Annotated in this window: 125 protein-coding genes, 1 pseudogene, 1 riboswitch and 1 other annotated feature (2 of these 128 only partly in view); of the genes and pseudogenes, 120 read left to right on the top strand and 6 right to left on the bottom strand. The window is 46.6% G+C overall.

From position 1 onward, the window contains the following. The 11 genes from M1D71_RS18445 to sigF form a co-directional block, all read left to right on the top strand. Window positions 1-424, top strand: partial view of an NUDIX domain-containing protein gene (locus M1D71_RS18445; RefSeq protein WP_458123136.1) — the 3' portion only. 170 nt of this gene lie to the left of the window's left edge; only the last 424 of its 594 coding nucleotides appear in the window; the start codon falls outside the window, past its left edge; its stop codon occupies window positions 422-424. A gap of 2 nt (window positions 425-426) precedes the next feature. After that, window positions 427-1,647, top strand: coding sequence for an endonuclease Q family protein (locus tag M1D71_RS18440; protein WP_458123135.1), 1,221 nt, complete (start codon window positions 427-429; stop codon window positions 1,645-1,647). Window positions 1,648-1,782: 135 nt separating this feature from the next. Further along, complete coding sequence (gene spoIIM / locus M1D71_RS18435; RefSeq protein WP_458123134.1) at window positions 1,783-2,412, top strand: stage II sporulation protein M; 630 nt, start codon at window positions 1,783-1,785, stop codon at window positions 2,410-2,412. Between the two features lie 107 nt (window positions 2,413-2,519). Next, complete coding sequence (gene fur, locus M1D71_RS18430) at window positions 2,520-2,987, top strand: ferric iron uptake transcriptional regulator (RefSeq protein WP_090922447.1); 468 nt, start codon at window positions 2,520-2,522, stop codon at window positions 2,985-2,987. Between the two features lie 160 nt (window positions 2,988-3,147). After that, on the top strand, window positions 3,148-3,390 hold the full coding sequence (locus M1D71_RS18425; RefSeq protein WP_215075928.1) for a DUF4227 family protein: 243 nt from the start codon (window positions 3,148-3,150) through the stop codon (window positions 3,388-3,390). A gap of 75 nt (window positions 3,391-3,465) precedes the next feature. Continuing rightward, entirely contained in the window at window positions 3,466-4,356 is an 891-nt protein-coding gene (locus tag M1D71_RS18420; RefSeq protein WP_458123133.1) for a tyrosine recombinase, read from the top strand. 130 nt (window positions 4,357-4,486) lie between these two features. After that, on the top strand, window positions 4,487-5,311 hold the full coding sequence (locus tag M1D71_RS18415) for a purine-nucleoside phosphorylase (protein WP_458123132.1): 825 nt from the start codon (window positions 4,487-4,489) through the stop codon (window positions 5,309-5,311). 275 nt (window positions 5,312-5,586) lie between these two features. Beyond that, complete coding sequence (locus tag M1D71_RS18410) at window positions 5,587-6,735, top strand: D-alanyl-D-alanine carboxypeptidase family protein (RefSeq protein ID WP_458127291.1); 1,149 nt, start codon at window positions 5,587-5,589, stop codon at window positions 6,733-6,735. Window positions 6,736-6,878: 143 nt separating this feature from the next. Beyond that, window positions 6,879-7,232 carry an anti-sigma F factor antagonist gene (gene spoIIAA / locus M1D71_RS18405; RefSeq protein WP_458123131.1) on the top strand — a complete coding sequence of 118 codons (354 nt, stop codon included), beginning with the start codon at window positions 6,879-6,881 and terminating at the stop codon, window positions 7,230-7,232. Then, on the top strand, window positions 7,229-7,684 hold the full coding sequence (gene spoIIAB / locus M1D71_RS18400; protein WP_036672324.1) for an anti-sigma F factor: 456 nt from the start codon (window positions 7,229-7,231) through the stop codon (window positions 7,682-7,684). The genes spoIIAA and spoIIAB overlap by 4 nt, the downstream gene beginning before the upstream one ends. Before the next feature lie 14 nt (window positions 7,685-7,698). After that, complete coding sequence (gene sigF / locus M1D71_RS18395) at window positions 7,699-8,454, top strand: RNA polymerase sporulation sigma factor SigF (protein WP_036607856.1); 756 nt, start codon at window positions 7,699-7,701, stop codon at window positions 8,452-8,454. Window positions 8,455-8,558: 104 nt separating this feature from the next. Here the strand turns inward: sigF and M1D71_RS18390 are convergent, their stop codons facing one another. Continuing rightward, a complete protein-coding gene (locus M1D71_RS18390) occupies window positions 8,559-8,936 on the bottom strand; it encodes a hypothetical protein (RefSeq protein ID WP_458123130.1) in 378 nt (125 codons plus the stop codon). Between the two features lie 83 nt (window positions 8,937-9,019). On the opposite strand from M1D71_RS18390, the gene M1D71_RS18385 reads away from it, so the two are divergent. Continuing rightward, window positions 9,020-10,183 (top strand): matrixin family metalloprotease, encoded by a 1,164-nt coding sequence (locus M1D71_RS18385; RefSeq protein ID WP_458123129.1) that lies wholly within the window; start codon window positions 9,020-9,022, stop codon window positions 10,181-10,183. A 359-nt stretch (window positions 10,184-10,542) separates the two neighbouring features. On the opposite strand, the gene M1D71_RS18380 is transcribed toward M1D71_RS18385, so the two are convergent. Next, on the bottom strand, window positions 10,543-10,926 hold the full coding sequence (locus M1D71_RS18380) for a hypothetical protein (RefSeq protein ID WP_458123128.1): 384 nt from the start codon (window positions 10,924-10,926) through the stop codon (window positions 10,543-10,545). 37 nt (window positions 10,927-10,963) lie between these two features. Between M1D71_RS18380 and M1D71_RS18375 the strand changes: the two genes are divergently transcribed. From M1D71_RS18375 to M1D71_RS18255, 25 genes and pseudogenes are all read left to right on the top strand, one after another. Then, a complete protein-coding gene (locus M1D71_RS18375) occupies window positions 10,964-11,620 on the top strand; it encodes a stage V sporulation protein AA (RefSeq protein ID WP_458123127.1) in 657 nt (218 codons plus the stop codon). Next, window positions 11,601-12,029 carry a stage V sporulation protein AB gene (locus M1D71_RS18370; protein ID WP_458123126.1) on the top strand — a complete coding sequence of 143 codons (429 nt, stop codon included), beginning with the start codon at window positions 11,601-11,603 and terminating at the stop codon, window positions 12,027-12,029. Before M1D71_RS18375 ends, M1D71_RS18370 begins: the two co-directional genes overlap by 20 nt. Before the next feature lie 24 nt (window positions 12,030-12,053). Beyond that, the gene (locus M1D71_RS18365) at window positions 12,054-13,721 is read left to right on the top strand and encodes a spore germination protein (RefSeq protein ID WP_458123125.1); all 1,668 of its coding nucleotides are present in this window, start codon (window positions 12,054-12,056) and stop codon (window positions 13,719-13,721) included. A 103-nt stretch (window positions 13,722-13,824) separates the two neighbouring features. Then, complete coding sequence (lysA, locus tag M1D71_RS18360; protein WP_458123124.1) at window positions 13,825-15,156, top strand: diaminopimelate decarboxylase; 1,332 nt, start codon at window positions 13,825-13,827, stop codon at window positions 15,154-15,156. A gap of 247 nt (window positions 15,157-15,403) precedes the next feature. Beyond that, complete coding sequence (locus tag M1D71_RS18355) at window positions 15,404-15,835, top strand: peptidylprolyl isomerase (protein ID WP_017687646.1); 432 nt, start codon at window positions 15,404-15,406, stop codon at window positions 15,833-15,835. Window positions 15,836-16,226: 391 nt separating this feature from the next. After that, window positions 16,227-16,393, top strand: a riboswitch (FMN riboswitch). 326 nt (window positions 16,394-16,719) lie between these two features. Next, window positions 16,720-17,823: a bifunctional diaminohydroxyphosphoribosylaminopyrimidine deaminase/5-amino-6-(5-phosphoribosylamino)uracil reductase RibD gene (gene ribD / locus M1D71_RS18350; RefSeq protein ID WP_458123123.1), complete on the top strand. Its 1,104-nt coding sequence runs from the start codon at window positions 16,720-16,722 to the stop codon at window positions 17,821-17,823. A 60-nt stretch (window positions 17,824-17,883) separates the two neighbouring features. Further along, the gene (gene ribE, locus M1D71_RS18345; RefSeq protein WP_336763824.1) at window positions 17,884-18,552 is read left to right on the top strand and encodes a riboflavin synthase; all 669 of its coding nucleotides are present in this window, start codon (window positions 17,884-17,886) and stop codon (window positions 18,550-18,552) included. Window positions 18,553-18,599: 47 nt separating this feature from the next. Next, the gene (locus M1D71_RS18340; protein WP_458123122.1) at window positions 18,600-19,832 is read left to right on the top strand and encodes a bifunctional 3,4-dihydroxy-2-butanone-4-phosphate synthase/GTP cyclohydrolase II; all 1,233 of its coding nucleotides are present in this window, start codon (window positions 18,600-18,602) and stop codon (window positions 19,830-19,832) included. Window positions 19,833-19,933: 101 nt separating this feature from the next. Continuing rightward, complete coding sequence (ribH, locus tag M1D71_RS18335) at window positions 19,934-20,401, top strand: 6,7-dimethyl-8-ribityllumazine synthase (protein WP_458123121.1); 468 nt, start codon at window positions 19,934-19,936, stop codon at window positions 20,399-20,401. A 104-nt stretch (window positions 20,402-20,505) separates the two neighbouring features. Further along, window positions 20,506-21,306: a segregation and condensation protein A gene (locus M1D71_RS18330; RefSeq protein ID WP_017687652.1), complete on the top strand. Its 801-nt coding sequence runs from the start codon at window positions 20,506-20,508 to the stop codon at window positions 21,304-21,306. After that, entirely contained in the window at window positions 21,275-21,925 is a 651-nt protein-coding gene (gene scpB / locus M1D71_RS18325) for an SMC-Scp complex subunit ScpB (protein WP_458123120.1), read from the top strand. The genes M1D71_RS18330 and scpB overlap by 32 nt, the downstream gene beginning before the upstream one ends. Window positions 21,926-22,186: 261 nt before the next feature. Then, window positions 22,187-22,912, top strand: coding sequence for a DUF2953 domain-containing protein (locus tag M1D71_RS18320; RefSeq protein WP_458123119.1), 726 nt, complete (start codon window positions 22,187-22,189; stop codon window positions 22,910-22,912). Window positions 22,913-23,135: 223 nt separating this feature from the next. Beyond that, window positions 23,136-23,627: a GerW family sporulation protein gene (gene ytfJ / locus M1D71_RS18315; RefSeq protein ID WP_307410613.1), complete on the top strand. Its 492-nt coding sequence runs from the start codon at window positions 23,136-23,138 to the stop codon at window positions 23,625-23,627. Window positions 23,628-23,759: 132 nt separating this feature from the next. After that, window positions 23,760-24,947 (top strand): D-alanyl-D-alanine carboxypeptidase family protein, encoded by a 1,188-nt coding sequence (locus M1D71_RS18310; protein WP_458123118.1) that lies wholly within the window; start codon window positions 23,760-23,762, stop codon window positions 24,945-24,947. Between the two features lie 31 nt (window positions 24,948-24,978). Further along, window positions 24,979-25,605 (top strand): nucleoside recognition domain-containing protein, encoded by a 627-nt coding sequence (locus tag M1D71_RS18305; protein ID WP_062835225.1) that lies wholly within the window; start codon window positions 24,979-24,981, stop codon window positions 25,603-25,605. Between the two features lie 6 nt (window positions 25,606-25,611). Then, complete coding sequence (locus M1D71_RS18300; RefSeq protein ID WP_017687658.1) at window positions 25,612-26,145, top strand: spore maturation protein; 534 nt, start codon at window positions 25,612-25,614, stop codon at window positions 26,143-26,145. A gap of 63 nt (window positions 26,146-26,208) precedes the next feature. Then, on the top strand, window positions 26,209-27,027 hold the full coding sequence (locus M1D71_RS18295; protein ID WP_458123117.1) for a trypsin-like peptidase domain-containing protein: 819 nt from the start codon (window positions 26,209-26,211) through the stop codon (window positions 27,025-27,027). 196 nt (window positions 27,028-27,223) lie between these two features. Beyond that, window positions 27,224-27,973 (top strand): pseudouridine synthase, encoded by a 750-nt coding sequence (locus M1D71_RS18290; protein WP_062835222.1) that lies wholly within the window; start codon window positions 27,224-27,226, stop codon window positions 27,971-27,973. Between the two features lie 134 nt (window positions 27,974-28,107). After that, window positions 28,108-28,635, top strand: a complete 528-nt coding sequence (locus M1D71_RS18285; RefSeq protein ID WP_017687661.1) for a redoxin family protein — start codon at window positions 28,108-28,110, stop codon at window positions 28,633-28,635. A 14-nt stretch (window positions 28,636-28,649) separates the two neighbouring features. Beyond that, complete coding sequence (gene resB / locus M1D71_RS18280; protein WP_458123116.1) at window positions 28,650-30,323, top strand: cytochrome c biogenesis protein ResB; 1,674 nt, start codon at window positions 28,650-28,652, stop codon at window positions 30,321-30,323. Further along, window positions 30,320-31,582, top strand: a complete 1,263-nt coding sequence (gene ccsA / locus M1D71_RS18275; RefSeq protein ID WP_458123115.1) for a cytochrome c biogenesis protein CcsA — start codon at window positions 30,320-30,322, stop codon at window positions 31,580-31,582. The genes resB and ccsA overlap by 4 nt, the downstream gene beginning before the upstream one ends. A gap of 138 nt (window positions 31,583-31,720) precedes the next feature. Next, complete coding sequence (locus tag M1D71_RS18270) at window positions 31,721-32,437, top strand: response regulator transcription factor (RefSeq protein ID WP_017687664.1); 717 nt, start codon at window positions 31,721-31,723, stop codon at window positions 32,435-32,437. A gap of 55 nt (window positions 32,438-32,492) precedes the next feature. Further along, on the top strand, window positions 32,493-33,890 hold the full coding sequence (locus M1D71_RS18265; protein WP_458127290.1) for an ATP-binding protein: 1,398 nt from the start codon (window positions 32,493-32,495) through the stop codon (window positions 33,888-33,890). A 196-nt stretch (window positions 33,891-34,086) separates the two neighbouring features. Then, the gene (locus tag M1D71_RS18260; RefSeq protein ID WP_458123114.1) at window positions 34,087-35,064 is read left to right on the top strand and encodes a collagen-like repeat preface domain-containing protein; all 978 of its coding nucleotides are present in this window, start codon (window positions 34,087-34,089) and stop codon (window positions 35,062-35,064) included. Further along, window positions 35,065-37,224, top strand: a pseudogene (locus M1D71_RS18255) (BclA C-terminal domain-containing protein). A 71-nt stretch (window positions 37,225-37,295) separates the two neighbouring features. Here the strand turns inward: M1D71_RS18255 and serA are convergent. Then, complete coding sequence (gene serA, locus M1D71_RS18250; protein ID WP_458123113.1) at window positions 37,296-38,891, bottom strand: phosphoglycerate dehydrogenase; 1,596 nt, start codon at window positions 38,889-38,891, stop codon at window positions 37,296-37,298. 198 nt (window positions 38,892-39,089) lie between these two features. Beyond that, window positions 39,090-39,320 (bottom strand) — a binding site (T-box leader). A gap of 335 nt (window positions 39,321-39,655) precedes the next feature. Here serA and M1D71_RS18245 point away from each other — a divergent pair. Genes M1D71_RS18245 through M1D71_RS18235 form a run of 3 tightly spaced genes read left to right on the top strand, consistent with a single transcriptional unit; the run spans window position 39,656 to window position 41,525 of the window. Further along, complete coding sequence (locus tag M1D71_RS18245; protein ID WP_062835217.1) at window positions 39,656-40,249, top strand: CPBP family intramembrane glutamic endopeptidase; 594 nt, start codon at window positions 39,656-39,658, stop codon at window positions 40,247-40,249. Beyond that, on the top strand, window positions 40,246-40,698 hold the full coding sequence (locus tag M1D71_RS18240; RefSeq protein WP_458123112.1) for a hypothetical protein: 453 nt from the start codon (window positions 40,246-40,248) through the stop codon (window positions 40,696-40,698). The genes M1D71_RS18245 and M1D71_RS18240 overlap by 4 nt, the downstream gene beginning before the upstream one ends. A gap of 53 nt (window positions 40,699-40,751) precedes the next feature. Next, window positions 40,752-41,525, top strand: coding sequence for a metallophosphoesterase (locus M1D71_RS18235; protein WP_458123111.1), 774 nt, complete (start codon window positions 40,752-40,754; stop codon window positions 41,523-41,525). Window positions 41,526-41,570: 45 nt separating this feature from the next. On the opposite strand, the gene M1D71_RS18230 is transcribed toward M1D71_RS18235, so the two are convergent. Then, complete coding sequence (locus M1D71_RS18230; RefSeq protein ID WP_458123110.1) at window positions 41,571-42,467, bottom strand: polysaccharide deacetylase family protein; 897 nt, start codon at window positions 42,465-42,467, stop codon at window positions 41,571-41,573. A gap of 94 nt (window positions 42,468-42,561) precedes the next feature. Between M1D71_RS18230 and M1D71_RS18225 the strand changes: the two genes are divergently transcribed. The 23 genes from M1D71_RS18225 (at window position 42,562) to M1D71_RS18115 (ending at window position 62,189) form a co-directional block, all read left to right on the top strand. After that, window positions 42,562-42,915, top strand: coding sequence for a hypothetical protein (locus M1D71_RS18225; RefSeq protein WP_458123109.1), 354 nt, complete (start codon window positions 42,562-42,564; stop codon window positions 42,913-42,915). 187 nt (window positions 42,916-43,102) lie between these two features. Next, window positions 43,103-43,717 carry a genetic competence negative regulator gene (locus tag M1D71_RS18220; RefSeq protein ID WP_145322528.1) on the top strand — a complete coding sequence of 205 codons (615 nt, stop codon included), beginning with the start codon at window positions 43,103-43,105 and terminating at the stop codon, window positions 43,715-43,717. 43 nt (window positions 43,718-43,760) lie between these two features. Then, window positions 43,761-44,456: a glutamic-type intramembrane protease PrsW gene (gene prsW, locus M1D71_RS18215; protein ID WP_458123108.1), complete on the top strand. Its 696-nt coding sequence runs from the start codon at window positions 43,761-43,763 to the stop codon at window positions 44,454-44,456. 117 nt (window positions 44,457-44,573) lie between these two features. Next, on the top strand, window positions 44,574-44,744 hold the full coding sequence (locus tag M1D71_RS18210; protein WP_186327809.1) for a hypothetical protein: 171 nt from the start codon (window positions 44,574-44,576) through the stop codon (window positions 44,742-44,744). A 120-nt stretch (window positions 44,745-44,864) separates the two neighbouring features. Then, a complete protein-coding gene (ypeB, locus tag M1D71_RS18205; RefSeq protein ID WP_458123107.1) occupies window positions 44,865-46,211 on the top strand; it encodes a germination protein YpeB in 1,347 nt (448 codons plus the stop codon). A gap of 149 nt (window positions 46,212-46,360) precedes the next feature. Further along, complete coding sequence (locus tag M1D71_RS18200; RefSeq protein ID WP_458123106.1) at window positions 46,361-47,014, top strand: flagellar brake protein; 654 nt, start codon at window positions 46,361-46,363, stop codon at window positions 47,012-47,014. Between the two features lie 62 nt (window positions 47,015-47,076). After that, complete coding sequence (locus M1D71_RS18195) at window positions 47,077-47,301, top strand: hypothetical protein (RefSeq protein ID WP_458123105.1); 225 nt, start codon at window positions 47,077-47,079, stop codon at window positions 47,299-47,301. Window positions 47,302-47,404: 103 nt separating this feature from the next. Continuing rightward, window positions 47,405-48,109 carry a (d)CMP kinase gene (gene cmk, locus M1D71_RS18190; RefSeq protein WP_145322518.1) on the top strand — a complete coding sequence of 235 codons (705 nt, stop codon included), beginning with the start codon at window positions 47,405-47,407 and terminating at the stop codon, window positions 48,107-48,109. Further along, the gene (locus tag M1D71_RS18185; protein ID WP_458123104.1) at window positions 48,106-48,693 is read left to right on the top strand and encodes a lysophospholipid acyltransferase family protein; all 588 of its coding nucleotides are present in this window, start codon (window positions 48,106-48,108) and stop codon (window positions 48,691-48,693) included. Before cmk ends, M1D71_RS18185 begins: the two co-directional genes overlap by 4 nt. Before the next feature lie 141 nt (window positions 48,694-48,834). Continuing rightward, window positions 48,835-50,049, top strand: coding sequence for a 30S ribosomal protein S1 (rpsA, locus tag M1D71_RS18180; RefSeq protein ID WP_062835205.1), 1,215 nt, complete (start codon window positions 48,835-48,837; stop codon window positions 50,047-50,049). A 185-nt stretch (window positions 50,050-50,234) separates the two neighbouring features. Further along, entirely contained in the window at window positions 50,235-51,557 is a 1,323-nt protein-coding gene (gene der, locus M1D71_RS18175) for a ribosome biogenesis GTPase Der (RefSeq protein WP_458123103.1), read from the top strand. A gap of 11 nt (window positions 51,558-51,568) precedes the next feature. Further along, window positions 51,569-52,192, top strand: coding sequence for a glycerol-3-phosphate 1-O-acyltransferase PlsY (gene plsY, locus M1D71_RS18170; RefSeq protein ID WP_458123102.1), 624 nt, complete (start codon window positions 51,569-51,571; stop codon window positions 52,190-52,192). Continuing rightward, window positions 52,185-53,225, top strand: a complete 1,041-nt coding sequence (locus M1D71_RS18165) for an NAD(P)H-dependent glycerol-3-phosphate dehydrogenase (RefSeq protein WP_458123101.1) — start codon at window positions 52,185-52,187, stop codon at window positions 53,223-53,225. Before plsY ends, M1D71_RS18165 begins: the two co-directional genes overlap by 8 nt. A 103-nt stretch (window positions 53,226-53,328) precedes the next feature. Next, complete coding sequence (locus tag M1D71_RS18160) at window positions 53,329-53,604, top strand: stage VI sporulation protein F (RefSeq protein ID WP_145322508.1); 276 nt, start codon at window positions 53,329-53,331, stop codon at window positions 53,602-53,604. Window positions 53,605-53,777: 173 nt separating this feature from the next. Then, complete coding sequence (locus M1D71_RS18155; RefSeq protein WP_017687688.1) at window positions 53,778-53,957, top strand: DUF2768 family protein; 180 nt, start codon at window positions 53,778-53,780, stop codon at window positions 53,955-53,957. A gap of 83 nt (window positions 53,958-54,040) precedes the next feature. Beyond that, on the top strand, window positions 54,041-54,658 hold the full coding sequence (locus tag M1D71_RS18150) for a hypothetical protein (RefSeq protein WP_458123100.1): 618 nt from the start codon (window positions 54,041-54,043) through the stop codon (window positions 54,656-54,658). A 17-nt stretch (window positions 54,659-54,675) separates the two neighbouring features. After that, complete coding sequence (locus tag M1D71_RS18145) at window positions 54,676-55,026, top strand: 2Fe-2S iron-sulfur cluster-binding protein (protein WP_458123099.1); 351 nt, start codon at window positions 54,676-54,678, stop codon at window positions 55,024-55,026. Window positions 55,027-55,053: 27 nt separating this feature from the next. Next, window positions 55,054-55,833, top strand: coding sequence for a hypothetical protein (locus M1D71_RS18140; RefSeq protein ID WP_458123098.1), 780 nt, complete (start codon window positions 55,054-55,056; stop codon window positions 55,831-55,833). Window positions 55,834-56,291: 458 nt separating this feature from the next. Beyond that, window positions 56,292-57,770, top strand: a complete 1,479-nt coding sequence (spoIVA, locus tag M1D71_RS18135) for a stage IV sporulation protein A (protein WP_036607700.1) — start codon at window positions 56,292-56,294, stop codon at window positions 57,768-57,770. Window positions 57,771-57,987: 217 nt separating this feature from the next. Beyond that, a complete protein-coding gene (locus M1D71_RS18130) occupies window positions 57,988-59,085 on the top strand; it encodes a sugar ABC transporter substrate-binding protein (RefSeq protein ID WP_458123097.1) in 1,098 nt (365 codons plus the stop codon). Between the two features lie 113 nt (window positions 59,086-59,198). Further along, a complete protein-coding gene (locus M1D71_RS18125; RefSeq protein WP_458123096.1) occupies window positions 59,199-60,716 on the top strand; it encodes a sugar ABC transporter ATP-binding protein in 1,518 nt (505 codons plus the stop codon). Further along, window positions 60,713-61,699 (top strand): ABC transporter permease, encoded by a 987-nt coding sequence (locus M1D71_RS18120; RefSeq protein WP_458123095.1) that lies wholly within the window; start codon window positions 60,713-60,715, stop codon window positions 61,697-61,699. Before M1D71_RS18125 ends, M1D71_RS18120 begins: the two co-directional genes overlap by 4 nt. Before the next feature lie 217 nt (window positions 61,700-61,916). Continuing rightward, window positions 61,917-62,189 carry an HU family DNA-binding protein gene (locus tag M1D71_RS18115; protein ID WP_024630670.1) on the top strand — a complete coding sequence of 91 codons (273 nt, stop codon included), beginning with the start codon at window positions 61,917-61,919 and terminating at the stop codon, window positions 62,187-62,189. 66 nt (window positions 62,190-62,255) lie between these two features. On the opposite strand, the gene M1D71_RS18110 is transcribed toward M1D71_RS18115, so the two are convergent. Then, window positions 62,256-62,417 (bottom strand): hypothetical protein, encoded by a 162-nt coding sequence (locus M1D71_RS18110; protein ID WP_186327808.1) that lies wholly within the window; start codon window positions 62,415-62,417, stop codon window positions 62,256-62,258. A gap of 147 nt (window positions 62,418-62,564) precedes the next feature. On the opposite strand from M1D71_RS18110, the gene mtrB reads away from it, so the two are divergent. The 32 genes from mtrB (at window position 62,565) to M1D71_RS17950 (ending at window position 90,713) form a co-directional block, all read left to right on the top strand. After that, entirely contained in the window at window positions 62,565-62,786 is a 222-nt protein-coding gene (mtrB, locus tag M1D71_RS18105; RefSeq protein ID WP_017687697.1) for a trp RNA-binding attenuation protein MtrB, read from the top strand. 120 nt (window positions 62,787-62,906) lie between these two features. Next, window positions 62,907-63,458 carry a hypothetical protein gene (locus M1D71_RS18100; RefSeq protein WP_458123094.1) on the top strand — a complete coding sequence of 184 codons (552 nt, stop codon included), beginning with the start codon at window positions 62,907-62,909 and terminating at the stop codon, window positions 63,456-63,458. 101 nt (window positions 63,459-63,559) lie between these two features. Continuing rightward, the gene (locus tag M1D71_RS18095; RefSeq protein ID WP_458123093.1) at window positions 63,560-64,423 is read left to right on the top strand and encodes a heptaprenyl diphosphate synthase component 1; all 864 of its coding nucleotides are present in this window, start codon (window positions 63,560-63,562) and stop codon (window positions 64,421-64,423) included. Between the two features lie 14 nt (window positions 64,424-64,437). Next, on the top strand, window positions 64,438-65,166 hold the full coding sequence (locus M1D71_RS18090) for a demethylmenaquinone methyltransferase (RefSeq protein ID WP_458123092.1): 729 nt from the start codon (window positions 64,438-64,440) through the stop codon (window positions 65,164-65,166). Beyond that, window positions 65,159-66,025, top strand: a complete 867-nt coding sequence (locus tag M1D71_RS18085) for a UbiA-like polyprenyltransferase (protein ID WP_458123091.1) — start codon at window positions 65,159-65,161, stop codon at window positions 66,023-66,025. The genes M1D71_RS18090 and M1D71_RS18085 overlap by 8 nt, the downstream gene beginning before the upstream one ends. Continuing rightward, window positions 66,025-66,645 carry a UbiX family flavin prenyltransferase gene (locus tag M1D71_RS18080; RefSeq protein ID WP_145322488.1) on the top strand — a complete coding sequence of 207 codons (621 nt, stop codon included), beginning with the start codon at window positions 66,025-66,027 and terminating at the stop codon, window positions 66,643-66,645. Before M1D71_RS18085 ends, M1D71_RS18080 begins: the two co-directional genes overlap by 1 nt. Before the next feature lie 346 nt (window positions 66,646-66,991). Next, entirely contained in the window at window positions 66,992-67,966 is a 975-nt protein-coding gene (locus M1D71_RS18075; protein ID WP_458123090.1) for a polyprenyl synthetase family protein, read from the top strand. A gap of 193 nt (window positions 67,967-68,159) precedes the next feature. Further along, entirely contained in the window at window positions 68,160-68,603 is a 444-nt protein-coding gene (gene ndk / locus M1D71_RS18070; protein ID WP_017687704.1) for a nucleoside-diphosphate kinase, read from the top strand. A gap of 25 nt (window positions 68,604-68,628) precedes the next feature. Next, window positions 68,629-69,423, top strand: a complete 795-nt coding sequence (locus tag M1D71_RS18065; protein WP_458123089.1) for a CheR family methyltransferase — start codon at window positions 68,629-68,631, stop codon at window positions 69,421-69,423. Window positions 69,424-69,601: 178 nt separating this feature from the next. Then, window positions 69,602-70,771 carry a chorismate synthase gene (aroC, locus tag M1D71_RS18060; RefSeq protein ID WP_145322480.1) on the top strand — a complete coding sequence of 390 codons (1,170 nt, stop codon included), beginning with the start codon at window positions 69,602-69,604 and terminating at the stop codon, window positions 70,769-70,771. A 1-nt stretch (window position 70,772) separates the two neighbouring features. Next, window positions 70,773-71,867: a 3-dehydroquinate synthase gene (aroB, locus tag M1D71_RS18055; protein WP_036607679.1), complete on the top strand. Its 1,095-nt coding sequence runs from the start codon at window positions 70,773-70,775 to the stop codon at window positions 71,865-71,867. 5 nt (window positions 71,868-71,872) lie between these two features. Beyond that, window positions 71,873-72,250: a chorismate mutase gene (aroH, locus tag M1D71_RS18050; RefSeq protein ID WP_458123088.1), complete on the top strand. Its 378-nt coding sequence runs from the start codon at window positions 71,873-71,875 to the stop codon at window positions 72,248-72,250. Window positions 72,251-72,934: 684 nt separating this feature from the next. Beyond that, the gene (trpE, locus tag M1D71_RS18045; RefSeq protein ID WP_458123087.1) at window positions 72,935-74,503 is read left to right on the top strand and encodes an anthranilate synthase component I; all 1,569 of its coding nucleotides are present in this window, start codon (window positions 72,935-72,937) and stop codon (window positions 74,501-74,503) included. A gap of 68 nt (window positions 74,504-74,571) precedes the next feature. Continuing rightward, a complete protein-coding gene (gene trpD, locus M1D71_RS18040) occupies window positions 74,572-75,612 on the top strand; it encodes an anthranilate phosphoribosyltransferase (protein ID WP_458127289.1) in 1,041 nt (346 codons plus the stop codon). After that, window positions 75,602-76,390 (top strand): indole-3-glycerol phosphate synthase TrpC, encoded by a 789-nt coding sequence (gene trpC / locus M1D71_RS18035; protein ID WP_458123086.1) that lies wholly within the window; start codon window positions 75,602-75,604, stop codon window positions 76,388-76,390. The genes trpD and trpC overlap by 11 nt, the downstream gene beginning before the upstream one ends. 110 nt (window positions 76,391-76,500) lie before the next feature. After that, entirely contained in the window at window positions 76,501-77,127 is a 627-nt protein-coding gene (locus M1D71_RS18030) for a phosphoribosylanthranilate isomerase (protein ID WP_458127288.1), read from the top strand. Beyond that, window positions 77,124-78,323 (top strand): tryptophan synthase subunit beta, encoded by a 1,200-nt coding sequence (trpB, locus tag M1D71_RS18025; RefSeq protein ID WP_458123085.1) that lies wholly within the window; start codon window positions 77,124-77,126, stop codon window positions 78,321-78,323. Before M1D71_RS18030 ends, trpB begins: the two co-directional genes overlap by 4 nt. Then, complete coding sequence (trpA, locus tag M1D71_RS18020) at window positions 78,320-79,126, top strand: tryptophan synthase subunit alpha (protein ID WP_458123084.1); 807 nt, start codon at window positions 78,320-78,322, stop codon at window positions 79,124-79,126. Before trpB ends, trpA begins: the two co-directional genes overlap by 4 nt. Before the next feature lie 85 nt (window positions 79,127-79,211). After that, a complete protein-coding gene (gene hisC / locus M1D71_RS18015) occupies window positions 79,212-80,312 on the top strand; it encodes a histidinol-phosphate transaminase (protein ID WP_458123083.1) in 1,101 nt (366 codons plus the stop codon). A 26-nt stretch (window positions 80,313-80,338) separates the two neighbouring features. After that, entirely contained in the window at window positions 80,339-81,433 is a 1,095-nt protein-coding gene (locus tag M1D71_RS18010) for a prephenate dehydrogenase (RefSeq protein ID WP_458123082.1), read from the top strand. A 728-nt stretch (window positions 81,434-82,161) separates the two neighbouring features. Further along, window positions 82,162-82,755: an RNA polymerase sigma factor gene (locus M1D71_RS18005; RefSeq protein WP_036607662.1), complete on the top strand. Its 594-nt coding sequence runs from the start codon at window positions 82,162-82,164 to the stop codon at window positions 82,753-82,755. Next, window positions 82,752-83,387, top strand: a complete 636-nt coding sequence (locus M1D71_RS18000) for an anti-sigma factor family protein (RefSeq protein WP_458123081.1) — start codon at window positions 82,752-82,754, stop codon at window positions 83,385-83,387. Before M1D71_RS18005 ends, M1D71_RS18000 begins: the two co-directional genes overlap by 4 nt. 43 nt (window positions 83,388-83,430) lie before the next feature. Then, on the top strand, window positions 83,431-84,030 hold the full coding sequence (locus M1D71_RS17995; RefSeq protein ID WP_458123080.1) for a histidine phosphatase family protein: 600 nt from the start codon (window positions 83,431-83,433) through the stop codon (window positions 84,028-84,030). Window positions 84,031-84,264: 234 nt separating this feature from the next. Beyond that, entirely contained in the window at window positions 84,265-85,383 is a 1,119-nt protein-coding gene (locus tag M1D71_RS17990; protein ID WP_458123079.1) for a hypothetical protein, read from the top strand. 44 nt (window positions 85,384-85,427) lie between these two features. Continuing rightward, window positions 85,428-85,934: a gamma carbonic anhydrase family protein gene (locus M1D71_RS17985; RefSeq protein WP_145322455.1), complete on the top strand. Its 507-nt coding sequence runs from the start codon at window positions 85,428-85,430 to the stop codon at window positions 85,932-85,934. Window positions 85,935-85,957: 23 nt separating this feature from the next. Then, window positions 85,958-86,137 carry an IDEAL domain-containing protein gene (locus M1D71_RS17980; RefSeq protein ID WP_017687723.1) on the top strand — a complete coding sequence of 60 codons (180 nt, stop codon included), beginning with the start codon at window positions 85,958-85,960 and terminating at the stop codon, window positions 86,135-86,137. Between the two features lie 152 nt (window positions 86,138-86,289). Continuing rightward, complete coding sequence (locus M1D71_RS17975) at window positions 86,290-86,712, top strand: DUF2487 family protein (RefSeq protein WP_458123078.1); 423 nt, start codon at window positions 86,290-86,292, stop codon at window positions 86,710-86,712. Between the two features lie 193 nt (window positions 86,713-86,905). Then, window positions 86,906-87,448, top strand: coding sequence for a QcrA and Rieske domain-containing protein (locus tag M1D71_RS17970; protein ID WP_145322451.1), 543 nt, complete (start codon window positions 86,906-86,908; stop codon window positions 87,446-87,448). A gap of 15 nt (window positions 87,449-87,463) precedes the next feature. After that, window positions 87,464-88,135, top strand: coding sequence for a menaquinol-cytochrome c reductase cytochrome b subunit (gene qcrB, locus M1D71_RS17965; protein ID WP_017687726.1), 672 nt, complete (start codon window positions 87,464-87,466; stop codon window positions 88,133-88,135). Between the two features lie 21 nt (window positions 88,136-88,156). Then, window positions 88,157-89,041: a c-type cytochrome gene (locus tag M1D71_RS17960; protein ID WP_458123077.1), complete on the top strand. Its 885-nt coding sequence runs from the start codon at window positions 88,157-88,159 to the stop codon at window positions 89,039-89,041. A 109-nt stretch (window positions 89,042-89,150) separates the two neighbouring features. Continuing rightward, window positions 89,151-89,777, top strand: a complete 627-nt coding sequence (locus tag M1D71_RS17955) for a DUF1405 domain-containing protein (RefSeq protein WP_458123076.1) — start codon at window positions 89,151-89,153, stop codon at window positions 89,775-89,777. Window positions 89,778-89,843: 66 nt separating this feature from the next. Further along, window positions 89,844-90,713: a sporulation protein YpjB gene (locus M1D71_RS17950; RefSeq protein WP_458123075.1), complete on the top strand. Its 870-nt coding sequence runs from the start codon at window positions 89,844-89,846 to the stop codon at window positions 90,711-90,713. Window positions 90,714-90,824: 111 nt separating this feature from the next. Here M1D71_RS17950 and M1D71_RS17945 read toward each other — a convergent pair whose 3' ends face one another. Further along, a complete protein-coding gene (locus M1D71_RS17945; protein WP_458123074.1) occupies window positions 90,825-91,694 on the bottom strand; it encodes a YitT family protein in 870 nt (289 codons plus the stop codon). A gap of 172 nt (window positions 91,695-91,866) precedes the next feature. Between M1D71_RS17945 and M1D71_RS17940 the strand changes: the two genes are divergently transcribed. The 25 genes from M1D71_RS17940 to M1D71_RS17820 all read left to right on the top strand — a co-directional run. Beyond that, window positions 91,867-92,196: a nucleotide pyrophosphohydrolase gene (locus tag M1D71_RS17940; protein WP_017687732.1), complete on the top strand. Its 330-nt coding sequence runs from the start codon at window positions 91,867-91,869 to the stop codon at window positions 92,194-92,196. Window positions 92,197-92,246: 50 nt separating this feature from the next. After that, complete coding sequence (locus M1D71_RS17935; RefSeq protein WP_458123073.1) at window positions 92,247-92,771, top strand: tetratricopeptide repeat protein; 525 nt, start codon at window positions 92,247-92,249, stop codon at window positions 92,769-92,771. A gap of 81 nt (window positions 92,772-92,852) precedes the next feature. After that, the gene (dapB, locus tag M1D71_RS17930) at window positions 92,853-93,656 is read left to right on the top strand and encodes a 4-hydroxy-tetrahydrodipicolinate reductase (protein ID WP_145322440.1); all 804 of its coding nucleotides are present in this window, start codon (window positions 92,853-92,855) and stop codon (window positions 93,654-93,656) included. A gap of 11 nt (window positions 93,657-93,667) precedes the next feature. Further along, window positions 93,668-94,108, top strand: a complete 441-nt coding sequence (gene mgsA / locus M1D71_RS17925) for a methylglyoxal synthase (RefSeq protein ID WP_145322438.1) — start codon at window positions 93,668-93,670, stop codon at window positions 94,106-94,108. Then, window positions 94,105-94,806, top strand: a complete 702-nt coding sequence (gene bshB1 / locus M1D71_RS17920) for a bacillithiol biosynthesis deacetylase BshB1 (RefSeq protein WP_458123072.1) — start codon at window positions 94,105-94,107, stop codon at window positions 94,804-94,806. The genes mgsA and bshB1 overlap by 4 nt, the downstream gene beginning before the upstream one ends. A 96-nt stretch (window positions 94,807-94,902) precedes the next feature. Continuing rightward, complete coding sequence (bshA, locus tag M1D71_RS17915) at window positions 94,903-96,063, top strand: N-acetyl-alpha-D-glucosaminyl L-malate synthase BshA (protein WP_458123071.1); 1,161 nt, start codon at window positions 94,903-94,905, stop codon at window positions 96,061-96,063. A gap of 62 nt (window positions 96,064-96,125) precedes the next feature. Then, on the top strand, window positions 96,126-97,424 hold the full coding sequence (locus M1D71_RS17910) for a CCA tRNA nucleotidyltransferase (protein ID WP_458123070.1): 1,299 nt from the start codon (window positions 96,126-96,128) through the stop codon (window positions 97,422-97,424). After that, complete coding sequence (locus M1D71_RS17905) at window positions 97,411-98,388, top strand: biotin--[acetyl-CoA-carboxylase] ligase (RefSeq protein WP_458123069.1); 978 nt, start codon at window positions 97,411-97,413, stop codon at window positions 98,386-98,388. The genes M1D71_RS17910 and M1D71_RS17905 overlap by 14 nt, the downstream gene beginning before the upstream one ends. Window positions 98,389-98,731: 343 nt before the next feature. Next, window positions 98,732-99,607, top strand: coding sequence for a 3-methyl-2-oxobutanoate hydroxymethyltransferase (gene panB, locus M1D71_RS17900; RefSeq protein ID WP_458123068.1), 876 nt, complete (start codon window positions 98,732-98,734; stop codon window positions 99,605-99,607). Next, window positions 99,604-100,500 carry a pantoate--beta-alanine ligase gene (panC, locus tag M1D71_RS17895; RefSeq protein WP_458123067.1) on the top strand — a complete coding sequence of 299 codons (897 nt, stop codon included), beginning with the start codon at window positions 99,604-99,606 and terminating at the stop codon, window positions 100,498-100,500. The genes panB and panC overlap by 4 nt, the downstream gene beginning before the upstream one ends. Next, complete coding sequence (panD, locus tag M1D71_RS17890; protein WP_017687742.1) at window positions 100,493-100,876, top strand: aspartate 1-decarboxylase; 384 nt, start codon at window positions 100,493-100,495, stop codon at window positions 100,874-100,876. The genes panC and panD overlap by 8 nt, the downstream gene beginning before the upstream one ends. Before the next feature lie 93 nt (window positions 100,877-100,969). Next, the gene (locus M1D71_RS17885; RefSeq protein ID WP_458123066.1) at window positions 100,970-101,617 is read left to right on the top strand and encodes a tetratricopeptide repeat protein; all 648 of its coding nucleotides are present in this window, start codon (window positions 100,970-100,972) and stop codon (window positions 101,615-101,617) included. A 143-nt stretch (window positions 101,618-101,760) separates the two neighbouring features. Continuing rightward, a complete protein-coding gene (gene dinG / locus M1D71_RS17880; RefSeq protein ID WP_458123065.1) occupies window positions 101,761-104,622 on the top strand; it encodes an ATP-dependent DNA helicase DinG in 2,862 nt (953 codons plus the stop codon). Window positions 104,623-104,835: 213 nt separating this feature from the next. Next, window positions 104,836-105,489 (top strand): redox-sensing transcriptional repressor Rex, encoded by a 654-nt coding sequence (locus tag M1D71_RS17875; RefSeq protein WP_336764397.1) that lies wholly within the window; start codon window positions 104,836-104,838, stop codon window positions 105,487-105,489. Continuing rightward, the gene (locus M1D71_RS17870; protein WP_458123064.1) at window positions 105,476-106,780 is read left to right on the top strand and encodes an amidohydrolase; all 1,305 of its coding nucleotides are present in this window, start codon (window positions 105,476-105,478) and stop codon (window positions 106,778-106,780) included. The genes M1D71_RS17875 and M1D71_RS17870 overlap by 14 nt, the downstream gene beginning before the upstream one ends. A gap of 39 nt (window positions 106,781-106,819) precedes the next feature. After that, complete coding sequence (locus M1D71_RS17865; RefSeq protein ID WP_458123063.1) at window positions 106,820-107,350, top strand: DUF5590 domain-containing protein; 531 nt, start codon at window positions 106,820-106,822, stop codon at window positions 107,348-107,350. A gap of 299 nt (window positions 107,351-107,649) precedes the next feature. Further along, entirely contained in the window at window positions 107,650-108,177 is a 528-nt protein-coding gene (locus M1D71_RS17860) for a hypothetical protein (protein WP_076209942.1), read from the top strand. Beyond that, a complete protein-coding gene (locus tag M1D71_RS17855) occupies window positions 108,170-109,672 on the top strand; it encodes an AAA family ATPase (RefSeq protein ID WP_458123062.1) in 1,503 nt (500 codons plus the stop codon). Before M1D71_RS17860 ends, M1D71_RS17855 begins: the two co-directional genes overlap by 8 nt. Window positions 109,673-109,805: 133 nt before the next feature. Then, on the top strand, window positions 109,806-110,678 hold the full coding sequence (locus tag M1D71_RS17850; RefSeq protein ID WP_062835158.1) for a 3-hydroxyacyl-CoA dehydrogenase family protein: 873 nt from the start codon (window positions 109,806-109,808) through the stop codon (window positions 110,676-110,678). Further along, the gene (locus M1D71_RS17845; RefSeq protein ID WP_458123061.1) at window positions 110,675-111,880 is read left to right on the top strand and encodes an acetate/propionate family kinase; all 1,206 of its coding nucleotides are present in this window, start codon (window positions 110,675-110,677) and stop codon (window positions 111,878-111,880) included. The genes M1D71_RS17850 and M1D71_RS17845 overlap by 4 nt, the downstream gene beginning before the upstream one ends. Window positions 111,881-111,981: 101 nt before the next feature. Continuing rightward, window positions 111,982-113,277, top strand: coding sequence for an asparagine--tRNA ligase (gene asnS / locus M1D71_RS17840; protein WP_062835156.1), 1,296 nt, complete (start codon window positions 111,982-111,984; stop codon window positions 113,275-113,277). Window positions 113,278-113,297: 20 nt separating this feature from the next. Continuing rightward, entirely contained in the window at window positions 113,298-114,002 is a 705-nt protein-coding gene (locus tag M1D71_RS17835) for a DnaD domain protein (protein WP_458123060.1), read from the top strand. A 247-nt stretch (window positions 114,003-114,249) separates the two neighbouring features. Beyond that, window positions 114,250-114,750, top strand: a complete 501-nt coding sequence (locus M1D71_RS17830; protein ID WP_458123059.1) for an RNA polymerase sigma factor — start codon at window positions 114,250-114,252, stop codon at window positions 114,748-114,750. Beyond that, window positions 114,743-115,195 (top strand): hypothetical protein, encoded by a 453-nt coding sequence (locus M1D71_RS17825; protein WP_458123058.1) that lies wholly within the window; start codon window positions 114,743-114,745, stop codon window positions 115,193-115,195. Before M1D71_RS17830 ends, M1D71_RS17825 begins: the two co-directional genes overlap by 8 nt. Before the next feature lie 37 nt (window positions 115,196-115,232). After that, window positions 115,233-115,343: the 5' portion of a multi-tm2 domain protein gene (locus M1D71_RS17820; protein WP_458123057.1), read on the top strand. 1,179 nt of this gene lie beyond the right edge of the window; only the first 111 of its 1,290 coding nucleotides appear in the window; it begins with the start codon at window positions 115,233-115,235; its stop codon lies off the right edge, out of view.

The raw sequence follows: 115,343 nt of genomic DNA, 5'->3' as shown, positions 1-115,343 counted from the left end.
GCACCCTGGCGCAGTATCTGTACTTGCTCTGAACGGGGATCGCATGCTTGTTGTGGATCAATATCGTCAGGCAATGGGACGCACCGAAGTAGAGATTCCTGCGGGGAAACTGGACCCGGGTGAAGAACCAGAGGTTGCAGCAGCACGTGAATTGCGAGAAGAGACTGGATATGTAGCCAAGTCACTGCGTCATTTGCGTTCGTTCTACACCTCACCAGGGTTCGCAGATGAGATCATTCATCTCTACATCGCTGAAGAGCTGGAAGCTGGAGATATGGAGCTGGACGAGGATGAATTCCTTGAAGTATCCGAGATCACACTGGAGGAAGCCTATGCGCTCATGGACGCGAACCGGATTAGCGATGCCAAAACAATGATGGCTGTGTACGCATGGGATCTTTACAGAACGACAGGACGGTTATAAGGATGCAGGATCAACTGGCAACGTCCACTTTGTGGGAGCCCTGTTATACGGACCTGCATATCCACATCGGACGTACGTCCCGTGGAGAGGCGGTTAAAATCAGTGGCAGTCGGGATCTGACATTTGAGAACATTGCTCGGGAAGCTTCGGAACGCAAAGGGATTCATTTGCTCGGTGTCATTGATTGTCATTCCCCAGTAGTGCAGATGGATATTGAGCAATTACTGGAGGATGGCACGATGTCCGAAATTGAGGGAGGCGGCATTGCCTACCAGGACACAACTATTCTACTGGGTACAGAGATTGAGCTCCGAGAGCCTGGAATGCGTGAGTTCCATATGCTGGCGTACTTTCGTGATCTGAGAACGATGAAGTCCTTTACGGACTGGATGAAGCGTTATATGAAAAATGTGAACCTTAGCTCTCAGCGGGTATACGTGCCCGCTCTAGAGATGCAGGCCGAGATTAAGGCTCGTGGTGGACTTATTGTACCTGCGCATGTGTTTACACCGCATAAAGGCATCTATGGCAGTACGGCGCCCCGTATGGGCGATGTACTGGACACTCGTCTTGTGGATGCTGTCGAACTGGGGTTAAGCTCCGATTCATCGATGGCCAGTTATATTCGGGAATTGGATCATGTTCCGTTCCTGACCAATTCAGATGCGCATTCCCTCGGTAAGATTGGACGGGAGTATAATGAACTGCAAGTGGCTGCACCTTCTTTTGATGAATTCCGTATGGCACTCCAAGGAGAAGCAGGCAGAAGGATTACTGCCAATTATGGTCTGAATCCAAGGCTGGGCAAGTATCACCGTACCTACTGTGCAGCATGTGGCAGTATTATGGACGAGCAGGCGATGTCAGCAGAGCGTTGTCCTCACTGTGGCAGTCAGAAGCTGGTGCAGGGGGTGCTGGACCGCATTCTGGCGATCTCTGATCGGGAGAGCCCTCAGGTTCCTGCAAACAGACCGGCCTATCATTATCAGGTACCACTGGAGTTCATCCCGGGACTTGGCAAAGCCAAACTGCGTCAACTCCTGGAGCAGTTTGGTACGGAAATGAACGTACTTCACCGTACCCGTGAGGAAGAGCTTGCTGCGGTCGTTGGACCTGTGCTAGCAGGATTTATCGTGGCCGCACGGAACGGGCAACTGGAGCTGTCCTCCGGAGGTGGAGGTACGTATGGGAAGGTTGCAGTTCAAGAGAGAGCATCAGAGTAGAGAGCAGCTTTCACTTCACGAAGAGCCAATCTGGACAAGGAGTCATACAGGTGCGTTTCGGTTCATAAGAATGACTATGAGGATATGATTGAGCATCCTTGCAGCATGACAACCGGAAAGGGGATTCGTACCTGTATGCGCTCTTCCTACTTTACATTTAAAGGTCAGACTTCGTTATATGTATTCGTGGCTGTCTTGTTTCTGGTCGGCGTCATTTTTGGCGCGCTTATGGTCAATGCATTGTCTCTTGAGCAACGTCAGGATCTGGAGGGCTATCTTGGGAACTTCTTCATGACGGTGCAGCACAGCGCACAAGTGACGGAGACCGGGGCATATTGGGACATTGCTATGCTTCATCTGAAATGGGTAGGTCTGATCTTTATTCTGGGTTTATCCGTCGTCGGACTGCCCGGTATACTGGTTCTGGATTTTCTAAAAGGTGTGCTCATTGGATTCACAGTGGGGTATCTTGTTGGGCAGTATTCCTGGAAAGGGTTGTTGTTTGCGCTGGTATCCGTGGCACCGCATAATTTGTTCGTCATTCCGATCCTGCTGATCTGTAGTGTGGCAGCCATGACGTTCTCGTTATACATCATTCGCAATCGTGTTTTGATGCAGCGAACACCGGGTCGACAAAGACCTTTTGCTTCATATATAGTGTTAACTTTGGCCATGGCTGCACTGCTGCTCGGCGTGGCATCTTTTGAAACATGGGTTACACCTGCGATGATGCGTTGGGTCACGCCAATGTTACTGCCGGCCTAGCGTGTACCGTATAGTGTAAAATGTTGACTTTAATTACGCACTCCCCCTATAATGAAAAGAGTGGGTTAAGTTGCAGTGTGCAGTGATTTCCTAGGGGGAGGGAGAAAATGGAAGCACGGATCGATAAAATTAAGCAGCAACTACAGTCCCAAGGATATAAATTAACGCCCCAGCGGGAAGCCACCGTAAGAGTACTTCTTGAGAATGAAGAAGATCATCTGAGCGCAGAAGACGTATTCATGCTCGTTAAAGAAAAGGCTCCCGAAATCGGTCTGGCAACCGTGTACCGTACCCTCGAACTGCTGAGTGAGCTGCATGTTGTAGAGAAAATCAACTTCGGCGACGGTGTAGCGCGTTATGATCTGCGCGGAGATACATCCAAGCATCACCATCATCACTTAATCTGTGTTCAATGCGGAAGTATGGATGAAATACGTGAAGACTGGCTTGGACCGCTTGAAGAGCGTTTGGAGCGGGAATTTAACTTTTCGGTAGTAGATCACCGACTGGACTTTCATGGAATTTGTTATCGTTGCAAAGCTAAAAATGAACAGAAGCCCAAAGATGAAGAATAACATAGCATATCTTCAAGCTCTCACCGGCGGTTTTGACGGGAGAGCTTTTTTGGCACCGGACATGATCTGGAGTTTACCTCCAATGGCATAAACCTGTGTTTATGGACATACCCTGATTTCAAGGACAAAACCGGATTCGAATCAGGAGGGGGACACACCCATGATCATATCAGTGCGGAGAGGGCTCCGTTTTATTCGATTTATCCTATTTTTTGCTGCATTAGTTTATCTGTTTTATCATGTTCTGGATCTGTTTAATGGTTGGATCTCACCTGTGGATCAGTATCAGATGCCGACTGGAAATGCGATCAAAGTATTTCAGGAAACGGATTGGCCGGGTAATGGAGAAGGACGTCCTACGATGGCAGAGCGTCTCCGTTTATTCTATTGGTACGGGGAGTAGCTTCGAACAGTCAGGGATGCAAATACGGGAGCAGTCTGCCGGAGCGGCAGATCTGTCAGTTGAGGAGCGTTGTACATGAAACAGACGATACACGCCTATGCCTTATACTTGGAAGATGATAAAGGGATGTCAAGCAGCACACTTGAATCGTATCTCCGAGACGTGGACAAGTTCATTGAATTTGCAGATAAGGAATATGGCATACACGAAGCCGATCAGGTCAGACGCACACATGTCGTCCTGTTTGCAGGTCAGCTCAAACAGGCAGGACGTGCCAACGCAACGATTGCCCGGAGTATCGTATCTCTGCGCTCCTACTTTCATTTTTTGATGCGGCGGGGTGATATCATACAGGACCCTACGTTCGATGTGGAAGCTCCCAAGGCGGATAAGACGCCTCCACAGGTGTTAACCATCCCGGAGATCGAACAGTTGCTGACAGCGCCTGATATTCGTTCACCGCAGGGTGTGAGAGACCGAGCGATGCTTGAGCTATTGTATGCTACAGGCATTCGTGTCTCGGAACTGATTGCGCTGGACATTCGGGATGTACAACCGGACATGCGCTTTATACGATGTGGTGGGGCAGGCAAAGAACGCATTCTTCCCATCGGTGCGCCAGCCGCACATTGGGCAAGTGTGTATGTGGAGGAGTTCCGCAATCAGTTGCTCAAAACCGATTCGGACGAGCAGGCACTGTTCGTGAATGTGTCTGGCAGGCGTTTAACCCGGCAGGGATTCTGGAAGTTGCTCAAAAAAGCGGCAGTGGATGCGGGTATTTCGGGAGAAATTACGCCGCATACGCTCCGTCATTCGTTTGCAGCACATCTGATTGCGAGTGGAGCAGACACACGTGCCGTTCAAGACATGCTTGGCCATGTGGAGCAGCCTGGACAACAATATGGCAATCATGGTCGGAGAACCATGAAAGAAATCTATGAAACTCATCATCCGAGGGCAAGATAGATTTTGACGCATGGCATTCACAAATAAATGCGGAACATGGTGCCGATTTAGGATAAAATAAATTGAATACATCTAAACGCCGTTATACATAAAGACGGATCGTTTCAACTCAAGGAGGAACATACATCGTATGACAGCATTAAACCAACAAATGATTTCGGAAGCAGCATCTTATATTCAAAGCAAAAGCTCCATCAAGCCGGAAGTCGGTTTGATTTTGGGTTCGGGTCTTGGCGTACTGGCAGAACTGATTGAAGATGGCGTAAGTATCGCTTATCAGGATATTCCGCATTTTCCGGTGTCCACAGTAGAAGGACATGAAGGTGAACTATTGGTTGGAACCATCAAAGGTCGTCCAGTCGTGATGATGAAAGGCCGCTTCCACATGTACGAAGGATATGGTCCCGAACTGACAGCCTTCCCGGTACGTGTCATGAAAGAACTGGGTGTAAGTAGCCTGCTTGTAACTAATGCTGCGGGCGGCGTGAATACGTCGTACGAAGCTGGAGACTTGATGCTGATCTCTGATCACTTGAATCTCACAGGCAAAAATCCACTGATCGGACCGAATGACGCTGCACTGGGTGTGCGTTTCCCGGATCTGTCGGAAGCCTACAGCCGCCGCTTGCGTGCACTGGCGAAGGATACGGCCGCATCACAAGGTTTTAACGTACGCGAAGGGGTATACGCAGGTATGCTTGGTCCGAACTACGAGACACCGGCAGAGATCAAAATGCTGCGTATATTAGGTGCAGACGCAGTGGGCATGTCCACTGTATCGGAAGTGATCGTGGCACGCCATGCAGGTCTGGAAGTGCTCGGTATTTCCTGTATCAGCAACATGGCAGCCGGAATTCTCGACCAGCCGCTGTCGCACGATGAGGTTATGGAAACGACTGAACGTGTGCGTGAGTCGTTCCTGGCGTTGGTATTGGCAGTTATTCCACAAATGTAAGCAAGATTTGAGTAGAGAAGGTTACCTCTTCGAATGAGAAATCATCGGGGGTAACCTTCTCTTGTTATTCTGAACGTACGGTTGCTCATGAGTTGAGTGCAGTGCGTTTTTTTGCTTTGAGCTCCTTTTCTACAAAAAGTTCGGGAAATCATAGGTAAGATGGAATAATTTACTGCAAACGCGCCGACAATGATTAGCAGTACATGCATGGAACATGCAGTAAGCAAGTCATTTGAGGAGGTAACCTAGTGAAAAAAAGAATAATGGCATCGTTCATGACCCTTTGTATCCTGCTGTCCCTTTTGGCATCAACGGCATTGGCTGAAGAAAAACCAAAGGCAGCTGGAGCCGCTGATTTGGCCCCGTCGGCGCTTTCTGCGATCTTAATGGATGCAGATACAGGAACCGTTATTTATGAGAAAAACAGTCATGATCAGCTGCCTCCGGCAAGCATTACGAAGATTATGACGATGTTGCTCACGATCGAAGCGATCGACACGGGCAAGTTGAAGCTGACGGACAAGGTAAGAACGAGCGAATACGCAGCATCCATGGGCGGTTCGCAGATCTTTCTGGAGCCCGGGGAAGAAATGACGGTCGATGATATGTTAAAAGGGATTGCAATGGCATCAGGCAATGATGCCTCGGTAGCGATGGCAGAGAAGATCGCCGGTTCGGAAGAAGCCTTTGTACAGCTGATGAATGAACGTGCGAAGGAGCTTGGCATGAAGGATACTCATTTTGCCAATTGTAACGGCCTTCCGGTCGATAATCATTATTCTTCCGCCCATGATATTGCCGTCATGAGCCGTGAACTACTGAAACATTCCGGGATTACGAAGTACACCGGTGCATATCAGGATTACCTTCGCAAAGATACGGAAAAGCCATTCTGGCTGGTGAACACGAACAAGCTGGTTCGTTTTTATGAAGGGGCAGATGGTTTGAAAACAGGTTACACGTCCGAAGCCAAGTTCTGTCTCTCCGCTACAGCGTCCAAGGATGGACTGCGTGTCGTTTCCGTGGTACTCGGTGAACCGAATACCAAAACACGGAACAGCGAGGTGTCTTCGATGTTTGACTATGCCTTTAGTCAATATACGATGAAGGCGCTATACAAGGCAGGGGATCTGCTGGGTAGTCTGAAAATTGAAAAAGGTGAAGTTGCCGAGCTGCCTCTGAATGCCACGCAAAATTATAGTGTGCTGATGCGCAAAGGAGCCAAATCCAATGACATCCGGCATGAATTGTTGGTCGCCAAAGAATTGAAAGCCCCGATCAAAGCTGGGCAAAGTATAGGTAAACTGGTGGTTTACCAGGGCAACGATGTCATTAAGGAATTCGACATTCAGGCTCCACAGGACGTGAATAAAGCTGGCTGGTGGAAGCTGTTTAAGCGGACGACGTCCAATCTGTTTGATTAAACGGCGAATTACGCGAGTTACACACATCCTTCGAACATATTTTGTAGTTAAATAGGGGTTTTCTTCTAGTTTTGTCGGGGGGCAGGAAAAGCCTTTGGAAACGTAGAAATCCTTGTTCAAGACAGGGAGGAGAGTGGGCAAACGTGAACTTGCATGTGGAAATGGAACACCATCGCGGGATTCTGATTGTACGATTATCCGGGGAGCTGGATCACCATACAGCTGACATGGTACGGATGCAAATGGATGAAGCTATTCAGCGGAAACAAAGCGAGCATCTGGTACTCAGCCTGAAAGATCTGCAATTTATGGACAGTTCGGGTCTGGGTGTCATTTTGGGAAGATACAAGCTCATTAAGAATAAAGGCGGCAAGATGGTAGTATGTGACGTCAATTCGCCGGTGTATCGTTTGCTGGAAATGTCGGGTTTGTTCAAGATTATGCCGATATACGAAAATGAGGGAACTGCTCTCTCAGGTCTGGAGGTCGTCTCATGAATGAAGGAACAGGGACAAATTTCATGAATCTGCAATTCGCGGCCAAGTCAGAGAATGAATCGTTTGCACGGGTAACCGTTGCTGCATTCATCTCCCAGCTTGATCCAACGATGGACGAGCTCAGTGACCTGAAGACGGTCATTTCGGAAGCTGTGACCAACAGCATCATCCACGGATACAACAATAACTCCGAGGGTGTTGTGTCCATCCAGGCCGAGATTCGGGAAGACATGATCACAATTATTGTGGAAGACCGCGGTGAAGGAATCGAAGATCTTGAACTGGCGAAGCAGCCGCTATATACGTCCAAACCCGAACTTGAGCGGTCGGGCATGGGCTTCACCATTATGGAAAACTTTATGGATGAATTCGAAGTCAGCAGTGAGCCCGGCAGAGGCACCTCCATCAAGATGAAGAAAAGGATTGAATCCAAGAAAGCATTGTATAATTAGGGGTTGGTGTTCTTATGGATGCTGAAGTGAAACCATCTTCACAGACCTATTTGGACGATGCCGAGGTCAAACGGCTGATTGCGCTCAGTCAGTCGGGTGACCATGTCTCACGGGATACGCTGGTGAACTGCAACATCAGACTCGTCTGGTCCGTCGTACAGCGTTTTATGAACAGGGGATATGATCCGGAAGATCTGTTCCAGATTGGTTGTATCGGTCTGCTCAAGTCAGTGGACAAATTCGATCTCAGTTATGACGTGAAGTTCTCGACCTATGCGGTGCCGATGATCATCGGAGAAATCCAGCGATTCCTGCGGGATGACGGTACCCTGAAGGTCAGTCGTTCACTCAAAGAGATGGCGAATAAAGTCCGCAAGAAAAGGGACGAACTGTCCAAACATCTGGATCGTCTACCAACGATCAAAGAAGTAGCCGCAGAGCTGGGGGTAACCCCGGAGGAAGTCGTATTTGCCCAGGAAGCAAACAAACCACCGACCTCAATCCATGAGACGGTATTCGAGAATGACGGCGATCCCATTACATTAATGGATCAGATTGCCGACGAGTCTCAAGAACGTTGGTTTGACAAGCTGGCCCTGAACGAAGCCATCGGTGGTCTCAGCGAGCGGGAACGGTTAATCGTCTATCTTCGGTATTACCGGGATCAGACCCAGTCGGAGGTAGCCAGCAGGCTGGGAATATCTCAGGTGCAGGTATCACGTCTGGAGAAAAAAATACTGCAATCCATCCGCGACCAGATCGCGCAGTAATTTCGTGGCGTTTATACACCAATATACGACAACTAACAACCTTCTATCGCGCATTATGGCGAGGAAGGTTATTTGTTGTTAGGCTGTGCATCAAGGGATAATGATTATCCTTCGGATAATGATTGGTAGATCATTAGTTTTTCATTTTCCTTAACGATTACCTGATCTATCGATTTTTCATTTTTGAATTGATAAATTTCTGTTCCCACTGGAAGTTGCGTAGACATCAAATCCTTATATTCTCCCTCTTGTATATATTTATTTTCAATTGTTCCTAACTTTTCACCTAATTGGTCCATATTTTTGATTTCCTCCTTTCTTACATACACTCGATCTTTGAGTAAAAAGAAATCTGCAGATGGATCAGTTTGAATCATCTCATTCGCTAAAATATCGCCAGTACTCATCATCTGGTCTCCGTCGATTTTTTCACCACATCCTGCAATAATAGCTATCAAAAAGACCATTATTATACATCTCATGTAATCCCTCCCTTGAATCTAGTTGATTATATTGAAATTATAAGATGTATTGTAAAATATATCAAATTATTAGGAGGATTACTATGAAATCGAGAAAGTTTTTTTCTTCTTTATTGATTGCTGCGCTTTTCCTTTCTTCAAGCACACTTGCTCATGCGAACGAAACAGAAATTTGGCGCTTCTATTCTAAAAACATGACGTATAAAGTGGACAGTGGTATAAGTTCCCTCATGCAAAAAGGCTGGTCTAATGCTGTTACTCAATGGAATGAAAAGGGAATGAACCTCTATTCTAACAGCAGTTCCGTTAACACTTTAGGTGTCATTAATGAAGTGTCATCAACTTTATATGGAAGAATGAACACATGGCATAACACTGATACTTTTATAATCACAAAATTTCAAGGAGGATTAAATATTGGTAATTCCAATATTACAGGATCAAATGTAGCGACTAGCACTGCAACTCATGAAATTGGACATGCAATGGGACTTGCCCATAACAATAGCAACTCAATAATGAACACTGCTAGAAATAGATCTAATTTATGGTTTCCAACCTCATATGATGTTCAAACGTTGACGCAAATATATGCAGGCACCATTGGATGGAATGCTGTAGCAGCGGCTGTATATCAGACTCAAGTCCCTACCGATGTTAATTTAAGTTATGACTTTCCAACAACCAACAATTTAGAAGAAATGGTCCATGAATCAGACATAATTGTAATTGGAGAATACCAAGCAGGCTTTGAAACATGGAATATGTTACGTGACCCTAATAATAGTCAGAAAGAAAGTGAAGAGGGATTTGTAGAAGGCCAACTTTATAATTTTAAAATCGATAAAGTTATTAAAGGCAGTGTAGATGGAGAGAACATTAAGGTTAATCATCGAGCTGCGGAATCCTTGACTTTAAAGTTCTCTGAAGATGTTGAGGAGCAAGTTACTGTATCAGACCTCCTCTATATAGCACCTAAAACAAAGAGTAAATATGTATTGTTCCTTAAACAGAATAAAGAGCTAGATAATTATTATGGAGCAATAGAACCGTTCTCAGTAACAATTGACAATAATAATTCCGTTAAGCTGCAAAGTAATTTAATTGACAATGTAGGGATATACCAAGATATCGAGCTTAATAAAGTTACGCTACACAACGATACTGTAGATTCCATCGAGGACAATATTTCTGGGATAAGTCTGGATGAACTTCTCAATAAAGTAGCGGAAATTGAAACGAATTAATTTTAAGCAGAAGCATTGGTAGTATCAATGAAAAATAAAGAGCCAATATAAAATCATATTAATCAGGTTCAGATATAAAGACAAATGTCATAAAAATGTAAAAAAATTATACAGGTTGATCCGGTAAATCCGATCGCCTGTTTTTTTGTTATGTAACGACATAAATTTATCATCATCTAAAGAAGTGCACCTAAAAAATAAAGCCAAGTAAGCTGCCGTCTTTGATCCAGCTCCTCCCCGCATATGTATTTCAAACGTTTGGAAACGGGAGGACGATGAATAGCGGAGGGATGAATCGGTCAAAAGGAGCAAAGCGAAAGGGGCTCATCTAATAATACACAAGCAACGTAGTCGGCAGATTAGACCTGAAGAAGCGAAGCGTTCGCCTTTGTCTCCAAATTTCTACATAGTTGTGGTCTAAGACGTATCCAGAAGATAACTTCAAGAGTCATGGAATTTTGAGCAAAAATAAACCCCAAAAACTCATCTTTTAAATCCTTCCCTGCCCCCACCCCAGCATATTTATTACAAACGTTTGGAAACGGGAGGACGATGGATAGCGGAGGGATGGAATCGGTCAAAAGGAGCGAAGCGTTCGCCTTTAGCACCGGATTTCCTCCTTGAAAAGGAGAGTTCAAGAAATCCGGGGATAACAGCGACCAATGACCGATCCATCCCGCAGCGCCCGCACCCACCTCACGATCTTTTCCAACCAGTTTGTAATAAATTTGCACATTCTTCAAATACTAACCTAAATTACGCAGTAAAGGAGTGCTATGGATGTCCCAGACACCCACTCCAATGGTCTACGTTCGTCTACGCAGCCGTATTCGCATCCAGAGGGGCAGAGCAGTCAAGCTTAGAGATATTGCACATGTGCTGACCACTTCTGAAGATCAGGAGGACAGGCTACTGGAGCTTGAACTGCTGCACCCTGGACCGGAGGACGGCAATCTGATACTCATAGATATATTGCAGATCATTCCCCGAATTCGGAACATCCTGCCGGAGGTAAGCGTGGAACTGATTGGATCAGGCCATACGCTTGTTGAAGTCATTGCGGGAAATGGTCAACCTTCCAAGTCCCTGTTCATATTGGTTTGGCTGCTGCTGTTCTTTGGATCGGCCTTAACCATTATGAATTTTCATGCCGATGTGAACATGCAGGAAGTACAGATTCGAATTGTGGAGATGCTTACTGGGCATCGGGACGAACATCCCTATCTGTTCCAAGTGGCGTATTCCATTGGCATTGGATTCGGAATGGCGGTATTTTTCAATCATTTGTTCAAGAAGAAGTGGAATGAGGAACCTACCCCGCTGGAAGTAGAGATGTTCCTTTACCAGCAAAATGTGGATAAATATGTGGTGATTGAAGAAAGCGAACGGATGCATGAGCAGGAACGCGGGGAGATGAATGCGGATGAGCGTTCTTAATGGAGCAATCAGCATTGTACTGGGTATCGCAGGGGGGATTGCCGTAGGAAGCGGCGTAATTGCGCTGATTCTGGTGCTCGATATGATTCCCAGATTGGCTCAACTTACGCAATCGTATGACAAGACCCACTGGTACGAAGGGGCGCTAATTGGTGGTTCACTGCTCGGGACTGTGGCGGACTTCTGGCACTGGAAAATGCATGGGGTACTGCTGCTAAGCCCGGTGGTTGGTCTATTCTGTGGCGTGTTTATCGGTCTGCTGGCTGCGGCGCTCACTGAGGTGCTTAATGTATTGCCCGTATTAGCCAAACGGCTGGGCATGAAACCTTATTTGTTTGGATTACTGCTCGCCATGATTTTAGGCAAAATGACAGGTTCTCTGTTTGATTTTTTTATATATCAGCGGTAGATCGGGGCCATAGGAGGATGGAAAATGGATGAACGTTCGGATCATACAGGCCAGGAAAATAGTGAAGGTATAACGGAAGAGAGGTCACACAAGTCTGCTTACAAGATTCAGAAGGAAGAAGAGAAGAGAGCGTACAATAAGAAAAAACAGAATGAGATGTCTGACAGCATTGAGGAATCGGTGCGGTATTGGCAGGAAAACGATGACATCTCCCCTCGCATGAATGACAATAAATATACACTGCAACAGGTACTCGGGCTGGGTGAATCCTTTGATGTTAATATGAGGGAAATGGTTCTGGGTGGCAAACACGTTGGCTTGCTGATGATCACCGGTTTCGCGAAAGATGAGATATTGCTTGAAGTATTAAAAAGACTGACCTATCTCACGCCTGATGATGTGTCAGGTCATGCACTCAAAACCTATTTCGAATGTTACATTCCACATATTCAGGTGGAAAGAGTGGACAAGATGAGTGCCGTCATCAACAAGGTTCTTACCGGCATGAGTGCGATGTTCGTTGAAGGGGATCGTTCGGTCTTAATTATGGATACCCGGAGTTATCCGGTACGTTCACCCGAAGAGCCTTCATTGGAAAGGGTCGTCCGAGGTTCCAGAGACGGCTTTACCGAAACACTCCTGACCAACGTAACCTTGGTGCGCCGCAGAATACGCGACCCAGGACTGAAGTTCGAGATCATGCAGGTGGGCCGGAGAACACAAACCGATGTCTGCGTGGTGTACATTGATGATATTGTGGATAAAGTACAAGTGGATTCGGTCCGTGAGAAAATACAGCGAGTGGATATCGATGGTATTCCCGCCGCCGATAAACAGTTGGAGGAAGCGATTATCAACAAGGGTTGGAATCCGTTTCCACTCGTTCGTTACTCGGAACGACCGGATGTTACGGCTTCCCATTTGCTTGAAGGACGAGTTGTCATTTTCGTAGACACGTCCCCCAGTGTAATGATTCTGCCTACGACCTTTTTCGACCTCTGTGAGCATGCGGAGGAGAACAGACAGACAGCTTTGATGGGAACATATTTACGTTGGGTGCGTTTTGCAGGGATTCTCATATCGCTGTTTTTGCTGCCGCTGTGGCTTCTCATGGTCATTGACCCTTCGATTAAACCGATGGGACTCGACTTCATTGGTCCACAGGAAAATGTAAAGCTTCCGCTAATCCTGCAGTTTCTTCTGATCGAGCTTGGCGTCGATTTATTACGGATGGCAGCGGTTCATACGCCTACACCTCTGGCATCGGCCATGGGCTTAATCGCAGCCATACTAGTCGGGGATATCGCGGTGAAAACCGGATACTTTGTCAATGAGGTTGTACTTTATATGGCCATCGCAGCCATCGGTATGTTTGCCACGCCGAGTTACGAGCTGGGACTCGCCAACAGGCTGGTCAGGCTGGTCCTGCTAATCGCAGTAGCGATATTTAAGGTTCCGGGATTGGTCGTGGGCAGTACTCTGCTCATATTGGCGCTCACCGTTCACCGGTCGTACAATTCTTCGTATCTCTGGCCTTTTATACCGTTTAATGCAAAGGCCTTGGGCAACTTTTTATTCCGGCTTCCATTGCTGCAAAATAATAAACGTCCATCATTCAACAAAACACGTGACAACACCAAAATGTCCGATGATCCGGACGGCGAACTGCGAAAAAGTAAAAAACACAAATGATCTGCCGAAAAATCCATTCATCTCGCTGTCTAATTTGGTATACTGGTGTAAAATCATTGGAATAGCAACTGTTCCAGTATATAAAAAGTGAGGAATGCAGATTATGTATTTACATGGTACAAGTAAAATAAATGCGCAGGGACATCTGGAGATTGGCGGAGTCGATGCAACAGATCTGAAAGAACAATTTGGAACTCCCCTATACGTGGTGGACGAGCAATTGGTTCGTGAGCGCTGCAGAGAGTACATGGAAGCATTCCGTGCTTCCGGACTGGGCTTTCAGGTTGCTTACGCAAGTAAAGCGTTCTGTGTAATGGCAATGTGTGCCCTTGCAGCAGAAGAAGGACTTTCGCTGGATGTCGTATCTGACGGTGAACTGTTCACAGCACTTCAAGCAGGATTCCCTGCTGAGCGCATCCACTTCCACGGTAACAACAAAACGCTGGAAGAGATCGAAATGGCTCTTGATGCAGAGATCGGATGCTTTGTTGTCGATAACTTCAATGAATTGCATCTGTTGCAGGCTGTAGCAGCGGACAAAAATCGTAAAGTAAACATTTTGCTTCGTGTGACGCCTGGTGTTGAGGCACACACGCATGAATATATTTCTACAGGTCAAACGGATTCGAAATTTGGATTCGATATTGGGAATGGTACAGCATTTGAAGCGATTGAACTTGCTTCCAAGCAGTCCAACTTGGTTCTGTTGGGTGTTCATTCCCACATCGGTTCCCAGATCTTCGAAGTTGAAGGCTTCCAGATGGCTGTTCAACGTGTTGCTGAATTTGCAGCAAGCGTATATGAGCGTCTTAACGTTGCTTTCAAAGTAGTTAACCTTGGTGGTGGATTCGGAATTCGTTATATCGATGGAGATACGCCACTTGAAGTTGCACAATACGTGAAGGCTATTACAGATGCCGTTAAAAATCATTTTGCTCAAATCGGCTATGCCGTGCCTGAGATCTGGGTTGAACCAGGCCGCAGCATCGTAGGTGAAGCGGGAACAACACTGTATACCGTTGGAACGAGCAAAGACATCCCAGGTGTGCGTAAATATGTTGCTGTTGATGGGGGTATGACCGATAACCCACGTCCTGCTTTGTATGAATCCAAGTATGAAGCTGTGCTTGCGAATCGTGCGAATGAAGCTGCTCAGGAAACGGTATCTGTTGCGGGTAAATGCTGCGAGAGTGGTGATATGCTGATCTGGGATCTCGACTTGCCAAAAGTGGAAAGCGGCGATCTGCTCGCTGTAGCTTGTACAGGTGCATATAACTACTCCATGGCAAGCAACTACAACCGGATTCGTCGTCCGGCAGTTGTATTTGTCAAAGACGGTCAAGGAGATGTAGTGGTACGCCGTGAGACGTATCAGGATATCATCCAGAATGACCTGGTACCTGCGCGTATTGGCAAACAGCCAGTTATTCGCTAATTCGTCAAAGATAATGCGTTTCTGCATTATTCATGATATATGGATTTCACCGTTGAAGCAGATGAAAAGGGAACTTCCTTTTTCGTCTGCTTTTTGTGTACTCGGACTAAATAATGAAAAAAGTTGCCGTTTTTTTTGCGATCCAGACATTTTCGGTGTACACTAAGAAAAGTGCTGTAATGCTTGGCCCAGGGTCATGCATTTTGGCACCATTAACGATGGTCAATACGAAAGGAGTCATTTACATATGGCGAAACAAGCGAAAATTAAATTGGCAAACGGCGGAGAAGTTCTTATCGATCTGTTCGATCAAGAAGCTCCAAACACAGTAGCAAACTTTGAGAAACTGGCTAACTCCGGCTTCTACAATGGTCTTACATTCCACCGCGTTATCCCGGGCTTTGTAGCCCAAGGCGGATGCCCTAATGGTTCCGGTGCAGGTGGCCCAGGTTACACAATCAACTGTGAAATCAACCCGAACAAACATGAGCGCGGAACACTCGCTATGGCACATGCTGGCCGTAACACAGGTGGAAGCCAGTTCTACATCTGCTACCAACCGCAACCACATTTGGATGGACAACATACTGTATTTGGTAAAGTAACAAAAGGTATGGAGTTCGTGGACGCTTTAGAAGGTAAAGACAAAATGGAAACTGTTGAAGTTGTAGAAGCTTAATTCCTTCAGCTTAACTGATCCAAACATGAAGTGCTTCTTTTATAGAAGCACTTTTTTTATTTTCCATATGTTACGTGTTACGTATTGAAATCGATGAAGAAAGGATGAATGAAACCTAATGATAACTCAATTCACTTCTTACATACAGTGTGACGAGCGCCCAATGTGCGGGTTATAAGTACAGGGCCTTTGGCGTGGTGGGACTCATCTATCGGAATTAATGAGAACAAGACGATGGAAATGAAATGCTTCCAAGCAAAAACCGTGCCTCCTTGAGAGGAAGCGGTTTTTTGTTGTTTCTTGACTTATTAAAAGTTAGTATGTGACAAAAAGGAACAAAAAACAATTGATTTTTTGGCATTAAAGTGCTAACATCCAATTAATAACGAAAGCAATCCTTCAGGGCAGGGTGCGATTCCCTACCGGCGGTGATGCAGGAAGTGTAAGGACACATGTCCAGCACTTGATGCAAAGTCCGTGACCTGTCTGCCTGTGGCAGATGGCTGATCTGGTGTAATTCCAGAACCGACAGTATAGTCTGGATGGGAGAAGGAGAGGTGCAGACCTAACAGGTTTGCACTCAGCAGGAGTATTGCTGCACAGTCACTATTCGTGATGTATTGCACTGTGCAGGGAAGATCCGGTTATGCCGGACAGTTCCATACATGTGCCACACTATAGAAGCTCTTTACCTGTGATTGATGTTCATTAAGGTATGTGTCTATTTTCACTTGCCCGAAATGAAGTTTTGGGCAAAGTGTTTGGCGTGCTGTATCCATTTCACTCCTGCTGTTGACATTTGTCTCTCATCATCCCCATCGAACTGATTGTTCGACGGGGATTTTTTTTCATAATCAAGACTTTAGACCGCGGGGTGAACGGATTTGGAAATGATCAATGATGAATTTTATATGGCACTGGCACTTGATATGGCGGAACGAGCACAAGGACAGACGGGAATTAATCCGGTCGTTGGATGTGTAGTTGTGAAAGAAGGGCGTATTGTAGGCCTGGGAAGTCATCTGAAACGTGGAACCGGTCATGCAGAGGTGCATGCATTGAACATGGCAGGCAGCGACGCAGAAGACAGTACGGTATACGTTACACTTGAGCCCTGTAGTCATTATGGCAAGACGCCACCTTGCAGTGAACGCCTGATTCACGAAAAGGTGAAACGTGTCGTGGTATGTTGTGAAGATCCAAATCCGCAAGTATCCGGCAGGGGCATTAGCATGCTCCGTCAACAAGGCATTGAAGTTGAAGTTGGCGTATTGCGTGAGCGTGGAAGACGGATGAATGAAAAATTCATTAAATTTATTACAACAGGCCTACCTTTCGTGACGCTGAAGACAGCTACAACTTTGGATGGAAAGATTGCTACACGCAGCGGAGACAGTAAGTGGATCTCTAATGAGCCCGCTCGTGAGATTGTGCATGCCCTTCGTCATCGTCACCAAGGAATCATGGTTGGCGTAGACACAGTGATTGCCGATAATCCGGAGCTTACAACCCGTTTGCAAGTGGAAGGCATCAGTCCGGTACGCATTGTGGTGGACTCCAAGCTACGTCTTCCTTTAGGTGCCAAGATGGTTAAGGATGTTCTAGCCCCAACATGGGTACTGACAACAGACGAAGCCAGTCCTGAAGCTGCTGAGCGTTTGGAAGCCTATGGTGTCGAAATTATACGCTGTGGTCCTGGACCACGTGTGGATCTGTTAAGCGGACTTAGCAAGCTGGGTGAGCGGGAGATTGGTTCAATTTTGCTTGAAGGTGGAGGCACCCTGAATGGAGCCATGCTGGAGGCAAGGTTGGTCGATCGACTGCTTATGTTCATCGCTCCAAAGATTGTAGGCGGTTATGATACACCTGGAAGTTTCCGCTTTGAGGGTGTGGAACGCATGAATCAGGCGATTCAATTGAATCAGCTGGAGATCGAACAAGTTGGGGATAATATCAGCATTGGCGGTATTCCAGTATGGCCTGAATAAATAAATGGATCTTAAAGTAGTAAGTCAGGGTCCTTAGAAATGATCGAGGGAGGCGGCAGCATGTTTACCGGTTTGGTGGAAGAAGTCGGTCAGATTCGGCGTATTGGTCGGAAAGGCGAAGCGATGGTCCTGAATATCGGAGCTTCCGCCATCATGGACGATCTGAAGATTGGCGATAGTGTAGCAGTGAACGGAGTGTGCTTAACTGCAACAACGCTGGAAGGTGGAGGTTTTACCGCCGATGTAATGCCTGAAACGTTTCGACATACCAATCTCAGTCAGTTGCAATCTGGCAGTAAAGTCAATCTGGAGCGAGCCATGCAATCAGGTGGCCGTTTTGGCGGACATATCGTTCAGGGCCATGTCGATGGTACTGGAGTGATTGGCAGTATAACACGTGATCAGAACGCGATTGTGTTTGAGATCAAACCTGATGATCATCAGTTGTTCAAATATCTGATTCCTAAGGGGTCCGTTACATTGGACGGCATTAGCTTGACTGTTGTTCATACGTCGCAGAGCGCATTCACTGTTTCCATTATCCCGCACACCATTGGTGAGACTGTACTAAATGTCAAAAAGACAGGGGATACCATCAATATCGAATGCGATATTTTAGGCAAATATGTGGATCATCTGCTTCAGTATGGAAGAGGACATCAGGAGACAGGTGCTGGCAAGCCGCGTAGTATTAGTGAAGATTTTCTTGCCAATCACGGTTTTGCATAACATCTACACAAGAACATAGAGAAAAGAAATACACTGGAGGTGGACCAATGTCAGAACAATCCATTCTGGACACGGTAGAAGAAGCCATATACGATCTCATGCGTGGTAAACCCGTCATTGTTGTGGATGATGAAGATCGGGAGAATGAAGGCGATTTTATCGCTTTGGCCGAAAAGGCAACACCTGAAGTGATTAATTTCATGATCACTGAAGGCAGAGGTCTGGTCTGTGTTCCGATTACACAACAACGTGCGGACGAACTCAACCTAAAACCCATGGTTCAACAAAATACAGATTTTCATGGAACGGCCTTCACCGTCTCTGTGGACCACAAAGATACTACAACAGGTATCTCGGCACAAGAACGTTCCATCACTGTGAAGGGGCTGATCGATCCTGAAGCAAAAGCTGGGGACTTCCGCAAGCCTGGTCACATGTTCCCTTTGATTGCAAAAGATGGGGGTGTGCTGCGCCGTGCCGGACATACGGAAGCAGCTGTAGACCTCGCTATCATGTGTGGTTCCTACCCTGCGGGCGTAATCTGTGAAGTAATCAAGGAAGATGGTACAATGGCCAGACTTCCGGATCTGCAGGAGATTGCCCGCAAGCATGATCTGAAGCTGATCAGTATTCAAGACATGATTCGTTACCGTAACGAAAAAGAGCAGCTGGTTCAACGTGAAGTGGCTGTGCGTATGCCAACAGACTTTGGCGAGTTCCAAGCGGTGGCTTATACGAACGCTGTGGACAACAAGGAGCATGTGGCTCTGGTCAAAGGTAAGATTGATGGTTCGAAACCTGTACTGGTGCGTGTGCACTCTGAATGTTTGACAGGCGATGTATTTCATTCCCATCGTTGTGATTGTGGTCCCCAGTTTGATGCGGCACTCAAACAGATTCACGAGGAAGGCAACGGTGTGCTGCTCTATATGAGACAGGAAGGTCGAGGGATTGGCTTGATCAACAAACTCAAAGCTTACAAGCTCCAAGAAGAAGGTCTGGACACCGTGGATGCAAACCTGAAGCTGGGCTTTGCTGCCGACTTGCGTGATTACGGGATTGGCGCTCAAATTCTGAAAGACCTTGGGGTTCGTCAGATCAGACTGCTGACCAACAATCCTCGCAAGATCAAAGGTCTGGAAGGATATGGACTTGAAGTGGTGGAGCGGGTTGCGATTCAGATGCAAGAGAACGAGGACAATACCGTCTATCTTCATACGAAACAAGCGAAATTGGGTCATATGCTCAAGTTCGATGATATCGAGCAGAACGAAGAGTAGATAGCTTTAGAGAAACAACTTTCGACATGTAATTTATGGAAGTCGTTACTTAGAGACATCCTGTTCTTACAATATATTATACCGTTAGGGAGATGAATTAAATGCCACAATTTTTTGAAGGACATTTAGTATCAGAAGGATTAAGATATGGAGTTGTTGTTGGACGTTTCAACGAATTCATCACGAGCAAATTGCTTAGCGGAGCGCTCGATGCATTCAAACGTCACGGCGTGAAGGATGAGGAAGTGGATGTAGCCTGGGTCCCAGGTGCGTTCGAAATCCCTTTAATAGCGCAGAAAATGGCGGAGAGTGGCAAGTATGATGCGGTGATTACGCTGGGAACTGTCATTCGTGGATCAACTACACATTACGATTATGTATGTAACGAGATGGCTAAAGGGGTAGCGGCAATTAACCTGAAAACAGGCGTGCCTACAATCTTCGGTCTGGTTACAACAGAAAATATTGAACAAGCGATTGAGCGTGCCGGAACCAAGGCGGGTAACAAAGGTTGGGATGCAGCTACGGCGGCAATTGAGATGGCAAACTTGACGAAACAGCTAAAATAGTGCTTATTTAATAGTAGTGCCCTGCTTTGCGCAGACGAAAACGGGAGACCGGATTCGGACGGCTTAGCAGGGTTTTGTATTTTTCTGGCGGGAGGATTCGTCTAGTGACGGTAGTTACATACAAACTGGAGACTTTTGAAGGGCCTTTGGATCTGCTGCTTCATCTGATTGATAAGGCTGAAATTCATATCCAGGATATTCCCATCAGCGATATTACCGATCAATACATGGCGTATCTGCATTCGATGCAGGAACTGGAACTGGATATTACGAGTGAATTTTTGGTCATGGCAGCAACACTGCTGTCGATCAAGAGCAAACTTTTACTGCCCAAACCACCGGTAATTGAGGATTTTGAGGATTATGATTATATGGAAGAAGAAGATTATGATCCACGTGCAGAGCTGATTGCACGTCTGATTGAATATCGCAAATACAAGGGCATTGCGCGTCATCTTCATGAACGGGAGTGGGAACGGAGCCTTATTTTTTCCAAAGAGCCCGAGGATCTGCGCCCGTATATGCCTGTAGAAGCCCCTTCGAACCCGGTTGAGGGTTTGCATACCTCTGATCTGATTGCTGCATTTCAGAAGGCACTACGCAAGGCTGAGAAGCGTACAACTGTAACCCGGATCAAACGGGATGAAATTTCAGTAAAGGACCGGATACGGGATGTCATCGGCGCTTTGGAAAGTATGGGGCCGGGAGGCAGACTTTTATTCTCCAAGTTAATGGATGAGCATATCTATCGCCATGAGATTGTCGTGACTTTTCTGGCGGTGCTGGAACTGATGAAGATGAAGCAGATTGTCTGTTATCAGGAACGGATGTTTGAGGATATCGTTATGGAGTGGAGAGGGGAAACAAAGAATCATGGATTTTCCGAAATTGAAATCGATTATTGAAGGCCTGCTGTTTTTGTCCGGAGAAGAAGGTCTGAGTATCAAACAAATTGCCGAGATCGTCGATCAGCGAGTCGAGCTGGTAACGGACGCGATTGAGGAAATGATCAGTGAATTTACACAGCAGGGACGAGGTGTACAGATTCTCAAAATCGCTGGCGTAGTCCAGCTGGGCACCTTGCCTGAGCACGCAGTATATTTTGAGAAACTTGCATACTCTCCAGCGCGTACCTCCTTATCGCAGGCGGCTCTGGAGACGCTGGCCATCGTGGCATACCGGCAGCCGATTACACGGGTTGAGATTGAGGAAATCCGTGGTGTGAAATCGGAGCGGGCTATTCATACACTTGTGAATAAGGATCTGATTATTGAAGTGGGACGAGCCGAGGCGATCGGACGACCAATTCTGTACGGAACGACCAAGTCATTTCTAGATTATTTCGGACTGGCTTCACTGAAAGATCTGCCAGAACCAGGTCTGTTCGAAGATTCGGAGAACCTGGAGGAAGAGACACAACTGTTATTCAACAAACTGGATTTGCAACAACTGGAACCGGAAAGTGCTGATCCGGTGGATGATCTAATTCATATCGACAACGAAGATGATTACACGGATTCTTAATTTAATCTGCAAGTTCATATTAACCGACACCCATCAGTGGAGTCGGTTTTTTTGTGCATTGGGATAACAGCGACCGGAAGTTTATTCTGTCATCGGAGTGACCAGTGTAACTATTCTTTAGTCCGATTTATGTATATAAAAGGTATAACGGACCGTTTCCAAACAAATATGAAATGGGATTTTTAGGTCCGACGTGAATTTTTTCCTATTCAAAGTGCCATACTAGACGAGAAAAGAATTGAGGGCTTGGAGGTAAGGCCTGTGTGGATTTGGCTTGGAGGAATCGGGTTGTTGATCGCATTGCTGATTACCGCAGTCCTCATCTCGAATGTTCATGTTCACTTTATTTTTAACAAACACAAAAGTGATGACTACGCCAATATTAATGTTCGTCTTCTCTATGGGATTGTTCGAATGAACTATGAGATCCCGAGTATTGTTTTTCGCAATATGAAGGAAGGTTTTCTGGTCAAGACCGAACAATCCATGAATCATTCCAAAGGGAGGACCGAGGGAAGCGAGCGAGTTAACAAACGTAAAGTTAAAAAGTGGGTTAAAGATGTCAAAATCATGCTGAGGGCTACCGATGCGCTGAAGCTCTGGCTGAAGCAGACCCTTACTCGTGTACATATGACCCAACTGTCTTGGTCTACTCACATCGGGGTGAGTGATGCTGCATATACGGCTGTTCTTACGGGCTGGGTGTGGGCTATCAAGTCGATTATCATTGGTTTTCTGACCTTTCAGGTTAAGTTTGAAAAGACGCCAATGCTTGAAGTTATGCCGGTATGGTCAGATGAGATGGAGTTTCGGACGGAACTTGAATTCAGATTGAAGATTCGGATCACAGCCATTTTGTTTGCGGGAATAACGTTATTAACTCGTGTGTTACAAGTCGAGGGCGGATGGCGGATGTGGTTCAAGCTTCTGCGGGAGCAGCGTCGTAAACACAAGGAGAAACAAAAGTTCGAAGGGGCAAAGCCATAACCTTTTGAAGACAGCGATGTGTTATTCGTTCGTGTTTACCCAATTTGGAATGGCGGTTTCTGATGGATACATGTGATGCTAGGACACTCGATACACATTTTACCAGATGAGTCTGAGAAATCGCAGGATATGGATAAATGCATTTGTTACATAAGTCCCCTGTTGTTTGGGGATCATATGGTTAGATCAAACCTAGCTTACATTGAAACTGGAGGGAATTCAGATGTCAGATCATCCAATTCAAGGCTTAATGGAAACTGCAATGGAAAATATCAAGGCCATGGTGGATGTCAATACTATCGTTGGCGATGCAGTTGAAACACCTGACGGTACAGTCATTCTGCCGATCAGTAAAGTGGGTTTTGGATTTGCAGCAGGTGGTAGCGATTTTCGTGTAAATGATGAAAAGAACAAGGAAACAGGTTCGACGACTGGAGCCAAAACAGAGCATGCTTCTGTATCTTCACCTTTTGGTGGAGGTAGTGGTGGTGGCGTATCCATCCGCCCAATCGCATTTCTTGTCGTTGGCAAACAAGGGGTACACATTGTACCACTCGATAACTCCACGCATTTGTTTGAGAAGCTCATTGACTCCACGCCGTATGTTCTTGACCGAATCCAGGGCATGTTCCAACGTAATACAACACCAACAAATACAACACAAACGAATACAACAGATGTACCCGTTACACCAGACCCATCAACCTATAGCTAAGATCTATACGCAACGATCCCTTCCGCACCCAATGCGAAAGGGATTTTTGTTGTTTTTGCCCTATGGGACATACTCCAAGTTGTCCGGACATAAGATAGTACAAGATTCCAAGTGACCCGGAGGAATGAATTGATGCGAAAAATAACGAAAGTCATTGTATGCATGCTTATCCCTGTCTTCTTGCTGTCTTCATTTGGGGTTTCTCAAGCCCAGGCAACGATTCAAGGTCCGTCTACACATGCGCAAAGCGCTGCTCTCATTGATGTCACCTCAGGCCGGATCTTATACAGCAAAGATGGGGATAAGGAACTGCGAATTGCCAGTTTGACCAAAATCATGACGGCAATCGTTGCGATTGAACACAGCAAGCTGGATGAGAAAGTTAAAGTGACGCCCTCGGCTTTTGCCAAAGAAGGATCATCTCTCTATCTCAAGTTAGGTGAAGAGATGACGCTTGAAAACATGTTGTACGGGCTAATGCTCCGTTCAGGCAATGACGCTGCCTCTGCGATCGCAGAACATGTGGGTGGTTCGGAAGATGGCTTTGTCCTGTTAATGAACAAAAAGGCGGAGCAAATCGGCCTGAAGCATTCCCACTTTATGAACCCTCATGGACTGGATGCAGAAGGTCACTATTCTACAGCTAATGATTTGGCTCGATTAACAGCATATGCTTTACACAATCCGGTGTTCAAACGTATCGTAGCCACGGAGGACAAATCCGCGCCGAATCCCAATGAAAGCTGGGAATACTCCTGGCACAACAAAAATAAAATGCTGCGGATGTATGAAGGTGCGGATGGAGTGAAAACTGGCTACACGAAGAAAGCTTTCAGATGTTTGGTCAGCTCCGCTACACGTAATGGTCAGCAGCTCGCCGCGGTAACGTTGAATGATGGAAACGATTGGAACGATCATGCTCGGATGCTTGATTTCGGGTTTGAGTACTTCCCGTTGGTAGAGGTCGCGAAGCAAGAACAGCCTGTGCAAAATACAGATGTCGTTACAGGGCGCGGATTTTGGTACCCACTGGCTAAGAGTGAACAAGGCTCATTGACCAAGAAGTTGATCCTACACGAAAATCGAGGACAGTCTGAAACGGAAGGCAAGGAACAATCGACAGATCCTTCGTTCGGATTGGCAGGTCGCATTGATATGCAGCTTGATGGCAAACTTGTAGGCTCAATTCCGGTGTACCGCAAAGGTAGTTATATCCCTCCTGAACCGAAGACAGAAGATGCAACGCTGGGCGGAATTGGCGATGTCTCTTCCTGGGCAGCTGCATGGCGTGCTGTATTAAGTCACCTGTTATCGCCTTAGCTAAATTCCCATTGAAGGGAGGATGTAACCCATGATTAATCTAATTTGGCTACTCATGATCTTAATCGGATTTGCTTTTGCAGCCATCAACGGCAACATCGAAGTGGTGACGCAAGCTGCTTTTGATGGAGCGGCAACGGGAGTCACGGTCTGTTTTGGACTCATTAGTGTGCTTGTGTTCTGGATGGGGATGATGAAAATGGCTGAAGATGCCGGTCTTCTGGCGAGGATTGCCAAGCTGCTCGGTCCGGTTGTTGGCTTCCTGTTCCCCGATGTCCCCAAAAATCATCCGGCGATGGGTTATATTCTCTCCAATATGAGTGCCAATCTGCTGGGGCTTGGAAATGCGGCTACGCCGATGGGAATCAAAGCTATGCAACAGCTGCAGGAGCTTAATCCGGATAAACAAACAGCTTCTCCTGCCATGTGCACCTTACTGGCTCTCAATACGGCAAGCATTACCATTATTCCGACAACCCTGATTGCCATCCGGTTAAACTATCATTCTGCAAATGCTACAGAGATTGTGGGCACCACACTGATGGCTACCATTATCGCTACACTTGCTGCTATAATCGCCGATCGCTGGTATCGAAACAGGGCATTACACAAACCGCCGCGTATACAGAAAAGTGGCAATCCCGGCATGAAAGGATGAGCACCCTTGTTAACCTTCATCAACTGGATCTCTGTCTGGGCCATCCCGGTTATTATCGCGTTTGTTCCATTATATGCGTTTACCAAAAAGGTCCCGGTATACGAATCCTTTGTTGATGGGGCCAAAGATGGATTCTCGACTGCAATCAGCATTATTCCGCATCTCGTGGGCATGATGGTCGCGATCAGCGTATTTCGTGCCTCGGGTGCACTGGATTTTGTAATTAGTCTGTTCGCTCCGCTTGTCTCCTGGATGGGTGTGCCGGGAGAAGTGTTACCACTCGGGATTTTGCGTCCGTTGACCGGGACAGGCTCTCTTGCATTTACGACGGATCTGATCAAAACCCATGGCCCTGACTCTATGATCGGACGCATGGCATCTACGATTCAGGGGAGTACGGATACCACCTTATACGTGTTGACTGTCTATTTTGGAGCTGTGGGTATTCGTAACGGTCGATATGCACTCAAAGTGGGGTTGTTTTCTGATGTCGTTGGTTTTATCGCTGCCCTAGCCATTTGTTTACTCGTTTTCGGTTAAAAGATATCTCCTCTCCTTCCGATATATTAGATATGCTAGAATGATAGCGGAGGAGAGTGAGACATGCAGAAGAGTTGGAAACGAATGCTCCGTTTCGGAATGTCAGGCGTGCTTGCCGTTGCAATGCTCGCAGGATCAACGGGACTGGCGGCGGCCCAAGCCGTTCAGACAATACATTTTACAGGCTACTTCGACAAACAGCTGCGTGCACAAATGGCAGTCACAGCGGATTCTTTTCCAGTCGTGAATGTACGTTTGGTCAAGCAGGATGAGCCCGATATGGTATATTATGATGTTGGTACCTCGATCCTGATCTCGAAAGATGAAGTGCTCACGAATTACCATGTCGTTCAGGGTTTTGCTGAACTGTCTGATGGCGATGAAGGTACACTGACTGTTGCGAGTCCTGGTTCCTTGGGGAAGCCTGTGAAGGCGAAGATTATTAAGACAGATCCAGTGACAGACATGGCACTGCTGAAGCTGGACAAGGAAATAGACGCCAAACCGGTCACATTCACGAATGCAAGAGATAATCAGGTTGTCTATACGATTGGATTTCCCAAAAATCCCTTTGGTGATCTTGTCATCCTGGATGAAGATTTTCCTTCAACTTACAACACCATAGCCAAAAGCCGGGTCTATGATTCCCAAGCTTCAGATGTGCCGGGAAAAAAAGGCATCGGCAGTATTGTTAAAGCGGTAGCACAAGGTAATTCAGGTGGCCCTGTTCTGGATCAGAACAATCGGGTCATCGGCATGATGACATTTGTGTACGGTGGACGGACCTATTATATTACTTCCAAAACATTGCAGACTTTTATTAAAGACAGCAGCACGCCTGCCAAAAAGCAGGTTACGGTTGCCGGAAAAGTTTCCAATTAAATAATTTGAAAAAAAAAGCTTATCTTTACGCCATCTGTGAGAAACAGGTTGTGTGTAGGTAGGCTTTTTCTCCATTATATGGAGGAGGAAGATAACCTAAAATGAATATTCATGTCCCCAGTTTACAAAATCATTGGATAATCCTTGTGATTTCCCTGTTTGATGGGTATCATTAGTGTGAGGTGACATGACAAACATGGAAAGATTACAAAAAATTATCGCACAGGCAGGCATTGCATCCCGCCGCAAGAGCGAGGAACTGATCCTGTCCGGCAAAGTAGAAGTTAACGGGGAGGTCGTAACCGAACTGGGTACGAAAGCGAACCCCGAAGAGGATATGATTACGGTTAATGGAAAACCGATCCGCAGTGAGAAAAAAGTGTACTTGATGTTAAACAAGCCAAAAGGCGTAATTACGAGTGCATCTGACCCTGAAGGTCGGAAAATTGTATCCGACTACCTGAAAGGTGTCAAGGAACGCGTATACCCTGTGGGGCGTCTGGATTATGACACAGAGGGATTATTAATTCTGACCAATGATGGTGAGTTTGCACATTTGCTGACGCATCCGAAGCATCACGTACCCAAAACGTATCATGCAACCGTTAAAGGTGTGCCGCATGGTACAGCTCTGGAGAAATTAAAGACAGGCATTATGCTGGATGACGGCATGACTGCTCCTGCAGAGGTGGAGTACAAAGATGTGGATACGGCGGCCAATGAGTCGGTCATTTCCATTACGATCTATGAAGGACGTAACCGTCAGGTTAGACGCATGTTCGAGGCAATCAACCATCCGGTAACACGCCTGAAACGGATTTCGTTTGGTGGGATTTTGCTACAAAACCTGAAACGTGGTTTGACGCGCAATCTGACCAAAGAGGAAGTCAACAACCTGATTACCCTCGCACAATCAGAGCCAGCCAAAAAAATGAAAAAAAGGTAATGTGAGGACACATAATTTTCATAAAACCGCCGCAGTTTTGTGACGTAATTCGCTATAATTGTTCATAGGATGTTCACAGTTGTCTTATACCAATGAGATGCGAATGCTACAGTCACTTAAAAGGGGAGCAGCACATGGGGAAATCAAGAAGAACGGTGCAAATCGTCATTTTGTTATTGATCCTGGTGTTGGGCGGATATGCGATTACCACATCGGTATCCGGCTCGAATGGCAAGCCAAAGGAAGGGGACAAGTCTCCTTCTTTTGAATTGCTGGGCCTGGATGGTCAAGTTCATACGTCTGATGAGTACAAAGGAAAAGCGATGGTGATCAATTTCTGGGGCACGTGGTGTGAACCTTGTGTTAAAGAAATGCCTGCACTTCAGGCGCAAGCTGACAAATGGAAGGACCAAGGAGTACAATTTGTCGGGATTAATGTTGGGGAAGACCAGATGACCGTGGATAATTTTGTACGGCAGGTTGGGGTTACGTTTCCAATCATGCTTGACCGGGAGAAAAACTCGGTTCGTGATTTCGGAATCTCTCCGATGCCAACGACATTTTTTGTATCCGACACGGGCAAAATCTCTACCATTCATATCGGGCAACTTGATTTGGACACACTTGACGCTCAAATTTCGCAACTGGCGAAGCAGCCCTGACAGGAGGTCTATTCGTGTTCCAAAATACCAAATGTGAGTGCGGACACCAAAATCCAGTCGGCACTGTGCTGTGTGAAGCATGTGGCAAGCCGCTACTGGAGGCAGAAGCTAAATCGGATGAAGTGCTGGAAATGCGTTATGATGGCATGGCGCGTCGTTCACAGCGCAGTAATCCCAATTTCATTGACCGCATATGGAACTTTTTTTCATCCGTCAAAATTGCCGTCTATATGATTGTCTTTACACTTGTAGGTTCCATGCTTGGCACGATCTATCCGCAAGAAAGTACGTTCCTGAATATTGATCCTTCCGTGTATTACAAAGAAACCTACGGCCAGTTGGGTCATATTTATTATCTGTTGGGTCTATCCCATACATATGAATCCTGGTGGTTTATTCTGCTACTGGTGCTCATTGGCGCATCATTGGTGATATGCAGCCTGGATCGCGTCCTACCGCTCTACAAAGCACTGAATAAACAGAAAATACGCAAACATACACAATTTTTGACAAGGCAGCGTCTGGTCTATCAAGGTTCCATTGAAGAGGCATCCGAAGACTGGATTAAGAAAGCGGTTACGCCGCTGAAAAAGAAAGGATATCGCGTGCACACCCAGGGTGATGCATTACTCGCCGAGAAACAGCGATTCAGTCGATGGGGGCCATATGTCATCCATATTGGACTCATTATATTTCTGCTGGCGGTGCTGGCGCGAGGGTTACCTGGCCTGAATCTGGACGAGCATGTTGCTTTTCCCGAAGGTGAAATCAAGAAGATCCCGAATACGTCGATGTATCTACAGAACGAACAGTTTAATGTTGAGTTCTACAGTGAGGAGGAAATACCCGAGCAATTCCGCAACCTGAATAAAACCGTTCCGAAACTGTTTGAAACGAAAGTTGTTTTATATGAATGTACAGCAGATTGTTCGGATCTCTCAAAGAAACCTCAATTAGCTGAAGTGGCAAGACATGATGTGCGGGTGAATCATCCATTGAATTATAACGGTCTGAAAGCCTATCAGTTTGACTATGATCTAACACCCACCATTCGGTCCGTAACGCCTGATCTGGTCAATGCGAAGACGGGTGAAGTATACGGGGCAATTAAGATCGATATGGTAGATACCCAAAGAACATTTGAAGCAGGTCCTTATGAGCTGAAGGTAAAAGAAAAGTTCATGGACTTTGGATTGGATGAGAATGGTGAGCCCAAATCAAAATCGCCTTCACCTAATGCACCTGCTTTTCTCTTTCTCATCAAGGGACCGGATCTGCCGGAAGAGGGGATACAATATCTGTATTTTGCGAAGCAGATTGATAAACAACGGTTTCAACAGGATGCAATTAACCAACAGCTGATAGGAACAGAGATTCCTTTACAACTGGAAGTAGACAGCATGGACAAGGTCGATATTATTCAGTCCGTAAGTTATCTCAATATACGTGTGGATAAGGCAATGCCTTTTGTGTGGGTAGGAGCCAGCATTGTTATGTTGGGTCTGATCATGGGTTTTTATTGGCATCATCGCCGTATCTGGATTCGTTTTGATGATAGACAGCTAACGCTGGGTGGACATACCAACAAAAACTGGTTTGGCTTCAGGCGTGAAGTTGCAGCCGTCTTGAAACAGATGAATCTGGAAGTGGAAGAGAAGTCGTTGGATAACGGGGGGAACCAAGCATGAATTTATTGGATTTCAGCAGCGACGCATTTATCGTAGCTTTCTTTCTCTATTGTGCTGCATTCTTGTTATATGCTGTTGCGGTAATGGGCAAAAAATGGAGTAATCGTGATCCTCTAGACCATATGAATCGCTGGGGGAAAAGAGCCTTCGTCGCTTCGACTGTCGCCTTGGCGGCTCATATCGTATTTTTTGTAACCCGATGGGCTGGGGCAGGTCATATCCCGGTTAGTAACATGTATGAGTTCATGTCTTTTCTGTCCATGATGATCATGGTTGCATTTATTGTTGTATATGCTATATACCGCAAGTCATTACTGGGTTTGTTTGCTTTACCACTTACCATCATCATTATGGCGTATGCCGCTGTATTTCCTCAGGAAGTACAACCATTAATCCCGGCACTTCAGTCCATCTGGTTGAAAATTCACGTGACGTTGGCTGCGCTTGGTGAAGCATTCTTCGCCGTTGGTTTTGCGGCAGGGTTCATGTATTTGCTCCGCACCGTTGATTTCAGTGGTAAAGACAAATCTTCAAGACGCCAGCGTGGTTGGGTCGAATTCACCCTGATGACGATCGTCGTAGTCATCGGATTTATTGGAACGGTATTTGCCTTTCGTGCGGCTGGCTATGAGACGGTTTTTGTACAGAAAACGGTCAGCATTGACACAGAGGTACAGGAAAATAGTACAATAGAGAAAGTGATTTATCGCATGCCTCCGATTTTTGCTCCATATAATAGCGAAGTGGAGAGCATGACACCGTTTCTTGGCATGAAAAAACCTTTACTTGAGACGCCTTCCTGGATGAACGGGGTAAATGCCGGGCGTAAGCTGAATACGGTGGTTTGGTCACTCATTGTAGGTCTGATCCTCTATGGAATTGTACGACTAATTGTTCGCAGACCACTTGGACAAGCATTACAGCCGATGATGGATGGAATCGATGCCGATGATCTGGATGAGATTAGTTATCGCGCGATCGCCATTGGTTTTCCGATATTTACGCTGGGAGCATTAATCTTCGCCATGATCTGGGCGCAGATTGCCTGGAGTCGCTTTTGGGGATGGGACCCCAAAGAAGTGTGGGCATTAATCACATGGCTATATTATAGTGTGTATCTGCATTTGCGTTTATCCAGAGGTTGGCAAGGTCAGAAGTCTGCATGGCTTGCAGTTCTTGGCTTCCTGGTCGTGATGTTTACGCTGGTTGGGGTAAATCTGATTATTGCGGGATTACATTCTTACGCTGGAGCGGACTAGGGTGAATCGTATTGCAAAGGTTAAGTTTAGAAGCGGGAAACACAAATTTACCTTTTAATTGAAATGTATTCAAATATTGTTCGCCAGATCGAACATAATAGAAGTGATGAGGAGTTATTGCAAAGGGGCTGGAGAGGCATGGCTGAACATGAGAATCGTATACTGGTTGTGGATGACGAAGAGAGAATCCGCAGACTTTTAAAAATGTATCTTGAAAAAGAAGGTTATGAAATTGATGAGGCCGAGGATGGGGAAACTGCGCTGCGTAAAGCAACAGCAGGGGACTACGGGCTGATTTTGCTTGATGTCATGTTACCGGGTATGGATGGAGTTGAAGTGTGTACCCGCCTTCGTCAGGTCAAATCAACGCCGGTTTTGATGCTCACTGCAAAAGGTGAAGAGATTAACCGGGTTCAGGGCTTCGAAGTTGGCGCAGATGATTATGTTGTTAAACCATTCAGCCCGCGTGAAGTGATTTATCGCGTAAAAGCGATTTTGCGTCGATCTTCCGCTACAGCTTATCTCTCCAAGGAGAGCAATTCGAGTAACAACATTGTGTTCCCGCATCTGGTTATTGAGCATGATGCACACCGGGTAACGGCTGGTGGCGAAGAGATTAGTCTTACGCCCAAAGAATATGAATTGCTGCACTATCTGGCAACATCTCCAGACAAAGTTTTCTCCAGAGAAGAATTGCTCAAAGACGTATGGAACTACGAATTCTTTGGCGATCTTCGTACCGTGGACACGCATGTGAAGCGTCTTCGCGAGAAACTTAACAAGGTATCGCCTGAATCGGCGGCCATGATTACGACGGTGTGGGGTGTGGGTTATAAACTGGAAGTACCGAAGTAGTTTTAATTTCTGGAGATCGCTGGTCGGGAAGTTATGGATCACTATAATCTGCCTTGTGGGTTGTGTACTTATAGCGCTGGGTCTTTTTTTGCTGCCCTACATTGATACGAACTTTGCAGAATCCGAATCCAGAGATATTAAGCGGCTGTTCACCTACATCTGTATCATTGGGTTCAGTTTAACCACGTTCTTTGCATTGTTTCTGTTCACCAAAATTACGCAGCCCATGCAGCAGTTGATTCAAGCAGCCAATGCGATTCGCAAAGGGAATTATGGAACGCGCCTCTCCCTGGTGACAAGTGATGAGATTGGTGAGCTTGCCAATACGTTTAATCATATGGCCGCACAACTTGAAGATAATATTCGAAACCTTAACCATGAGAAAGAGCATTTGGCGAGTGTGCTTCGAAGCATGACCGATGCGGTTGTTACTTTTGATGGTGAAGGCAAAGTTATCCTGACCAATCCGCCAGGTGAGAAGATTATGCAGGCCTGGTATGACCTGGATTGGGCACAGATGGATGAAGGACAAGATTCCGAGCAGTCCTACAAGTCTTCACGGGATGTACCGGAGCCCCTCCTTCCTTTGTTCAGAACGGTGATGGAGCAAGGTGGGGATCAGAACTCCAACGTTCATGTACAGCAAGGTGTCTGGTCTGTTCAGATGGCGCCTTTGTACGCTGACAGTGTTGTCAGAGGTGCTGTGGCTGTCTTGAGAGACGTAACAGAAGAAGTGCGGCTGGAGAAGATGCGGCGTGATTTTGTGGCTAATGTATCTCATGAGATACGTACCCCATTATCCATGATGCAAGGCTACAGCGAAGCGCTTCTGGACGGCATGGCAACCTCACCCGAGGAGAATGAAGAACTCATTCAGGTCATTCATGATGAATCATTGCGGATGGGAAGACTGGTCAAAGACTTGCTTGATCTTGCCCGAATGGAAGCCGGACATACGGACATGGTGATGAAGAAGGTTGACCTCGGAGAACTGTTGGAACGTATGTATCGGAAGTTCTCGGTTCGTTCAAAAGAACAGGGAATCCGACTGCAGTTTGAATGCAAACAGCCAACCATTGAACTTCAACAGGCAGATGAGGATCGACTGGAGCAAGTATTTACGAATTTGCTGGACAATGCGTTCAGGCATACGCCTTCTGGCAAAGATGTAATGATCTCTGCTGAGCTGGTCACACATCTTCGTGCTCCGTTTGTCAGAGTATCTGTGAAAGATCAGGGTGTAGGGATTCCTTCATCCGACTTGCCTTTTATTTTCGAACGATTCTACAAAGCAGACAAGGCGCGTGTTCGGGGGGAAAGTGGAGGCACTGGACTCGGTTTAGCCATTGTGAAAAATATTGTGGATGCCCACCAAGGCATCATTAATGTGAATAGTGTATTAGGCGAAGGTACGGAGTTTATTTTACAATTTCCCGTAGATTCATCGAAATAGCCTGATATCATACAAAAATTGCGAAAACACCCTCTTGTGGAGGGTGTTTTTTTGTTGAAGAGTACCGTTTAATCTTGTTCAACGTGGAACATGAATCATCGTTTTTATTTTGACTAAAAAGAGTGTCCAAGATAATTTCCCCTCCTATGTTACATAAGCTTGAAAAACAAGCAGATTAGAGGAGGATTGAGTAAGCATGTCCGATGATCGAAAAAGGGTCAATATTAAAGCATTTCTGGAAGGCAGGTCTTTCAGAGCAGGCTCTCCGTTCATCCCAATAACATCAAGTGAACTGGAGCAGTTCGACTCTATTCTTGACTCTCTGGCTGTGACTGTTCCTGCTGTGATCAGTCAGCCAACTTCAGCCAATATACTAGCATTACAAAAGGGGTTGCGTCAGTTGCTTACTTTTGTAAATAATTCTGGATTTCGTGCGGGTGTAAAAGCGGAGTTGCAAGCCGTATTAGAATTGACGATTGCGGGCTCAGAGATTGTGCCAGTCCCTCTAATTAATCTCGCAGGAAACTTGCAGAACTTACTGGATGACTTATTGAATGTAACGTTGCTTCTGGAAGTTCCGCCTGCAGCAAAAGATAACCTTGTGGGATTAATTCGTTCCATATCCGTATCCTTAAGTCGGGCCACGACGACATTCGGAACTGGAGGAATTACCGGACCGGCTGGCCCACCGGGAGTTCCAGGGGTACCAGGGGTTCCGGGAGCACCCGGTGTACCAGGCGTGCCTGGGGTGAAAGGGCCTGCGGGACCTGCAGGAGCAATTGGACCCGTGGGACCAGTTGGTCCTCAAGGTGCACCAGGTCCAGCAGGAGCACCTGGTGTTGGCTTGAACAATATTACGGCGTTTGACCCTGCGCTTGGACCGACGTATGCACAAGGTCAGGTCGTCAGTTTTAACGGAAGTCTTTATGTTGTTAATGTAAATGGCCCTATAGGCACGCCCGGAAGTTCACCAGATTATACTCTTCTATTGGCTGGTGGAACGACTGGAGCAACGGGGGGAACCGGAGCTGGTTTGACTGGAGCCTTAGCATTTGATCCAGCGCTCCCGCCGGGTTATCCCGTAGGTCAAGTAATTACGTATAACGGTAGCACTTACATTACAAGTGTAGCTGGTCCAATAGGAACACCGGGAACTTCTTCGGATTATACATAAATTGCTGCTGCAGGGGCTACAGGAGCAACCGGGGTAGGTTTAACGGGGATAACCTCTTTTGATCCAGCCCAGTCTCCGACATATCCAGCCGGTCAGGTTGTCACCTATAACGGTAGTACTTATATTACAAATGTTGCAGGTCCTGGAGGAGTGCCCGGAAGTTCACCAGATTATACTTTGTTAGCAGGGTCGGGAGTCACAGGTGCGACTGGAGCCACGGGCATCGGCCTAAATGGTGCAGTTCCGTTTGACCCGGCAGTAGCTCCGACGTATCCGGCTGGTCAGGTTGTTACCTATAATGGCAGTACGCACATTACCAATGTGGCTTCTCCCACTGGTACTCCGGATACTTCGCCAGACTATACTCTGCTTGCAGGTGCAGGACCTACAGGGCCCACTGGGGCATCAGGCGTAACAGGAGCGACAGGCGTAGGTTTAAGTGGAGTTGTCCTGTTTGACCCAGCAGTGGCCCCAACGTATCCAGCGGATCAGGTCGTAACGTTTAACGGCAGTACGTATATTGCGAATATAGCATCGCCAACGGGAACACCGGGCACATCGCCGGATTACACATTGCTTGCTGGAGCAGGAGCTACTGGAGTCACTGGAGTTACAGGCATCGGCCTAAGTGGAGTTATTCCATTTGACCCGGCAGTAGCGCCAACGTACCCAGCGGGTCAAGTCGTTACCTTTAATGGTAGTACGTATATTACCAATGTGGCATCTCCAGCAGGTACACCGGGCACGTCGCCAGATTATACACTGCTTGCAGGAGCTGGGCCTACGGGAGACACTGGGGCATCAGGCGTAACAGGAGCGACAGGCGTAGGTTTAAGTGGAGTTGTCCTGTTTGACCCAGCAGTGGCCCCAACGTATCCAGCGGGTCAAGTCGTAACGTTTAATGGTAGTACGTATATTGCCAATGTAGCATCACCTACTGGAACGCCTGGAACTTCCCCGGTTTACACGTGATTGCTGGTGCGGGAGCAACGGGTGTTACGGGTGCAACCGGAGTAGGAGTAACAGGAACTACCGGAGCTACGGGGGTAACAGGTGCAGGTCTCACGGGTGTAGTACCATTCGATCCCGCAGTAGCCCCAACGTATCCAGCGGGTCAGGTCGTAACGCTCAACGATAGTACGTATATCGCCAATGTAGCATCGCCAACGGGAACACCAGGCACATCACCAGATTATACGCTGCTTGCCGGTGCAGGAGCCACTGGTGTTACTGGCGTCGGAGTAACGGGAGAAACCGGGGTTACAGGGGCTTCAGGCATAACAGGAGCCACGGGGGTAACAGGTGCAGGTCTGACAGGAATTGTGCCATTCGATCCAGCCGTAGCTCCGACGTATCCAGCAGGTCAGGTCGTTACGTTTAACGGCAGTACGTATATCGCCAATGTAGCATCACCGACGGGAACGCCCGGCACATCGCCAGATTACACATTGATTGCTGGTGCGGGAGCAACGGGTGTTACGGGTGCAACTGGAGTTGGAGTGCAGGAAGCACTGGTGAAGCACTCGCTGGGTTGACGGGAGCGACTGGGGTTACAGGAGCTACGGGAGTCGGCATAACCGGAAGTACGGGATTAACAGGTACAACTGGAGAAACAGGAGCGACAGGTGTAACGGGACAGACTGGGGCAACTGGCGTTACAGGAGCCACAGGCGTCAGTGTAACCGGTGAGACAGGGGCGACTGGTCTCGCTGGGTTGACGGGTGCGACTGGTGAAACGGGAGGACAGGGTTAAGTGTAACCGGAAGTACGGGATCAACCGGTGTAACTGGTACGAATGGCACCATTCTTGTTATTCTGGGCGGAACAGCCGTTGCTCTTCCTGCAAACCAGAACATTGGAACAGGTATTACGGTAAATGGAGCGAATGATACCTTCACTTTGGCTACAGCAGGCAGGTATTATATTAGCTACAAACTTAATCTGACAGCAGCACTCGCCGTACAATCACGGATATTGCTAAATGGAGCAGTGGTTCCAGCGAGTGTGATCTCACCAGTGCTCTCTCTAAGCCAACTGGCAACCGATTTTATTATCACGGTCACAGCGGGTTCGACCATTCAGCTTCAATTGTTCGGCCTAGTAGCAACAGCTGTTCTATCGCCGCCAGGTGCGACACTCAACATTATCCGCTTAAGCTAATTATGAAAAAAAGAGACGGACCCTTTGCCTTTGGGGTTCGTCTCTTTTGATTTTTACTGAATGATAAGTAACTATTCCAGCACGATTTCAACAGCTGTGTTAATTTCCGGAAGTGCAGCAAGCTGAACAAGAACATCTTTGGGAACTGCTTTATCCACGGTCAGGATCATGATCGCGGCACCACCAATGATTTTCCTTCCCACTTGCATGGATGCGATGTTGACATCATTCTGTCCAAGCAGGGTTCCTACACGTCCGATAATACCTGGTTTATCGTTATGGGAGATCAAAATTTGATGACTTTCCGGAGCGATATCTACCGGGAATTTGTCCAGACGAACAATACGTTCTCCATAACCTGCAAGCAATGTCCCCGCTACGCGGCGTTCCTCAGCATCCTGATTCGTAACCAATGTTACGGTAATCAGGTTAGTGAATCCTTTGGTTGCGGAGGTTTGGCTTACAACCACATTAAGATCACGGATTTTGGCCAAATGCATGGAGTTGACGATGTTGGCTTCTCCACCCAAATGTCTGGCGAGAATACCCTTCACAATATAACGAGTAAGAGGAGACGTATCTACTTCAGAAAGGTCACCAGCATAGTCGATCCGAATCTCCTGCACTGCATTTTGTGTAATTTGTGCTGCAAAACTACCCAGTGTTTCACCCAGTTTGAAATAAGGTTGTAGTTTATTCATAACGGTAGGTGCAACCGCTGGCATGTTAACTGCGTTCTTGAATGGTTCGTTACGCAGGATGTGAAGAACTTGTTCCGATACGTCAATCGCTACATTTTCTTGTGCTTCAACAGTGGATGCACCAAGGTGAGGCGTGACAATAATGCTAGGATGATTCAGAAACGGGTGGTCTGGAGCAGGTGGTTCACTTTCGAATACATCAAATGCGGCTCCGGCAACAATTCCTTCGTCAATTGCTTCCACAAGTGCCATCTCGTCAACTACACCACCACGAGCACAGTTGATGATACGCATGCCTTTTTTCATAACTTCGAATTGTGGCCGCGAAATCATGTGCCGTGTTTCCGGTGTTAATGGCGTGTGAACGGTCATGAAGTCTGCATTGCGAATGATATCATCCACACTAGCCAGCTTCACTTGTAACTTCTCGGCACGCTCTTCCGTGAGGAAAGGGTCGTAAGCAAGAATATCCATTCCGAATGCTTTGGCGCGCTTGGCAACTTCACTACCGATCCGTCCCATGCCCAGCACACCCAGCGTTTTGTTTCTTAATTCCACACCCAAGAAGGTTTTACGATCCCACGTACCTTGAATGGTTTTGGCATATGCCTGAGGAATGTGTCGTGCCAGTGCCATCATCATAGCAAACGTGTGCTCACAGGTTGTGATGGTGTTGCCATCAGGTGCGTTAATAACAATAATACCGCGCTGTGTAGCAGCTTCCAGATCAATGTTGTCTACACCTACCCCTGCACGTCCGATCACCTTAAGGTTGGTACCAGCCGTCATAATACGATCTGTAACACGAGTCTGACTACGAACCAAGAGGGCATCATAATCACCAATAATGGCAACAAGTTCATCTTCACTAAGACCGGTTTTCTTCTCAACAACAACATCATTTGCATCCACCAGTTGCTGGATCCCCAGATCACTGATTGGGTCCGACACTAACACTTTGTACATGGTTTCTTCCTCCTTAGGTATGTGTATCTATATCGTCAAGGTCTGACCTCAGCAAGAGGTATTCCTTAAAACCAGGGTGATTCTTCCGCCCAACAACGCGGTGTCGCAACAGAGGGGGAAGGTGAAGCAAATAGAGTGATTCCACAGATATCCTTTAAAATAAATCAAAAAACTCTCAATCCACATACTGCTTGCGCAATAAGGGACGAGAGTTGTCGTGGTACCACCCTAATTCACCGCCGTTTCGCAACGACAGTCTTAGCGGTCAATGAAGACCGAAGAGGATAACGGGTCTAAACCGATTGCACCTACTCCAATTTCAATGCAATAACTCAGGAGCGCTCAAGATCATCTGCCTGCCACCGATTCACACCTACCATCGGCTCTCTGTAAGACGAAGCAACGTCTTTTTTCCATCATCGTGTTTAACGTGACTAATTTTTTCATAATGTATCATGGCTGACATGAGCATGTCAATAGGCTTAAATGTTTTAAATTACTTTGCAGATGTCTTTCCATTCAATCGTAAACAAAGTCATCATAAGCTATACATTAGTTACTACACATACCACAACGAGATGGAATATATGCTGTTTGACGAACCGGATTTTACCGCTTTAATGAAGTAATGGGATTGACAAAAAACCGGGACTTCGGGCAGGCCTTGAACCTATTTGGTTTTTTGGCTATCATTTAGTATACTATCCGATTGGACAACGTAACGGTTATCCATCAAATTTAACTCAAGAGGACAGACGCATCCGATGAAAAAATTCAAGTTTCCCAAGTTCAAGATTCAGAAGGCTGAGCCACAGCAGCTTACCGAGCGATTGCTTTTAATCAATCTATATTTTACACAAGGTCTGACACTGATAATCGGAGTTGTATGGATCTTATTGCAAAAAAGAAACTTGTTAGATGTACTCGCATGGCCTGACAATTACCAATTCATATGGTGGGGTCTCGGTCTTGCTGGTGTCATGCTTGTTATGGACTTGGTACTGTCGTATGTTATACCTCAGGAAAGCATGGATGACGGTGGAATTAACGAGATGCTGTTTCGTGGGCGTCCAATCTGGCACATTGTATGTATAGCAGCCATTGTTGCGGTGTGTGAGGAATTATTATTCCGCGGAGCCATTCAACATGCTATCGGTCCATATTGGACGAGTATTTTATTTGCAGTTATCCACATTCGTTATTTGCGTCACTGGATTCCAACAGGGTGGGTGTTTGTCTCAAGTTATGGATTAGGTTGGATTTACATGCAATCCGGCACGTTATGGGCGCCTATATTGTGTCACTTTATTATTGATTTGGTGTCCGGATTAGCGATACGTTTTCGGAGGGGATCATGAATCAGCCATTAAGTAGAATGAAGACATATGGCAGTCAGCGCAATCGTCAATCGGATAAAAAAGAGACATCCGAGCGTCAGGTAGCTTCTCGAGTCAGCTTGGTTGCCGAGACGGCAGCCGCTGCAGAGGTTGGGGGAATTACACCAATAACTTCCGTTTCCATACCTAGATCACAGCGCAAGCCTTATAAAGAAACGCTGGAAAGTCCAGTACTTCCTCAGAGGGCCCCGGCACGTTCCAAAAAAACACCAAAATCAACCGAAGAATCGATTCCCGAAGCAGGCTCGCTTCCAACACGAACAGAATTACATCCTTCTAGGCGGTTGAAATTAAGCAAGAGGTTTGTAAATTCACTCATTTTTATTTTTGTCATGCTAACGATTAGCCTGGTCTGGTGGGGGGTTGAGGGAGCGCCTCCTCTGAATACCTTTCTACCTTTGCCGTGGTAATGCTATTATTCGCAGGTTCACTCATACTGATAGGAGGTTTATTACTCCTTCATATGTGGCGTGAAGCCCATATTCATCAAATGATCGAAGAAGAGGTTGAAGTGCCTCATCTGCCAACAACCTTTGACGGGACTGTGATTCTTTATCTATCCGACACTCACAAGCGCAAGCTGAAGGTGAAGGATTTTGAAAACCTTGAAAAGCAGGTCGACTGGGTACTGATCGGTGGTGACGTTGCAGAAAAAGAGATCTCATGGTCTGTCGTTAGACATAATATGAAACTCTTATCAAACATTGCTCCCTCTTTTACGGTATATGGCAATCATGACAAGAGAGCCGGTACAGCTCAACTTGCCCGAATCCTTCGGGAATCGGGCGTTCAGCTCCTTCAGGATAACGCGGTTTATCTGCGAAGGGGCAACGAAAGATTGGGACTGATCGGTGTAGACTATCGTTCCAAACAGGGAGATATATTGCTGGAGCAAATCGATGATAAGTATTGTAAAATTGCAATCGTTCATGATCCTTTGCAAGCCCTTCGATTGGAGCAGAATGCAGATCTTATCTTGAGTGGCCATACACATGGCGGACAATTGGTGTTACCATTTTTCGGCCCTGTGTTTCTGAGCAAGGCGTATCGTCCCATATCGAATGGATGGTACTCCCTGAAGCGCAATTCAGAGGACGTTCATCAAGAAGGTAAAATGCTTGTCAGCAGAGGATATGGTACGAATCATCTCCCCCTTCGACTAGGGTGTCCTGCAGAGATGCATCTCATCACATTAAGAGTGCCCACGGAAAAAGCACTCACAGAGAAACAGCCTTGATCCATTGGATCAAGGCTGTTTCATTTTGAGGCGAGAAATGTCGATTTAACGAGCTTCCAGTTCGATCGCACGCGGATCTACAAAAGAATAGCCTTTTTGTTCGAGCTTGGTCAACAACTCATCCAATGCTTCAACCGTCCATGGCAATTCATGCATCAAAATATTACTTCCTGGATTTAACTGTTCCAGTACATTTTGAATGACTTTCTCCGGTTTGTCTTTGGTGCTTTTATCCCAATCGAGGGAACCATTAGACCATGTCATATATAACATGCCATTTTTCTTCACAGCAGCCTTCAGTGGATCATTACCCGATCCAAAAGGGGGACGGAAAAACTGCGGTTCCTCACCAATGGTATCCTTCACAATTTTTTGGACATCCGTAACCTGCTTGGCTGCTTCAGCGCTGGACATTTTTTTGAGATCTTCATGATCCCAAGCATGATTGCCTACAATCTGACCTCGTTCATGGATGAGCTTGAGCAATTCAGGATGACTTTTTACCCGATTTCCATTGACGAAAAATATCGCTTTGGCGTCGTGTTTATCTAAAGTGTCGATTAGTGAATTAATCATCTTTTCTTCTTTGGGTCCATCATCAAAAGTTAACAAAACCACTTTGCTTGGGCTTGTGTCATCATTCGGTTTAATATAATAATTTGAATTCATATGATACGTCTGTTCCACTTTTTCTTCTGCTGGAGCTTGCTCGGAAGGTACAGATTCTTCTTCTGTTACAGTTGACTCGTCCGTTGAAGGCTCGGTTTCAGCAGTTTCAGACTCTCTTGTTTCACTTAAGTTGGGACCACTTTGTTCTTCTTGAATCGTGGTCGTGGGTTCGCCCGCTGGTGTGGAATTTTTTGATGCTTTTTCTTCCACCGTCCCACAGGCTGAAAGCAGTAAACTTGCAGCAATAATCAAAGCGGCGGTATGTCTGAACATGATTTCAACTCGCTTTCCTGTATTTATACGGAATGAGATCGCTCGCTCCCGCAAACACTACATGTGATTTTAACACTTAAAGGAGGTTGGTGTAATGAAGGCGTCATCCTTTTTTTGGGGAATTGCAATTGGCGTTGCAGCCAGTTCTTGGTTGACCAAAGGCAAGTTGCCCATGCTGTCTTCGGGTTCATCACGAAATATGATGGATCAGGCAAAACATAAGATGATGGAGATGACTTTCCCGGGTATGGATGGGTTCACCAGCAAGCAAAATCAACATGGCGAATCTCATAAAACCCCAGCAGTAAAAAAGGCAAGTACAATCACTACGCAGGAAAAAGAAGCGAATATGAGCATGCTCAAGGATTTTATTCGCACTAATCCGGATGTGAAGCATGAAGTTGAGCAGATTTTAAATCAAACAAACACAACAGTACCGGGTTTATAAACCAAAACCACCAATTAGAATCATCCACAGTCTGGATCTGCTGTGGAATGATTCTTTTTTTGTCGATTTTACTTCGTGCATTTAGAGGTATAAAATGATAACATAACTACATAGATTTATTTTCAGCACATATTGTTTTGTGCTTCATAATCTGTTATAAGACTTGCTTATAAAGGGGAGATCCTGTATGAAAATAGAACGACTAAGTCACGATAAGATACGGATTTTCCTGACCTTTGACGATCTGAGCGAGCGCGGAATACAAAAAGAAGATATGTGGCAGGAAATACCTAAGGTTCATGAACTGTTCACTGAAATGATGGATCAGGCCTATTCCGAACTTGGATTTGATGCCACAGGTCCACTTGCTGTCGAAGTATTCGCACTTCCCGCTCAAGGTATGGTTGTCATTGTCACACGTGGAAAATATGATCCGCAACAATATGGTTCAGGTCATGAAGATGATCTTCCTGAAGAAGTATATGAAATGGAAGTTACACTCGAGCAAAGCGATTCCATCGTTTATGCGTTCAAGGACTTTGAAGTGCTCATTGAAGCTGCACATATGTTGCGTCAGCATGTTACGGATGCTGGGAGACTTTATTCGTATAAAGACAAGTGGTTCTTGCATTTGGAACCAGATGAGGTGGATTCCACCAAACATGCGGCATTGATTGCCTTGCTTGCTGAATTTGGTGAAGGTTCTTCAGTTACTCCGGCAGTTATGGAAGAGTACGGTAAAGTTGTTATTCCTGCACAAGCGATTGAGGTTATCTGCACCCACTTCAAACGTCAGGATTAATCTCTAGTTGTAATCGCGTCTTTAGTCAGAGGAGGGAATTTCGGTGCTTTTGTTTTCGGTCTTAGCGGCAGCAGTTGCCCCGGGTCTCGCCTTGTTAACATACTTTTACCTGAAAGACCGTTATGATTATGAGCCACTTCATATGGTATTGCGGGTTTTCCTCATGGGGATTCTGATGGTACTGCCTGTGATGATTATTCAGCGTGGCATGATGATGTGGCTCGGGGATAATCCTTATCTTGAGGCTATTATGATCTCGGGTGGCGTGGAAGAGTTTGTTAAATGGTTCGTGCTTTATCATATCATCTATAATCACACCGAATTTGATGAGCCATATGATGGAATCTTATATGCAGTCGCTGTTTCACTTGGGTTTGCCACAGTAGAGAATGTGTTGTATGCCTTTGCGGGGAATGCATCCGTCTCAGCCATGTTTCTTCGAGCACTGCTCCCTGTTTCAGGGCATGCAATGTTTGCGGTGATTATGGGTTATTACATGGGCAAGGCCAAGTTTATCGGAGGCAAGAAAAAGCGGTGGTACCTGGTTCTTTCACTCGCGTTACCTTTTTTCTGGCATGCACTGTACGACGTCATCATGAACACCATGGTGAATCATTGGTTATGGTTTATAGCGCCACTAATGGCGGGCTTGTGGTATGGGGCAATGGGTAAAATCACACGAGCCAATAACCGTTCTCCGTTTCGTTTTGTGAAGCGGGAGGAAGAGGTTAAATTATAAAAATACGGACACACTGGTGGACATAAAGCGCATATTGCGCCTGCTGCCCCGGTGTGTTTTTATTTTTTTTCGGATAAACTCCCGGGGAATGACCAACAGAAACGGGGATCGACTGTGATGAGAATTAAAATTAAAATCAGATGCAAACAATGCGGTGAACGTTTTACATTGCGAGGCAAGAAAGAACGTGGGCGGATCGAGACGGGATTCAAGCAGTGTCTCTGTGATAACAGGGATCAATTCGAAATCGAAGAAGAAGGCATGGCTACTGGGCTTCAGCTGAATTAAAGGAAATCTACAACGCTACATTAGCAGCCTGCTTGTGTAAGGACTGGAAATCGCATGCATAAGAGATCTTTCTTCGATCCACAATAGAGGTAGTGGTTTAGAAGAAAGGAGACTCTACGGATGTATAAACGTTTAAGTTCAGTCATGTTTCCGATATTTGCGGTACTGTTGGCCGGTGCACTCGTGTGGGGCTATCAGGAGAATCAGGAAAAGAATGCAATACTGATCAAGGCAGAGAATCAATACCAACGTGCCTTTCACGATTTATCTTTTCATATGGATAAATTGCATTCCGAGATTGGCAACACCTTGGCGGTTCACTCCACGTCACAGGGGATGCATCGTAAAGGTCTGATGAATGTATGGCGACTCACCAGTGAAGCGCAAAATGAGATCAACCAACTGCCACTCACCATGTTGCCATTTAACGAGACAGAGGAGTTTCTCTCGCGGATTTCGAACTTTGCCTATCGGGCGTCAATGCGTGATTTGACGAACGAACCGTTAAGTGAGAAGGAAATGGGGAACCTGAAAAAGCTGTATCAGAATTCATCGGAGATTACCAAGAATTTGCAGGATGTGCAGCAGAAAGTCCTTACGGACCGTTTGCGCTGGATGGATGCAGAGACTGTTATGGCAACGGAAGAACAAACAATGGATAACTCGATTGTAGATGGATTCCGTGCCGTGAATAAAAAGGTACAGGAGTACCCGGAGCTTGATTGGGGGCCTTCTATATCGAATATCTACGCCAAACGCTCGGTAAAGAAACTGGATGGTCTGCCGATGACCAAAGAACAGATTCAGAGCAAAGCTGCGAAATTCTCTGATGCAGACAGAAGCAAAATCCAAGTGCAAGAGAACGGTAAAGGAACGGACTGGGAATCGTATACTGCGACAGTCAATCATGGCAACAATGGTAAACTGATGATGGATTTCACCCGTAATGGGGGGATGCTTATCTCTTACAGTGATACACGTCCGGTTGGAACTAAAAAAGTATCTCGTCAGGATGCCATGGCAAAAGCAGATCAATTTCTAACGAATAAAGGCTACAAAGATATGAAGGCCGTAAATTACGATGAATATGGTAATTTGGGTAACCTTACTTATGTGCGCAAGCAAGGGGACACCTTGATTTATCCCGAGAAAATGTCAGTTCGAGTTGGATTGGATACAGGGGAAGTAACCGGCTTCCAGGCGAGTGACTTTGTCTACGAACATAATGACAAGCGCAAAGTTCCGAAAGCAACTCTTACGGAGCAACAGGCTCGTCAAAAACTTAATTCCGAGTTCGAAGAGAATTATGTTCGTAAATCACTGATTGAAAATGATTACAGCAAAGAGGTATTGTGCTATGAATTTGGAGGGAGAATTAACGGTTCCCGTTACCGGATATACATTAATGCGAATACGGGGATGGAAGAAGCCGTTGAGGAGATCAAACCAGTCAACGCAACCTCATAAACAGCTTTAGATAGCCGAATGTTAAGGTGTTCAAACAAACAAGGCAGACCACGTTGTGGTCTGTTTTTTTCTAGTTCAATGTGAGAAAGGTCATGGTATAATAGTCCTTGTACATACAAAGATAAATACATAAAGTGGCGGTGAACCAATTGTTTCCTAAAATAAATGAAGTTCTATACATCCATATTGCTTCCGCAGATGAAAATGAGGAAAACAAAGAGTACAAATCACGCATTGCAGATATGGATGACAACGGTTTTCTGATTGAGGTCCCGATGCAACAGGGAAGCAGCCGTCTTAAAAGGCTCTTTTTCGGCGAGGAATTGTCCATTTCATATATTACGGAAGAGGGAGTCCGGCATTATTTTAATACCTATGTCACCGGATTTGAAGAAGAGGTGGTCCGTCTTGTCCGTATCCGTAAACCTCTTCCAGACGATATATCGAAAATACAACGCCGCAGCTTTCTTCGTGTTCATGCAAACCTTGAAATGGCCATTCAAAGCGAAGACCTGACCCGTGCCGTAGGGTTGACTGAAGATATCGGTGGCGGTGGATTGTCCATCTATGGCGAAACAGGATTTTCAATAGCTGAAGGACAAAAATTGAAATGCTGGCTGCTTGTTCCATACCGTAATTCAACAATTGAACATGTGAATTTTGAGGCTGAAGTGGTGCGGATCAAAACACTGGAAACAGGCAGACTGTTGTGCATGCTAAAATTTGTGCAGATCTCAGACTCGGAACGCCAGAAAATTATCAAGTTCTGTTTTGAGCGTCAATTGGATTATCGTACAAAATAGTAATTTGTGGCATAAAAGGAGGGCGCTGTGGATACCGTAATGAAAAAAACGGAGGATATGTCATGAGTCATCGTCATGCAAACCGCAGATATGAACGCCTCTATTATGTCTTCTCCAGGCGAATGGAAAGAAGGGTGATGATTATGATCACAATCCTTCTAATCCTTCTTATGGTGTATCAATTGCTGCTGCTCGTACCTGGCTTTAAAAAAATTATGACCACCATTGATCGCCTGGAGGGAACGCCAATTCGTGTGCAAACGGTGAATGAATACGAACATCATTGATTTGTCTGTTTTTGCATCCATGTGTAGAGTGTGGTATAATTTTCACGATGCAGGCAATGCCTGTTTTTTTATTGAGGTTTATCGTTTGAGGAGGAATGCCCCGTTGGCAAGCCAGAACACATCAGAGAACGGGAAAATGAACGTTGCAATTGACGGACCTGCCGGTGCCGGGAAAAGCACGGTGGCCCGATTGGTTGCAGAAGCGCTCGCGTATGTATACGTCGATACAGGCGCAATGTACCGTGCGGTAACCTTGCATATGCTTCGGAAAGGAATTACACCGGAAGATGTGACACAGGTACTTCAGGAAGCCCAAAAGCTGGTCATTGATTTACAACCGGATCCCGACGGACAGAAAGTGTTCTGTAATGGGGAAGAAGTAACCTCGGAAATCCGCTCCCGTGAAGTGACGGGAATCGTGTCCCGATATGCGCAAATCGAGGGGCTGCGTACGCAATTAGTGGATACTCAGCGGCAAATGGCTTTGCGCAAGGGCGTCGTCATGGATGGACGCGATATCGGAACGACAGTATTGCCCGATGCGGAAGTGAAAATCTTTATGACTGCCAGTGTGGAAGAGCGTGCGCTTCGCCGCTTCAAAGAACTGGACCCCTCTGAAGGACTGACGTTGCAACAACTGGAGCGAGACATTGCCACCCGTGACAAATTGGATGAGAATCGGGAAATTTCCCCGCTTCGTTGTGCTGAGGATGCAATCGTTCTTGATACAACTGAGATGAACATCCATGAAGTGGTTGACAAAATCGTATCTTATTGCACAATGGTCAGAGGAGAGATCGGTCTATGATTTACACATTTTGCAGCACATTACTGCGGATCATTTACACCATTCTTTTCCGCTTGGAGGCCGTCGGACGGGAGAATATTCCGAAAGATGGCGGCGTACTTTTATGTTCCAATCATATCAGTAACTTCGATCCTCCAACCGTGGGTATCAAAATTCGCCGTCAGGTGCGTTTCATGGCCAAAAGCGAGCTGTTTGATATTCCGGTACTCGGCCGCATCATTAAAGCCGTGGGCGCTTTCCCCGTTAAACGTGGAGGTGTCAGCAAGGAATCCATCAAGACCTCACTCAATATTTTGCGTGATGGTGGAGTGCTTGGAATCTTCCCTTCAGGAAGCCGTCAGAATGACGGAGGCATCGGCAAAAAAGGGGCAGCGAGTTTTGCTCTCCGTAGTGGAGCTACAGTTATTCCTACTGCTATTATCGGTAACTACAAGGTTTTTCGTAAGATGAAAGTTGTATATGGAGCACCGGTAAGTTTGGACGAGTTCAGGGAAGACCCATCCGGAGAAGCTCTGGAGAAAGCGACTGAGAAAATTATGTCCAAGATTAACGAAATGGTCCAAACGGGCGTGCCGAGCAAGTAACGGCTTCGTCGATAGCTGAGTGCATGTTTCCATATTTTTGAGGGAGACTAAGCTTGAGTACTCAGTGATGAAAGTGTTTTGAACTCTGCTACAGGCAGGTTTGAATATAATGGGGTTTTTGAATTGAGGAGGGTATTTGACATGTCGGAAGAAATGAAAAATCAAGAAGCAACCCAAGATGAGTTGGATCAATTCGTTTCCTTGAAAAAAGGAGATACCGTAAAAGGAACCATCGTCAAATTGGAAGATAACCAAGCCTATGTGAGCATTGGATATAAATATGACGGTGTCATTCCAATTCGTGAACTGTCTTCATTGCATGTGGACAGCGCGTCTGATGCAGTAGAAGTTGGACAAGAAGTTGAAGCTAAAGTTCTTAGCATCGACGACGAGAAAGAAAAACTCGTTCTGTCCAAACGTGCAATCGACAGCGAAAACGCATGGGATCAATTGCAAAAGCATTTTGAAGACCAAGACGTATTCGAAGTTGTTGTAGGTGATGTTGTTAAAGGCGGTCTGGTTGCAGACGTGGGCGTACGTGGATTTATCCCGGCTTCCATGGTTGAGCGCCATTTCGTTGAAGACTTCAGCGACTACAAAGGACGCACACTGCGTGTTAAAGTGAAAGAGATCGACCGTGAGAACAACAAAGTGATCCTTTCCCAAAAAGACGTACTGGAGCAAGAATTCGAAGCAAATAAAGCTACAGTAATGGCTGGTTTGCAAGAAGGTCAAGTGATCGAAGGTACAGTACAACGTTTGACTCAATTCGGCGCATTCGTTGATGTGGGCGGAGTTGACGGTTTGGTTCACGTATCCGAGCTGGCTTGGACACACGTTGAAAAACCATCCGACGTTCTGTCTGAAGGCGATAAAGTTAGTGTGAAAGTGCTGAAAGTTGATCCCGAAAAAGGCAAAATCAGCCTGAGCATGAAAGCTGTTCAACCAGGTCCATGGGAAACAGCAAGCGAAAAATTCAATTCCAGCGATATCGTAACAGGTGTTGTAAAACGTCTGGTAGACTTCGGTGCATTTGTTGAAATCGCTCCTGGGGTTGAGGGACTTGTGCATATTTCGCAAATCTCCCACAAACACATCGGTACTCCTCATGAAGTGCTGAAAGAAGGACAGGAAGTTCAAGTTAAAATCTTGGACATGAACCCTTCTGAGCAACGTGTAAGCTTGAGCATCAAAGAAACAGAAGAAGCTCCAGCTCAACCACAAAAATCAGAAAGACCTGCAAGAAACAACGCTCCACGCGAAGAAATCAACAATCCAAACGTTTCCTTGAACAATCAAGGTATGAGCACTACTCTTGGCGAACTGTTTGGTGACAAACTCAGCAAATTCAAATAAGTTAACAATGCATGGTTCTTAGTTATATACTGCATATTTTGCTGAATAACAAAAGCAAGATCGGCGAGCCCTAGGCGGGTTCGCCGATTGTTTTTATTGCGAGTGTATTGGCATGAAACGTTAGCCAAGACATTTCTTTTTTGCTATGATGAGTATCGTAAGTATGGACAGGAGGAGTGGAATGTATGGCAAGACCCGTTGTGGCAATTGTCGGACGACCGAACGTGGGTAAATCCACCATTTTCAATCGAATCATCGGCGACAGACTGGCCATTGTGGAAGACAAGCCGGGCATTACCCGTGACCGCATATACGGAATCGGTGAATGGAACGGTAAACCATTCAGTATTATTGATACAGGTGGTATCGAAATTGATGGTGAGGATGTCATCTTAAAATCAATCCGGATGCAAGCAGAGCTCGCCATTGAAGAAGCTGATGTTATTGTATTCATGTGTGATGCAAAAGCAGGTATTACACAATCGGATGAAGAGGTCGCAGAGATGCTGTACCGTTCAGGCAAGCCTATTGTTGTAGCCGTTAACAAAGTGGATAATATCGGACGAAGTGAGCTCATTTATGAGTTTTATGGTTTCGGCTTCGGTGATCCCATCGGCGTATCCGGAAGTCACGGTACAGGTGTAGGTGATTTGCTTGATGCGATTGTGGAGAAGTTGCCAGAACTTGAGGAAGAGACTTACGACGAAGATGTCATTCGTGTAGCTCTGATCGGACGTCCTAATGTGGGTAAATCTTCACTGGTGAACGCTATCCTTGGTGAAGAGCGTGTCATTGTAAGTGACGTGGCTGGAACAACCCGTGATGCAATTGATACCCCTTTTGAAAAAGACGGCCAACGTTACGTGCTGATTGATACAGCAGGTATGCGTAAGCGTGGTAAAGTATATGAAACAACTGAGAAATACAGTGTAATGCGTGCTATGCGTGCGATTGAGCGTGCAGATGTTGTTCTGATTGTCATTAATGGTGAAGAAGGCATTATTGAACAGGACAAGCATATTGCAGGATATGCATTCGAAGCTGGCAAAGCGTCTTTGTTTGTCGTGAACAAATGGGACGTGGTTGAGAAGCATGACAAGACGATGAAAGAGTTTGAGAAAAATATTCGGGATCACTTCCTGTTTATGACTTATGCTCCAGTCGTATTTTTGTCAGCCCTGACAAAACAACGCTTACAAAAATTGTTGCCGGTTGTGCAACGGGTAGCAGAGCAACACTCGTTACGTGTGCAAACACATCTACTTAACGATGTAGTTTCTGATGCGGTTGCAATTAACCCTCCTCCAACCGACAAAGGACGGAGAATGAGAATTAACTATGTAACGCAGGTTGCTGTTAAACCGCCAACCATGGTTATATTTGTGAATGACCCTGAGTTGATGCACTTCTCATATGAGCGCTATCTGGAGAATAAAATCCGTGCAGCGTTTGATTTCGAAGGAACACCAATTCGCATATTTACTCGGAGGAAGTCCGACGAAAGTTAGGGGAGAAGTGTGTGATTTTACAAATCGCAGCGATTGTACTGAGTTATCTGCTCGGTTCGATCAGCTTTAGTGTCCTCCTTGCAAAAGCGATTCGGGGGATCGATATTCGTCAGCACGGAAGCGGAAACGCAGGAGCTACCAATACATTACGTATATTGGGTAAAGGACCAGCAATTGCTGTTCTGCTACTTGATGTAATGAAGGGTGTGGCAGCTGTATGGATTGGAAGCTGGCTGAGCGACGGTTCTGCCTGGATTCCTGCACTCAGTGGTATAGCAGCCATTGCAGGACATAACTGGCCGATTTACTTCCATTTTCGTGGAGGAAAAGGGATTGCCACGGCCATTGGTGTTCTGGTAAGTCTTGCTTTCCTGCCTGCGTTATGTGCTGGGGTGATCGCCATTCTGTCCATTGTATTGACACGATATGTTTCATTGGGGTCTCTGATTTTTGTGGCATTTACGCCCATCTTTATCTTGGTATTACCCGGATATTCAATGAATATCTTCTGGGGGAGTCTAATTATTTGTCTGTTTGCGTTCTGGAGACATCGTACCAATATTGCGAAGCTCGCCAAAGGACAGGAAAATAAATTGGGATCGAAAAACCCTGGAGGGGGTAAACGAGTTGTCTAAAAAAGTTGCTGTTCTAGTCGCTGGGAGCTGGGGAACGGCTCTGGCCAGTGTGCTAGCTGCTAATCAATTAGATGTGATGATGTGGACTCGTGGTGAAGATCAAACGACGGAAATCAATAGCAAGCACACCAATACTCGCTATCTTCCGGATGCGGAGCTTTCACCTCGGATTCAGGCAACAACTGATATGGAAGCTGCGGTAGAAGGTGCAATAGCTGTGTTGATTGTTGCGCCTTCTTCAGCCATGCGTGCAGTTTCGAACCAGCTTAAGGCTTATTATAAGCCTGAGATGTTAATCATTCATGCAACTAAAGGTTTTGAGACAGAAAGCCTGAAACGGATGTCCACAGTCATTTCAGAAGAGCTGGAATGCGAAGAAGGACGTGTAGTTGTGCTTTCTGGCCCAAGCCATGCCGAAGAAGTGGTGAAGCGTTGCCCTACGACAGTGGTTGTGGCTTCACTTGATAAGACATCTGCCGAGGCGGCCCAAGCTTTGTTTATGAATGCTTATTTCCGTGTTTACACCAATCGTGACATGCTCGGTGTTGAACTGGCAGGCGCATTCAAGAATATCATTGCTCTTGGTGCAGGCATGTCCGATGGTCTTCAATTCGGTGATAATGCCAAAGCGGCGTTGTTGACCCGTGGTCTGGCGGAAATCACACGTATTGGTGTGGAGATGGGGGCAAATCCTTTAACGTTTTCAGGACTTGCCGGAATCGGGGATCTGGTTGTAACGGCTACAAGTCAGCACAGCCGTAACTGGAGAGCGGGTTCCATGTTGGGTCAGGGACAGAAGCTCGATGATGTCCTGAAGTCCATGGGCATGGTGGTGGAAGGCATTCGAACTACACAGGCTGCCTATTTCATCTCTCAAAAATACGGTGTGCAAATGCCGATTGCAGATCAGTTGTATCATGTTTTATTCCAAAAGAGGCAGCCGCGTGATGCGGTTGAAGCCTTGATGGGACGTGACCCGAAGACCGAAATGGAAGTCATGAAGCTTGAAACCTGGGAGCAGTGGCATTCCTGATTGTTATCAGCCTAAACGTATCTTGTGAAATAAGGAGCTTATTCACCTTTTCTGTAGCGGACTCATACTATACACATGAGTATTGCCGGAGGAGGGGAGACGAATGGGTAACAACATTTCCAAAGATGCGCTGAATGCAATCAACAAAAAAACGGGTAAAACGATAACTGAAGGTGCCGTCAAGAAATTGGCAAGCACGGTGAAACCAACGACGATTCAGAATGAAGCTCAGTTGCGCCAATTGATCAAACAAGTATCCGCCATGGCGAAAGTTCCGGTATCTGAGGATACGGTTAAGGATATTGTGAGTGCGGTCAAGAAAAGCGGACTGAATCCAAACAGTATGGAGTCGTTAATGAAAATGATGATGAAAAAATAATAGATCACGCCTGCTTGTGCAGGTGATCGAGTAAGACAAAAAGACGAGTCGGCTTCTGCCGGCTTGCTTTTTTGTCTTTTTTTTGGAAAGTTAAGCTGAATTTCGTGTTATAATAGTTGCAATTGTCACAGTGTCAGTGATGAATATCGGACTAAAGGGGAGACTGCTGGATTATGAGCGCAATGGACAAGATGTGGCTGTCATTGGTCGCTATCCTCATTATGGGATTATCTGTATTCCTGATTACGTTTGCTCGTGCCAAAACAAAAGGCATTGTACGGGGGATTCTTTCCTTGATTGCATTTTTAATTATGCTGATTGGCTTTTTCGGCGGAATCGCTTCTCTGACCTGATTTCCTACGCCTGAAGGATCACATCCGCATAAGCACATCATAAGAACTGACACAATGAACACGGATGAGGGGAGTGTGAGCCAATGAGGCCGCATGACACGGAGGGTCGGACAGAGCGTTATCCGGAATTACACGCGGCTTTGCTGGAAACGGCCAAAGCCTGGAACACTCAGCCACATACATGGTTGCTTGGAGGAAGCTGCGGGTTGCTGCTTCAGGGGGTGGAGTTGCAACAGGCTCCCAGAGATATTGATATCTATGCGGATGTTGCTGCAGCAAAGGAACTTCACCGTATTGCTCCGGGGGAAATGCTAGACGAGCCTGCTGTGGATAAGACAGGACCTTATGCTTCCCTGCTGAGTCACTATCAGGTTGGAGCATGTGCGCTGGAACTGGTTGGTGGTTTCGAAATTTGGGCTCGCAAAAGTTGGTATCGCATCGAGATTGAACATGTACTTGCTCCACATGCGCCAGTAGCACAGGTGGGTTCGTATAACCTGCGCCTGATGCCGCTTGCCCATGAATTGTTGTTTAATCTGCTACGGGGTCGTGAAGATCGTTATGTACCCATTGCGAGACAGATGCGTCAGGAACCACATGTACATCAACCTATAATGACACGGTTAAGTCAACAGAATGTATGGACAAGCCGCTTCAGAGCAGAAGTGGAAAATCTTGTTGGCTTTGCATGGACACAGTAGGTTGAGGGAGGAAAATGATGGACTATAAGATTACTTTTTTACCCATGAATAAATCGATAGCGCTCAAACCAGGGGCAACACTTCTGAATGCGGCAAGGCGTGCTGGAGTCAAGATTACGACCCGATGCGATGGTAAAGCCGCTTGCCTGATGTGCAAAGTGAACGTGGACGAAGAACATCGGGCGGAACTGTATCCACCAACAGATGCAGAAAAACGTAAGCTGGGTTCACTGTTGGAAGCAGGTACACGACTGTCTTGTCAGGCCAAGGTGTGTGGATCTCTATCGGTTCATGTTCCTGAGGACCCTCTGAAGGCAGCCATTCGAAAACAATTGGAACGTCAACAACAGGAAGACGACTGGTTCTGAGATAAGAGTTATTCAAGGAGGATACGGATGATCAGGAACAAGCCAAAATGTGTAGAAGGAAGCGGACGGCAGCGTCTTATGCATCAGATTGGGGGGCTGCTGTTACTCCTGTTGTTTGCTTTTACAGCAAGTGGTTGCATGTATCCATCCCAGAGCACTACGGATCCTAAAATAGCTTATCGGGAAAGTGTGAGCCGTATCCAGAATGCGGTCGAAACATTCCAGCAAGATGAGGGTATTTTGCCAATCATCAATGCAGATATGCAAACCCCGAAATATGAAAAATTCAGAGTGGATCTGCCCAAGTTGAAGCAACTGGGGTATCTGGATGAAATACCGGGAACAGCTTTTGAAAGTGGTGGGAGCGCTTACTTTCTAATTCAGGATGAAGAGGTGAATCCAACCGTTAAAGTGATGGATCTTCTGACCGTGCAGAAAGTAAATGATGTGCAACGAATGGTTAATCAATACAAGACCTTACATAACAATAAGTTGCCAAGCGGGGAAGAACTGTATCCGGGTCTATATGCTGTGGATATGGAGCAGGCTGCACAGGCAGGTACTCCTCCTATAACGTTGAATAGTGTATATTCGGGGCAGGAGTTACCTTTTATGATGGATGAGGAAGGCAATGTGTATGTGGATTATGCTTTTGACATTATGCAGGCGGTGGAAAAGTCTGATGTGTCTCCAGCAGAGACTGAAGATGTTCGGGATGTTCTGTTGGAACACTCCTACTTCGTTCCTGTTAAATCCGTTCCATACGCATGGCAAAATAATATACCGGTTGCACAACCAACCAATTAAAGATTCGTGCATTTCAAGTGGTGTAAAAGTATATGCTGCCATTGATCCAATGGCTTAAGAAGAGATATTCCGCAAATACGGGATATCTCTTTTTTTATTCTAAAAATCATAAGCATTACAGTTATAAAAGCTTCGCGGATCACATAAAGTAGATTGAAATAAAGACGCGCAGTCCGAGATCGGGGGATTCTCCTAATGTCATCACCATAAGATAAAAAAACAAAAATACGCGTCATATTGCCGCATACGGATACATAAGATGATACTAGTCCAATTGCATGTACGAGTTAACGCCGCTCTCGCCGGTTTCATCAGAATGCAACGTTCGGCGGCGGACGACTTCCGGGCACTCACAAAGGCGGCTCTACCGTTGCAGGGATTTCAGTCTTCTGATTGAAAAAACGAAGCGGATGCTCTTTAGCATTTTTCCTTCGGAGTAATTTAGGGAGGGGATTTCATTGGAGAAAGTGGACATTTTTAAGGACATAGCTGAGCGGACCGGAGGGGATATTTATCTCGGGGTTGTCGGCGCAGTCCGGACGGGAAAATCAACATTTATCAAACGATTCATGGAAACCATTGTATTGCCAAACATCACAAACGAGGCTGACCGTGGTCGGGCGGTGGATGAACTTCCACAGAGTGCAGCAGGTAAGACCATCATGACCACGGAACCCAAATTCGTACCGAATAACGCAGTTCAAATCAAGGTAGCCGAAGGACTCGATGTCAATGTGCGCCTTGTGGATTGTGTAGGTTATGCGGTGGAAGGAGCCAAGGGATACGAGGATGAGAATGGTCCGCGCATGATCTCCACGCCTTGGTTCGAGGAGCCAATTCCGTTCCAGGAAGCAGCCGAGATTGGTACTCGCAAAGTTATTCAGGAGCATTCCACTTTGGGTGTTGTGGTAACAACAGATGGCACGATCGCTGAAATTGCCCGCAGTTCTTATGTGGAATCCGAAGAACGAGTCATTGCGGAATTGAAAGAAGTGGGCAAACCGTTTGTCCTGGTCATCAACTCCACTCGTCCTCGCAGTGAAGAAGCCCTGCAACTGCGTAGTGAGCTTGCTGCCAAATATGACATTCCGGTAATGACACTTAGTGCAGCCACGATGACAGAAGATGATGTGACAGGTGTCCTTCGTGAAGTGCTCTATGAGTTCCCTGTGCATGAAGTGAATGTAAACCTGCCGAGCTGGGTTATGGTACTGAACGAGACTCACTGGCTGCGTAGCAACTACGAAAATTCCGTACGGGATACCGTAAAGGATATTCGCAGACTTCGTGACGTGGATCGGGTTGTGGCTCAGTTCATGGAATATGAATTCATTGATCGCGCGGGTCTAAGTGGCATGAATATGGGGCAGGGTGTAGCCGAAATTGACCTGTATGCGCCGGATGAATTGTATGATCAGATTCTCGTAGAAGTGGTTGGAATTGAAATTCGAGGCAAGGATCATCTGCTGCAATTAATGCAGGAATTCTCGCATGCGAAGAGAGAATATGACCGCTTTGCAGAAGCGCTGGAGATGGTCAAAACGACCGGATACGGCATTGCTGCTCCATCTCTCGCCGAGATGGCTCTGGATGAACCTGAGCTCATTCGCCAGGGCACCAAATTTGGCGTACGCCTGAAAGCAACGGCACCGTCCATTCACATGATCCGGGTTGATGTGGAATCGGAGTTCGCTCCAATCATCGGCACGGAGAAACAAAGTGAGGAACTGGTGAGATACCTGATGCAGGACTTCGAGAACGATCCGATCAAGGTATGGGATTCAGACATGTTCGGTCGTTCGCTGCACTCCATTGTGCGAGAAGGTATTCAGGGCAAGATTGCCATGATGCCGGATAATGCAAGATACAAATTGCAAGAGACGCTGGGAAGAATCATTAACGAAGGTTCAGGCGGCTTGATCGCCATCATTCTGTAAAATACCAAAAGACCGTAAGGGGGTATCCCCTCGCGGTCTTTTTAGGGTGATTTCTTAATTTTGGATGAAATGGATAGGAAGGAGAGTTCTTTCGAAAAAACTTAGCGGTTTTTAGCTTTAAATTACTAAAACCCATTTACATACTAGGGATTAGCCGTTATATTAATATTCAACTATTGTGATCGAGATCACAGAGAGTGGACAGGGGGAGACAGAGATGAAAAGAAGAGAGACAAAATGGGTATGGTTGAGTGTGTTTTTAGTATTCGCATTGGCGCTGTCCGCTTGCGGAATCAAAAAAGAACCGGCAGCAACTCCGGCTTCGGGTGCATCAGAAGATACACCAAAAACGGAAGCAGTCACAGGCCCTCTAAGCGGCAAACGGATCGCACTTATTATGGAATTTAATACAGGTACCTTCTCGCAGCAATATGTACAAGGAGTCAAACAAGAAATCGAAAAATTCGGTGGAGAACTGACTACGTTTGTTGCCGATAATGACAAAGCGAAGATGGTATCCTTGCTCGATAGCGCAATTAACCAGAAATTCGATGCCATTCTCACAGATCACGGGGATTCCCTACTAGAGCCAGGTGTGAAGAAGGCAGTAGAACAGAATATTCCAGTCGTCGTGTTCGACGCAGCCATTAGTGTTCCGGGAGCAACAGTCCTGTCGCAGGATGACCAGAAGATGGCTGAACTTACGTTGGAACAAATGAAAAAAGATATCAATGGACAAGGTAACATCGTCAAAGTATGGGTAGCTGGTTTTGCACCAATGGAACGTCGTCAGATCGCATACGGTGAATTCCTGAAAGCTAATCCGGACATTAAAGAGATAGCAACATTCGGTTCTGCACAGAACCCGGCGCTGGATACACAGGCCAAAATGGAAGCAATTCTCAAACAATATCCAAAAGGTGAAATTACAGCTGTATGGGCTGCATGGGATGAGTTCGCCAAAGGTGCAGCGCGTGCGATTCAACAAGCTGGACGTGACGAGATAAAAGTGTATGGTATCGATATGAGTGACGAGGATCTGCAAATGATTCAAGACCCGAAAAATCCTTGGATAGCTTCTGCTGCGGTTGATCCAACAGATATCGGTCGCGTACAAGTACGCTATGCCTATCAAAAACTGAACGGGGACGAGACGGAAGATGCAGTTGTGCTTAATCCGGTCTACGTTCAACGTGAAGCTTTGCCAGATAAACAAATCTCCACTTCAGAGCTGTCAGAGTTCGTTGAGGGTTGGGGAGGCAGTACACAAGGAATCAAGGATTGGATGAGCGAATACGGCATTACTGCTAAATAAGCAGCGTAAGGGAAGCGCGCCGCAAGGCGCGCTTTTTCCACCATAATGAAGATATGCGAGATCTGGATGGGAAATGGGATACTCCCGTGAGGGAACGATTGGAGGTTAACATCATGAGCACTGCACCGATTCTGCTTCAAATGGAACATATTCACAAGCAGTTTTCAGGAATTCCTGCACTGAAGGATGTGGATTTCGCTGTAAAGGGTGGGGAGATTCATGCGTTGCTGGGTGCCAATGGTGCCGGTAAGAGCACGTTAATGAAAATTCTGTCCGGTGCCTATCCATTGGATCAGGGAACGATTCAGTTGAATGGACAAGCGCTTCACTTGGGTTCTCCGGGGGACGCGAAGGCAAGTGGGATTCACTGTGTGTATCAGGAAGTGGATGCTGCACTGGTGCCACAGCTGACGGCTGCGGAGAACATTATGTTAGATCAGATGGCTACATCTGCTGGAGGTTGGTGGAAAAGTCCGCGAAAGCTGCAACAGCGTGCGGTTGAGGCGTTGCAGCAATTAGGAGCAGACATATCTGTTCACCAAAAAGTGGCCGATCTGACGCTCGCAGAGAAACAGATGATACTGTTGGCAAGGATTTTAATTCAGGATGCCAAGGTCATCATTTTTGATGAACCGACAGCGCCGCTTAGTCAGGAAGAAACGGATGCATTTTTCCGAATCGTTCATCTCCTGAAGGATCGGGGTGTAGCTTGTATTTTCATTACCCATCGCCTTGCTGAAGTGACAGGTCACTGTGATCGCGTTACGGTCATGAGGGATGGACAACATGTATTTACCGGTGAAGCAAAAGGACTGACAATTAACGACTTGGTAACACAGATGCTGGGCAAACCATTCGAAGAAGAGTTTCCGAAAACGGAAGCACCTGTGGGAGAACTGTTACTGGAGGCACGTGGGCTTCGTCGTGGAGTGAAGGTCAAGGGTGTTGACCTGTCTGTACGCCGAGGTGAAGTCCTCGCTGTAGTGGGTCTGGTAGGCGCCGGCAAAACGGAAAGCTCTCGATTGCTCATTGGCGCAGATCGACAGGAGGGAGGCGAGGTCCGGCTTAACAACCGTAACCTCCGCCTGTCTCAGCCTGCAGATGCTGCGGCTCTGGGGATTGTTTCTGTACCGGAAGAGCGACGTAAACAAGGAATTCTGATTCAGGAGAACGTGGAACGGAATTTAAGCCTGCCTTTGCTTAGCCGCCTCAGTACACTAGGGTTTGTAAGCCGCAAACGGGAGCGTCAGAATGCGGAGTCATTAGTGAAACAGCTCGGAATCAAGACATCGTCAGTGAAACAGGAAGTAAAGTATTTAAGCGGTGGTAATCAGCAGAAGGTAGCCATTGGTAAATGGCTTAATGCGGATGCGGATGTATTTATATTTGATGAGCCAACCAAGGGCGTGGATATTGGGGCGAAAAGTGACATTTTCCGCATCATCAATGAATTGGCATTGGCAGGCAAGGGCGTAATCTATTTCACTTGTGAACTGGATGAAGGCATGGGGATTGGTGACCGCATTGCCGTCATGTGCGAAGGTGTTATCGTAAAAGAGTTCAAGCGGGGCGAGACTAACCAAGAACAGCTGCTATACTATGCAAGCGGTGGACAAGAGGTGCAATCATGAAGGATAAATCACTGGATTTTGCGTTCCGTTACGGGGCGATCATTGTCATCATAGGTGTTATCGCATTTTTCGGTATTAAATTGCCTTATTTCTTTACGTACAGTAATTTAACTGATATTTTGGGCTCGATCTCTATCGTTACGTTTGTAGCGATCGGTGTTACGTTATCTCTCATTGTGGATGGGTTTGATCTCTCCGTAGGGGCGACCGTCTCATTAACAACCGTCGTTACGGCTTCATTAATGATCTGGTATCAGCAACCACTCGCAATCGTAATTATCGTGCCACTGATCATTGGAGCTGTTATTGGTTTACTGAACGCTTTGCTGATTGTGAAACTGCGTATTCCGGACCTATTGGCTACCCTTGCCACGATGTACATCATCGGAGGCATTCACAAAACGTATGCACAGGGATATACCATTTATAATCACATGCAGTTCCCTGATGGAAGCAAAGCTGCGGGAGAGATGGACCCGACATTCCTGCTCATCGGGCAGGGGAAATGGCTGGGTATGCCCATATCTGTGATCCTACTGCTTGTAGCTGTCATCGGTGTGCATATCTTTTTGACGTATACGAAATATGGGCGCCAGATGTACATTACAGGTGGTAATGAGGAAGCTGCGCGCCTGTCCGGCATCAAGGTGAAAAAGGTGCGTACGCTCGCCTATGTAGCCGCTGGAGTGTTTGCGGCAATCGGTGGTATCATCTATGCTTCCAAAGTAGGGTCCGGGCAGATTGATGCAGGATCACCGTTGTTAATGGAATCCGTAGCGGCTGTATTTGTCGGTTTCTCTGTGTTTGGCGCGGGTAAACCGAATGTCATCGGAACCTTCATCGGTTCGGTTCTAATTGGTGTACTTGTGAACGGTTTGACGATGATGAACGTACAGTATTTCACGCATGATATTGTAAAAGGTGGGGTTCTTGTGCTTGCCCTGGCGGTTACATTTTACGTCTTAAACCGCAACCGGACTTGAAATTGTGGGCTGTCTGTATTAGTATGAAATTTGTTCGGCGTCTGAAATGCCCTTGGTTTCAGGCGACATTCTGCCGAAAATGACTGTTGACCGCTGGCGGAGATTTGTGTTCAACGCTCAAGATGTACGTAGATTTTTTGCGTATGAACGTATATTTCGCTATAAAACGGAAACACAGTATAACATTCAGGACATTGATTCAGGAGGTGAAAAACAAATGAACAAATCAGACTTGATTACACACGTATCCGAAGCGACTGAATTGTCCAAGAAAGATGTAACGAAAGCGGTTGATGCCGTATTCGAAGCAATCTCTGAGGCTCTTCAAAGCGGAGATAAAGTACAATTGGTTGGTTTTGGGAACTTCGAAGTTCGCGAGCGCTCTGCACGTAAAGGACGCAACCCGCAAACAGGTGAAGAAATCGAAATTCCTGCGAGCAAAATTCCTGCGTTCAAACCAGGTAAAGCGCTCAAAGACGGAATTAAATAAGATTTCTACATATTCCATATGTCGACAAAAAGACCGTGACTTGTTCACGGCCTTTTCTTTTGCCCTTTAATGATGATTCTTTCGGGTATCCGAGGGTTCAGGATCATCCGGTTGCCCGGCATAAGCAACGAGAATCAATTCTTCGCCAGCTGCTGCAGACAGATGCTGTTCAATTTCTTTTAATTGATGAATATGCTCGTCTGTGAGTGCGGCAGGGGTGTACTTCATGCAGATTCTCCTTTCTGTGGATGTACAACTGTAGTATGACCCTAGGATATCCGATTCTTGCGGTTTATTCGCATAAGGCGCTGGTTGACAAATGAAACAATCTTAATCATCATTAACGCTATCGAACTAGAAAAGGGGACGTGCGTGATGGATCATCCAACCGGCAATGATTATATTGTAATTAAGGCAGAGGAAAATGGTGTCCAGGTGATCGGATTAACCAGAGGTCAGGATACACGTTTTCATCACACCGAGAAATTGGACAAGGGTGAAGTAATGTTTGCCCAGTTTACCACTCATACTTCAGCTATTAAAATCCGGGGCAAAGCCACGCTGATTACCAAGCATGGACAGATTGAATCGGAGTAATGGACGGTTGAATACGATCAAATGAAGATTGCAGGCATAGCCTGCTTTTTTTCATTGTACAATGAGGTATGAGCCTTTACCGGACAGACTACACTAACAGGTAAAGGCAGGGAGGCGTATATGAAACCGCGGATGATTGTTACTGCTTCAATGCTGGCAACGGTTGCGGCGGTCTTTCTGCTTGTTGCGATACAAACCTTACATATGCGTACATCAGGCGGAGAAAACGTTCAGCCAGTCTCCGCATCACATCAACCAGTCCAGCTAACGGAGGACAATCTCGTAGATGTGCTTAGCACCATGCAGCTATCTACGCCCATTGCGAGAGTAGAATGGAAACAGTCCATTTTGACACTGGACCTCAAGGTAAAGGGCACGGGTACGAGTTACACTGAAATCTATGAGAACATGGCAGCTGTGGCGGAGCTGAGTTTTCGGACTTTGGATAACGTCGAACAGGTGCTGCTGCGTGTGATGGCAGAAGATGAATGGATGCATAAAAGACATCTGTTACTTGCGGCTGATATTCGGCGTGGAGAGTGGCCCCTGTATGCGATTGAAACATTACGGAGCTGGAAAAGCGCTACCTTTTCGGATGAATTGAAGGACTGGTTTCATCTGATGGAGACCGAACTCTGGAAGAAGCAATTCGAAATGACAAGTCAGGGGTAATAGAATAGCAGGATTCAGTGCGTGCCCGTTCAACATATGATATAATATATAAGATTGTAGTGCAGAAATGGTTTAACAATGTATAGGCTCGGAGGCTGAGAATGAATTCATATCGCGTACCCCAACTAGCAAAGAAATTTACGGATTACGACATGATTCGACAACATACGGAAATCCCATCATTTCCGGATAGCCGGGCACGTCTGCTGCAGGTATTTGTGGGCCGCACAGACGAAAAGGTGCACCATGAGCTATACGCTCTTGCAACCTCGCTCGTTCAGTTGGCCATGGATACGCATGATCGAATCGATACCATTTCCGGAGAGCGTAGAGAGCAGGAGATGCGTTCGCGTCAGCTGAATGTGCTCGCCGGGGATTATTTAAGTAGCCGTTTTTATCAATTGCTTGCCCATGCCGGCAGAATTGAAATGATTGGCAAACTCAGTGGTGCAGTATCCGAAGTGAACGCACGCAAGATGACGCTGTATGAACGGATGAAGAAGCTTCTCGTTTCGGCTGATGAATACTTGCGTGAAACGGTACAGCTGAGGATGCAGCTGTTTCTTTCATTTACAGGCATGATTCAAGAGAATGAAGAGTCGTTATGGAACAGCTTGTTGACCGAATTCAGCTCCTGCGAGACGATCGTGGAAGAACTGAAGCGGATGAATGACGAACAACAATATCTTCACAGCTATGCATTCTGGCATATATACGAGCATGGGAATGACGATGAGCGAAATGTGCTGCGTCAGTCTGAACCGGATGCACGCGCATGGAACGCTATGGTGATGAAGCATAAGGTTGGCGAAGCTCTGCTATACAAGCTTCGCGAGTGTACACACCGCATTCAACTGTTGTTGCAAGACGAGGAAGGGCGAATGGGCTTGCATGAGTTACATGCAATACTTGAGCCTTACTTGACATATTTACAGCCTTCACATGCGGCAGTAAGGGAAGATTGAGGGGAGACAGACGAATGGGGAGCGGAGAAACCAAACCGAAAGAAGAATATGTCCATTCGGTTTTTCAGAGTATAGCCGGTAAGTATGATGTCATGAATGATATTCTGAGTTTCCGCAGGCATAAGGCTTGGCGTAAATTCACGATGAAAAAGATGAATATGTCCAAAGGCGATACTGGTCTTGATTTGTGCTGCGGCACATGTGACTGGACGCTCGCCATGGCAGAGGCAAGTGAAACGGGGCACATGCACGGACTTGATTTCAGCAGCAATATGCTGGAGGTCGGTCAGACGAAGATCAATGCAGTGCAGCGTCAGAAGCAGATTACTCTGACACAGGGGAATGCCATGTCACTTCCTTATGAAGATAATTCATTTGATTATGTGACGATCGGGTTCGGTCTGCGCAATGTACCTGATCTCAGACAGGTGTTGTCTGAAATGCAACGCGTGGTAAAACCGGGCGGTATGGTTGTTTGCCTGGAATTGTCCAAGCCAACATGGCAGCCGTTCAAAGGCATTTATTATTTTTATTTTGAGAAGGTTTTACCGAATCTTGCCAAAGTGTTCGCTAAAAGTTTTGAGCAATACAAATGGCTGCCGGAGTCTCTGGCAATTTTTCCGGGAAGGAAGGAACTGGCAGACATTTTTGCAGAAACCGGATTGCAGCAAGTGCAGGCCTACCCTCTGACCGGAGGCATCGCGGCACTGCATATTGGAACCAAGGAGAATCAGCATGTTTAGGAAAATTCGCATCTTTTTAGAAATGATCAAGATTGAACACACGCTTTTTGCTTTACCATTTGCATTTATGGGAGCCATCCTCGGCTCCATGGTAGTGAACGGTACGTTCCCAACCTGGGTGCAGATTATGTGGGTATTACTTGCGATGGTCGGTGCACGTAGTGCAGCTTTCGGTTTGAACCGAATTATTGACCAAGCCATTGATGGCAAAAATCCGCGTACAGCGATGAGAGCCATCCCGGCAGGGCTGTTGAAAAATGGTGAAGTGGTTATATTCGTCATCATCTCATTTATAATGTTATTCTGGGCCTCATCCAATCTTAATGTATTATCCATGCAGCTGTTACCCATTGCTGTGTTTATGCTGGTACTGTATTCGTACACCAAACGATTCACATGGCTATGCCACATCGTTCTTGGAATGACGATTGGTTTGGCACCACTTGGTGGTTGGGTAGCTGTAACGGGTACGATGGATTGGACAGCGATTGTGCTGTACGTTACGATTGTGTTCTGGACAGCAGGTTTTGATATTATCTATGCATGTCAGGATCTGGAATTCGATCAGGGAGAGGGTCTTCATTCCATACCTTCCCGTTTTGGCTTAGCCAAATCATTGCAGATCGCCAAGTTCTTCCATGTGGTTACGGCGGTTGGTTTTCTTGCGTTATTGTTGATGACAGATCTGAGCTGGTGGTATGGCGCAGGCATGTTGGTTACGTATGGAATTCTTTTCTATCAACACTATATTGTATCGCCTAATGATATGAGCCGTGTACAAACGGCATTCTTTACCATGAACAGTTTGCTCAGTTTAATCGTATTTACGTTTACTTTGATTGATCTGGCGGTGAAGTAATGGTACAGCAGCCGGACAATAAACGACTGGTTGTCGGAATTACCGGAGCGAGTGGCAGTATATATGGCATTCGATTAATTGAAACGCTGCTTGATCTGGATTACACCGTTCATCTGGTCATATCCAATGCAGGGTGGCGTGTACTGAAAGAAGAAATGGACTGGGATGTGACGAATCGAGACGCGGTGCTGGAAGAAAAATTCGGAAACCGTGCCGGTTCTCTGATCTATCATCCTGTGAGTGATATAGGGGCCTCCATCGCAAGTGGTTCTTATTTGGCCGAAGGCATGATTATCATGCCTTGTTCCATGGGAACTCTCTCATCCATCGCGCAAGGATCTTCGGATAATCTGATGTCCCGCGCAGCTGATGTCATGATGAAAGAAGGAAGGACGTTGATCCTCGTACCACGTGAGACGCCTCTTCATGCGATTCATCTGGAAAACATGTTGAAGCTCTCCCGTCTTGGTGTAAGAATGATACCAGCAATGCCTGCTTTTTATTACAAGCCTCAGAGTATGGATGAGTTGATTCTGTTTTTGGTGGGGAAAGTGCTGGATAGCTTGCGCATCCCTCATCAACTTTTTAAAAGATGGGGAGAACCGGATGAACGGGGATGACGATTGAGTCCGATCCACGGCTGTCTTTTTTGACAGGGCGTTGCGCGGTGTCGTTGTCCCCCGAATCCCGGGGTATTGGTGAGTGCTGATGGTTAGTCTTCATATACCACAGTCTTGACCCATGCTCCGGCAACTTCTGTACTTTTGTTTCAGAACAAGTCGCAGAGTTTAATTTCCGGGTGTCGGCCACGACATTCGAAGAAGAATAATACGTTAGATTACCTTATAGAAGAACACAAGCAAGAACGGTAAGCCGGGTTTTTCGTGATGCCTGCATGCCCGACTTGCTGGAGGGGAAGGTAAGCATGGATTTATGGACTGACAATACGCTGATACGGGTGAACGAATGAAACTATTGGATATTTTCGGGTTGTTAAAAAAGGACATGGATTATATTGAGAAAGAGTTGTATCGCAGTGTTCGAGGAGAACAGAAGCTGCTTAGTGAAACGTCGCTTCATCTGCTTAAAGCAGGAGGAAAACGGTTGCGGCCCGTTTTTGTGTTACTTGGCGGGAAATTTGGTACATATGATATTGAGCGCCTGAAGTTGGTTGCGGTTCCGCTGGAACTCATTCATTCCGCTTCCCTTGTTCATGATGATGTTATTGATAATGCGGAGACACGTCGTGGGAAACCAACGGTGAAGTCAAAATGGGATAATCGGATTGCCATGTACACTGGAGACTATATCTACGGTAAGGCACTTGAAATGACTGCCGGATTATCTGACCCGGCTATTCATCGCATACTTGCCAAAGCCATGGTACAGATGTCCATCGGTGAGATGGAGCAGATTCGGGATTTTTTCAATACGGGACAAAGTGTTCGTAACTATCTGCTACGGATTCGCCGTAAAACAGCACTCCTGATTGCGGTCAGTTGTCAGTTAGGAGCTTTAGCCACACGTGCCCCTGAGCATGTATCTTCCCTGCTGTATACTTATGGCTACAATGTGGGGATGGCTTTCCAGATTCAAGATGATGTACTGGATCTGGTGGGTACGGAGAAACAACTTGGCAAGCCACCTGGAAGTGACATGAAGCAGGGGAATATCACTCTTCCTGTGCTGTATGCGCTCCAAGAGTCTGAGTTGCGTGAACCTCTGCTGAAGGAGATTTCCCGTGTCCAGCATGAGGAAGGACGGGCGAGTGCATCGGATGCAATTGGAATGATTCGCCAAAGTCAAGGAATTGCTAAAGCAGAAGCCCTTGCTGACCGATATATGAAGAAAGCGCTCGATGCTCTGGATCAGCTGCCTAACATCAAGACGACCAAAAATTTGCGTGATATCGCTCATTTTGTGGTGAAACGTACACATTAACATCGTATGACCGAAGACTCACATGTTGGACTGGACAACGCATAGTTGATTGGGTCTGACACAAGGTGCTCACAACCAAAGTTAAACAGACGTGTGAAATTCCTCATTGGGAGGATTTGGACATGTATGTTACAATCAGAGGGATTGCGTTTACATAGTGATTAACTTTGAACCGTGAGTGAGGAGTGAGCTGATGGATCGTACATTTTTGATGGTGAAACCGGATGGTGTGCAGCGTGGTTTGATCGGTCGAATTATTAGCCGTCTGGAAGACAAAGGATTTAAGTTGGTGGCAGGCAAATTGGTGCAGATGTCTGAGGATCAGGCAAAACGCCATTATGCTGAACATGAGGGCAAACCGTTTTTCGATGATTTGGTTCGTTTTATCACATCTGGGCCTGTATTTGCCATGGTGTGGGAAGGGGACGATATTGTGGCGCTTGCGCGCATTGTCATCGGAAAAACCAATGTGAAGGAAGCAGCTCCAGGTACCATTCGCGGAGACTTCGCCAGCCACACACCACATAATCTGATTCATGGGGCAGATTCGCCGGAAAGTGCTTCCCGTGAAGCAGCAAATTTCTTTGCTTCAGATGAACTGGTGGTATACGACAAGAGCATCGCAGCCTGGTTGTAATTATTAGCCAAAAGGGTGATACACGATGCTGGAGCAAGAACAACTACTAGACCCGGATTACACCGGATTCATTCGTAAAATCAAAGAGAGCACAGGCATTGATCTTGCTCAATACAAGGAAGGCCAGATGAAAAGAAGGCTGACCACACTTCGCAACAAAAACGGGTTTCATACATTTTCTATCTTTTTTGAGGCTATGGAGAAAGACAAATCATTGTTTTACGAGTTCCTTGATCGCATGACGATTAACGTGTCGGAATTCTGGCGTAATCCCAATCGCTGGGAAGTACTGCGGGACGAGATCCTGCCTGAGCTGCTGGGCTCCAAGCGTCGTGTCAAAGTCTGGAGTGCAGCCTGTTCAACAGGTGAAGAACCCTATACACTTGCCATGATTCTGGACACGATGGGTATTTTGAAGGACAGTTCCATTACGGCAAGCGATCTGGATGAAGGTGCATTGGCCAAAGCCAAGGAAGGCCGTTATATGGAACGCTCCCTTAAGGATGTGCCAAAGGAAACGGCGAACCGTTATTTCAAGCAGGATGGCTTGGTATACCGTATTGATGAGCAACTCAAAAATTCGATCAAGTTCATGAAACAAAATTTGCTCGTGGATCGTTTTGACGATGGGTACGATCTGATTGTGTGCCGGAATGTCATGATCTATTTTACCGAAGAAGCCAAGAACCTGTTGTATCACAAATTTGCAGCAAGTTTGCGTCCAGGCGGTATTTTGTTTGTGGGCAGTACGGAGCAGATCTTCTCCCCGGGACAATATGGTCTGGAGACAGCAGAGACATTCTTCTATCGGAAGAAATAATGATATTGGTTGTTGAGCCGTCTGAAGCACATGTACATGTGTTCAGGCGGTTATTTGTATATCAAGTACAAGAAAGAGTCGACTTTCTTGTCAAAGCCGGTCAGCTATACTATAATAAGCAAAGAAATTATGGGATTTTAGCAATGTGAAGTTTAACAGTTTAAAGGGGGAACGTATTATGAGTTTACGCTATTTAACCGCAGGGGAGACGCACGGACCCCAATTGACCGCTATTATTGAAGGATTGCCAAGTAATTTGACGATTAACTTTGAAGAACTGAATTTCCAGCTTCACCGCCGCCAGAAGGGATATGGCCGTGGACGTCGGATGCAGATCGAGAAGGATCAGGCCAATTTCGTTGGTGGTATCCGTCACGGATATACAACAGGTGCCCCAGTAGCGCTGGTTGTTCAAAATAATGACTGGAAACATTGGCAGAATATTATGAATATTGAGCCGATCGAAGGCAGTGACGAAGAGAAACGTCGCGTTCATCGTCCGCGTCCCGGACACGCCGATCTGAACGGTGGACTCAAGTATAATCTCAAAGACTTGCGTAACGTACTGGAGCGTTCTAGTGCGCGTGAGACAACGGTACGTGTGGCATGCGGTGCCATTGCACGTCAGTTCCTAGCTGAATTCGGGATTAAGGTAGCTGGGCGCGTGCTTCGCATTGGAGAGATCGAAGCTCCTTATCATGACCTTCCAATTGATGAACTGATCGCAGTGACAGAAGCTTCCTCTGTACGTGTCACAGATGCTGAGACAGAGAAGAAGATGGAAGCCTACATTGACCAGATCAAACAAGAAGGTGACTCCATCGGAGGAATTGTGGAGTGTATCGTTGAAGGTGTTCCTGTTGGTCTGGGAAGTTATGTTCAATACGATCGCAAGCTGGACGCACGAATCGCTCAAGGCGTTATGTCCATTAATGCATTCAAAGGTGTAGAGATTGGGATCGGATTCGAAGCCGGAGTCATTCGTGGTTCACAGGTGCATGATGAAATCATGCATACGGATGAGCGCGGCTACCACCGGGCAACCAACCGTCTCGGTGGATTCGAAGGTGGGATGACGAACGGTATGCCAGTGGTTGTACGTGGTGTGATGAAGCCGATCCCAACGTTGTATAAGCCACTGCAAAGTGTCGATATTGATACGAAAGAAGCATTCACGGCTCAGGTTGAGCGTTCAGACGCTTGTGCTGTACCCGCAGCGAGTGTGGTTATGGAGCATGTCGTAGCATGGGAAATTGCCAAAGCATTCCTGGAGAAATTCGGCGGGGATTCGATGGAAGAGATCCGTGCGAACGTTGCCAGCTATAACGCTCAGCTGGAGAATTACTAATATGCGTCAGCTGACGGTACAGTTGGAGGAACGCTCATATCCGATTCTGATTGGTAGCGGCCTATTGGCGCAAGCACCTCAATACTTTGAGCAATATGGCTTGACCAAAAAAAGTCCGTTACTCATCATTACAGACGAAAATGTGGCTCCCAAATACTTGTCAGGTTTGGAGCAAACGTTGCGTACGGCTGGTTATACAGTCGTATCGGCGGTCGTCCCCTCTGGTGAAACATCGAAATCCCTTTCGGTGTACCAGGATATGATGACGGTTGCCATCGAAGGCAAACTGGATCGGAGTTCTGCGATTCTGGCCCTAGGTGGGGGTGTTGTAGGTGATCTGGCTGGCTTTGTTGCTGCTACATATATGCGTGGAATCAAGTTTGTTCAAGTACCTACAACGATTTTGGCGCATGACAGCAGTGTGGGCGGCAAGGTAGCTGTCAATCATCCGCTGGCCAAAAATATGATCGGTGCATTCCACCAGCCTGAGCTTGTACTCTACGATGTGGATACACTACAATCCTTGCCGCCACGAGATGTTTCGGCAGGTTTGTCAGAGATGCTGAAGCACGGACTGATCCGTGATGAGGCTTTTGCACATTGGTGTGAGGAGCATGCGGAAGAACTGCTTGCGCTTAATCCGGAAGCACTGGGATACGGCTTGGAGCGAGGGTGTGGCATTAAGGCAGAGATTGTATCCAGAGACGAACGTGAAAATGGAGAACGTGCGTTATTGAACCTGGGACATACGATTGGTCATGCCATTGAAGCGATTGCGGGTTACGGAGAATTTCTGCATGGAGAAGCGATCTCGATCGGTATGGCTGGATCAGCATTGCTTGGTGAGAAGCTTGGTGCGCCAGCAGGGCTCTATGAAGATACGGTCCGCATGTTACGTTCACTTCGCCTTCCGACAACAATGCCTGCGCATCTGGACACGGATGCATTAATGGAAGCGATGATGCATGACAAAAAGTTCCGTGAAGGTCATATGGTGTTCATCATTCCTGATCGGATTGGAGCTGCAAGAATTGTGAAGGACGTACCTGTGTCGGCAGTTCGGGACGTCATTGAAATGCTCAGGAAGGGAGAATAACAGCAATGGTCACACGGGGAATTCGCGGGGCTACAACAGTCACGCAGAACAACGAAGAACAGATTTTGAAAGAAACGGCTGTATTGTTGCAGGAGATCGTGGATCGCAATGAGATCCAACCGGAAGATATCTGCAGTGTATGGATTACGTTAACTGGAGATCTGGATGCTGCTTTCCCGGCAAAAGCTATTCGCCAACTGGATGGCTGGGAGCTTGTACCACTGATGTGTGCACTGGAAGTTCCAGTTAAAGGTGCCTTGGCACAGTGCATCCGTTTCATGGTACATGTGAATACGAACAAGAGTCAGAAAGAAATCAATCATGTGTACCTGAATGGTGCACAGGCATTACGTCCGGATCTGGCAGCACCTTCTGGTTCTTAAGCAAGTGGGTTGTCAAACCGGTTATAATGATGTATAGTGAGAACCAGTTGAGTAGAGTAGAGATTGAGCTGAGAGCAGCTGAGCTAGTGGAGTATATAGCAGAGTCCAGTGGGTGGTAACCGGGGCAACAGAAACCGGTCAACTGATTCACGGTACGTCGTGCTACGGAATAGGTAACAGGAACAGGGCGAACAAATTTGTCTGTCTTAGGACATCTTTTGTTTTGATATATTTTGGTATAAACACAATCAATGAACTCTCCCTTATTAATGAAATATTGGACTGAGTGGTTGACGTGTTATGACTGAAGTATTTACCTGATTGAATGATGTGACTTGCATCCATTCAGCAACCTGTGCATAATCCGACAGCGAAGTATAGGGACTTGTTATTTATGAAGCATCACCCTGTTAAATACAGCTTATAACCAAACCTCTACCTGATGGTAGAGGTTTTTTTCATATTTTTCTACCCATATAGGTTCAACTAAACTTTTTACGCAAAAACGGAGAGGACAGAAATAACCTGAAGAAGCGGAGCGTTCGCCTTTATCGCCGGATTTTCCCTTTAGAAAGGGAATCGAAAAAATCTGGTGATAACAGCGATCGGAAGGTTGTTCTGTCATCGGAGTGTCAGTGTAACCTCTTTAGTTGAACTTATATAAATCTGAAAGGACGTGATCTGATGATAACGCCAAACGTTAATCAAGTACTGAAAATGTCGAATGAGTATAATCTGATTCCGGTAGTCAAACGGATTCTGGCAGACATGGAGACACCGATTCGAATATTCCGCCGTTATGCTGACAACGACCGTGCATTCCTGCTGGAAAGTGTAGAGGGTGGTATTCAATGGGCGAGATACTCCTTCATCGGTACAGATCCGTTCCTGATGATTTCGGCGAAGAAAGGCCGGATTGTTGTAGAAGAAGCAGGGAAGACCCGTGAATTGCCAGGAAAACCGATTGAAGAACTGAAAGCATTGCTGCGTAAGTACCGCAGCCCGAAAGATGATGAACTGCCACCATTCACAGGTGGGGCAATTGGTTTCTTTGGATACGATCTACTGTCCTATTATGAGAAGCTTCCAGCTCACGCGCTGGATGATCTGAATATGGATGACATTCGCTTTATGTTCTGCGACCAGATTATCGTGTTTGACCATGTGAAGCAGCAAATGCTGTTAGTCGGTAATGTACACGTCAAAGACGGAGCGACGGATGATGAGATACGGCAGGCGTATGCAGTGACTTCGGAGAAGCTGGAGCAGGCCGCAGAACGTTTGCAGCAGCAAGGACCCGGGGAAAACCTGAATCCGCGTTCCATTCCGGGAGACGTGGAGCTGGGGGACATTCGCTCCAATCTTACGAAGGAGCAGTTTATCGGCAATGTGGATCAAGCCAAAGAATACATCCGCGCAGGTGATATTTTTCAAGTGGTATTATCCCAGCGCTTCCATATCGATACGGAAGTTTCTCCGCTTCACGTGTATCGCGTACTTCGGACGCTAAATCCATCGCCTTACATGTACTATCTCAAGATGGATGATGAGATTATCGTCGGCACCTCGCCGGAGGCACTGGTCAAGGTGGACGGAAATCGTGTGGAGACACGACCAATTGCGGGCACACGTCCTAGGGGGGCAACAGAAGCGGAAGATCGTGCACTTGCTGCTGACCTGCTACAGGATGAGAAAGAACGTGCGGAACATTTGATGCTGGTAGATTTGGGCCGTAATGATCTGGGCCGCGTATCCAGCTTCGGTAGTGTGAAGTGTGACATGTTCATGGAGATTGAACGGTATTCTCACGTTATGCACATGGTGTCCAACGTTACGGGCGAGCTTAGAGACGACAAGGATTTCTTCGATGCATTCCTCTCATGTTTGCCAGCGGGTACCGTATCCGGTGCACCGAAACTGCGTGCAATGGAGATTATCGCGGAACTGGAGAAAGAGGCACGGGGTGCCTATGCAGGAGCGATTGGATACCTCGGTTTCTCGGGTAACATGGACTCCTGTATTACGATTCGTACGATTATTTTCAAAAAAGGAAAAGCATATGTACAGGCCGGAGCGGGAATCGTGTGGGATTCCGTGCCTGAGAAGGAATATGAGGAAACCGTTAACAAAGCCAAAGCGCTGCTCAAGGCGATTCGGACAGCAGAAGCAATGTTTCCTGCCAAAGACAAAGACAGCACGTTGAGACTGGCGAATGCAGACTATTTTGTCACACCAACCGCCGTTAAGAACTGAGAGAGGAGAGACCGGAGATGAACATGAACCCAATGATGAATGAGAAACCAGTAACACCCGTAGCTGAGATTGCTCGTGAGGAAGGTATGAAGAATGGCTTGGCAAAGGTTTTGGAGGGCAGTCATCTGGAGCAAGCCGAAGCACGAGATTTGATGTATTCGATCATGAGAGGTGAGGCTACGCCGGCTCAAATCGGAGGTTTGCTGATGGCGCTGCGGATGAAAGGGGAAACGGTGGATGAGATCACTGGTTTTGCTGAAGCCATGCGTGGTCAGGGCGGACGAATTCTCACGGATGGCAGCGGCTTGCTGGACACTTGTGGAACAGGTGGTTCGGGTATTCACAAGTTCAACATTTCCACAGCATCCGCCATCATTGCTTCGGCCGTCTCGGTTCGGGTCGCCAAACATGGCAACCGTTCTGCTTCAGGCAAAGCGGGAAGCGCGGATGTATTAGAGGCACTCGGTGTAAATATCCATCTGAACGGCGAGCAGGCCAGACAGTGTCTCGATGATATCGGAATCTGCTTCTGCTTTGCCCAGGTATATCACCCTTCCATGCGGCATGCAGCAGGACCAAGAAAAGAGCTGGGTGTTCGTACTATATTCAACATGCTCGGACCTTTAACCAATCCTGCCGGAGCGGATCGCCAATTGCTTGGCCTGTATGATCGCTCCCGGACGCCGATGATTGCTGAAGTACTGAATCGTCTTGGTCTCAAAAGAGCGTTGGTCGTGGCCAGTCATGATGGTCTGGATGAAATCAGCATCTCGGCACCGACTCAGGTATCTGAATTGCGCAATGGTGAAGTGCACACCTATGATATTGATCCACGTGATATGGGCTTGTCTCTGCATCCACTTGAAGCAGTGCTTGGAGGAGATGCGGCACAGAATGCCGAAATTATTAAGAGGATCTTCCAAGGTGATCGGAGTGCCTACCGCGACGTCGTTCTGCTGAACGCCGGAGCGTGCATCTATGTATCGGGTCTTGCAGATAGCATTGCTGAAGGGGTGACACTTGCCGCAGAAGCAGTAGATTCGGGGAAAGCTGCCGGGAAGCTTGAACAGTTAATTCATACAACGGAGGCGTACAGTCATGTATCTTGATCGAATCGTTGCAACCAAACATAAGGAAGTTGAAGTTCTGGCACAAACATTTCGCATGGATGAAGCTATCCAAAAAATCGAACAACTACCCGCAACCCGGGGGTTTGAACAAGCATTATCGAGCAGACGCAATCGCAAACTCGGTCTTATCGCTGAAGTGAAGAAGGCTTCGCCGTCCAAAGGGTTGATCCGCCCGGATTTTCATCCGGTAGAGATTGCTTCTGCTTATGAACGAGCGGGTGCAGACTGCATCTCCGTATTAACAGATGTGTCGTATTTTCAAGGAAGTAATGAGTACTTGCAGGCTATCCATCAGGTGGTGAACATTCCGCTATTACGCAAGGATTTTATTATAGATGAACGACAGATTGCCGAGGCAAGATTGCTGGGTGCGGATGCAATCCTGCTGATTGCCAGCATTCTGACACCAGAACAGATTCGTCACTATCTGGAATTCGCCAAAAGTCTGGGGCTGGATGCCTTAATTGAAGTCCACGATCGGACAGAACTGGAGCAAGTATTGGGAATTCCGCAGGCAACGCTTGTGGGCATCAACAATCGTAATTTGAAAACATTCGAAACCAGTCTGAATACGACACTGGATTTGATGGAATTGATTCCGAGTGGTGTCACCTTGATCAGCGAAAGTGGAATTGATGGACCAGAATCAACAGTACCTTTAATCGAAGCAGGGGTTCACGGTATCCTTGTAGGGGAGCATCTCATGCGCAAGGATGATGTCGAGGCAGTTGTATATGATCTGATGGGACCCAAATGATGAATACCTCCATACACGATGGCACAGGCGACAGTCAGTCAGAACTGAGAAACCCGCTGCCAGCGGCCGTAAAAATATGTGGACTTCAGGACGTTGAAGTGCTAAAATCGATGATAAACTTGCCTGTGGATTACATTGGTGTTATTTTTGCCAAGTCACGCCGCCGAATCGAACCTCAGCTGGCTGCTGCATTAAGAACGGTGCTGTTCGAATGGTCAGCTTATGATCGGCCGAAGCTTGCCGGTGTATTTGTGAATCCTACTCTCGAAGAGCTGGAACACATTATGGAGGTCGTTCAACTGGATGTTATTCAACTGCATGGACAAGAGACTGCGAAATTTTGCCAGCAGGTGAAGCAGCGGTGGAATGCCGAGGTGTTCAAGGCTATTTCTTTTTCAAAAGATGAAACGGGTCCGGAAGCTGATGATACAGCCATAACGGCTCTTGATGTTTACGATAAATTCGTGGATGCGATATTGCTCGATACCTATGATCCTCAGTATGGAGGAGGCTCCGGCAAAACCTTCGCCTGGGAACGTATTCCTGCCTATGCCGAATGGGCGAAAAGTCACGGCATTGGGATGTTCGTTGCAGGAGGTTTGCAGCCGGACAATGTACAACAACTAATACAGACATATGCACCTTTCGGCGTCGATGTATCCAGCGGCGTGGAGACTGAAGGTGTAAAAGATATCGCCAAAATTACAGCATTCGTAGAAAGGGTGAAGCAGGCATGACACATCAATTGCCGGATCAACACGGGCGTTTCGGTCCCTTCGGAGGCCGCTTTGTACCCGAGACACTAATGAACGCACTCATTGAACTAGAGAAAGCCTATAGCCACTTCTCGGAAGACGAGGAATTTAACAAGGAACTGAACTATCTGCTAAGCGAGTATTCTGGACGTGAAACGCCATTGTACCATGCAGAGCAATTATCTCGTCGCTTGGGCGGACCTAAAATTTATCTGAAACGTGAAGATCTGAACCATACAGGTGCACACAAAATTAATAACGCCATTGGACAGGGTTTACTTGCCAAACGTATGGGCAAAAAGAAAGTGATTGCCGAAACGGGAGCAGGCCAGCATGGCGTTGCAACGGCGACAGTAGCTGCATTGCTCGGACTGGAATGCAAAGTATTTATGGGCGAAGAGGATACACAGCGACAGCAGTTAAACGTATTTCGGATGAAGCTGCTTGGAGCAGAAGTGATTCCGGTTACGTCTGGAACACGTACATTGAAGGATGCAGGTAATGAAGCACTTCGTTATTGGGTCAGCAATGTGGAGGATACGTTCTATGTCCTCGGATCAGTTGTTGGTCCCCATCCTTATCCGATGATGGTTCGGAATTTCCAGCGTGTGATCGGTGATGAGACCCGTCGTCAGATTCAAGAGATCGAAGGACGTTTGCCAGATGTGATTGTAGCCGCTGTCGGTGGCGGTAGTAATGCAATCGGTATGTTCTATCCTTTTATCGGTGATCAGGATGTGAAGCTTGTTGGCGTTGAGGCCGCAGGCAAAGGGGTGGATACCGAGTATCATGCGGCGACAATGAGCAAAGGTACGCATGGTGTATTCCAGGGTTCCATGAGCTACTTGTTGCAGGATGAATATGGACAGGTACAGGAAGCACATTCCATCTCGGCAGGGCTTGATTATCCGGGTGTTGGTCCGGAACATTCCTATCTGAAGGATATTGAACGGGCGAAATATGTACCGATCACGGACCAGGAAGCTCTGGATGCTCTGCAATTGCTATGCCGGACGGAAGGAATCATTCCTGCTCTGGAGTCTGCACATGCGGTTGCCCAAGTTGTTAAATTGGCCCCTGAACTCACAGCGGACGATATCGTTGTCATCTGTCTGTCGGGACGTGGAGACAAGGATGTTGAATCCATCATGAAATACACGGGAGGCGACTTGGCATGAATCTGATGGACCAGACCTTCCAGCAATTGAAGGAACAGAATCGCACAGCACTTATCCCCTTTCTAACCGTTGGAGATCCGGATGTGGAGACAACGATCGATATCATCAAGGAGCTTGAGCATGCCGGAGCAGACATTCTGGAACTGGGTGTCCCGTATTCCGATCCGCTTGCGGATGGACCCGTCATTCAGCGTGCTTCCGAACGGGCATTGAAGAGCCGGGTTACCATTCGTACTGTCATGGAAACAGCTGCAAAAGCTCGTGAGGCAGGTGTGAAACTGCCTTTTGTGCTGTTCACCTATTATAATCCGGTGTTGCAGACTGGACTCGATGTGTTCTTTGAAGAGTTGGTCAAACACGATATTAGCGGCATGATCATTCCGGATCTGCCAATTGAGGAAGCGGAAGAGATGCGTGAGCGTGCACATCGAGCCGGTGTACATCTGGTTCCGCTCGTTGCACCTACGTCTAATGAACGGATTGAGCGGATTGTGACGGGAGCGAGCGGATTTATCTATTGCGTTTCTTCCCTTGGTGTAACCGGAGAGAGGGCTTCTTTCTTTGATGGTGTAGAAAGCTTCATCGAGACGGTGAAAAGTCTGACAGACCTGCCGGTGGCGGTAGGATTCGGTATCTCCAGTCATGAGCAAGTGGCGCATTTCTCCCGCATCTGCGATGGTGTTGTTGTAGGAAGTGCTATCGTTCGTCAGGTGGAAGACGCGATTCCTTTGCTTGGAAATCCCGATACGCGTGAAGCGGGACTGTTGCAAATTCGCAACTTTGTGGCACAATTAAAAGGATAGGGATGTCCTGAAAGTACATCTTTGGACAAGTGCAGTACACGCTGATTCGTGTCCAACATTATTTCAATAACAGGAGGCGGTCGGGTTGAAACCGAAATCCCAGATTGTCAATCTGCCTGTGTACCAGCCGGGCAAACCGATTGAAGAAGTGAAACGTGAACTGGGGCTTGAACAAGTCATCAAGCTGGCCTCCAACGAAAACCCATACGGCAGTTCTCCTGCCGCTCTGGAAGCCATTACGAGAGAAATGACTAACATAAGCATATACCCTGACGGTAGCTCAGCTGAGCTGACAGGGGTTCTTGCCAAGCATCTTGGCGTGGAACGGAACAATCTGATATTTGGTTGTGGTTCCGATGAGATTATTGCTTTGATCACGAGAGCTTTCTTCTTACCCGGAGATGAAACCATTATGGCTGATCAGACATTCTCCGTATACAAAAGCAATGCAGATATTGAGGGTGCCGTTACCATTGAAGTGCCTCTGAAGGATGGAACGCATGACCTGAGCGCCATGCTCGCACAAATCAATGACAAGACCAAAGCGGTATGGGTATGTAACCCAAATAATCCGACAGGTACGATTATCTCCGAGCAGGAACTTACAGCCTTTATGGACCGTGTACCTGCTCATGTGATGGTCATACTGGACGAAGCGTACTATGAATTCGTAACCGATGAAGCATATCCGCAAAGTGTGCCATTGATCGAACGGTACCCGAACCTGGTCATTCTGCGGACATTTTCCAAAATTTATGGTTTGGCTTCGCTCCGGATCGGGTACGGCATTGCACGTCCCGAGATTATTGATTTGATTAACCGTGTACGTGAGCCGTTTAACACCTCGCGTTTTGGACAGGTTGCAGCAACGGCTGCACTACTGGATCAGGAGTTTGTTCAAGAGTGCTCGAAGCGGAATGCAGCGGATCGGGATTTTCTGCAAAATGAATTTACGCGGTTGGGATTGTCGTATTTCCCTTCGCAGGGTAACTTTATTATGGTTGATCTGAATATGCCTTCGGCAACGGCGTTCCAATCCTTGCTCAAACAAGGCATTATCGTTCGCCCAGGATTCCACGTATACCCAACATATATTCGTGTGTCCGTCGGAACATCAGAACAGAATCGTGCATTTGTCACGGCACTGGAGAACACGCTGGCTGAGAAGGCGGTAGCACGCCCTTAATACTGGCGATGAAAGAGTGAGGACCCATGAAACTAAAAATTGCAATGATCGGTGTAGGACTCATCGGCGGTTCACTGGCGCTTTGCTTCAAAGGCAAGCCAGGTGTATCCGTGATGGGCTACGCCCATTTGGAGGAACTGAAGGCCAAGTACATAGCGAGCGGTGTAGTGGATGATGCTACGCTCTCTCTGGAAGAAGCGGTAGAGGATGCCGACTTTATTTTTTTGTGTGTGCCCGTAGGTCTGCTTGAATCCTATTTCGAACAGCTTTCCAAGCTGCCATTGAAAAAAGGATGCATTATCACGGACGTAGGCAGTACCAAAGCTTCCATAGCCGCTTGTGCCGAGCATGTGCGGTTGACCGACGCTTACTTCATTGGTGGTCATCCGATGGCAGGGTCGGAGCGTGCAGGCGTCGATGCTGCCTCAGCCGTGTTGTTTGAGAATGCATACTATGTCTTGACCCCATCAGCACATGTGCCTGAGGAAGCGTACAGCAGGTTGTCGGAGCTACTTGCGTATACGCGGGCACAGATCGTGCGTGTGGAGCCATTGCTTCACGATGATATTGTAGGGGCCATTAGTCATCTGCCACATGTTATTGCTGTTGCGTTGGTAAATCAGGTGCGTCAATATAATGAATCGAATCCGCTATATAAAATGCTGGCAGCAGGTGGTTTCCGGGACATTACCCGGATTGCGTCCAGTGACGCCATTGTATGGAGAGATATCTTGCTTAGCAACCGGGATGTATTGCTGGGCTTGCTCAAGGACTGGAATAGCCAAATGACGGCCTTCACAGATATGCTGGAGCATCAGAATGGTGAAGGGATCGAGGATGCATTCCGTCAGGCCCGCGAGTTCCGGAGTATATTGCCAGAGCGACGTAAAGGCATGATTTCGCCGTTATTTGATCTGTACACCGATGTTCAGGATGCACCTGGTATGATCGGTAAGATTGCAACCGAGCTTGGTGCGAATGACATCAACCTGAGCAACTTGGAGATTATCGAGAACCGGGTGGATGTGCCGGGGATCATGCGTCTGTCCTTCCGTCAGGAAGAAGATATGGAACGAGCGAAGACGTTGCTGGATTCCTTGGGATATCAGGTGTGGATATAAGACGGCGAGATAGGGGGCGAAAGCCCTCTTTTTTGTGAAGTTTTATCGGAGTTGCACATTTGATTCTTGTCCACAAAAAAAGGAGTTATTATCCTGAATTTCCGAAAGCTATAATGAATTCAAACAATTTTACTTAAAGTGTTGACAAAATGAAAACGTATACATATAATAAGGGTACAGTATGGTTTCTCTCCACTCCTATCCAATAACTGTATTGCTCCACGTGAGCAATGGCCGCTTATGTAAGCGGTCTTTTTTTGTCTTAAAAAGGTATTTGAAAGGGTTTTATATGTTGATATTTACACGTATATTTACATCCTCTGTTTACATCACCCTCCTTAATCTGTTAGGATACCTTAGATCAAAAAAATATCACATTTTTGTAACCTTTTCAGAATTTCGTTCGTCTATATAAGCAAGGCCTACCAAAAAGGCCCAAAATGAAGTCATGAACGTGAAAAACACTGCATATGAATGACAGGTCGGGTTACTGTGGATAGCAATGGATTTGCCAGGATGATGCAGACCGTTGTACAATAAATACTGTTAATGTAGAAACGTTGGGGAAATTGCCATTACATAGGGGAATTTGGCGGGAAGGCCAGTTATGGTGCTGAACGCTGTTTATATGCGGTGAGAACCGCAACTTTTTTGTGCCTGTTCGGTAATACATGGATAGAGTCGAACGGGGAGAAGCACATGGATGGGCGAGGAGGGGTCGCACTCAAATGACGGATTCCCAGTTGATTCGAGAGATCAAGGAAGGTAACCTGGAGTTATATTCCGAGCTGATGAGTCGTTATCAGCGTAAAATACTGGCTTTCGTATATCATATGTTGAAAAGTTCCAATATGGAGCTGCTTGCGGAAGATCTCTGTTCTGAGACTTTCTATAAGGCGTTCCGCAGTCTGCACTCTTTCCGTGAGGTGGATGCCTCATTCTCAACCTGGTTATACACCATTGCGAGAAATACGGTACTGAGTGAGCTTCGCAAACAGCGCAGCGGAAATGTCCCACTTGAAGAGAGCGGGATTGTGCCCGTTGCTCCTTCGGAGAATACACCGGAGTATGCTGTACTACGCAGCGAGCGGGTGATGCTGGTTAGGGATGCGATTAACAATTTGCCGGAGAAGCAGCGTTCTGCGATTATACTCCGTGAGTATGATCAACTAGACTACCAAGAGATTGCGAATATTCTTGGGCAGAGCGTCAGTTCTGTGAAATCGCTATTATTCAGAGCAAGATCAAGCGTGAAAACTCAATTGGAACCTTATTTCTTCGAACCGGTGTACGAGCCATATGAAGGGATGAAGAACCGATGAATTGCAATGATGCCCAGGAACTGTTTGCACTGGTCTGGGACTTGCCGGAAACTCATCCTCAGCGGATTGCATTTCATGCTCATCTCGCTGGTTGTGAAGAGTGCTCCGAGCAGTTTGAGGTCTGGGAAGAAGCTCAGATCTTGCTGCACAGCATTCCGGTTCCAGTGACAGAACAACAGGCAGAGAGAGTAAACCGTAATGTTATGGACCGGATCTACGCGGAGTCTCCATGGCTACTGCCGGAAGAGGCAAAGGTTAATCGTTTCTCTGCTGTGATTCGCAAGCATATGTCTTTGTGGATTGCCGCGTTCCTGGCTATTTTTTTATGCAGCTTTCTGTACATGGCAATGTTTAAGCCAGATGTATCAGAAGCTGAGAAAACCAAGGTTGTTGCTACAGGTATTCTGGAGACAGGGGTGGCCGGAAGCGGACCGTCGTCATCTGGATTGTATCAGTACAACATGACTGGAGCGGACAGAGGAAGCATCATTGAACCTTTTGTTGTGAGCATGGGACCTGCTTATCCTCAGTATTGGATGGCCCTGTCTTTACTAGCAATAGGGATGGCTTTATTCTCTCTTGGACGTATGCATCGAACAACGAATAAACGAAAACAAGGTGCGCGTGCATAGGTAGTAACCTTTCGTTCGCCGTGTGGAGAAATGAGGGATGTAAGTGCGAATCGGGCTTATTCGTCACGGTCTTACAGATTGGAATGCGGCGGGCCGTATCCAAGGGCAGACTGATATACCTTTGAATGGAGAAGGTCGTGAACAGGCAGAACGCCTGGGAAGACGTCTGCTGACGGAAGAATACCAATGGGACTATATCATCACAAGTGGATTATCGCGGGCACAGGAAACAGGGGAGATTATCTCCACACTGTTGAATGTACCTTTGCTTGAACCGGACGCACGGTTGAAAGAAAGGGCTTTTGGTCAGATTGAAGGTCTGACTTCAGAGGAGCGAGTTGCCCGCTGGGGCCAAACCTGGGAGACGCTTGATTTGGGACAGGAGCAGATTGTGGATATCCAGATTCGTGCACTGGCATTTCTGGATGATCTATGGTCTGCCTATCCAGATCAAAACGTGCTTATAGTCACTCATGGAGCTTTTCTGGCCAACCTGTTAACGGCCTTGTATAAAGATCGGTATACAGAACGGATTGGAAATCTGTCACTAACGATCCTGGAGAAGGAACGTGATGACTGGAGTCCGCTGTTATATAATTGTACACGACATCTGTCTCTGGACACAGCGAAACAACCTGAGTAATCCAACTTGGGTTGTTTTTTTGCGTTTTATGGGGAAAGAAAGGCTTTATATGATTTCAAACCTCTCATTTTTCTTCTGATTGACCAACTTGAGGCATAGTATGATTTTAAAACATAAAAGATTTCCAAAAAGAGGTTTAGATTGTGGGAATTCCGTCAACGATGTTTACAAAACCAAACTATTTCAGGCCCCGAATCAGCAGCCGAAGTAGTTAACGGGCGAGGCGATGGACCCATGAATCTAGCGGATATGCTTACTTTTGCCGATATTGGCCAGCTTAATCGAATAGCAGACTATTACCAATGTGAATGCAAGCCGAACTCCAAACATGAACTCATCCAGAGTATTCTCACCACATTGGGCAGCAGACCCTTTTTTGAGCAGCAGGTACGTCAACTGAATCAAGCAGATCAGCGCTTCTTGAACAACTTGTTGTTTGATCCTCGCCAGTACTATGGTATGGAAGAACTCGTTGCCATAGCTCGTCAATCGATGGATAAAAAGGAGAGTGAGGCTGGGGCAAGTCCGCGTGATCTTATCCTCCGCTTCAATAAAAGTGGATGGTTGTTCAATGGGACGACGCAGCAGACCAGATATCTGTATCAGGTACCTCAGGATCTGAAATTAAGATTCAGGGATGTCCTATCCACTCATTTGCGAACAGGGATTACGAAAACAACGGAACCACCCATGTATCGGGATGAGTATCATCTCTTGGCGGATGATCTCAAGTTGTTCCTGCAGTTTGTTCAGCAACATGAAATTGCCCTTAACGCTGAAGGTATGATGTATCGCCGCTCTCAACAGCAGATTATGGAGCATCTGCACATCAGTGAGGAATTGGTAGGCAAGGCCGGTTGGAGATTCGGATATGGCCGTTCGTTCAAGGATTATCCGGATCGTTTTGCCCTTCTCTACGACTATGCATTTCACCATCGGCTGGTTCGCGAAGAGCAAGGTACACTGAGGTTATCGCCAGCTGGAGAAGACAAGCTGGGGACTGAGAAAACAGCTGAAATGATACAGCTATTTAGATTTTGGTTAAGATTGTATAAAGGCGCTATTCCAAATCTGCCCTCTATTGTGTATTGGACAGGCGAATGTGCATCTGAATGGTCAACCGCAGAGTCGCTGTTTCGACAGATCGGTCCATTCATTCAGCCGTTCTATTATGATACGGCCGAGGCCATCTATGATAACAGAATAATTAAAATGATGTTGCATCTTGGCATGGTCCGTATTGGGGAACACGAAGAAGGCCGGACTGTTCAGATGACAGCTTGGGGTACGCGTCTTGCTGCATCCTGTCGCTCCATCTCAGGAGACACGACACCCATTATGTTTGACAAGTGAAGGACAAGTTGCTAAAATCACTCCCAAATTAAGGAGTGATATGAATGATAATTCCATACAAAGGTATACAACCTCAGTTACATCCTTCGGTATACATAGCTGAAGGTGCAAAACTGATCGGTGATTTGAGAATGGGAGAAGAGTCTTCCGTTTGGTTCAATGCAGTCCTACGGGCTGATTTGGCTCCTATAATCATTGGGAAGCGCTGTAATATTCAAGATAATGCTGTTGGGCATGTCAACACAGACCAACCTTTGATCTTGGGAGACGATGTTTCGGTAGGACACTCAGCGATCATTCATGGCTGTTGTATTGGAACAGGGTCATTGATTGGCATGGGAGCCATTCTGCTGAATGGAGCCGACATTGGCGAATATACGCTGATTGGGGCCGGTTCTGTAGTTACTGAAAATAGTAAAATTCCGCCCTATACTCTTGCTTTGGGGACACCTGCCAAAGTGATACGTGAGCTGACTGATGCTGATTTGGAGCGGATGTCCAGAACTTCACTGGGTTATGTTACCAAAGGGAAAGAATATAGGAGCTCTTAAATCCGTTTTGGAGGTGCATCCTATTGGATAAAATGAAAGTTACGTATGAAGTCATGTTGGGGCTAGCAGCTGAGATGGTGTGGGACGAAGCGCTTCGCAAACAGCGTAGCGAGAAGCTCTATTTGGAAATCGATAAAGCGTTAGCTACCGGAGACGAAGTAGCTTTCCGGAGTCTGACGGATGAACTGAGGACCATAAACTGATGGGCTAAATACGTCTTTTCTGAGATAAAAGGGAATGCGCAGATGCGTATTCCCTTTTTTGATATGTGTAATTCCAAAATGATTGTCTGGATTTATAAGATATGCTCATATATAATATGGGAATAAAATGGATAGAAAGGGGATATAGGGAATTGAAATTCAGTGAGATGACTCAAGACAGCTGGGCTGAACTGCAACTCTATCTGGATACATGCCTTATTCCATACACAGCTCTTACCGGTGACCAGTCGCCAGTTGAAGCTACCGAGGCACTGGAGCGGCTGAGAGATTTTCTGGATATGGTCGAAATTCCTTTCAAAGGGAGAATCATGACATATCCAGCCTTTCATTATGCTAATTCGGAAATGTCAATGACATTAAATTCCTTGTCCGCCCAGCTTAAATCTTCAGGATTCAAATATGTGATTATTATGTCATCTGATGGTCAGTTTGAAGATGCTGAAATTCCATCTGCTGATTTGGTTTTGAGCCGGTTAACGTTAACTCGTGAGATCGAAGAAGAGGGGATTGCGAGATATGTCGGGGAGAAAATACGAGAGTTATGGAAAAAGTGAGTTTTATGTGACAAATGTGACAATTTTACAACACTTTTTTAATAACGCTTACAATTGAACCTTAAAAATGTGTGACAAATTCTTGACGGTGTTCTAGGGCTACTATATGATTATGTATGTTCTAGTAAGTCGTGGAATTTATGAAAATGAAAACGTTTGAGAGAGTTGGCTGAAAAAGGGGGTTGGAGACAGTATGAGCAGTGAGCATGACCAGCACGAAGCTTCGATGAAATTGCCAAGCCGCATGGAGATGTCACGCAGGCAGTTTTTGACGTACACGCTTGGTGGAGCTACAGCCTACATGGCCGCCGGTGCAATCCTTCCCATGGTCCGTTTTGCGGTGGACCCGATTTTGCAGCATAAGGGAGAAGGCACCTCTGTCAAAGTAGCTGAAATCAGCAAAATTACGAATGAACCTCAAGAATTCACCTTTGAACTTCAACAACAGGATGGTTGGTATCTGAGTAATGCATCGTTGGTGGCCTGGATTCGCAAAGATGAGCAGGGTAAAATTTATGCGCTCTCACCTATCTGTAAACATCTGGGATGTACAGTGGGCTGGAATAGTGACAAAAGTTATCCTGACGAGTATCATTGCCCCTGCCATGGCGCGCACTATGACAAGGAAGGGAAGAATCTTGCCGTAGCCCCCAAACCGCTGGATGAGTACGTAGTTAAGGAAGAGCAGGGTTGGGTATATCTGGGCGACATTGTTCCGAACACCCGAGTGAATTAGGAGGCGTGAACGCAGATGTTTAAAAATGTCTATGACTGGATTGACGAGCGTCTCGACATCACGCCAATCTGGCGGGACGTTGCGGATCATGAAGTTCCAGAGCATGTAAATCCGGCTCATCACTTTTCCGCATTCGTGTACTGCTTTGGTGGATTGACGTTCTTTATTACTGTTATTCAGATTCTGTCAGGCATGTTCCTGACCATGTATTACGTACCTGATATTATCAATGCCTACGCAAGTGTGGAGTATCTGCAGACCAAAGTAGCCTTCGGCCAAATTGTTCGCGGCATGCACCACTGGGGAGCCAGTCTGGTTATCGTAATGATGTTCTTACATACGATGCGTGTGTTCTTTACAGGCTCTTACAAGGCACCGCGAGAAATGAACTGGGTTGTCGGCATGCTGATCTTTTTCGTCATGTTGGGCCTGGGGCTCACAGGGTACTTGCTACCATGGGATAACAAAGCCTATTTTGCAACAAAAGTAACACTGGAGATTGCCAACACGGTTCCTTGGCTGGGACCAATTATCAAAGAATTCCTGCAAGGCGGTACGATTGTTGGTGCACAGACACTAACCCGATTCTTTGCCCTGCACGTATTCTTCCTCCCCGCTGTGCTTCTGGTGCTTCTGGTCGGACACTTTATCATGATCCGCAGACAGGGCATTTCGGGACCACTATAAACTGAGAAGGGAGGAATCGCAATGGCTCACGGACATAAGAAGGATGATGAGGAAAAGGTTATCTTTGTCGGTGATTCACGCGTCCGTAAAGGGGCGGGTTTTATTACCCCTCCTGATTACACGGCGTATCCCGGCAAATCAGAAGCCTTTATTCCCAACTTCCTGCTGAAAGAATGGATGGTTGGTGTCGTTGTATTGGTAGGGATTTTGGTTCTCACGATCTCAGAACCTGCACCTTTGGGATATCCGGCCAATCCGAGCGCATCCGTTATTCCCATGCCGGACTGGTACTTCCTTTTTCTGTATCAGTATCTGAAGTATCCATATGCATCAGGCGATTACGTCCTGCTCGGGGTACTGGGAGTCAGTGGAGTTGCTTTCGGAGCTTTACTGCTTGCACCGTTCCTGGACACAGGCAAGGAGCGACGTTTCTATAAACGTCCTATTGCTTCATCGTTGATGATACTATCGGTCATTGCAGTATTTTACCTGACAAACGTGGCATGGACGCACTACAAGCATGAGCTTGAAGCGACAGGACAGAAACCTGAACATATTCAACGTGAAGAAGAAGCGCTGGAGAGGCATGAACAGGGGCTTCCACCAATTTCCAATGCACCTGGACAGCAACAGGAAGTGGCCATCGTGGAGCAGGATGACCCTGCAATGGAAACGTACAAGAAGGCCGGCTGTATTGGTTGCCATGCGGCTGATATGAAGGGCGCAAGTGGACCTTCACTTCGGGGTGTGGGTGACAAGCACAGTCAGGAAGAGATTCTCACTATTATCAAAGAAGGCTACAACGAGATGCCTGCTCAGTACAATAATGCCATCGCACAAGGTGTTACGGATGAAGAAATTAATCATCTGGCCGAATGGCTTGCGAAACAGAAAGCAGAACAGTAAAATCGAAATAACCAATGAAACCTGATCGTTTATGCGGTCAGGTTTTTTGAAGTGTTTTTGAGCAGCACGTTATCGTGCATAACATGTGAAGAAGGAAGGGGCAGGGAACGTGGCTTTATCGTTTTTCTGGAGTAGGGAGTTTCTAACGAATCGTTATTTCCTGTGGCTTTTGTTTTGGTGTAATGCGGTAGGAACGGTATACGGTTACATCTGGTACGGTGATCAAATGAAAATGACGCTGGCCGAGCAGCCATTGTGGCAGATCGTATTTGTGCCGGATAGCCCAACGGCGAGTTTGTTTTTCACCTTAGCGTTGCTATGGATCCTGTACCCACCAAGGTCCATCATGATCAAACGGATTGGACATGTGATTCAGGCGCTTGCCGTGGTCACATCTGTGAAATATGGCGTGTGGGCCGTATCCATTATTTTCGCTGGCTGGATGCAAGGCGGTACACAGCACTGGCAAGACTGGATGTTGATTGCTTCGCATAGTGCGATGGCAATTGAAGCTCTTATATATGTGCGGTTTTTCGGCTTCCGCTGGGCAGCCCTTGTCGTTGCAGGTCTTTGGACGCTGTTGAACGATACGATGGATTATACATATGATATTTACCCCTGGTTACCCGCATCTCTCTATGATCATGTGGATGGCGTACGTAATTTCACTTTCGGGCTGACGCTGGTGAGTATTCTGTGTGCCTGGCTTGCGTTGAGACAAGCGAAACGAACCTGATATTCGATCTTGAGCTTGTTCTAAGGAACTGCCCGCCGCCATACATTGATGGTGGGAGGGATGTCCATGAAGAGAACGTTCAGGATCAAGACTGGCTTATTGGTGGTATCGTTCATGGCTCTGCTGCTGTGGACGAACTTAGCATATTGTGTATCCGCGCAAAGTAAAGGATTGAATTCGAATTCAGATCAGCAAGTGTCCACAAGCAATTCAATTGCACAACTGAATGAGGAAGCAGCCATATTGTATCGTCAGGCACTCGAGAACAATATCGAAGAAGTGCGAGGAAGCATTCTGCGCATCAGTAAAAGTCTGGAGCATATCTCTTTTGAGGGACAAACGACAGTAGAGGGCATTCATGCCTTGTCCGAAACCGTAGTTGAAGTGAAACAAGCCATTGTGAAGGTGAAAAATGATGATGCTTCTCTTCAGGAGTCCTCTGCCAAACTTAGACTTGCAGCAGATAGTCTCGCCAATCCGACCAAGCCTTTATGGCTTCAGTATTATAAAATCGTGAAAAATGATCTGGATGCTTTATCTGCTGCTACAAATCAGGGGCAAACTGCGGCCGTACTGGCAAACCGCTACGCCGTTCTGGAGGAGCATTACGAGACGATTCGTCCTGCCGCAATGATTCGCCGTGAACCGTATGAGATTGCTCAGATGGATGCCTGGTTATCTCATACCAAGGGGCTTACCACCGCAAAGCAGCCAGATTTAAATCAGTTAAAAAGCATGATAGGCCATGGTGAGGAACTGGTGAACCAGTTATTTGGTCGGGAGAAGGATGAGAGTGCCTTCGTACCGTTTGTACAGGGCCCTGATCGCAGGGCAGCCGGGTTGCTCATCAGTTCGGTCATTGTGGCAACGCTAAGTTATGCTGGGTACCGTAAATATCGTGCACAGCAGCAGGGTATATTTCCTTTTCGGCGCTAATAGAATATGAACCTGATCGTCGTCTATTAAAAAAACCTCTTTTCACATAAACAGCCACTATAACGGCTCTTCATGCGAAAAGAGGTTTTCTTGTAGTTTCTGTATAATACATCAACTTTCTTTGAAACCTTCTCCATGTACATCGTGAACATCGCTGATGATGACAAATGCTCTGGGGTCAATAGAACGTACAATCGTCTGCAACCGCCTGAACTCTTGTCTGGAAATAACACAGTAGGCCATGTGTTTGGCCTGTTTAGAGTATGCGCCAATGGCTGGAATGAGGGTAACACCACGATCCATCTCCCGTGTGATTTGATCCGCAATCTCGGGTGCATGGTCACTGATGATCATAAATGCCCGGGCAGAATATGCACCTTCTTGAATAAAATCGATAACTTTGGAGGCGATAAATACCGCTACGAGCGTATACAGAATTTTTTCTTTGGGGATGTAGATGAGAGAGAGCCCGATAATGACGAAATCAATGCCCAGTAATATTCGCCCCATACTCCATCCGTACTTTCGGTTGAGAATACGAGCAATGATGTCTGAGCCGCCCGTCGTTCCGCCCCAACGGAATACGATGCCAAGACCGGCTCCAAGAGTAACACCTGCATACAGGGCTGCGAGCAGGAGATCATTCTCGGTATGTAATGGTTCAATCCAGCCCAGATGAATCAACTTCTCGAACAACCACAGAAAAACGGTCAATGCTCCAATCCCGATTCCGGTATAGATCATCTGTCTGCCGCCCAGAATTTTGAGCCCGATCAGAAATAGAGGAACGTTTAGAATCAGAGTTGTAAGTGAAGGTGAAATGCCGAATGCATAATTGATCAGCACCGTAACCCCGGTGAGACCACCTTCCATAAGCTGGTTGGGGATAATGAAATAGAGGAGCCCGAAGGCATACAAGGCTGTACCCAGCAAGATGGGTAGAACCAGTTTGACTTGAACCCAGGTTTTGGCAGTGCTCATAAGATCCCTCACTGTAGATGAATTAGAATGAGAAGCAGTCATTCCCATCCTAGTATACCTGTTTATTGATTCTTTAAAAATGATTTGTCGCTGATGATGGTGGAAGTGAATCTAAATAACTGATATTATTAGGAACAAATACGACATCATTTCAAAAGGAGAATCCGTTCTCATGGAGAAAAGCATCGCAGAAATGCAGCGTGAGGTTGATCAGTATATCTCCCAGTTCAAGGAGGGATATTTCAGTCCTCTGGCCATGTTGGCCCGGATGTCTGAAGAGGTTGGAGAGCTTGCCAGGGAAGTGAATCACGAATTCGGTGAGAAGCCCAAAAAGTCTTCCGAAGCCGCCAATTCCATTGAACTTGAGCTCGGAGATATTTTATTTATCACGATTTGTTTTGCTAACTCGCTGGGTATTGATCTGGCTGAGGCGCACGATAAAGTCATGCATAAATTTAACACCCGCGATGCCAATCGGTGGACTCCCAAAAACACCGATTAGGCGTAGATTACATATGCTGTACCATCACCCGATCGGGGAGGGTCAGCTTAATGATGAAACCGGAAGAATATATGCAGCAGGCTTATCGCTGTATATTACAAAATGATTTTGAGCAGGCCATTCGTTGGTTCGAATCAGCCATTCATGCTCATCCGCAACATGCGGAGTTATATTATCGCTGTTCCATTACCCACGCACGCAGCAATCATCTGGTTCCGGCGCTTGAATATGCACGCAAGGCGGTTGAAATGTCGGCAGGAACAGAGGAATATATTTTGCACCTGCAGACATTGGAAGCGAAACAATTGACCTCCAGAGCCAAGCTGTTGTTGGAGCAGGCGGGTATTGCAACACAGGAGCGTTATGTGGAAGCGTCTACGCTGTTGAAAGAAGCGGTGAGACTTGATCCTCTTTCAGTAGAAGCTCATGTCATGCTTGCACTGGCTTACAGTGACTTAAATGAATTTGATTGTGCAATTCAGGCGTTGCGTGAGGCCATTTTGTTGGACCCGCATAACGGACAACTGCATCAGATGTTACAGGAAATCAAGCAACGCATGAAATCTATTCAATAAGAATTCATTTCACAAGGATATCCCAGTCAGTTGAAATGGATTCAACCATATGATCCAATATAGCGAGGAGATGCAGTCAAGATGAGTGAAGTAATAAGAGTTGCGGTGATCGGAGCGGCTGGTCGAATGGGCCGTGAAGTCGTGAAATTGGTACTTCAGGACCCGGAACTGGAGCTTGCAGCTGCAGTCAACCGCTCCGGAGCGGGCACCGATGCCGGAACACTGGTTGGTTTGCCAGAGTGTGGAGTACTGGTGACTGATGATATTGAAATGGCCTTTGCCGAGACAAAACCGCAGGTCATGGTTGATTTTACAGTGCCACAATATGCTTTTGCACATACTGAGATCGCGATCCGTCATGGAGTCAGACCTGTCATGGGTGTTACCGGCTTCACGCCGGAGCAGATCGAACAGTTGGACAAGCAGTGTCAGGACAAAGGAATCGGAGGGCTCATTGCCCCTAACTTCTCGATCGGTGCCATCTTGATGATGCGATTCGCAGCACAGGCTGCCAAGCATATGCCGAATGTGGAGATTATTGAATATCACGGAGATCAGAAGCTGGATGCTCCTTCAGGAACAGCGATCAAAACAGCGGAACTGATTGCTGCTAATCGCGAAGAACTTCGTCAAGGTAATCCGAATGAGGAAGAAACGATTGAAGGATCACGCGGTGGTTATTACAATGGCTTCCGAATTCACAGTGTACGACTACCTGGCGTATTTGCTCAGCAGGAAGTGGTTTTCGGAGATTATGGCCAGTCGCTTAAAATTCGGCATGACTCCTATGAGCGTGCAGGGTATATGCCTGGTGTTAAGATAGGCGTACAAAAGGTTATGGAATATACAGGACTCATCTACGGATTTGATCACTTTATCGACTAAAGGAGATTGTCATGTTGAAAATAGCATTTATCGCCCATGATCGCAAAAAAGAAGAGATGGTTAACTTCGTGACGGCATATGAGCCTGTCTTTACAGACCATCAATTGTACTCGACTGGAACAACAGGGCTTCGTATTATGGAGGGAACATCGTTGCAGATTCATCGATTCGAATCGGGCCCATTGGGTGGAGATCAGCAGATTGGAGCCTTGGTTGCGCAAAATGAGATGGATCTGATTATTTTTCTGCGCGATCCACTGATGGCACAACCACACGAGCCGGATATTAATGCGTTGCTGCGTCTTTGTGATGTGCAGGGGATTCCACTTGCTACAAATATCGCAACTGCTGAAATCCTGGTTAAGGCTCTGGATCGTGGCGATTTTGGCTGGAGAGAGCTGGTACATAAATACAAGCCGGAGGCTGGACTGAATTCAGGTGATTCCGAATGAGTCTGGATATTCTCATCTTTGGAGCACATGCGGACGACGCGGAGATTGGTATGGCTGGAACCATTGCCAAACATACCGCTGCGGGATTGAAAGTAGGCGTATGTGATCTGACTCGGGCTGAGATGTCTTCCAACGGAACAGTAGAGCGCAGAACCGAGGAAGCGGAGAAAGCCTCCCGCGTCCTCGGTCTTTCGTGTCGAACGAACCTGGCTCTGCCTGATCGGGGATTATATCTCACGCCTGAGCATGTTCAGGCGGTAACGGCTGAGATACGCCGTCATGCCCCTCGGATGGTGTTTGCTCCCTATTGGGAAGATCGTCATCCGGATCATGTCAATTGCAGCAAGCTGGTGCAGGAGGCTGTATTTAATGCCAAGCTTCGGAACTACATGCCGGACATGCCTGCCGTGCAAGTGAAGGAACTCTATTTTTACTTTATTAATGACATTGGACCTACGGATTTGATTGTGGATATTACGGAACACTATGAGCAAAAAGAAACCTCGTTGCTCTGTTATCGTTCCCAATTCGAACTGAGAGACGGAGCGGTCTCCACTCCATTGAATCAAGGGTATATCGAACGTGTAAGAGCCCGTGATTCGTTGCTGGGACAACGCAGTCTCATCCCGTTTGCAGAAGGTTTTGCTACAATTACACCTTACGTGGTGCAACAATTTGGCACAGCTGCCAATAAATGATTTTACACTGTACGAGTTAATGAACGAATTGTTTCATTATTCCGTTGCATTTACATCAACCTGCATTACGCGGGAGATCAAAGGAGCGTCCACCGGATGGATCAAAAGTTAAAAATCGGCATTACCTGTTATCCGTCCCTCGGAGGGTCTGGCGTTGTCGCAACGGAGCTGGGCAAATTGCTTGCCGAACAGGGGCATCAGGTTCATTTTATTGCTAACAGTATCCCGTTCAGACTGGGTACATTCCAGAAAAATATTTTTTATCACGAAGTTGAAGTGAATGATTATTATGTTTTCCGTTATCCTCCTTATGATCTGTCACTCGCTACCAAGATGGCTCAGGTGGCCAAGTCACAGCAACTGGATCTGCTGCATGTTCACTATGCCGTGCCACACGCAGTATGTGCCTTTCTCGCGAAACAGATGGTAGGGGATGGCCTCAAAGTGGTTACCACGTTACATGGAACGGATATTACGGTTTTGGCTCAGGATGAATCTCTGAAGGATTTAATTCGTCTGGCCATTAATGAAAGTGACGCGGTCACTGCAGTATCACAAGATTTGATACGGGAAACGGTTGAACTGCTGGATATTCAGCGTCCAATCGATTTGACCTATAATTTTATTGATAAACGAATATATTATCCGCGGGATGCTGCCAGTCTGCGAAGAGACTTCGCAACGCCCGACGAAAAGATATTAATGCATATCTCCAACTTCCGACCAGTGAAACGAACTCAGGATGTGGTCGAGGTCTTCCGTCAGGTACAGGAGCAGGTTCCAGCCAAACTGCTATTTGTTGGCGAAGGGCCTGATTTGCCGAAGATGCAGTGGAAAATTAATGATCTCGGCTTGAATGATAAGGTTCATTTCCTTGGTAAACAGGATGACATTGCTCAGGTCATCTCCATGGCGGATGTGTTGATGCTTCCATCGGAGAAGGAAAGTTTCGGACTTGTTGCGCTCGAAGCAATGGCTTGCGGTGTACCCACAATCGGTTCACGGGCCGGAGGAATTCCGGAACTGGTCTTACATGGTAAGACGGGTTTCCTATCCGCAATCGGGGATACACAATCCATGGCCGAGAACACCATCCGTTTGTTGACGGATGACCGTTTGGCTGCGGAGTTCAGGGAGGCGTGTCTCCAGCGCGCGCATCATGATTTTTGCAATGATGCCATTCGGCATGAATATGAACAGATTTACTACCGGGTGCTGGGAAGGGAAGTTCCAAATCTGAAACCGGTTTGCGGTTAATCGTTTGCTTGGCGAAATCATACTGTGCATACCACAACAGGCAAGAGAAGAGGTGATATGTGGTGGTTCAATGGACACAGGTAGATCGTGAAATGGCAATTCAAAGTGAGAACGTACTCACAAGATTAAATGAACATGGCTACAAGGCATACTGGGTGGGCGGTTGTGTCCGTGATGAATTGCTGGGACGAGTTGTAGACGATATGGATATCACGACATCTGCTTCTCCTCAGCAAGTCATGGAACTGTTCGATGATTGCATTCCTACGGGCCTGCAGCATGGAACGGTGACAGTTCGTTCAGGCGGCTACTACTTTGAAGTTACCACGTTTCGAACAGAATCCGAATATCAGGATAACCGCAGACCTGCTGCGGTTCGATTTGTCCAAGATATTAAGGAAGACTTAAAGCGGCGTGACTTCACGATGAACGCTCTTGCCATGGACGTCACTGGGACAATTGTTGACCCCTTCGGTGGACAGGCAGATATTAAGGAAGAGCGAGTCAGATGTGTGGGCTCTGCGTTGGAACGGTTTGGTGAAGATGCACTGCGGATGCTTCGCTGTGTTCGGTTTGCTTCGGTATTTGATTTCAAAATCGCCCATAATACGTGGAAGGGTCTTGTAAGGCAGAAAGACCTGCTACAACATATAGCGATGGAACGGGTACGCACCGAGATGGTCAAAATGATGTCGGGACCGCATCCATTAAGAGGGTTGGAGCTGTTATACAGAAGTGATGCGCTTGCGCACATCAAAGCGCCAGTTAGCTCCGCCCGCTTCAACAAGACGTTGTTATCCAATCTGGAACAATTGTCAGGCGTGCATGTATTACTTCGGTGGTCACTTATCCTGATCACTGGCGGGTTTAGCAAAGATGAAGCAGATGTTTTATTACGTCAGTGGACATTCTCCAATGAACATCGCTCTCGGATCGCTGGGGTTATTCAGGTGGAGCAGTTGATTCATTCATCAGTCCAGGAACAGAAGGACACGGCCAGTTTGCGATCCGATTGGATTGTTACTGTTCTGGCTTGCGGCGTTCAGGCTGCGGATGATTGGCTGCGGATACAGTCGCTGTTGCCAGCAGGATGGCGGAATCAGTCTGAACAGGCAGAAGTGCAAGTCATTTTGGTTCAAGACCTTGCTGCCGAATGGAGTCAATCGATCCCTGTGCATGACTTGAAAGAACTGGATATCACAGGTGAACAAGTGTTGCAGATGGTGCAGCGCAAAGGCGGACCTTGGTTGGGACAACTCATGAAACATTTGTTAAGAGAAACGGCGATTGGAACGATAGCGAATCAGCATGAAGCGCTAAGCGCAGAAGTGAAGCGGGTGGTTCAAGATGACCAAGCATGAAGATCTGTTACATATGTTATTAAATGCAGAAGGACGATTCGTATCGGGTGAGGAGATCAGCCGTAATCTGTTCATTAGTCGGACTGCTGTGTGGAAACATGTGAACAAGTTGCGTGACATGGGTTATGAGTTCGAGGCTGTATCCCGCAAAGGGTATCGTCTGGTTACCAAGCCGGACAGCATTGACGCTACTGCCCTTCAATTGGCACTGGACACAACCGTATTTGGCCGTAAGGCCATTCTGTTGACCTCGACCTTGTCTACCCAAGGGGATGTTCTGAAACTAGCTGAGCAGGGGCAGGCCGAAGGCGCTGTGGTCATTGCGGAAGAACAAACGGGAGGAAGAGGGCGCTTTGGTCGAAAGTGGTTCTCTCCTCCGGGTAAAGGAATCTGGATGAGCGTCCTGTTGCGCCCTGATTTACCACTTCAGCACACGCCGCAGCTTACTTTATTAGCAGGTGTGGCTGTATGTCGTGCGGTACGAGCTTGTACAGGAGCTGATGCAGGCATCAAGTGGCCAAATGATCTGTTGATTGATGGACGCAAGGTGTGTGGCATATTGCTTGAATCCACGGTGGAAGATCATGAAGTCAGATACTGTATTGCAGGTATAGGCGTGGACGTCAACTTTGATCCCGAGGATTATCCGGAAGATCTGACTACAATCGCTACTTCGCTCAAGATAGAGACGGGGCAACCTGTTGATCGCACCAAGCTCACGGCTGCCATTTTGACGGAATTGGAACAATTGTATTTTTTGTATCAAAAAGAAGGATTCGGTGTCATCTCAGCCCTTTGGGAGGCCCTGTCCGTATCGATGAATCGAGAGATTACAGTTACGAATCCTCAAGGTATCATTGAAGGGAAGGCAATCGGCTTGGACCCTTCTGGAGCACTTGTTGTGGAGAAACATAATGGAGAACATGTACTAGTCATCTCTGGTGAGGTCTCCTGGAAATCATAGCAATTTGTCGAATTTTCAATGGTAAAATGAACACAAGACGTGAAGTTTGAGCAGAACTTTGGTATACTGTGTTCGTGAGGCAATATCGGCTGATACAGACCGAATTGCACTCCGGCAAAAGTAACCTTTGTTCTGCTTTGACGTGTTATACAGAGGCAGACAGCAGTACAAGTATGAAATAAGTAAAGTGAGTTGTTGGATTCTGCTCTGAGCCGAAGAGGACCGAGACAGAAGGGACGATCGCAAGAGACTCTTTTTTGACTTTTCGGGACTTTTTAGTGGAAAACTAAAAGGTTTTTTTTGTTGCGTTTATTTGAAAAGAAGAAAGGAGCCATGAGAGAAAATGGCAAACAAACAAGCGTTGAATATTGTGAAAATGAAAAAATATAAGCAGGATAGCGTGCCGCTCAGTATGATCACGGCTTACGATTATCCGTCAGCTCTCCTTGCAGAAGAGGCAGGTATCGATCTGATCCTGGTAGGGGATTCACTTGGCAATGTAGTGCTGGGATATAACTCCACTCTTCCGGTGACCATCGACGATATGGTGTACCACACACGTTCCGTAGTACGCGGGGCAGAGAAGACATTTATTGTGGCTGACATGCCTTTTATGACTTATCATGGCAGCGTGGATGAGACACTTAAAGGTGTACGTCGACTGATGCAAGAGGGGCATGCCCATGCGGTTAAAATGGAAGGCGGAGTCGAAATAGCGGACACCGTCAGAGCGGTCGTGCAAGCAGGTGTGCCTGTTCTTGGACATATCGGACTGACACCTCAATCGGTTAACCAGATCGGTGGTTACCGGATTCAGGGTAAAGATGCAGTGGATGCGAAACGCCTGATGGACGAAGCAAAAGCACTGGAAGCGGCAGGTGCGTTCGGTATCGTGCTTGAACTGGTCACGGAAGAAGTTGCTCGGGCCATCTCGGAGGAGCTGTCCATCCCTACCATTGGGATTGGAGCCGGGAGAGGTTGTGACGGTCAGGTGCTGGTATTCCACGATGTGGTTCAATATGCCTCTCCGTATACACCTAAACGTTTTGTCAAAACGTATGGAGATGTGGGCACATTAATCAGAACAAGCATCGAAGCTTACGTGAAGGAAGTTAAAGATCGTTCATTCCCGGCCGAGGAGCATGTGTTCAACGCTGCGGATGGTGTTCTGGATCAACTGTATGGACAACAAAAGGAAAAGGTGGAGAGTAACTCATGAAAGTAGTACGGACAATCGCAGAGTTAAGACAGGAGCTAAGCCTGAAGCGTCAAGCGATTCGGTCCAGTGCGTCCGTTGTAGGTCTGGTACCGACAATGGGGTATCTGCATCAAGGTCATGCAAGCTTGATGCAAGCAGCCAGACAACAGAGCGATGTCGTGGTAGTGAGCATATTCGTTAATCCGATTCAATTTGGTCCAAATGAAGATTTTGACAGCTATCCGCGGGATGAAGCCAGAGATGTGGAAACAGCACGTTCACAAGGGGTTGATATCGTATTTATTCCCTCTGTTGAAGAGATGTATCCACAGGCAACGCAGACAACGGTATCTGTTTCACAATTGACTGAGCGCTTATGCGGCGCTTCCCGTCCAGGACATTTTGACGGGGTAACGACCGTAGTCTCCAAGCTGTTCAACATCGTACAGCCACAGCGTGCATTTTTCGGGATGAAAGACGCCCAGCAAGTTGCTGTCATTCAACAGATGGTGAATGATTTGAATATGCCTGTAGAAATTGTACCTTGTCCGATTGTTCGCGAAGAGGATGGCCTTGCCCTCAGTTCACGTAATGTCTATCTTAGTGCTGAACAGCGTACTCAGGCATTGGTTATGTCAAAGGCACTGCGCGCAGCCCAGGAAGCGGCAGATACAGGTTTGGCTATAACCGCCGCAGACATCCGTCGTATCCTGCGTGAGCAGATTACAAGCTCACCGCTTGCCGTTATCGATTACGCAGAGATTCAAGCTTTTCCTAGTCTGGAGCCGCTCGCAGATCAGGAAGAAGTTCAAGGACGTGACAATCTACACATTGCACTTGCTGTGAAATTTGGTAAAATAAGATTAATTGACAATATAAAATTAAAAAAAACAGAGGTGCTGTCCCATGTTTAGAACACTTATGAAATCCAAAATTCACCGGGCTACGGTAACGGAAGCCAACTTGAACTATGTGGGTAGCATTACCATAGATGAGGATTTGATGGAAACATCCGATCTGATGGAAAACGAAAAAGTGCAAATTGTGAACAATAACAATGGTGCGCGTCTGGAAACTTATGTAATTCCAGGACCACGCGGTAGCGGGGTCATATGTCTTAACGGTGCAGCTGCACGTCTGGTACAGCCCGGAGATAACGTCATTATCATTTCTTACGCCATGATGTCTCAAGAAGAGGCAAATACTCACAAACCAACGGTTGTATTTGTAGATGGACAGAATAAACCTGTACAAACGATGAAGCAGGAAGTTCACGCAACAATTATGTAATCGACTGGTAAGGAGAATGAAATCGGCCCTTGAAGCAAAAAATGAGTACAGGTCACTGCACTAATCCATTTTTTCAAGGGTGGGGATGCATCGATGTTCCAGCATGTTTTCGCAGAAATGAACGACATGTTAGATGAAATTATCAAGAGCTATCCTTCCGCTGAAGGCCTGAACAAACAGGAATTGCTGCAAAAGTGGAACTTGCTTAAGCGGATGAGTGACGGAATGCTGGATGAATGGCTGATGTTTGAAGAGAAGATGAGCCAAGTGCGGGAGCGGGAGATGGATAAGCCCGCTTCCCTTGAACCTGAACAGGAAGCAGTCACCGCTCTGCCTGAACTCCATCTGGAATGTTTCAGTCGGGGGCAGGGTTATTTCAAGTTACAGATGTATCCGCAGGCGATCATGCAGTTCTCCCGGGTTGTGGCCGACCATCCGGAGAGTGCATTGACTCGTTTTTACCTGGCGCTCGCGTATCTGAATCTGGAACAAATGGCGGAAGCCGGGACACATTTGCAGCAGATCATGTACCTTAAGGGTTCTCCTCGCTTGAAAGGGCTTGTATGTAACGCCCTGGGCTGTATTCAAGCCAAGCTTGCGAATCCGGAAGCTGCATGTTCACTGTTTGCACAGGCCCTTCAGCATGACCCAACATTGACCGAACCACTGTACAACATGGAAGCTTGCAGGTTGAACAGAGGAAAATTGCAATATGCAAATCAGCTGACGACCCTCCATTAAAGGGGGTATTCGGCGACAAGAAAACGGTGTTCCCTCCTTTGGCATAGCGGCGGGGACACCGCTTTTTTGTGAGTTAATTTTCAAATCCCCTTTTTTTTGCTATGCTGTAACATAGACTGGAATGGAAGGGACCGTACATTGCAATGAAATTTGCCGTATTGGATTTCGAAACAACCGGCACGCAGTCCGACGGTGAGATTATACAAGCCGGACTTGCCATCATAGATCATGACTACAGCATAACTCAAATATATAGTTCTTATGTGAACCCTGGTGTACCGATTCCCCCGTTTATTTCGGGGTTAACGGGTATTACCGATGAAGATGTAGCGGACGCTCCATCACTCGAAGAGATGATGATGGAAATGGTTCCGCTGCTTAATGATGTGGTTCTTGTTGGACACAATGTAGCTTTTGATTTTCACTTTTTGCAGAATGCTCTCGACCGTTGCGGTTATTTACCGTTCACTGGTCGCATTCTGGACACGATTGATTTTCTGAAGATTACGTTCCCATCACTTGGTTCTTATCAACTCGGTTATGTATCTTCTGAATTTGGCTTTCAGCATGATCGCCCTCATCAGGCAGACAGTGATGCACTGGCGACAGCTTATGTGCTGCTCAAGTGTCTGGATGAGTTGAAGGAATTACCGCTCATAACGATTCAACGGCTCAGTGACCTGTTTGCACCAGAAGACAGTGACTTGGGTTGGTTCTTGGACGGAATGCGCAGTGAGAAGGAATCAGAGCCGATTCAGGACCTGGACGGACATACCTATTATCGTCAGCTTGCTCTTAATGTGAGTGATTGGACCGATATTGGTGCACCACGCGATGAGCGGGAGGGTAACCCCCTCGATGGTGTAAGCTTTGAACAGTTTATGGACCAGGTCCGAGAGAATCTGAAGGATACGCTGGATCATTATGAAGAGCGTGAGGCGCAGACTCAGATGTTCAGCAGTGTAAGGCAAGCCCTGAACGAAGAGAAACATCTCTTGATTGAGGCTGGAACAGGGACTGGTAAATCTCTGGGTTATCTATTACCTGCTATTTACGAAAGTGTGAAGCAAGAACAGAAAGTCATGGTCAGCACCCATACGATCAATCTGCAGGAGCAATTGAGAGAGCGGGACATTCCGATGCTGACTCAAGTGGTTCCGTTTCCGTTTAAGGCTGCTGTATTCAAAGGACGTGGACATTACCTCTGCCTGCGCAAATTTGAACACAAAATCAATAAACGTGAATTCGCTACCCCGAAAGAGGATTATTTCACAGCGGCTCAGATGATTGTCTGGCTTACGCAGACCGAAACCGGAGATGATGAGGAACTTAATCTTAGCGGACGCGGAGGAGACTTCTGGGAGACGGTACAGAGCGAATCCGAGTCCTGTCTGGGTAGATCCTGTCCATGGTTCCGCAAATGTTTCTACCATCGCGCCAAACATGAGGCAGGGTTGTCGGATATCGTAATCACGAATCACTCTAAATTATTTACGGATGTAAAAGCAGCGCATCAGTTACTACCAGCCTATGAGAGTCTTGTGATCGATGAGGCACATCATCTGGAGGATGTCGCTGGTAAGCATCTTGGAATGCATATGAAATATTTTACCTTGGTTCATACACTGACTCGCCTGTTTAAAGACAGTCGTAATGGTCAGCTGCCTATGCTTCGTTCGCAGTTATCCGGGCATGAAAATTCGGTGCAATGGGGCTCAATGGTGGATCAGATGTTCCCACTCGCTCTTGAAGTTAAGGAGCTATGGGATCGAATGAGTGATGCCTTGTTCGGCCTTTTACCTGAACGAAGTGATGCTTCACCAGGAGAAACGGGGCAATTTTCCCTGCGTTTGAAGGCATCTCAGAAACCGGCCAAATGGCAGGAGTTGCAGGATCTGGAGAACCAGATCTATGTGACATTAGGCGATTTGGTTCGCAAAGGCGACAAATTGCTGCTTGAGGTGAAAGAAGATCAGGATGATTATCAATCAGATAGCCTGATCACGGACATCACAGGTTTGCTGAAAGATCTGACCACATTGAAGGAGAATCTACGGTTCTTCATGCGTATGGATGACGCCAAAACGGTGTACTGGATGGAAGCCAGCGGCCAGTTCCGCAGTAAATCTCTCCAGCTGTATGCCGTACCTGTAGATGTCAGTGCACAACTTAAGGATTTGTTTTTCGACAAAAAGAAAAGCGTTGTGCTTACATCGGCTACGCTCTCTGTAGATAAGTCATTCCAGTTCATGATTGAACAGCTTGGCTTGCAGGAAGCCTCCGAGAATAATCGGCTGTTAACGTCGATGCTGCCATCACCTTTCAATTATCGCGATCAGGCACTTCTGGTGATTCCGCGTGATTTTCCAAGTGTGAAAGGCAGTGTGGGTGATGCGCACTTTGTCAATATGCTGGTGCAATCACTCGCAGAGACTGCAATTGCCACTCGTGGACGCATGATGGTTCTGTTTACTTCATACAAGATGCTGCGACAGGTCTATGATCCGCTGAAGGAGGCTCTGTCTGGTAACGATATCTCGTTGCTGGGGCAAGGCGTTGACAGCGGAAGTCGCTCCAAATTGACTCGCAGGTTCCAGGAGGCAAAAGCTACGGTGCTTCTGGGTACAAGCAGCTTCTGGGAGGGTGTAGATATCCCGGGAGAAGCGCTAACCTGTCTCGCTATCGTGCGCCTGCCTTTCCAACCACCAAATCATCCGTTGGTGGAAGCCAAGAGTGAGTTGCTTCAGGAGCAAAAGAAAAATCCGTTCCTGAAACTGTCTGTGCCGCAAGCAGTCATTCGTTTCAAGCAAGGATTTGGCCGATTGGTTCGTACAGCGAAGGACAGAGGTATTGTCATTGTTTATGATACAAGGGTGATTGAAGCGTATTATGGTAAATTCTTCTTATATTCATTACCTGGTCCCAAAATGGAGCATATGCTCACAGAGCAGATGGTTCCACGAATTACCGAGTGGTTGGAAAAACCTGCTAAAGAACAAGAATAATCGGTTGTTTTGTTCGTTATATCATTGCATGACGCTACAGTTTGGCGTTAAACTTTATGAGATCTTTCGGATCAACACAGCTGCACGTAAGAACTTATAACCTAAATTACAAGGAGCATTCTGTATAAAAAGTCACTTCTATCTTTGAATTTATACAGAGTGCTCATCTTTTCATCTACTATTTTATCGTGGCCTTGGTAAGGGGGAGCAAGAATGAAATCAGATAAAATTTCGGAAGCGGTGGTACGACGTCTGCCTGTGTACTTGCGATATTTGAGCGAGTTGCATCAGCGTGAGGTGGCTACTGTTTCCTCTCAAGAACTCGGACAGAGGCTGGATCTGAATCCGGCCCAAATTCGAAAAGACCTGGCTTACTTCGGTGATTTTGGTCGTAAAGGGATCGGGTATGATGTATCCTATTTGATCGAGAAGATTCGTCACATCCTCAAGATTGATCAGCAAATTAATGTAGCTCTGGTAGGAGCGGGTAATCTCGGACAGGCCTTGTCCAACTACAACGCATATCTGAAAGACAATATGAAGATTGTTGCTGTATTCGATGCATACGGACCGAAGATTGGCAGTCAAATCAACAGTTTGACGGTGAAACCAATGAATGAATTGACGGAAGCGGTGAAAACGGACAATATCCGCATCGGAATTATCACGGTTCCAGATACGGAAGCCCAAAATGTAGCCGATCAGCTAATTGAATCGGGAATTGAAGCAATTCTTAATTTTGCGCCAACAATTCTAAAAACACCGCCGCATATCCGCATTCACCATGCTGATTTTACGACGGATCTGCTTAGTTTGGCCTATTACTTGGAGACTGGAAAGGACGAAGAGGAAGATGACAACAAATAGATGGGTAATCCACAACGGTAAATTTGCCGTTAATGAAGGCGCAACATGGAATGTGGTTCAAGGTTACATGGTTGTCGAGAATGACAAGATTGTGCATATTGGTGAGACATTGCCGGATGGAGACGAAAATTGTACCAAAGTGGATGGAAAAGGATTGTTCTTCCTGCCGGGTCTGATCAATACGCATGGTCATGCAGCGATGTCGCTGCTCAGAGGACATGGAGACGATCTTGCGCTGCAAGTATGGTTGCAGGAAAAAATGTGGCCGATGGAAGCGAAGATGACTTCACAAGATGTATACTGGGGAACTTCGCTATCGGTGCTTGAAATGTTGAAAGGTGGAACTACAGCCTTCCTGGACATGTATGATCACATGGATCAGGTTGCCAAAGTCGTGGAACAGTCCGGCGTTAGAGCAGCATTGGCACGCGGTGTCATTGGGCTGTGCTCGGAAGAAGAGCAATTGCGGAAGCTGGAGGAGTCGGCTGCTTTTGCGCGTGAGTGGAATGGACAGGCAGATGGACGTATTACAACCGTAATCTCGCCACACGCGCCATATACTTGCCCTCCTGACTACATAGAGAAGCTTGTACAGGTTGCGAACGACCTAAACCTTCCTCTCCATACACATATGTCGGAAACGCTTCGTGAAGTGGAGCAGAACGTGGCTGATTATGGCCTGCGTCCTGTGGCACATCTGGAGAAACTGGGCTTTTTCTCCCGTCCATCCCTGGTTGCACATGCGGTGCATCTGAATGATGAAGAGATTGAGATTCTGGCCCGTCATGATGTGGCTGTATCCCATAACCCGGGTAGTAACCTGAAACTTGCTTCAGGTGTTGCGCGGGTACCTGCTTTGCTGAAAGCGGGAGTTACCGTGTCACTCGGAACAGACGGACCGGCAAGCAACAACAACCTGGATATGTTCGAGGAAATGAGACTGGCTGCATTGATTCATAAAGGCGTGTCCGGTGACCCGACTGCAGTGCCTGCAGGAGAAGCATTACTGCTTGGCACGTCATACGGTGCCAAATCCATCTTCTTAAACAATACTGGAGCACTCCAGGTCGGCATGAAGGCTGATTTTATCGCCCTGGACATTGAACAGGCACATTTCTATCCACATACAGACCTGATCTCGCATACGATCTATTCGGCTTCTGCCAAAGATGTAGAGCACGTATGGGTGGATGGGAAGCAAGTGGTGAAGCATGGCGAATGTCTGACGCTGGATGAAGAGCGCATTTTGCGTGAGTCTCAATTGGCATTTGATGGTCTGCTTGGTCGTTAATTGCAGGACAGAGCATCATAGGGAAAGGAAGTTCGGCTTTTGAAGAAAAAAAAGAAGTGGATATGGATTTCGCTACTTGCACTGGTTCTGATTCTGTTTGGACTTCAGCGTTATTACGTCTATGTCACGCAGGACCAGCGCAAGGAAGAAGCTCTCGCCATACAGGTAGCACAGGAGCAACTGGGCATTACATCCTATAATGAATTGCGAAAGTACATTTGGGGAGATAAAGAAGGCTCTGATAACATCTACTGGACCCTGATCGGCAAAAACAAGGATAACCAGGATGTTATGGTCTGGGTGAAATTCGATGCAAACAATCAACCTGCTACGGGTGCAAACGCTATACACAGCGAGTTGCTGCAGAATGGCATGTCCGAAACGCAGATACGCAATCGCTTTAGTTCTGAAGTTCCTGCCGGTGAAATTAAAAGAATCATGCCCGGAGTTGTGAATGGAATATATGTGTGGCAAGTGTATTATAAAGACGGTACGCATAACCACTATCGCTTTTATCGTTTTAGCAATGGAGAAGAGGTGGACCTGGTCTACACACTACCGAACAGTTAGAACAAATAGCGTGATTCAACTAGTAAATTTTGAAATGAAAGAACCGGCAGGCGGATATCCGACTGAACCGGTTCTTTGTGTTGTCTGTAAACATATTTGATTTAAATAGTTAAAATTAATAATTTATTCATATTTTCGCCTTCGAAATTGTATATACGATGTGATATACTCAGATATGTACTCGAAGTTACATTCAAAACAAATAGTCCTGTCGGAATTTTCGCAGGAGTCTATGTGCACATATTCGTTTATACCAATAAGCCAGTAGGTTAGGCCAAAATCTGGGAGGGGTAATTCACTTGAAGCTAAAAGTATTGCCTATTGCTTTAACTGCCGTCATTTCAGCCGTTGTGTTGTTTGGAGGTTGGTTTGTGTATCGACAGGTAGCTGTGCAGAATCCGATTGAAAAGATGGTTACCCAGTACGATGGAGTCAATGACGTTCAATTAACTATTAACCGCAATGACGTACAATTGAAACTGGATCTGCAACCCGATGTTGATTTGGGCAGACTGGTACAATATATTCACAAAGAAGGACAGACCTTGATTGGAACACGTTCACTGAAATTGGATGTTGTGGATCATTCCAGTGAAGCACTGGAAAGTTGGTGGGGTGATGCGATGTTTACCGTAGCTCAGGCGATGGAGAACAAGCAGTACACCGAGATTACACCTACGTTGTCGAAGATGGCGACGAATGGTATGAAGGTAAATACAGCTATGGATGACAACAATGTATATGTCAGTCTCAGAGACGGAGATGCCAGCAAGTTTATTATTCTGCCGCGTGTGCCCGGTCAGATAGGAGTGTGGCCTAATGCCTAAGTGGACAAAAGAAGTTGCCATCGGATTTTTTCCCGTGTTGATCATTTTCCTTGCTTTTACTGGTGTTAATATTGTTCCGATTCTGATTGCAGCGGTGATTGTCGGAGCTTTGCTGTTCATGATGCAAATGCGAGGCGGGATTACAGTAGGCGCTGCACAGGAACGTAAACGGAAGAAAAAAGGACCTTCCAAGCTTACTTTTGAAGAAATTGGAGGTCAGGACAGTGCCAAGCAGGAATTGCGTGAAGCACTTGACTTTCTCATCAAACATGAAGAAATCCGCAAGTTCGGGATTCGCCCGTTAAAAGGGATTTTGCTGACGGGCCCTCCAGGAACGGGGAAAACGTTGATGGCGAAGGCTGCTGCCCATTACACGGATTCTGTTTTCGTAGCAGCAGCGGGTAGTGAATTCGTGGAAATGTATGTGGGTGTGGGTGCCAGCAGAATTCGGGATTTGTTCAAGGACGCGAGAACCCGTGCCACCAAGGAAAATAAGGAAAATGCTATTATCTTTATCGATGAGATCGATGTCATCGGGGGTAAACGTGAAGGTGGTCAACAGCGTGAATATGATCAGACACTGAATCAGCTCCTGACGGAAATGGATGGAATCTATTCTTCTGATACGCCAAGAATTCTGGTTATCGCTGCAACGAACCGCAAGGAAATGCTGGATAGCGCTCTGACGCGCCCGGGACGTTTTGACCGCCACATTCAAGTGGACTTGCCTGACAAGAAGGGCAGAAAGCATATTCTGGAACTGCATGCGGTGAATAAACCTCTGATGAAAGAAGTTAATCTGGAGAAGACAGCTGAAGAATCGTATGGTTTCTCCGGTGCACAACTCGAAAGTGTTATGAACGAAGCAGCAATATACGCCATGCGGGACGGGCTGTTGAACATTGAACAGCGGCACTTGTCCCTGGCTATTGATAAAGTCATGATGGGTGAGAAGACAGACCGTGAGTCCAGTGTGGAAGAGAAGAAAAGGGTCGCCATTCATGAATTGGGACATGCCATTATGGCTGAACTCGTTCGTCCAGGCAGTGTTAGTCAGGTGGCACTTAGTCCGCGTGGTCAGGCGCTAGGATATGTACGTCACAACCCGCAACAGGAACAGTTCCTCTATACGAAGCGCTTCCTGGAAGAGCAGATCATGATTGCACTCGGAGGAGCCGCTGCGGAGGAAATGTACTACGGTGGACGTTCCACTGGGTCACGCAATGACTTTGATCAGGCAACCAATGTCGTACAGACCATGATGGCTTCGGGATTGACTTCACTTGGTATTGTGAACATGGATATGGTTACAACCGAAGAACTCATGCGGGAGAATAAATTGATTCTGCAAGATCTGATGGAACAGACGAAGCGATTGCTTGAAGAACAACGGACAATTTTCGACAACTCACTCGACATCCTGATTCGGGAGGAAGTATTGTCAGGCGAGCAATTTCGTTGTCAATTTCGTGACAGTGCCCTTTTACCAGCATAATTTATTTATGCTGGTTATTTTTTTTTACATTTCACTCGTGCTAAGATATTATTATATGTTGGGTCGAAATTTGTAATTTTCGGCGAACAGGGTACAATAGAGAAATAGAGAACCGAAAGGATGGAGCAGAACCATGTTTTTCAAAAAAATAGGAGTTGTCGGTGGAGGTACGATGGGACAAGGTATTTCCCAGATGCTCGCAGCCAAAGGACTTGATGTGCTTCTCGTGGAGCATACAACACAAAAACTGGATCATGCATATGACATGATCGAAACGAACCTGGATAAACAACTGGAGAAATGGGCGATTACAAAAGCGGAGAAGAAATTGATTCTTTCCCGTATTACCAAGGTAGCTCATTTAGCTGAACTTGGAACTTGCGATATGGTCATTGAGACTATTTCAGAGGATCTGGATGCGAAAAAAGCAGTATTCAGCCAACTGGACCAAGTTTGCCCAAGCAATGTCATTCTGGCAAGTAACACATCCACGCTGAGTTTGACCGAGCTTGCAAGCTCGACCAAATACCCAGAGCGTGTTATTGGTATGCACTTTATTCACCCGGTTTCCCGGGTTGATCTTGTAGAGATTATTCGTGGACTGAAAACTTCGGATACGACATTCGAAGAAACCAGACGATTTGTAGAAGAAGTAGCGGACAAAAAAGGAGTAATGATCTATGAATCACCTGGATTCGTAACTTCCCGCTTGATCTGCCTGCTGATTAACGAAGCGTTGCATGTATTGCAAGAAGGTGTTGCATCTGCTGAAGATATCGATGATGCAATGCGTATCGGATACAACTTCCAACATGGACCACTCGAAATGGCTGACCGTTTCGGATTGGATTCTGTTGAAGCTGCACTCGAAAGAATGTTCCGTGAATTCGGAGAATTGAAATATCGTCCTTCCACGGTCCTGAAAAAAATGGTGCGTGCAGGACACCTGGGTGTTAAAACAGGCGAAGGATTCTTCAAGTACGACAAGGATGGTGACCGACTGTGAAAGTACTCGTAATTAATGCGGGGAGTTCCTCGCTCAAATATCAACTGTATAATATGACTGATGAATCTGTATTGGCTAAAGGTCTGGTAGAGCGGATCGGAATGGATTCCTCCATTCTGACACACAAACCGACAGGCCGTGAGGATGTTACAGAAGTTAGTGAAATTTTGGAACACACAACAGCAATCCGTAAAGTCATTGATATTTTGACTCACAAAGAAAGTGGTGTATTGGATTCTGTAAGTGAAATTCAAGCTGTTGGACACCGTGTTGTTCACGGTGGTGAAGCGTTTAAGGAATCTGCACTGGTAGATGATGCTGCCAAAGCTGAAATTCGTCGTTTGTTCGACTTGGCTCCGCTTCATAACCCGGCAGCAATGATGGGTATTCGTGCGGCTGAAGCCAATATGCCTGGTGTTCCACAAGTAATGGTCTTCGATACGGCGTTCCATCAAACGATGCCGGAAAAAGCATATCTGTATGCTATTCCGCGTGTACTTTACAAAAAATATAAAGTACGTCGCTACGGCGCACATGGTACTTCCCATGATTTCGTAAGCAAAGCAGCTGCTGAATATCTGGATCGTCCAGTGGAAGATCTGAAGATCATCACTTGTCACGTTGGTAACGGCGGCAGTGTAACAGCAGTTAAAGGTGGCGTATCCGTGGATACTTCCATGGGCATGACTCCACTTGAAGGACTGATGATGGGAACGCGTTCTGGTGACCTTGACCCAGCCATCGTACCTTATGTGATGAACAAGGAAGAACTGAGCGTAAGCGAAGTGAACTCCATGTTGAACAAACACAGTGGATTGCTCGCAATCTCCGGAATCAGCAGTGATATGCGTGAGATTACGGAAGGTATGGAGAATGGCGATGCCAACTCCACACTTGCTTTTGAAATGTACGAATACCGTCTGCGTAAATACATTGGTTCATATGCAGCTGCAATGAACGGTGTAGACGTGATCGTATTTACGGCTGGTGTAGGTGAGAACTCCGTTGTTCTTCGCCAAAAAGTATGTGAGCAGCTTACTTACCTGGGTGTTGAACTGGATGAAGCGTTAAATGCCATTCGTTCCGGCGAACCCCGCCGGATCACAACAGCGAATTCCAAAGTGGAAGTTCTCGTTGTGCCAACAAACGAAGAACTGGTCATTGCACGCGATACACACCGAATCGTATTGAATTCTCAGTAATCTAACTGTAAAGTAAATATAGAATGACAAGGAAGTGCAGAGGACAGGCATAAGCCTGCCCGCTGCATTTTCAAATTTCAGGAATCAAGGGGAGATATGGCATGAATACGAATTGTGTAATTCGTAATGTGAACGAGCATGTGGGCGAAACCGTGACAATCGGTGCCTGGATTAACAACAAACGTTCCAGCGGTAAAATTCAGTTTTTGCAGCTGCGTGATGGAACCGGATATATTCAAGGGGTAGTTGTGAAAAGTGAAGTTAGTGAAGAGATCTGGAACAATGCCAAGAGCCTGACACAAGAAAGCTCTTTGTATGTTACAGGTATTATTCGTGAGGAACCCCGCAGCGCATCTGGTTATGAGATGACAGTAACTGGGGTTGAGATCATTCACCTGACTGAAAACTATCCTATTACACCAAAAGAGCATGGTGTTGATTTCTTGATGGATCATCGTCATTTATGGCTTCGTTCCACGAAGCAACGTGCGGTTATGGTGATTCGTGCAGAGATTATTCGCGCTGTTCAGCAGTTCTTTGATGGTAACGGATTCACACAAGTGGACCCTCCGATTTTGACACCATCGTCTGCGGAAGGAACAACTAACCTGTTCCATATCAAATACTTTGATGAAGATGCTTATTTGACGCAAAGTGGTCAATTGTATATGGAAGCCGCAGCCATGGCGCTGGGCAAAGTATATTCCTTTGGTCCAACATTCCGCGCAGAGAAGTCCAAAACACGTCGCCACTTGATTGAGTTCTGGATGATTGAGCCGGAAATGGCCTTTGTAGATCACGAGGAAAGTCTGCGCGTACAAGAGAAATTTATCGCTCATGTCGTTCAATCCGTGCTGAAAAACTGCCGTGCAGAACTGGAATCCATCGGTCGTGACGTATCCAAACTCGAAGGCATCGTAGCTCCATTCCCGCGTATTACGTATGATGAAGCGATTGAATTCCTGCATGGACAAGGCTTCGATATTCCTTGGGGGGAAGACTTTGGTGCACCGCACGAAACAGCGATTGCTGAGAAGTACAATACACCCGTCTTTATCACGCATTACCCTGCTGGAATTAAGGCTTTCTATATGAAACCAGATCCGAATCGTCCAGAAGTTGTACTCTGTGCTGATATGATCGCACCAGAAGGCTACGGAGAGATTATTGGCGGTTCGCAGCGTATTGATGATCCGGAATTGATGCAACAACGTTTTGAGGAGCACAACCTCTCGGATGAAGCGTATCAATGGTATCTGGATCTGCGTAAATACGGATCGGTTCCTCACTCCGGTTTCGGTCTGGGATTGGAGCGGACGGTAGCATGGATCTGTGGGTTGGATCATGTACGTGAAACAATCGCATTCCCACGTATGCTCTATCGTCTGTACCCTTAATGCTTAATAGAGGAGCGTCTATGGAAGACACGACATCCAAAGCTTGGTTGGATGGAGCAGCTTATGGCATGACTTCGGGCACAGCTCACCTGCCTTATGCCTTGTTACGTTATTATCACCAGCTGGGCCTATCCGATGCAGAAGTGCTTCTTCTGATTCAACTGCTAGGGTTCCGTCAAGCAGAGTTCAATGAGTTTCCCACGCTTGAAGAGCTTGCTACACGCATGGGACTTGCACCAGAAGGTATTGCGAGAATGTTGCAACGACTGATGCGAGATGGGTATATTGCGATTGTCGAGCATCGTGACGAGGAACGTGACATCCAGTACGAACGGTATGATTTGCATGGATTATATGCCAAGCTTGCAACGTGCACTGCCGAAGGAGTAGCGGCTTTCCGTGCAGAACAGCAGAACAGCAGTACAGCACGCCAAGATTCGAACAGTGTTCAAAAAGAAGAGGAAGAACGAAATATGTTCTCCATCTTTGAAAAAGAATTCGGCCGTCCGCTCTCTCCAATGGAGTGCGAGACGATATCCAGTTGGTTGGATCAGGATCGTTATCAAGAGGAACTGATTCTAATGGCTCTGAAGGAAGCGGTTTTTGCAGGTAAAGTACATTTCCGGTATATCGATCGAATTCTGCTTGAGTGGAGCCGCAATCGTGTCAAGACGGTTCAAGACGCCAAGGCATACACGCAGCGGTTTCGTAACGGTGGACGTTAATTCCAGCGTAGGCAAGGACAAGAAACAGGCCAGAAGTCATTCTGTGCCTGTTTTTTTGGATTATAGATTGGATGAGTTCTTAGCGGCATCAACCTTTCAGGCAATGAATTCACTTTGTTTTTAAAAAAATTTGATGGATCACGCAGGGGTTACCACACAAGCTGTCGTCTATTGTATTGGAGAGGAGGGGAGAGTTATTGATGAAGCGCGCGTAATCGAACAAATCCGTCAAGGAGATACATCTCAGATGCGTACTCTGATTGATAAATATAGCCAGCATGTGTACCATGTGGCCTATTCCGTATTGCGGAACGATCAGGATGCTCAGGATGCAGCTCAGGAGGCGTTCATTCAGATGTATAAGTCTCTCCCCGACTACCGTTCCGAAGGTTTCAAAACGTGGTTAACCCGAATCGCCTTTCACAAAGCGATAGATGCCAAACGCAAGCTGGGCAGACGAAGTGCTGAGGATCTGGGTGGAGAAGAAAAAATAATAAACATGCCAGGACGGGATGAAGACGTTCTTGCCCGTCTCGTTCGTGAAGAACGTCAGGATAAACTTCGCGAACGTATTAATCAGTTGCCTGCTCAGCACCGTGACATTATCACTGCGTATTATTTAGGTGAGAAAAATTACGAGCAGATTGCCAGTGATGCACAGGTGGCTGTGAAAACCGTGGAATCCCGTTTGTATCGTGCCCGGCAGTGGATTCGGAATCATTGGAAGGAGGATGAATGGCGTGAGTAAACAGGAGAAGTATACCGCTGCGCAATGGGCTGATTATATTGAAGGCCGTATGAGTGAAACTCAAGCGAGCAGAATGGAACAGCTGCTGATGGAAGACACAGATGCGATGGACAGTTATCTGGAAGCACTCGGCATCCATCAGGAACTGCCTCCGTTGCCTGACCCGACAGGGTTTGCAGATTCAGTGATGCATCGGATTGTGGGTATTCAATCCTCCAAGCCTCAACGTAAATCCCGCGCTGGACGAAACCGGCGCTGGCTTGAACATAAAGTGTTTCATTATGCGGTAGCAGCCTGTCTGACATTGATCTTCCTCTCGTCTGGACTTTTTGACAAGGTAGCCCCGTATCACAAGTTCCAGGATGGCGACCACAGAGGGTCTTTCACGGAGAAATGGACGGAGGCAGCCACTTCATGGCTGGATACCTTCAAGCCTAAACCATAAATGGTTTCGCATTGCCTGAAAAGAAAGGATGACGACTGTGCACTCAGATCGTAACAAATTACTCGCATTTCTATTAAACCTGATACCAGGTCTTGGTTTCATGTATTGGGGACGGGCCGCAAGGGCTGTGATTTATCCATTGCTTTTC

This window comes from Paenibacillus sp. Z3-2 (genome assembly GCF_054161325.1).
This window is presented reverse-complemented; position numbering and strand designations above follow the sequence as displayed.

Coding starts and splice junctions, on each gene's coding strand:
- M1D71_RS18440 (WP_458123135.1), top strand. CDS start 427: ATGCAGGATCAACTGGCAACGTCCACTTTGTGGGAGCCCTGTTATACG.
- spoIIM (WP_458123134.1), top strand. CDS start 1,783: ATGCGCTCTTCCTACTTTACATTTAAAGGTCAGACTTCGTTATATGTA.
- fur (WP_090922447.1), top strand. CDS start 2,520: ATGGAAGCACGGATCGATAAAATTAAGCAGCAACTACAGTCCCAAGGA.
- M1D71_RS18425 (WP_215075928.1), top strand. CDS start 3,148: ATGATCATATCAGTGCGGAGAGGGCTCCGTTTTATTCGATTTATCCTA.
- M1D71_RS18420 (WP_458123133.1), top strand. CDS start 3,466: ATGAAACAGACGATACACGCCTATGCCTTATACTTGGAAGATGATAAA.
- M1D71_RS18415 (WP_458123132.1), top strand. CDS start 4,487: ATGACAGCATTAAACCAACAAATGATTTCGGAAGCAGCATCTTATATT.
- M1D71_RS18410 (WP_458127291.1), top strand. CDS start 5,587: ATGACCCTTTGTATCCTGCTGTCCCTTTTGGCATCAACGGCATTGGCT.
- spoIIAB (WP_036672324.1), top strand. CDS start 7,229: ATGAATGAAGGAACAGGGACAAATTTCATGAATCTGCAATTCGCGGCC.
- sigF (WP_036607856.1), top strand. CDS start 7,699: ATGGATGCTGAAGTGAAACCATCTTCACAGACCTATTTGGACGATGCC.
- M1D71_RS18390 (WP_458123130.1), bottom strand. CDS start 8,936: ATGAGATGTATAATAATGGTCTTTTTGATAGCTATTATTGCAGGATGT.
- M1D71_RS18385 (WP_458123129.1), top strand. CDS start 9,020: ATGAAATCGAGAAAGTTTTTTTCTTCTTTATTGATTGCTGCGCTTTTC.
- M1D71_RS18375 (WP_458123127.1), top strand. CDS start 10,964: ATGTCCCAGACACCCACTCCAATGGTCTACGTTCGTCTACGCAGCCGT.
- M1D71_RS18370 (WP_458123126.1), top strand. CDS start 11,601: ATGCGGATGAGCGTTCTTAATGGAGCAATCAGCATTGTACTGGGTATC.
- M1D71_RS18365 (WP_458123125.1), top strand. CDS start 12,054: ATGGATGAACGTTCGGATCATACAGGCCAGGAAAATAGTGAAGGTATA.
- lysA (WP_458123124.1), top strand. CDS start 13,825: ATGTATTTACATGGTACAAGTAAAATAAATGCGCAGGGACATCTGGAG.
- M1D71_RS18355 (WP_017687646.1), top strand. CDS start 15,404: ATGGCGAAACAAGCGAAAATTAAATTGGCAAACGGCGGAGAAGTTCTT.
- ribE (WP_336763824.1), top strand. CDS start 17,884: ATGTTTACCGGTTTGGTGGAAGAAGTCGGTCAGATTCGGCGTATTGGT.
- M1D71_RS18340 (WP_458123122.1), top strand. CDS start 18,600: ATGTCAGAACAATCCATTCTGGACACGGTAGAAGAAGCCATATACGAT.
- ribH (WP_458123121.1), top strand. CDS start 19,934: ATGCCACAATTTTTTGAAGGACATTTAGTATCAGAAGGATTAAGATAT.
- scpB (WP_458123120.1), top strand. CDS start 21,275: ATGGATTTTCCGAAATTGAAATCGATTATTGAAGGCCTGCTGTTTTTG.
- ytfJ (WP_307410613.1), top strand. CDS start 23,136: ATGTCAGATCATCCAATTCAAGGCTTAATGGAAACTGCAATGGAAAAT.
- M1D71_RS18310 (WP_458123118.1), top strand. CDS start 23,760: ATGCGAAAAATAACGAAAGTCATTGTATGCATGCTTATCCCTGTCTTC.
- M1D71_RS18305 (WP_062835225.1), top strand. CDS start 24,979: ATGATTAATCTAATTTGGCTACTCATGATCTTAATCGGATTTGCTTTT.
- M1D71_RS18295 (WP_458123117.1), top strand. CDS start 26,209: ATGCAGAAGAGTTGGAAACGAATGCTCCGTTTCGGAATGTCAGGCGTG.
- M1D71_RS18290 (WP_062835222.1), top strand. CDS start 27,224: ATGGAAAGATTACAAAAAATTATCGCACAGGCAGGCATTGCATCCCGC.
- M1D71_RS18285 (WP_017687661.1), top strand. CDS start 28,108: ATGGGGAAATCAAGAAGAACGGTGCAAATCGTCATTTTGTTATTGATC.
- ccsA (WP_458123115.1), top strand. CDS start 30,320: ATGAATTTATTGGATTTCAGCAGCGACGCATTTATCGTAGCTTTCTTT.
- M1D71_RS18270 (WP_017687664.1), top strand. CDS start 31,721: ATGGCTGAACATGAGAATCGTATACTGGTTGTGGATGACGAAGAGAGA.
- M1D71_RS18260 (WP_458123114.1), top strand. CDS start 34,087: ATGTCCGATGATCGAAAAAGGGTCAATATTAAAGCATTTCTGGAAGGC.
- serA (WP_458123113.1), bottom strand. CDS start 38,891: ATGTACAAAGTGTTAGTGTCGGACCCAATCAGTGATCTGGGGATCCAG.
- M1D71_RS18245 (WP_062835217.1), top strand. CDS start 39,656: ATGAAAAAATTCAAGTTTCCCAAGTTCAAGATTCAGAAGGCTGAGCCA.
- M1D71_RS18240 (WP_458123112.1), top strand. CDS start 40,246: ATGAATCAGCCATTAAGTAGAATGAAGACATATGGCAGTCAGCGCAAT.
- M1D71_RS18235 (WP_458123111.1), top strand. CDS start 40,752: ATGTGGCGTGAAGCCCATATTCATCAAATGATCGAAGAAGAGGTTGAA.
- M1D71_RS18230 (WP_458123110.1), bottom strand. CDS start 42,467: ATGTTCAGACATACCGCCGCTTTGATTATTGCTGCAAGTTTACTGCTT.
- M1D71_RS18225 (WP_458123109.1), top strand. CDS start 42,562: ATGAAGGCGTCATCCTTTTTTTGGGGAATTGCAATTGGCGTTGCAGCC.
- M1D71_RS18220 (WP_145322528.1), top strand. CDS start 43,103: ATGAAAATAGAACGACTAAGTCACGATAAGATACGGATTTTCCTGACC.
- M1D71_RS18210 (WP_186327809.1), top strand. CDS start 44,574: ATGAGAATTAAAATTAAAATCAGATGCAAACAATGCGGTGAACGTTTT.
- ypeB (WP_458123107.1), top strand. CDS start 44,865: ATGTATAAACGTTTAAGTTCAGTCATGTTTCCGATATTTGCGGTACTG.
- M1D71_RS18195 (WP_458123105.1), top strand. CDS start 47,077: ATGAGTCATCGTCATGCAAACCGCAGATATGAACGCCTCTATTATGTC.
- M1D71_RS18185 (WP_458123104.1), top strand. CDS start 48,106: ATGATTTACACATTTTGCAGCACATTACTGCGGATCATTTACACCATT.
- rpsA (WP_062835205.1), top strand. CDS start 48,835: ATGTCGGAAGAAATGAAAAATCAAGAAGCAACCCAAGATGAGTTGGAT.
- der (WP_458123103.1), top strand. CDS start 50,235: ATGGCAAGACCCGTTGTGGCAATTGTCGGACGACCGAACGTGGGTAAA.
- M1D71_RS18160 (WP_145322508.1), top strand. CDS start 53,329: ATGGGTAACAACATTTCCAAAGATGCGCTGAATGCAATCAACAAAAAA.
- M1D71_RS18155 (WP_017687688.1), top strand. CDS start 53,778: ATGAGCGCAATGGACAAGATGTGGCTGTCATTGGTCGCTATCCTCATT.
- M1D71_RS18150 (WP_458123100.1), top strand. CDS start 54,041: ATGAGGCCGCATGACACGGAGGGTCGGACAGAGCGTTATCCGGAATTA.
- M1D71_RS18145 (WP_458123099.1), top strand. CDS start 54,676: ATGGACTATAAGATTACTTTTTTACCCATGAATAAATCGATAGCGCTC.
- M1D71_RS18140 (WP_458123098.1), top strand. CDS start 55,054: ATGATCAGGAACAAGCCAAAATGTGTAGAAGGAAGCGGACGGCAGCGT.
- M1D71_RS18130 (WP_458123097.1), top strand. CDS start 57,988: ATGAAAAGAAGAGAGACAAAATGGGTATGGTTGAGTGTGTTTTTAGTA.
- M1D71_RS18125 (WP_458123096.1), top strand. CDS start 59,199: ATGAGCACTGCACCGATTCTGCTTCAAATGGAACATATTCACAAGCAG.
- M1D71_RS18120 (WP_458123095.1), top strand. CDS start 60,713: ATGAAGGATAAATCACTGGATTTTGCGTTCCGTTACGGGGCGATCATT.
- M1D71_RS18115 (WP_024630670.1), top strand. CDS start 61,917: ATGAACAAATCAGACTTGATTACACACGTATCCGAAGCGACTGAATTG.
- M1D71_RS18110 (WP_186327808.1), bottom strand. CDS start 62,417: ATGAAGTACACCCCTGCCGCACTCACAGACGAGCATATTCATCAATTA.
- mtrB (WP_017687697.1), top strand. CDS start 62,565: ATGGATCATCCAACCGGCAATGATTATATTGTAATTAAGGCAGAGGAA.
- M1D71_RS18100 (WP_458123094.1), top strand. CDS start 62,907: ATGAAACCGCGGATGATTGTTACTGCTTCAATGCTGGCAACGGTTGCG.
- M1D71_RS18095 (WP_458123093.1), top strand. CDS start 63,560: ATGAATTCATATCGCGTACCCCAACTAGCAAAGAAATTTACGGATTAC.
- M1D71_RS18090 (WP_458123092.1), top strand. CDS start 64,438: ATGGGGAGCGGAGAAACCAAACCGAAAGAAGAATATGTCCATTCGGTT.
- M1D71_RS18085 (WP_458123091.1), top strand. CDS start 65,159: ATGTTTAGGAAAATTCGCATCTTTTTAGAAATGATCAAGATTGAACAC.
- M1D71_RS18080 (WP_145322488.1), top strand. CDS start 66,025: ATGGTACAGCAGCCGGACAATAAACGACTGGTTGTCGGAATTACCGGA.
- M1D71_RS18075 (WP_458123090.1), top strand. CDS start 66,992: ATGAAACTATTGGATATTTTCGGGTTGTTAAAAAAGGACATGGATTAT.
- ndk (WP_017687704.1), top strand. CDS start 68,160: ATGGATCGTACATTTTTGATGGTGAAACCGGATGGTGTGCAGCGTGGT.
- M1D71_RS18065 (WP_458123089.1), top strand. CDS start 68,629: ATGCTGGAGCAAGAACAACTACTAGACCCGGATTACACCGGATTCATT.
- aroC (WP_145322480.1), top strand. CDS start 69,602: ATGAGTTTACGCTATTTAACCGCAGGGGAGACGCACGGACCCCAATTG.
- aroB (WP_036607679.1), top strand. CDS start 70,773: ATGCGTCAGCTGACGGTACAGTTGGAGGAACGCTCATATCCGATTCTG.
- aroH (WP_458123088.1), top strand. CDS start 71,873: ATGGTCACACGGGGAATTCGCGGGGCTACAACAGTCACGCAGAACAAC.
- trpE (WP_458123087.1), top strand. CDS start 72,935: ATGATAACGCCAAACGTTAATCAAGTACTGAAAATGTCGAATGAGTAT.
- trpC (WP_458123086.1), top strand. CDS start 75,602: ATGTATCTTGATCGAATCGTTGCAACCAAACATAAGGAAGTTGAAGTT.
- M1D71_RS18030 (WP_458127288.1), top strand. CDS start 76,501: ATGATAAACTTGCCTGTGGATTACATTGGTGTTATTTTTGCCAAGTCA.
- trpB (WP_458123085.1), top strand. CDS start 77,124: ATGACACATCAATTGCCGGATCAACACGGGCGTTTCGGTCCCTTCGGA.
- trpA (WP_458123084.1), top strand. CDS start 78,320: ATGAATCTGATGGACCAGACCTTCCAGCAATTGAAGGAACAGAATCGC.
- M1D71_RS18010 (WP_458123082.1), top strand. CDS start 80,339: ATGAAACTAAAAATTGCAATGATCGGTGTAGGACTCATCGGCGGTTCA.
- M1D71_RS18005 (WP_036607662.1), top strand. CDS start 82,162: ATGACGGATTCCCAGTTGATTCGAGAGATCAAGGAAGGTAACCTGGAG.
- M1D71_RS18000 (WP_458123081.1), top strand. CDS start 82,752: ATGAATTGCAATGATGCCCAGGAACTGTTTGCACTGGTCTGGGACTTG.
- M1D71_RS17990 (WP_458123079.1), top strand. CDS start 84,265: ATGAATCTAGCGGATATGCTTACTTTTGCCGATATTGGCCAGCTTAAT.
- M1D71_RS17985 (WP_145322455.1), top strand. CDS start 85,428: ATGATAATTCCATACAAAGGTATACAACCTCAGTTACATCCTTCGGTA.
- M1D71_RS17970 (WP_145322451.1), top strand. CDS start 86,906: ATGAGCAGTGAGCATGACCAGCACGAAGCTTCGATGAAATTGCCAAGC.
- qcrB (WP_017687726.1), top strand. CDS start 87,464: ATGTTTAAAAATGTCTATGACTGGATTGACGAGCGTCTCGACATCACG.
- M1D71_RS17960 (WP_458123077.1), top strand. CDS start 88,157: ATGGCTCACGGACATAAGAAGGATGATGAGGAAAAGGTTATCTTTGTC.
- M1D71_RS17950 (WP_458123075.1), top strand. CDS start 89,844: ATGAAGAGAACGTTCAGGATCAAGACTGGCTTATTGGTGGTATCGTTC.
- M1D71_RS17945 (WP_458123074.1), bottom strand. CDS start 91,694: ATGAGCACTGCCAAAACCTGGGTTCAAGTCAAACTGGTTCTACCCATC.
- M1D71_RS17940 (WP_017687732.1), top strand. CDS start 91,867: ATGGAGAAAAGCATCGCAGAAATGCAGCGTGAGGTTGATCAGTATATC.
- M1D71_RS17935 (WP_458123073.1), top strand. CDS start 92,247: ATGATGAAACCGGAAGAATATATGCAGCAGGCTTATCGCTGTATATTA.
- dapB (WP_145322440.1), top strand. CDS start 92,853: ATGAGTGAAGTAATAAGAGTTGCGGTGATCGGAGCGGCTGGTCGAATG.
- mgsA (WP_145322438.1), top strand. CDS start 93,668: ATGTTGAAAATAGCATTTATCGCCCATGATCGCAAAAAAGAAGAGATG.
- bshB1 (WP_458123072.1), top strand. CDS start 94,105: ATGAGTCTGGATATTCTCATCTTTGGAGCACATGCGGACGACGCGGAG.
- bshA (WP_458123071.1), top strand. CDS start 94,903: ATGGATCAAAAGTTAAAAATCGGCATTACCTGTTATCCGTCCCTCGGA.
- M1D71_RS17905 (WP_458123069.1), top strand. CDS start 97,411: ATGACCAAGCATGAAGATCTGTTACATATGTTATTAAATGCAGAAGGA.
- panB (WP_458123068.1), top strand. CDS start 98,732: ATGGCAAACAAACAAGCGTTGAATATTGTGAAAATGAAAAAATATAAG.
- panC (WP_458123067.1), top strand. CDS start 99,604: ATGAAAGTAGTACGGACAATCGCAGAGTTAAGACAGGAGCTAAGCCTG.
- panD (WP_017687742.1), top strand. CDS start 100,493: ATGTTTAGAACACTTATGAAATCCAAAATTCACCGGGCTACGGTAACG.
- M1D71_RS17885 (WP_458123066.1), top strand. CDS start 100,970: ATGTTCCAGCATGTTTTCGCAGAAATGAACGACATGTTAGATGAAATT.
- dinG (WP_458123065.1), top strand. CDS start 101,761: ATGAAATTTGCCGTATTGGATTTCGAAACAACCGGCACGCAGTCCGAC.
- M1D71_RS17875 (WP_336764397.1), top strand. CDS start 104,836: ATGAAATCAGATAAAATTTCGGAAGCGGTGGTACGACGTCTGCCTGTG.
- M1D71_RS17870 (WP_458123064.1), top strand. CDS start 105,476: ATGACAACAAATAGATGGGTAATCCACAACGGTAAATTTGCCGTTAAT.
- M1D71_RS17855 (WP_458123062.1), top strand. CDS start 108,170: ATGCCTAAGTGGACAAAAGAAGTTGCCATCGGATTTTTTCCCGTGTTG.
- M1D71_RS17850 (WP_062835158.1), top strand. CDS start 109,806: ATGTTTTTCAAAAAAATAGGAGTTGTCGGTGGAGGTACGATGGGACAA.
- asnS (WP_062835156.1), top strand. CDS start 111,982: ATGAATACGAATTGTGTAATTCGTAATGTGAACGAGCATGTGGGCGAA.
- M1D71_RS17835 (WP_458123060.1), top strand. CDS start 113,298: ATGGAAGACACGACATCCAAAGCTTGGTTGGATGGAGCAGCTTATGGC.
- M1D71_RS17830 (WP_458123059.1), top strand. CDS start 114,250: ATGCGTACTCTGATTGATAAATATAGCCAGCATGTGTACCATGTGGCC.